Genomic DNA, 112,313 nt, shown 5'->3' on the forward strand with positions numbered 1-112,313 from the left:
ATAGGCGAGCCCGGCCGCCACGCCGCCGAGCAGGTCGCCCTCGATCAGCGGCACGCCCGCGAAGCTCGCGCGCAGCGCCCGCTGGAACGGGCGCAGGGCCGACGAGCCGCCGGTGAGGTAGATGGCGTCGAGGTCGCCACTGCGCAGGCCGGCGCGCTTCACGCAGGCGTGGGCGCAGGCCACCACGTTCTCCAGCGGCGCCGCGAGCTGCTGCGCCATGTCGGTCGGCGTCAGCGCGGAAGCCAGCCCCGCCTCGATGCACGACAGGTCGATCTGCACTTCGGCGTCGCTGACCGAGCCGTTGATCTTGGCCTGCTCGACCTCGCTGGCGATGCGGTGGCCGTGGCGCTCCTCGAGCACCGTCATCAGGTGGTCGTGCAGCTGGCGGTCGCTGTAGCTGGTGCGCAGCTCACGCGCCTGGCGCACGGCCTTCGGAGCGTAGAGCCAGTTGATCAGGTGCCAGGACGACAGCTCGAAGAACACCTTGCTGGGCACCTCGCGTCCGCTCGGGCCGAGGTGGCGCAGGCCGAGCAGCGGCATCACGCGCTCCAGGTTCAGGCGCTGGTCGAAGTCGGTGCCGCCGATGTGCACGCCGCTGGTGGCCAGCACGTCGTCGGCGCGGTCGGGGCGCGCCATGCGCTCGGGGCCCAGGCGCACCACGGTGAAGTCGGAGGTGCCGCCGCCGATGTCGACGATCAGGATCAGCGATTCGCGCGTGACGCGCTGCTCGTAGTCGAAGGCCGCCGCAATGGGCTCGTACTGGAAGGACACGTCGCGCAGGCCGGCCGCGCGGGCGGCGTGGCGCATGCTTTCCTCGGCGCGCTGGTCGCGCTTGGCGTCGTCGTCGACGAAATGCACCGGGCGGCCGATGACCACGCGCTCGGGGCGCTGACCCAGCTCGCGTTCGGCGCGCGTCACCAGCTCGTGCAGGAAGCGCGCGATGATGTCCTCGAAGCTGACCAGCCCGTCGTAGACGGCGGTCTTCTCCTGCATCAGCGGGCTGCCGAGCAGGCTCTTGAGCGAGCGCATGAGCCGGCCTTCGACGCCGGACAGGTACAGCGCGATGGCGTCGCGGCCGAAGTGCGTGCTGCGGTCCTCGGCGTTGAAGAAGAGGGCGGTCGGCAGCGTGGTGGCGCTGCCCTCGATGGGCAGCAGGCGCGCGGCCTCGCCGGGGGAGGCAAAGGAAACCGCGGAATTCGAAGTGCCGAAATCGATGCCGATGGCCGGGGTGCGTAGGGGATTCATTCAAGCAGGAAATCGGAGGGCCCAAGAGTGTAGAGGGTCGGCCGGAGCGCGCGATAGACTGCGCCCCAATGACCACCCCACCCGGACGCCGTCGATGCCGCTGTGCCTGACCTTTTTCGACCGGCTCGACGAGCCGGTGCTACGCAACCACAGCCACTACTGCCGCCGTTTCGGCTACCCCCATGCCTGGGTGGAGAGCGAGCGCGCCGGGCATCCCGCGCTGCGCGACTGCGCGAAGTACGCCGAGATGCTGCGCCGCCTGCGCGGGCTCGACGAAGGCGACTGGCTGCTCTTTCTCGACGGCGATTCGGTGGTGTTCCACCCGGTGGCTGTCGAAACGCTCCTGGAAGGCCGCGACCTGCTCGTGGTCGACGGACCCAAGGGCCTGCCGCTGTGCAACCTGATGATCCTGCGCAACACGGCGGCCAACCGCGCGCTGCTGCATGCGCTCATCCGGGCGGCGAGCCAGGTGGTGGCGCGCGTCACGCCCCGCCTCGACGCCGCGGCGCTGCTGCGTCCGGCCGGCATGCTGCCGTGCAACGGGCTCATCGGCGACTGCTACGTGAACGTCTCGTGGCGCATCGCGAACTGGTTCACCGCCCGCATCTTCGTGGTGCACCTGGCGCCCCTGGTGGAGCTGGATGCCGAAGGTCGCGTGCTGGACGAGCTGCTGCACGACGCGAACCTGCAGCGCCTGCTGGTGCGCCGGGTGAATGCGGCGTTGACCGACGGCGAGCCCGTGCTGCCACCGCCGGCCTACCCGGCGATCTCGGAAGACGCCTATTCATGCGTCAACCCGCAGGCGCCCATCGCCTTCGTCACGCTCTACACGCACCACATCAACGACTACGCGCGCGTGTCGGAGCACAACGTGCGGCGCTACTGCGAGCGGCACGGGTACGGCTACCACGTCTACCGCGCCATCCCGGGCGAACTCGATCCGTCGATCAGTGGCGCCTGGGTGAAGAGCTGGCTCGTGAAGCGGCATCTCGCGCAGCACCAGTGGGTGGTGTGGATCGACGCCGACACGCTGTTCGTCAACCAGACCCAACGCATCGAGCCGCTGCTCGAAGGCCGCGACCTGCTGTTCGCCAAGGACATCGGCGCGTGGGACGTCAACTCGGGCGTGATGGGGTTCCGCCACACCGAGCGCAACCTCGAACTGCTCACGCAATTGTGGGAGCGCATCACCGGCGTCGACGACAAGTCGACCGTGTACGCCAGCCAGGGCGACCAGTACTACACGAACGTGGTGCTGGGCGAACACGGCCTGATCGGCGACGCGGTCGTGACCGACCTGCTGAGCATCAACACGCCGCCGCACCTGGCGGGCGACGACAGCCTGCTGGTGCACTTCGTGGGGCTCGGGGAACCTTACCGGTCGGTGTACATGGCGGACATGGACGCGCGCTCCAAGCGATTGGGGGGCTGATCAACGCCGCATTCCGTCCGCTGGGCGCGAACGGAATGCCTCCCGGCATCACCCGCCGTAGGCGTAGGTCGGCGGGTAGGCGTTGGACGCCATCTCTCGTTCGGCCTCGTCGCGGAACTCGCCGTGGTGCGGGCTGAGTACGTAGAGATTCTGGTCGGCGCACAACCGGGCGAGGTCGGCCATGGACTGCACCTGCACCGTCAGGCCTTCAAGGGACAGGGCGGCCGGAAACACATCCGCCTTGTGGCGTTCGAAGATGTCACGGCCGGGGCCGGGGAAGCTGAACCGGTGATCGAGCACGCGGAAACCTGTTTGGTAGAACATCTTGCGCGCATCGAAATCGGTGAAGAAGCGCAGGTGCGTGAAGTCGAGCAGGCCCCAGTGGGTGTAGCGCCAGTGCCCCCGGAACGCGTCGTACAGCAAGGGCAGGTTGGACGCATTGGGGAGGCTGATCAGGATGTGCGCATCGTGCGCGACGATGCGTTTCAGGCCGCTGAGCAACTGCCACGGGTTGACGAGGTGCTCGAGCACGTCGAACAGGCACACGAGGTCGAAGGGGTGGGTGAGCCCCAGCGCGGCGAAATCGACGGTCTCCACGTCCTGCTCGACGACCTGGTCGAAATGTTCGCGCGCCACCTGCGCTGCCGCGGCGTTGAACTCGCAACCCCAGAGTTCGCAACCGGGGTAGCGCTGACGCAATGCGTGGCCGACACCGCCGGAACCGCAACCGATGTCGAGGGCAACCGTGGGAGGGCGCTGGATCATGTCCAGGCACTCGGGCCTGGGGTTGAACGGGTAGACGTATTCCTTCTTGTCGCGGTCTTGCCAGAGAAAGTCGGTCACGGACAGCGTCCCCGTCGGGTGGGTCAGCCTTCCCGGCGCAGCGCCGGGAACAGGATCACGTCGCGGATGCTCGGCGAATCGGTCAGCAGCATCATCAGGCGGTCGATGCCGATACCGCAGCCGCCGGTGGGCGGCATGCCGTATTCGAGCGCGCGCACGAAGTCGTGGTCGTAGAACATGGCTTCGTCGTCGCCGCTGTCCTTGGCGGCCACCTGTGCGTTGAAGCGCGCGGCCTGGTCTTCGGCGTCGTTCAGCTCGCTGAAGCCGTTGCCGAATTCGCGACCGGTGATGTACAGCTCGAAACGCTCGGTGACCTCGGGGCGCTCGTCGTTGGCGCGTGCCAGCGGCGAGATCTCGGTCGGGTGCTCCATGATGAAGGTCGGCTGCCAGAGCTTCTCTTCCACGGTCTCCTCGAAGTACATCACCTGCAGGCTGGCGAGGCTGCGCTGCGAGAGCTTGTCCTTTTCTTCGCTCAGGCCGAGCTTGCGCAGGGCGTTGATGAGCCAGGCGCTGTCGTCCACGCCATCGCCCGCATCGGTGTGCTTGAGGATCGCTTCGCGGATCGTCAGGCGCTCGAAGGGCTGCGTCAGGTCGACGGCCTTGCCGCCGTAGGTGAGCTGCTGCGTGCCCACGGCCTTGTCGGCGATGGTGCGGATCAGCGTCTCGGTGAAGTCCATCAGGTCGCGGTAGTTCCAGTAGGCCGCGTAGAACTCCATCATCGTGAACTCGGGGTTGTGCCGCACCGAGATGCCCTCGTTGCGGTAGCTCCGGTTGATCTCGAACACGCGCTCGAAGCCGCCGACGATCAGGCGCTTGAGGTACAGCTCGGGCGCGATGCGCAGGAACATCTCCTGGTCGAGCGCGTTGTGGTGCGTCTTGAACGGCTTGGCGTTCGCGCCGCCCGGAATGGGGTGCAGCATGGGCGTCTCGACTTCGAGGAAGTCGTTGGCGACCATGAACTCGCGCAGCGCGCTCACGGCCTTGCTGCGCGCGGTGAAGCGCACGCGGGCCGACTCGTCGGTGATCAGGTCGACATAGCGCTGGCGGTACTTTTGTTCTTGGTCAGCCATGCCATAGAAGTCACCCGGCAAAGGACGCAGGCTCTTGGTGAGCAGGCGCAGGCGGGTCACCTTGATCGACAGCTCGCCGGTCTTGGTCTTCATCAACGTGCCTTCGGCACCGAGGATGTCGCCGAGGTCCCAGCGCTTGAAGTCGGCGTACGCCTCTTCGCCGATGGCGTCGCGCGTCACGTACAGCTGGATGCGGCCGGTGGCGTCCTGCACGGTCGCGAAGCTGGCCTTGCCCATCACGCGCTTGAGCATCATGCGGCCGGCGACGCTGACGGCCACGGCCTGCGCTTCGAGCGCCTCGGGCTCGGTGCCGCCATGCTGCTCGGCCAGCGCCGCGGCGCGGTGGCCTGGTTTGAAGTCGTTCGGGAACGCGACCCCCTTGCCTTCGGTTTGCGCCGTGCGCAGCAGCTTGAGCTTTTCGCGGCGTTCGGCGATGAGCTTGTTGTCGTCGACGGCGGGCGTGGGAGCGGGGGGGGTCTGTTGGTCGGACATGGGAGGCGGGTGATGCGCAACCGGGAGCGTGCGCGGGGGTTGGCATTTTAGCCGATAGGGCGTGGGCAAAAGCCGCAGCTATCGCCCGCCTGTTCTGTGCAATACGCTATTAAAAAGGGAGCACTGCATCCAGCGTCGCTCCCTGCACGGATCAGATGTTTCCAATCAGCTGATCGCGTGCGGGGGCCAGGAAATACGCGATTTCCGGGGTGTCCATGCGCTGCGCCAGCCACTGCGCGTCGATCAGGTCGGCCATGCGGTAGCGAAGGATCAGCCGCACGGCCTCGCGCCGGAGCACGCGCGCCAGCGTGGCGGCTTCCAGGTTCGAGGGGAGGGACGGCAGTGCCGCGACGCGTGCCATCAGGCCCAGCACGGCCGCGGCAAACGCGGCGTCGGGCGGCCAGTAGGCGGCGCGCATCTGCGCCAGCTGCTCGTGTTCGTGTGCGGCGAGCGAGGGGAAGTACCCGCGCAGCAAGGCATGCTGCGAACGAACGGCGGCGTCGCTCGCCGCGAGCGCCTCGTCCTCGCTCGGCGTCGTCGGCACACCGCGACAGCACAGCGGCGCGGCGATCGCTGCCAGGCGGGCGCCCGCCGTCGCGCAGCGGTGCAGGAAATACTGAGCCTCGAGGTCGCCGTCGAACGCATCGTCATGGCGCAGGTCGTGCCGCACGAGGAATTCGCGCCGGTACATGCAGGTGCGTGCGCGCAGCACGCGGTCCGTGCCGAGAAATTCGGCGCGGATTTCGTGGTCGAGTTCGGGCGCCCGGTGCACCTGCAGGGTCTCGCCTTGGCCTTCCTCTAGCCAGCTGCCAACGATGTCGATCTCCGGATGCGCGGCCAGGAAGGCGGCTTGGCGGTGAAGCCGGTCGGTGGCGGCGGCGTCGCCTCTGTCCCAGAACACGAGGTAGTCGGCATCGGCCTGGCGGATCGCGGCGTCGCGGGCGTTGGCCCGGTTGAACTTGTCCCGCAGCAGGATGACCGTGCCGTCGGGGTGAGCCGCCATCTCGCCGGCGCGCGCAGCGGAGGTGACCCGGATGACGGCCAGCTCGCAGTGAACTTGCGCCGCGAGGTCAGGCTGGGGATGGGTTGCGGCGTGTTCCGCCGCAATCACGACCGCCACCCGAAATCGCTGCGCCTGCGCCGCCTCGCTCCAGGTGCCGGGCTGCTGCGCCTGCCATTGGAAGTAACGGTCCAGCGCTGGACCGAGCCAGCGCGTTTGCGCCCGGGCAGTCAGGCGCTCGTACCCGATGCGCTCCAGCTCGGCCCGCCGCGCCGGATTGGCCAGGAGGCGAAGCGTGGCATCGACCAGGTCCTCCCACGGGGCGCCTTCCACCGCGTCGCGCAGGCTCGGGTCGAGGTCGCTGTCCGGGTAGAGCTCGCAGACCACCGCCTTGCGGTTGCGCAGCAGGACCGTCAGCCGGGGAATTTCGACGATGCGCGAGTTGTCCAGCTGGTGCATGTTGATCACCACCTTGGCGCGTCGCAGGTGGGCATCGCGCTCGGCATTGCGCCAGGGCCGCGGCATGGGCAGGACCACGCGAACGCCCCGCGCGATCAGCGCTTCCAGCACCTGCACGCGGCGCGGGGTGGTGGCGCCGAAGAAGACGACGTCGATGTCCTGCTGCGCATCGGGCAGGACGGTTTCCGATGCCGGCTCGGCGCCGGCGCCGCGCTGGTAGGCGAGCGGCACGTGGTCGGACGCGGTGAAGCCCAGTTCGACGTTCTTCTGGAAATTGGCGAGGCTGTACTCCCAGAGGTAGCAGTTGCGCAGCGTCGCCTGGTACGCCTCGGAGAAGCAGAAATTGCCCGGCGTCAGGTGCTCGAAGTTGACGATGATGCAGCGCGGGTGGAGCTTGTCGAACCACTGCCAGTCGGTCCGCCAGACAAAGAACACGACGTTCACGACCTCGGGGTCGAGCTGGTGCGGCGCAAAGCTCGTCGTGTACCCGAGGGCTTCCGCCGCCAGCCTGTACGACTCGACGATGTCGTCGAACTGGTCCACGTCGGGGATGCCGTGCAGGTGCGTGAAGTGCAGCCGTTGCCTGCGTTGTTCGCGCTGCGCGGGCCGCAGCCATGGCGCTGGAGCTGCTTCGCGCGGGCCGGTGGCGCCGTGTTCGATGCGCAGGGTGTCGTGGCCCATGACCACTGCCCTGAAGCGATCTGGGTACCCCATGTAGTGCAGCATGAAGCTGTCGCTGTCATGCAGCGCGGGGTGCGAGTTGAAGGACACGCCATCCGACAGCGGCATCGCCGCCTCGCCGCCCGCTTCGCGCCAGGCGGCCACGAAGAACGCCTGGTCACCGCCGGACAGGTAGATGCCGCTCTTGTCGGCGACCTCGTCGATCAGCGCCTGCACGCGTTCGAGGTACGCGATGCAGACCGGCGTGTTCGAGAACACCATGAAGCCGCTGTTGAACTCGTAGCCCGACACGTCGCGCGCCAGCGCCACTGGTCGGCCGCGCAGCAGGGCAGCCAGCGGCCGCGTGCGGTCGTGGATGAGGATGTCGGCATCGACCCACGCGACCTGTTCGTGTTCGGCCAGGTGCTTGAGCAGCAGCCGGGGCTTGATCCAGTTGCCGGCCACGCGGCCCCGCAGGTCGGCGGGCAGGTCGCGGTAGACGTGGTGGGTGTAGCCGTGGTGGTCGGCGTAGGCGGCGATGTTGCGCTCCGACAGCGTGGCGTAGCCGGCGATGTTGGGCGTGTAGCTGGTCAGCAAGGCAACGGGGCGGCCGGCGTTGCGCACTTCGTAGTCCGGCTGGCCCGTAGGGGGCGGCGGCAGGTCGTCGTAGAGCTGGCCGTCGCGCGCCAGCACCGTGTTGAGGTAGTCCACGAAGATGCCCCGCACCCGCCTGTCCTGCACGTCGACGTGGACCGCGGGATTGAACGAGAGCACGAAGGCCGAGACCTCGGGCAGGTAGTGGCCGAAGCGGGCGAACAGCAGGTTGGGGTAGTGCCGGCCGTCGATAAGCTGGTGATGCGGATGGGCTGCAAGGCCTTCGAGCTCCCGGTGCGCCCAGCGGTCGGTGCCGGCCTCGGGCGCGGTGCGCAGGCGTTCGAGCACCTGGGCCACCAGGGCCGTCGCTTCGGGGCCCGCGCGCAGCATGAAGCAGCTGCCCTCGGGGCGGTGATGGTGCTCGTTCTCGGCGATCCAGTGCGCTGCGTCGCCGATCACGGCCGGTGCCGGCAGGGGCGCGAGAAAGGCCGCGTCGTCGTCCGCGAAGACCAGCAGCGTGCCATCGGGCGCATCGGCCAGCGCGGCGCTCACCACGCTGTACTTGTAGACCAGCAGCGTGCGCGCGCTGTTGTGCGGCGTGCCGATGGCGTGCAGGCGGTGCGCGTAGCCCCAGCGGGCGCAGTAGGCGCGGTGGTTGTCCGCGAAGGCCTCCGCGCCCGCGCGCAGCAGGATCGAGTGGAAGCGGACCGGCGCCGGGCTCATCTCGCGGCGGGCCGTGTCTAGTCGGTGATGCCGGTGCGCGCCAGCAGATCGCTCACCAGCTCCAGGCGCATCAGCGGGCTGTCGAGTTCCATCAGGCGCTGCTTCAGTTCGACCTGCATCGGCACCAGCTCGCACCAGCGGTTGGCCACCCACCCGCAGTCGTCGAGGCGATAGGGCGCGCCGATCGGCAGGCGCACGGTGTCGCCCTGCGCGTGGCGGCGCTCTTCGAGGGTGTCGATGAGGCGGCGCAGCGCGGTGGCGGTGTGGCGCAGGTCGTCGGGGATGTCGAGCGCGACGTCGTCGGCAATGGCCTCGACCTCCGCGACCCACAGGCCGTGTTTCTGCAGCTCGCTGCTGCGCACGCGAAAGCGCTGCGTGCCGACGCATTCGATCTGCAGCAGGCCGCTTTGCGGCGCGTCGAAGGTGCGGATGTCGGCGAGCGTGCCGACGGCGGCAAAGCTCTCGGCTTCGGCGCCGGCCTTGCGCACCTCGGCGCCGCTCGTCAGGCTGACCACGCCGAAGGGGGCGCCGGCCTTGCGGCACTTGCCGATCATGTCGAGGTAGCGGACCTCGAAGATGCGCAAGGGCAGCAGGCCGCCGGGGAAGAGAACCGTGCCGAGTGGGAACAATGGCAGTGAATGCAAAAGGGGTTGTGTCGTCATCGAAGAACCTTGCGTGGCTATCATCGCATTCCGCTCACGGCTGCGCCCCATGCTCTATCAGATTCCTTCGTTTCTTCTCGACGTGATCGTCGGCCTGCTCGGCGGCGCCTGCCTGCTGCGCCTGTACATGCAGTACCACCGCGTGCCCTTCGGCAATCCGCTGGGGCGTTTCGTGTTTGCCATCACCGACTGGATCGTGCTGCCGCTGCGGCGCATCGTGCCCGCGGTGAAGCGCTGGGACCTCGCGAGCCTGATCGCGGCCTGGCTGCTGGTGATGCTCAAGTTCCTGGTGCTGTGGCTGCTGGCCGGCAGCCTAGCGCGGATCACGGCGCTGCCGCTGGTGTCGCTGGTCGGCCTGCTGCAGCTGGCGGTGTCGGGCCTCACGGCGCTGCTGGTGGTGTACGCGGTGCTGTCGTGGATTCCGGGCGCCTCGCCGATGCTGCTCGACCTGATCTCGCGTCTGGCCGAGCCGCTGGTGCGGCCCTTCCGTCGCTTCATTCCGCTGATCGGCGGCGTCGACCTGTCGCCGCTGGCCGCCATCGTGGTGCTGCAGGTGGTGGCGATCGTGCTGGGCAACCTGCTGGTCTTTGCGTTCCGGCTCGGCGCCTGACGCGTCGAAGTACCCCAGACAGCAAAACGCCCGCACCGCCTTTCGGCGTGCGGGCGTACAGGCCAGGGCCTGAGACGGTCAGAGCACCGCGTCAGCCGGCTGGCGCAGCAGCATGGCCAGCGTGCTGGCGATGGTCTTGCGCAGTTCGCGGCGGTCGCTGATGAAGTCGATCGCGCCCTTGGTCTGCAGGAACTCGGCGCGCTGGAAGCCTTCGGGCAGCGTCACGCGCACGGTCGATTCGATCACGCGCGGGCCGGCAAAGCCGATCAGCGCCTTGGGCTCGGCAATGACCACGTCACCCACGAAGGCGAAGCCGGCGCTCACGCCACCCATGGTCGGGTCGGTCAGCACGCTGATGTAGGGCAGGCCCTTCTTCGCCAGGCGCGTGAGCGCGGCGTTGGTCTTGGCCATCTGCATCAGCGAGAGCAGGCCTTCCTGCATGCGCGCGCCGCCTGTGGCGGTGAAGCACACGAAGGGCACCTTCTGCTCGATGGCGGTCTCGACGCCGCGCACGAAGCGCTCGCCGACCACGCTGCCCATGGAGCCGCCCATGAACTCGAACTCGAAGCAGGCCACGACCACGCTGATGCTGTGGACGGAGCCGCCCAGCACGACCAGCGCGTCGGTTTCGCCGGTGTTTTCCAGGGCTTCTTTCAGGCGCTCGGGGTACTTGCGGCTGTCCTTGAACTTCAGGGCGTCGACCGGCAGCACTTCCTGGCCGACTTCGTAGCGGCCTTCGGCGTCCAGGAAGGCGTCCAGGCGGGCGCGGGCGCCGATGCGGTGGTGGTGGCTGCAGCTCGGGCAGACGTTCTGGTTGTGCTCGAGGTCGGTCTTGTACAGAACGGTCTCGCAGGCCGGGCATTTGATCCACAGGCCCTCGGGCACCTGGCGGCGCTCGGACGGGTCGGTTTGTGCGATCTTGGCGGGTAGCAGTTTTTCAAGCCAGCTCATGGGGGCTCCTTGTGAGGGCAGTGATTATCGACCAGCCGCGTTCTTGGCCGTGGCGGCCGGCAGCGCGTCGAGCGCCTCCCGGATGCCGGCCAGGAATTCGCGCACCGTGGGCACCACGTTGTCGCGGGGCTGGTCTTCGATGAGTTGAATGATCTTGGTGCCGATGACCACGGCGTCCGCCGCCGAGCCGATGGCCTGCGCCGTGCGCGCATCGCGGATGCCGAAGCCCACGCCGACGGGGATGCTCACGTGCTCGCGGATGCGCGGGATCATGCGCCCGACCGCCTCGGTGTCGAGATGGCCGGCGCCGGTCACGCCCTTGAGCGACACGTAGTACACGTAGCCGCTCGCGATGCGCGCCACCTGCGCCATGCGCTCGGGGGTGCTGGTGGGGGCCAGCAGGAAGATCAGGTCGATGCCGGCGGTCTTCAGGTCGGCGGCGAAGTCCTCGCATTCCTCGGGCGGGTAGTCGACGACCAGCAGGCCATCGACGCCGGCCGCGGCCGCGTCGCGGATGAAGGCCTTCTTGCCGTGCACGAGGTCGTAGCGCTCGACCGGGTTGGCGTAGCCCATGAGCACGACCGGCGTGGTCGTGTCCTTCGTGCGGAAGGCGGCCACCATGGCGAGCACCTGCTTCATGCCGACGCCCAGCGCCAGCGCGGCCTCGCCGGCCTTCTGGATCACGGGGCCGTCGGCCATCGGGTCGGAGAAGGGCACGCCCAGCTCGATCACGTCGGCACCGGCCTCGACCATGCCGTGCATGAGCTCGGGCGTGATGTCGGCGAAGGGGAAGCCGGCGGTGACGTAGGGGATCAGCGCGCGACGGCCTTGCGCCTGCAGGGCCTGGAACTTGGCAGCAATGCGGCTCATCACTTGCCTCCCTTCACGCTCAGGCCGCGCATCGAGGGGCGGTCGTAGAAATCGACGCCCGACAGGTCGGCGACGGTGCCAATGTCCTTGTCGCCGCGGCCCGAGAGGTTCACGAGGATGGACTGGTCGGGGCGCATGGTCTTGGCGAGCTTCAGGGCGTAGGCCATGGCGTGGCTGGATTCGAGCGCGGGAATGATGCCCTCCGTGCGGCACAGGTAGTGGAAGGCTTCGAGCGCCTCGACGTCGGTGATGCCGACGTACTCGGCGCGGCCGATGTCGGCCAGGTAGGCGTGCTCGGGGCCCACGCCCGGGTAGTCGAGGCCGGCGCTGATGCTGTGCGTCTCGGTGATCTGGCCGTCGTCGTTCTGCAGCAGGTAGGTGCGGTTGCCGTGCAGCACGCCGGGGCTGCCGCGCAGGATCGAGGCGGCGTGCTTGCCGCTGTCCAGGCCTTCGCCGGCCGCTTCCACGCCGATGAGGCGCGTGCCCGCGAACGGAATGTAGGGATGGAAGATGCCGATCGCATTGCTGCCGCCGCCCACGCAGGCGACCACCACGTCGGGCTGTTTGCCCTCGGCTTCACCGGTGATGCCGTCGGCCGCCAGCATGGCGGGCATCTGCGCGATGCACTCGGTGCCGATCACGCTCTGGAAGTCGCGCACCATCGTCGGGTAGGGGTGCGGGCCCGCCACCGTGCCGATGATGTAGAAGGTGTTTTCGACGTTCGTGACCCAGTCGCGCATGGCCTCGTTGAGCGCGTCCTTCAGCGTCTTGCTGCCCGACTCGACGGGCACGACGGTCGCGCCCAGCAGGTTCATGCGGTAGACGTTGGGGCTCTGGCGCTTCACATCCTGGCTGCCCATGTAGACCACGCACTCGAGGCCGTAGCGCGCGCAGATGGTGGCCGTGGCCACGCCGTGCTGGCCGGCGCCGGTCTCGGCGATCACGCGGGGCTTGCCCATGCGGCGCGCGAGCATCGCCTGGCCGATCACGTTGTTGATCTTGTGGGCGCCGGTGTGATTCAGGTCCTCGCGCTTCAGGTAGATCTGCGCGCCGCCCATTTCACGGCTGGTGCGAGCGGCGTGGTAGATCGGCGAGGGGCGGCCGACGAAGTGCTTCAGCTCGTAGTGGAACTCGGCCAGGAAGGCCGGGTCGTCCTTGAACTTCGCATAGGCGTCGCGCAGCTCATTGATCGCGTGGGTGAGCGTTTCGCTCGCGAAGGTGCCGCCGTAGGGGCCGAAGTGGCCGCTGGCGTCGGGTTGCTGGTAGTCCTGGAATTGGCTTTGCATGGTTCTCGATCGATGGGCCGCAGCCCGAATGCGATCGGGTGCGGCGGCTAACTGGAGAAGGACGGAGCGTCGGCTGCCGAGGCTTTGACAGTGTTCGCCGCATCTGCGGCTCTCACGGCGGCGACGAATGCCCGGATCTTTCCGGCGTCCTTGAGGCCCTTGTGCCCGGGACCGTCGATTTCGACGCCCGAGCTCACATCAACGGACAGCGTCTTGCAGCGCGTCCGCAGGCTGTGAATGCCATCGCTCACGTTTGCAGGTGTGAGCCCACCACTCAAGACGAGGTGAGCGTCGACGGCGGGTGGAAGAAGTGACCAATCGAAAGCCTTGCCGCCTCCGCCATAACCTTCGACATGGGCGTCGAGCAGGATGGCCTGGGCGCGGGAGTAATCGGACGCGTATTTTACGAGGTCGAAGCCGGCCCCGGCAGCCCCCAGTGGAATCCGGGCGGCGCGCATGTAACGAAAGCGTCCCGGGCCGGTGGCTTCCTCGCACTGTTCGGGTGTTTCTTCCCCGTGGAACTGCGCGATGGCGCCTTTCACGCGGGCCAGGGAGGCCAGGACTTCGGGAGCGTCCGCGTTCACGAACAGCAGCACCGGCGTGATGAAGGGCGGCAGGCGCGAGGCCAGCTCGGCGGCGCGCTCGACGCTCACCGCGCGCGGGCTCTTCGGGTAGAGCACGAAGCCGATCGCGTCGGCGCCGGCCTCGACCGCCGCGTCCACATCGGCCTCACGCGTGAGGCCACAGATCTTGATGCGGGTGCGCGGGGCGAGGGGGGCGGGAGATGTCATGGCGGGCCATCATACGAAGCCCGCTCGCCCTGGAACGTGGCCTCGGCCGGCAGACCCCACTTGGCGTCGTACAACGGGCCGAGGAAGTACAGGCCGTCGGCGGAGAAGGTGGGCGCCGCGACCTTGCGGCTGCGCGCCTCGAGCACCTCGGTGATCCATTCGGGCCGCTCGTCGCCGCGGCCAATGCGCACCAGGCTGCCCATCAGATTGCGGATCATGTGGTGCAGGAAGGCATCGGCCTCGAATTCGAAGTGCCAGCGGCAGCGCTCGCCGTCGCCCACGCGCGTGATCTCGAGGCGCCGCAGGTCCTTGACCGGCGAGAGGGCCTGGCAGGCCGAAGCGCGGAACGAGCTGAAATCGTGCCGGCCGACCAGCAGGGCCGCCGCGGCGCGCATCGCGTCGCCGTCGAGCGGGTACATCGACCAGCCGACCCGGCCCGCATCGAGGCTGGGCCGCACGGGCGACTGCGAGAGCACGTAGACGTAGCGGCGCGCCAGGGCGCTGGCGCGGCAATGGAATTCGTCGGGCACCGGGTGCGCCCACTGCACCGCGATGTCGTCGGGCAGGTAGCGGTTGGTGCCACGCATCCAGGAGAACGGGTCGCGTTCGATGTCGGTGTCGAAATGCACCACCTGCATCAGCCCGTGCACGCCGGCGTCGGTGCGGCCGGCGCACAGCGTGCTGACCCGGCTGCCGGCGGGCAGGCCGGCGAACTTTGCGAGGGCGGCTTCGAGCTTGTCCTGCACCGTGCGGCCCGAGCGCTGGCTCTGCCAGCCCTCGTATGCCTGGCCGTTGTAGCGGATGCCGAGTGCCAGCCTCACGAAGCGATCAGAAGGGCAGTCGGCAACCGGCTCAGCGCAGTTCGGCGAGCAACTGCTTGGCTTGCGACTTGAGGTCGCCGGCGCTTTCGGCTTCGACTTCCTCGACCAGCGAGCGCGCGCCTTCGACGTCGCCGATGGCCTGCAGTTCGCGGGCCAGCGAAAGCTTCACAGCGTGCGGGTTGTCGTCGCCGTCGTCGTCCAGCGCGGACGGCGAGGTGGCCACGGCCGCAGAGCGCGGTGCTTCGGCGGCGGCGGAGCGGGCCGGCAGGCCGGCGAGGGCGCTCATGTCGAACTCGATGAAGCCCGAGTCGGCAGGCAGCGTGTCGCGCAGCATGGCCGGGCGGGTGTTGTGCTCCGCGTCGTTCAGCGACGAGGGGCGCGTGTGGGCCGTCAACGCGCCGGGCGCTGTGTCGAAATCGTTTTCGAGATCGACAGGTGCCGCGGCGTGGCCGTTGCTCAACGGGGCCGGTGCGGCCGTCGGTGCGTAGACCGACTTCGGCAGGCTGGCACCCACGGGGGCGGGCGCCGGTGCGGGCGGCTGGGTCAGGTCGAGGTCGAAGTCCAGCGGTGCGACCGAGGGCATGAAGGCCGGCGGAGCCGACGCCACGGGCGGTGCGGCCGGGGGCGGCGGTGCCACGACGGCGGCTGCGACTGCAGCAGCCGGCTTGGCAGCAGCGGCCAGCGCGCCGGCGAATGCGGCGGTTTCGGCCTGGCTCGCGCCTCGTGCGGTGCCCGTGCCCGATTCGTACAGCGGGTTGCCCGGGTCGAGGTCCTTGCCCATGTCGACCACGCGGTTCCATTCGGAGCCCGCGCCGTTGGTCAGCTTGTGCACTTCGGTGGCCAGGCCGTCGAAGGCGCGCACGTCGCGGCGCTTGGCGTGGATTTCGAGCAGCTTGAGGTGGATCGCGGTACGGTCCGGGTTCAGGCGCAGCGCTTCACGCAGGATTTCCTCAGCCTGCAGGTCGCGGCCATAGGCGAGGTAGACGTCGGCTTCGGCGACCGGGTCGACATCGCCCGCGTCGAGCTGGCTCGGCGAGTACGACAGCGACGACACGGTGGAGTCGCCGCGGTTCTTGGTGTCGACCGATTCGCCGCCGCTGGCGCCGAAGAACGAGTCCTTGGGGATGCGGCTCTCGAGGAACACGCTTTCGCTCATTTCTTCGCGGCGGCGGCCCAGCACGCGGTACAGCAGGAAGCCGACCAGCAGCGCGATCAGCGCGGCGCCCGCGAGCATCAGCGGGTTGTCGAGCAGCTCCTCGAGGAAGCTGCGTTCCGGCGGGGGCGGCGGCGGTGCGGCCTTGACCACAGGCTTGGGAGCGACGATGGGCGCGGCGGCGGCTGCAGCGCTGGCTGCGGCTGCCACGGGCAGGGCGGCTGCGTCGGTGGCCGACGGTGCGGCGGGTGCTGCAGCGGAGGCCGCGGCGACGGGGGGCGTTGCAGCGGGAGCGGCTGCCGGCGCCGGCGTTGCCGGTGCGGTGGCTGCGGCGGCAGGGGCCGCGGCGGGTGCAGGAGCGGCCGCGACCGCTGGCGTCGGCGTCGTGGCACCGGCCAGCGGCGCGGGAACGGCGATGCCGGGCGTGGTGGCCGGCGCTGCAGGCGCGGCGGCCGGAGCGGACGAGCCGGTGCCCGTGCCCGTGCCGGTGCCGGCCTTGAGCTTGTTCAGCTCGTTGATGTTCTTCGTGAGTTCGGCGACGCGGTTGCTGCTGTCCTGCGCCTGGCGGGCCTGCGCGACCTTTTCATCGGCGGCGCGCGCGGCGGCGTTGCCTTGCGACACCGTGAGCTTGTCGGGTGCGCTGGCGGCGGCATTGCGGTCTTCCACGCTGGCCTGCAGCTTGCCCGAGGCCTGGCGGCTCGCGGCGGCCACGTTGGTGGTCGGGGCGTTTTCGGCGAGGCGCTGACGGTAGCTGCCGAAGTCGCGGCTTTGCGCGGTGATCGTGCGGCGCGCGTCGGCGGCTGGCACGGCGCTCGCTGCGGCGGCGTTCGGCAGGTCGAGCACGGCACCGGCCTTCATCCGGTTGACGTTGCCGCCGACGAAGGCGTCGGGGTTGGCGTTCAGCAGCGCGACCAGCATCTGGTCGAGCGAGACATCGGCTGGCTTGTGAGTAGAGGCGATCTTGCCGGCGGTGTCGCCACGGCGTACCGTGACTTGCTCGCCACTGCCGCCGCTGGGGGCAGCAACGGCGGCACGTGCCGGCGCAGGAGCCGGTGCGGCCGCAGGGGCCGGCGCAGCCGCAGCGGGTGCGGGCGTTGCAGCCACTGCAGGCGCGGGCTCGCGGCGCACGCGCGGGGCGGGCGCGGGGCGCTCGACCGGCGTGGCGATCTGCGGTGCGATGGGTGCGACCGGTGCGGCTGCCGCCTGGCGCGTGGCCGGCGGATCGAGCAGCACGGTGTAGTCGCGCACGATGCGGCCCGAGGCGCCATTGGCTTCGAGCAGCAGGTCGATGAAGGGGTCGTTGAGCGGACGGTTGCCGGCCAGGCGCACCACGTACTGGCCGCCGGCGCGGCGCTGCAGCGTGGCTTTCACATCGCCCAGGGCCGCGTTGTACGGGATGCCTGCGTTCTTGAAGGCTTCGGCCGTAGCGATGTTGATCTTCAGGCCTTCCGCCTCGTTGGCGGCCATTTCAGTGACATCGATCTCGGCGCGCAGCGGTTCGCCCAGTGCCGACTGCACCCGCAGCGGTCCCAGCGCGAAGGCGCTGGCGTCGGCGCTGGCCAGTCCCAGCGTCAGGGCCGCAGCGGCACCCAGGATGGAAAGGCGCCAGCCATTCGACGGCAGGGCGGGGCGGGCGGCCGAAGGGCGGGCCGCGGGCAACAGATGTCTTGTCATGCTGATAGGGGCGGCTCAGGCCCTGAATTTGTAAGAGGACGTTAGCATCATCAACATGCACTGACAAGGCAATGCGCCTGATCTACCCAGTGCGCGCATACTTCCGATGACATCCTGTGTTGCCTTTCGGCAACATTTTTGTATTTCAAGGCCCTGAGCTGCCCGCATCAGGCTTCGAGCAGGATGCGCAGCATGCGGCGCAGCGGTTCGGCCGCGCCCCACAGCAGCTGGTCGCCGATGGTGAAGGCGCCGACGTACTCGGGGCCCATCGCCAGCTTGCGGATGCGGCCGACCGGGATGTCCATGGTGCCCGTCACGGCCACCGGCGTCAGGTCCTTCACGGTGGCTTCGCGCGTGTTCGGCACGACCTTGGCCCAGGGGTTGTCGGCGGCGATCATCGCTTCGATGTCGGCCACCGGCACGTCCTTCTTGAGCTTGAAGGTCAGGGCCTGGCTGTGGCAGCGCATCGCGCCGATGCGCACGCAGAAGCCGTCCACCGGCGTGGCGGCGGTGCCGAAGCCCGCGCCCTGGCCGAGGATCTTGTTGGTCTCGGCGCCGCCCTTCCACTCTTCCTTGGACATGCCGTCGCCCAGGTCCTTGTCGATCCAGGGGATCAGCGAGCCGCCCAGCGGGGCGCCGAAGTTGGCGATTTCGGAGGCGCTCAGGTTCTGCTGCTTGTGCAGCACCTTGCGGTCGATCTCGAGGATGGCCGACTTCGGGTCGTCGAGCAGGGCGCGCACTTCGGCGTTCAGAGTGCCGAACTGGGTCAGCAGCTCGCGCATGTGCTGCGCGCCGCCGCCCGAGGCTGCCTGGTAGGTCATGCTGGTCATCCACTCGACCAGGCCGGCCTTGTAGAGGGCGCCCACGCCCATGAGCATGCAGCTCACGGTGCAGTTGCCGCCGACCCAGTTCTTGCCGCCCTTGGCGAGCGCGTTCTGGATCACGGGCAGGTTGACGGGGTCGAGCACGATGATCGCGTCATCGTTCATGCGCAGCGTGGAGGCCGCGTCGATCCAGTGGCCGTTCCAGCCAGCGGCGCGCAGCTTGGGGAACACCTCGCTGGTGTAGTCGCCGCCCTGGCAGGTAATGACGATGTCGCACTTCTTCAGTGCCTCGATGTCGTTCGCATCCTTGAGCGTGGTCTCGTTCTTGGCCATCGCCGGGGCCTTGCCGCCCGCGTTCGAGGTCGAGAAGAAGACCGGCTCGATGAGGCCGAAGTCGCCTTCGGCCTGCATGCGGTCCATGAGGACCGAGCCGACCATGCCGCGCCAGCCCACGAGGCCGACCAGAGGTTGCTTGGATGCGTTCGCCATTTCAGTTTGCCCTTAGTGAAGAAAGAAAAAATCAGTCTTTTTTGCCCCCGACTCGTCGGCCGGGGGAGGGCGTGACGAAGCGGGCTGCGGTTAGCCGGTAATCGTCTTTTTGGTGATGGCTGCTACGACCGCGTCGCCCATTTCGCGGGTGCCGACGCGCTTCGTGCCTTCGGACCAGATGTCGCCCGTGCGCAGCCCGGAGGCGAGCACGTGCTTGACCGCCGACTCGATACGGTCGGCAGCTTCGGGCTGGTTGAGGGAGAAGCGGAGCATCATGGCAGCGGACAGGATTGTAGCCAAAGGATTGGCAACCCCTTTGCCAGCAATGTCGGGCGCGCTGCCGTGGCTGGGCTCGTACAGGCCCTGGTTGCTCGCATTGAGCGACGCCGAGGGCAGCATGCCGATGGAGCCGGTGAGCATCGCGGCCTCGTCCGAGAGGATGTCGCCGAACATGTTGCCGGTGACGACCACGTCGAACTTCTTGGGCGCCTTCACGAGCTGCATGGCCGCGTTGTCGACGTACATGTGGTCGAGCTCGACGTCCGGGTACTCCTTGCCGACCTCGGTCACGATGTCCTTCCAGAACTGGAAGGTCTCCAGCACGTTGGCCTTGTCCACGCTGGTCACGCGCTTGCTGCGCTTGCGGGCCGCCTCGAAGGCGACGCGGGCGATGCGCTCGACCTCGGGGCGCGAGTAGCGCATCGTGTCGAAGGCTTCTTCAGCGCCGGGGAAGTGGCCGTCGGTGGCGATGCGGCGCCCGCGCGGCTGGCCGAAGTAGATGTCGCCGGTCAGCTCGCGGATGATGAGGATGTCCAGGCCCGCGATCAGCTCGGGCTTCAGGCTCGAGGCGTCCACCAGCTGCTCGTAGCAGATGGCGGGGCGGAAGTTGGCGAACAGGCCCAGGTTCTTGCGCAGCCCCAGGATGGCCTGCTCGGGACGCAGCGGGCGGTCGAGCTTGTCGTACTTCCAGTCGCCGACGGCGCCGAACAGCACCGCGTCGGATTCCTTCGCGAGCTTCAGCGTCGATTCGGGCAGCGGGTGGCCGTGCGCCTCGTAGGCTGCACCACCGACCAGGGCCGATTCCATCTCGAACTTCAGGTCGAGGACTTCGAGCACCCTGACGGCTTCCGCCACGATTTCGGTGCCGATGCCGTCACCCGGGAGAACTGCGATTTTCATAAGTTGGTCTGAGGTTTTTTCTTGAAAACGGAAATGCCGCCGATCACGAGATCATCGTGTGCGCGAGCCATGGCTTCTGCGCCAGGCGCTCGGTCTCGAAGGCCTTGATCTTGTCCTTGTGGCGCAGCGTCAGGCCGATGTCGTCCAGCCCGTTGATCAGGCAGTACTTGCGGAAGGCCTGCACGTCGAACGCGAACTCCTGGCCGTCGGGCTTCACCACCACCTGGCGCTCCAGGTCGATGGTCAGCGTGTAGCCCGGGAAGGCGAAGGCCTCGTCGAACAGCTGCGAGACCTGCGACTCGGGCAGCACGATCGGCAGCAGGCCGTTCTTGAAGCTGTTGTTGAAGAAGATGTCGGCGTAGCTCGGCGCAATGATGGCGCGAAAGCCGTACTGGTCGAGCGCCCACGGCGCGTGCTCGCGCGACGAGCCGCAGCCGAAGTTCTTGCGCGCCAGCAGCACCGAGGCGCCCGCGTAGCGCGGCTGGTTCAGCACGAAGTCGGGGTTCGGCTTGCGGCTGGCCGGGTCCTGGCCCGGAAAGCCGGCGTCCAGGTAGCGCCACTCGTCGAACAGGTTCACGCCGAAGCCGGTCTTCTTGATCGACTTGAGGAACTGCTTGGGAATGATCGCGTCGGTGTCGACGTTCTCGCGGTCCATGGGGGCCACGAGGCCCTTGTGCACGGTGAATTTCTGCATGTGATGTCTCCAGATCAGGCGAAGGTGCGCACGTCGACGAAGTGGCCGTGCACGGCGGCAGCGGCGGCCATCGCGGGGCTCACGAGGTGGGTGCGACCACCCGCGCCCTGGCGGCCTTCGAAGTTGCGGTTCGAGGTCGATGCGCAGCGCTCGCCGGGCTCCAGGCGGTCGGCGTTCATCGCCAGGCACATCGAGCAGCCGGGCTCGCGCCATTCGAAGCCGGCGGCCTTGAAGATCACATCGAGCCCTTCGCGCTCGGCTTGTTCCTTCACCACGCCCGAGCCGGGCACGACCATCGCGAGCTTCACGTTCTTCGCGACCTTCTGGCCGAGCTTCTTCACCACGGCGGCGGCTTCGCGCATGTCCTCGATGCGGCTGTTGGTGCACGAGCCGATGAACACCTTGTCGATGAAGATGTCGTTCATGGCCTTGTTGGGCTCCAGGCCCATGTAGACCAGTGCGCGCTCGATGGCGCTGCGCTTGCTGGCGTCCTTTTCCTTGTCGGGATCGGGCACGCGGCCGTTGATCTCGACCACCATCTCGGGCGAGGTGCCCCAGGTGACCTGCGGCTGGATCTGCGCAGCGTCGAGCTCGACCACGGCGTCGAAGGTCGCGCCGGGGTCGGACTGCAGCGTGCGCCAGTAGCTCACGGCCTGGTCCCATTCGACGCCGATGGGCGCGAGCGGGCGGCCCTTCACGTAGGCGATGGTCTTTTCGTCGACCGCCACCAGCCCGGCGCGCGCGCCGGCCTCGATGGCCATGTTGCAGACCGTCATGCGGCCTTCCATGCTCAGGTCGCGAATCGCCGAGCCGGCGAATTCGATCGTGTAGCCCGTGCCGCCGGCGGTGCCGATCTTGCCGATGATGGCCAGCACGATGTCCTTGGCCGTGCAGCCCAGCGGCAGCTTGCCTTCGACCTTCACGAGCATGTTCTTGGCCTTCTTGCCCAGCAGCGTCTGCGTGGCCATCACGTGCTCGACCTCGCTGGTGCCGATGCCGTGCGCGAGCGCGCCGAACGCGCCGTGCGTGGAGGTGTGCGAGTCGCCGCAGACGACCGTCATGCCCGGCAGCGTCGCGCCGCTTTCCGGGCCGATCACGTGCACGATGCCCTGGCGCTTGCTCAGGAACGGGAAGAACGCGGCGGCGCCGAACTCGGCGATGTTGTGGTCCAGCGTGGTGACCTGTTCCTTGCTGGTCGGGTCGGCAATGCCTTCGTAGCCGCGCTCCCAGCCGGTGGTCGGCGTGTTGTGGTCGGCGGTGGCCACCACCGAGCTGATGCGCCACAGCTTGCGGCCGGCTTCGCGCAGGCCTTCGAAGGCCTGCGGGCTGGTCACCTCGTGCACCAGGTGGCGGTCGATGTAGAGGATCGCGGTGCCGTCTTCCTCGGTGTGGACGACGTGTTCGTCCCAGATCTTGTCGTAGAGCGTGCGTGCCATGTCGGTCTCTTGTCTTTCGTGGGGAAATGGATTGTCTGTCGAGGCGGCCTAGGCCGCGAGTCGTTCGGTGGCGTCGGCCGAATCGGCCGCCGCGTGCAGGTGGTTCACCAGCGTGCGCGCCGCCACCGGCAGGGTGGAGAAGTCGCGCGCCACCAGGCGGATCTCGCGCGCCGCCCAGGCGTCGTTGAGCGTCACGCTCACGAGGCCGCGGCCGATGCCGTTGTGCATGAGTTCGAAGGCGCGCTGCGGCATCACGCCGATGCCCAGGCCGTTGTCGATCATCCGGCACATGGCGTCCAGGCCCGTGACGTGGATGCGCAGCTTCACGCTGCGGCCGGCGCTCAGCGCCGCTTCGTGCATCGCCACGTAGATCGAACTGTTGGTGTGCAGGCCGACGTGGTCGAAGGCCAGCGAGTCGACGAAATCGATCGCGTCCTGCGCGGCCAGCGCGTGCCCCTCGGGAACGATCAGCGCGAGGCGGTCGTGTCGGTAGGAAAGGCTCTGCAGCTCGCCCGCGCCGCCGGCCACGTGGCACACGCCGAGGTCGGCCGCGCCTTCCTGCACCGCGCGGATCACTTCGCTGCTCAGGTGCTCCTCGAGGTCGATCTTGATGGCCTCGTGCGCACGCGAGAACACGCCCAGGTCTTCCGGCAGGAACTGCACGATGGCCGAGATGTTGGCGTGCACCCGCACGTGGCCGCGCACGCCGTCGGCGTATTCGCTGAGCTCGCCTTGCATCTTCTCGAGGCTGTAGAGCACCGAGCGGGCGTGGTGCAGCAGGCTTTCGCCGGCCGGCGTGAGGTCGACGCCGCGCGCATGGCGGTAGAGCAGGGCGGTGCCGAGCGTGGCTTCCAGGTCGGACAGCCGCTTGCTCACGGCCGAGGCCGCGATGAACTCGCGCTCCGCCGCGCGCCCGATGCTGCCCAGCTCGCACACGGCCACGAACAGCTGCAACGACGTGAGGTCGATGCGGCGGGCAAAGTTGCGTTCGGACGTGCTCATGGGGGCTTGGGCATCGCGTTTGGCGATGAGTTTTCTATTTTCTTCCTGTTTTGAAGCCCTTGCCATCGCGATATGCGATGACCTCGCTGCCGGCTGGCGAGGAGGGGCATGCCGAACGGGCAATAAAAAAGCTGCCCGGAGGCAGCTTTTTCAGGGAGCGGAGGTTCCGCAGCCGGTCGATCAGCGGGCCGAGATCGGCTTCACGTCACGCTTGGGCGAGCCTTCGAACAGCTGGCGCGGGCGGCCGATCTTGTACTCGGGGTCGCCGATCATTTCGTTCAGCTGGGCGATCCAGCCGACGGTGCGGGCCAGCGCGAAGATCGCGGTGAACAGCGGCACGGGGATGCCGATGGCGCGCTGCACGATGCCCGAGTAGAAGTCGACGTTCGGGTAGAGCTTGCGCGAGACGAAGTACTCGTCCTCGAGCGCGATCTTCTCGAGTTCCTTGGCCAGCTTGAACAGCGGATCGTTCTCCAGGCCCAGCTCGGTCAGCACTTCGTTGCAGGTCTCCTGCATCAGCTTGGCGCGCGGGTCGTAGTTCTTGTACACGCGATGGCCGAAGCCCATCAGCTTGACGTTCGAGTTCTTGTCCTTGACCTTCTTGATGAACTCGCCGATCTTTTCCACGCCGCCTTCGCGCTGGATGTCGTACAGCATGTTCAGCGCCGCTTCGTTGGCACCGCCGTGGGCCGGGCCCCAGAGGCACGCCACGCCGGCCGCGATGGCTGCGAAGGGGTTCGTGCCCGACGAGCCGCACAGGCGAACGGTCGAGGTCGAGGCGTTCTGCTCGTGGTCTGCGTGCAGGATGAAGATGCGGTCGAGCGCGCGCTCGAGCACCGGGTTCACCTTGTACTCTTCGCACGGCGTGGCGAACATCATGTGCAGGAAGTTGCCTGCATAGCTGAGTTCGTTCTTCGGGTACATGTACGGCTGGCCGACGGTGTACTTGTAGGCCATGGCCACGAGCGTGGGCATCTTCGCGATCAGGCGGATCGCGGCGATCTCGCGGTGCTCGGGATTGTTGATGTCCGTGCTGTCGTGATAGAAGGCCGACAGGGCGCCCACGAGGCCGGTCATGATGGCCATCGGGTGGGCATCACGGCGGAAGCCGCGCAGGAAGAACTGCATCTGCTCGTTGACCATCGTGTGGTTCGTCACGAGCTTGGTGAAGCTGGCCTTCTTGCCTGCGTCCGGCAGCTCGCCGTACAGCAGCAGGTGGCAGGTTTCCATGAAGTCGCAGTTGGTCGCGAGCTGCTCGATGGGGTAGCCGCGGTACAGCAGCTCGCCCTTGTCACCGTCGATGTAGGTGATGGCCGACTGGCAGGCGGCGGTCGACATGAAGCCCGGGTCGTACGTGAACATGCCGGTCTGTGCATACAGCTTGCGGATGTCGATCACGTCGGGCCCGATGGTGCCCTTGTAGATCGGCAGTTCGACGTTGTCGCCGCCATTGCTGAACGACAGCGTGGCCTTGGTATCGGATGCTTTCATTTCGGTTTACTTTCAGAGGTGGATTCAGGACGAAGGAGAAAAAATGGCAGGACGCTGAGCGCCGTCGGTACGCATCAGCTGCAGCAATGCGACCACCTCGGCCCCGGCCCATGCGGGCTCGGGCTCCTTTCTGCACAGCAGCAGGTCGAGGAGGTCGTTGTCCGACAGGTCCATCAATGTCTCCATCGCTCCCGCTTGACCGACGGTCATGTGGGATTCGTGCCGCTCGAAGAAGCGGGCGATGAACAGGTCGTTCTCCAGCAGGCCGCGCCGGCAACGCCACTTGAGCTTGCTCAGCGCGCGTTCGCCGAGCAGCGTATCGGGGGCGTTGGCGGGGGTCGACATAAGTAAGGCTTCTCGGAAAAACCGTCAGATGGCGCGACGCACCATCAGTTCCTTGATCTTGCCGATGGCCTTGGTCGGGTTCAGGCTCTTCGGGCACACGTCGACGCAGTTCATGATCGTGTGGCAGCGGAACAGGCGGTACGGGTCTTCCAGGTTGTCCAGGCGCTCGGCGGTGGCTTCGTCGCGGCTGTCGGCGATGAAGCGGTAGGCCTGCAGCAGGCCGGCCGGGCCGACGAACTTGTCGGGGTTCCACCAGAAGCTCGGGCAGCTCGTCGAGCAGCTCGCGCACAGGATGCACTCGTACAGGCCGTCGAGCTCTTCGCGCTCTTCGGGCGACTGCAGGCGTTCCTTCTCGGGCGGCACGGTGTCGTTCTGCAGGTACGGCTTGATCGAGTTGTACTGCTTGAAGAACTGGGTCATGTCGACGATCAGGTCGCGGATGACGGGCAGGCCCGGCAGCGGCTTGAGCACGACGGTGCCCTTGAGCGTGTTCATGTTGGTCAGGCAGGCCAGACCGTTCTTGCCGTTGATGTTCATCGCGTCGGAGCCGCAGACGCCTTCGCGGCACGAGCGGCGGAACGACAGCGTGGGATCCTGCGCCTTGAGCTTCATCAGGGCGTCCAGCAGCATGCGTTCGTGGCCGTCGAGTTCGACCTCGACCGTCTGCATGTAGGGCTTGGCGTCCTTGTCCGGGTCGTAGCGGTAGATCTGGAATGTGCGCTTCATCGTATGGACCTTGTAAATATTCTTAGAACGTGCGGACCTTGGGCGGCACGGATGCCACCGTCAGCGGCTGCAGCTTGACGGGCTTGTACGAGAGGCGGTTGTCCGCGCTGTACCAGAGCGTGTGCTTCATCCAGTTGGCGTCGTCGCGGCCCAGCGGTGCGACCGGGTCGTCCGCGGGACGCTCGTAGTCTTCCACCGTGTGGGCGCCGCGGCATTCCTTGCGGGCGGCGGCCGAGACCATGGTGGCCTGCGCCACTTCGATCAGGTTGTCGACTTCCAGCGCTTCGATGCGGGCGGTGTTGAACACCTTGGACTTGTCCTTCAGGCCGATCGACTTGACGCGCTCGCGCACGGCGGCGATCTTGACCACGCCTTCGTCCATCGAGGCCTGCTTGCGGAACACGGCGGCGTGCTGCTGCATGACGGCGCGGATCTCGCCGGCCACGTCCTGGGCGTATTCGCCGCCGGTGGAGGCTTCGAGCTCGTTCAGGCGCTGCAGGGTGCGGTCGGCCGCATCCTTGGGCAGTTCCTTGTGTTCCTTGAGCTTGTCGTTGAACTCGACGATGTGGTTGCCGGCCGCGCGGCCGAACACCAGCAGGTCGAGCAGCGAGTTGGTGCCCAGGCGGTTGGCGCCGTGCACGCTCACGCAGGAGCATTCGCCCACCGCGTACAGGCCGTTCACTACGGCGCTGTTGTCTTCACCCTTCTGGATGACGACCTGGCCGTTGATGTTCGTCGGGATGCCGCCCATCTGGTAGTGGATGGTGGGCACCACGGGAATCGGTTCCTTGGTGACGTCGACGTTGGCGAAGTTGATGCCGATCTCGTAGACCGACGGCAGCCGCTTGTGGATGGTGTCGGCACCCAGGTGGTCCAGCTTCATGTGGATGTAGTCCTTGTTGGGACCACAGCCACGGCCTTCCTTGATTTCCTGGTCCATCGAGCGCGAGACGAAGTCGCGCGGTGCCAGGTCCTTCAGGGTGGGCGCGTAGCGCTCCATGAAGCGTTCGCCGTTGCTGTTCAGCAGGATCGCGCCTTCGCCGCGGCAGCCTTCGGTCAGCAGCACGCCCGCGCCGGCCACGCCGGTGGGGTGGAACTGCCAGAACTCCATGTCCTGCAGCGGGATGCCCGAACGTGCGGCCATGCCCAGGCCGTCGCCGGTGTTGATGAACGCGTTGGTGGACGCACCGAAGATGCGGCCTGCGCCGCCGGTGGCCAGCAGCACGGTCTTGGCCTGCAGGATGTGCAGGTCGCCGGTTTCCATCTCGAGGGCCGTGACGCCGACCACATCGCCTTCGTTGTCGCGGATGAGGTCCAGCGCCATCCATTCGACGAAGAACTGGGTGCGGGCTTCCACGTTCTTCTGGTAGAGCGTGTGGAGCATCGCGTGGCCGGTGCGGTCGGCCGCGGCGCAGGCGCGCTGCACGGCCTTCTCGCCGTAGTTGGCGGTGTGGCCGCCAAACGGACGCTGGTAGATCGTGCCGTCGGGGTTGCGGTCGAAGGGCATGCCGAAGTGTTCGAGCTCGTACACGACCTTCGGGGCTTCACGGCACATGAACTCGATCGCGTCCTGGTCGCCGAGCCAGTCGGAACCCTTGATCGTGTCGTAGAAGTGGTAGTGCCAGTTGTCTTCGCTCATGTTGCCGAGCGAAGCGCCCACGCCGCCCTGGGCAGCGACGGTGTGCGAACGGGTCGGGAACACCTTGGAGAGCACGGCCACGTTGAGGCCGGCACGGGCGAGTTGCAGCGAGGCGCGCATGCCGGAGCCGCCGGCACCGACGATGACGACGTCGAACTTGCGCTTGGTGATGTTTTCTTTTGTGTAGGTCATGGTGGGTCAGATCTTCCAAAGCACTTGAATGGCCCAACCCGCACAACCGACAAGCCAGACGATGGTGAAAACTTGCAGCACGAGACGGATGGCGACAGGCTGGACGTAGTCCATCCACACGTCGCGCATGCCGACCCACACGTGATAGAGCAGGGCAACGATCACGGAGAAGGTCAGGACCTTCATCCACTGTGCGGCGAAGATGCCGGCCCACAGGTCGTAACCGATGGGGCCGCGCGAGAAGATCAGCTGCGCGAGCAGGATGATCGTGAACAGCGCCATCAGGGCGCCGGTGATGCGTTGGCTGAGCCAGTCGCGCAGACCGTAGTGCGCGCCGACGACGATGCGCTTGGAGCCGTAATTCACAGACATGGTTGGCTCCTTCTCAGTACAGGCCGAACAGCTTGGCGCCGAGCGCCAGCGTGAGGATGATGCTTGCGCCCAGCGTGAACATGGCCGAGCTGTGACCGAACTCCTTGGTCACGGCGGAGTGGCTCACGTCCATCCAGAGGTGACGCAGGCCGGCGATGAAGTGGTGCAGGTAGGCCCAGATGAGCGCCAGTGCAATGAGCTTGAAGAACCATCCCGGGGCAAAGCCGATGCCGGTGTTGAACGCGGCCTTGAATTTCGCGAACGAATAGTCAGATGACAGCGAGGTGTCGAACATCCAGATGATGAAGGGCATCAGCAGGAACATCAGCACACCGCTCACGCGGTGCAGGATCGACACGATGCCGGCCGGCGGCAGCCGGTAGGTCGTGAGATCGGTGAAGGCGTTGATGTTCCGGAATTCGCGACGCGGCGGCCGGGGGGGAGTTGCAAGCTCTGTCATAGGGAGATGGCTTTCGTGGCTTTGTGACTTGTTGGCTTGTTCTGAGAGCGAACGCTTTTGTTTCTTCTGCGGAATGCAAACAACGCAAAATTCTATTGCAATGCACCATCGCGCATCGGACGCGCAGGAGTCAACGCACTGCGGCAGTCGGATGCTCGGGGCTCGAGGTTGCGTTGCGCGGGCTGAGTGTGCGCGTTTGTGCCCGCGCGGGCGAGGTTCTTCGGCGCCATCGGATCAGCCCAACTGGTTGCGGTAGTGGTGGGTGTCGGTGCGGTACAGGCCGCGGCGCAGTTCCATCGGCATGTCGTGGTACGTGTGCGCCACGCGCTCCACGCTCAGCAGCGGCATCTGCAGCGGCACGTCGAGCAGCTGGGCCTGTTCGGCATCGGGCAGTACGGCGCGGATCTTTTCTTCGGCACGCACCATGCGCACGCCGAACTCGGTTTCGAACATCGCGTACATCGGGCCGGGCCAGGCGCGCAGCCGGTCGGCCGTGAGGCCCTTGAAGGGCGCGCCGGGCAGCCAGAGGTCTTCGAGGATGGTCGGCACGCCGCCATAGGCGAGCACGCGGCGCACCTGCAGCACGGCGTCGCCGGTGCGCAGGCTCAGCGCACGCGCCACGTCGGCCGAGGCGCGCAGGCGCTTGCAGTCGACGATGGTGCGCTCGGCCGGGCCTTCGGCGCTCGGGCTGCCGGCGTCGGGCACCAGCTTGAGAAAACGGTACTGCACATGCTGCTCGGCATGCGTGGCGACGAAGGTGCCCTTGCCCTGGCGGCGCACCACCAGGTTTTCAGCGGACAGCTCGTCGATCGCCTTGCGCACCGTGCCCTGGCTCACGCGAAAGCGTACGGCCAGGTCCATCTCGCTGGGGATAGGCTCGCCCGGCTTCCACTCGCCGGCCTGCAGGCTCTGCAGGATCAGGGTCTTGATCTGCTGGTAGAGCGGACTGAAGGACGGCGTCGTGGGCTCGTCGAGGGTGGAGGGCGTGTTCATGGCAGCGGTGGGGTGCGCCGTGGCGGACCCCCAGAGGATATCTTATATAAGACATAAGACGGCCTTTGTCGAATCGGCTTAAAATGCGGCCCGGTCCCGCGCCGCGGGAAAGCTTCCCCCCGCTGGACCGCGGCGCCCCACGAGAGCGCTAACCCGTTTCACCACCTTCTGGAGTCTTCCCATGAGCAAAAAGCCTGTCCGCGTTGCCGTTACCGGTGCCGCCGGTCAAATCGGTTACGCCCTGTTGTTCCGTATCGCTTCCGGCGAAATGCTCGGCAAAGACCAGCCGGTCATCCTGCAACTGCTCGAAATCCCCGACGAGAAGGCCCAGAAGGCGCTCAAGGGCGTGATGATGGAGCTCGACGACTGCGCCTTCCCGCTGCTGGCCGGCATGGAAGCCCACGGCGACCCGATGACCGCCTTCAAGGACGCCGACTACGCCCTGCTGGTCGGTTCGCGCCCCCGCGGCCCCGGCATGGAACGTGCCGAGCTGCTGGCCGTCAACGGCGCCATCTTCACGGCACAAGGCAAGGCGCTGAACGCCGTCGCCTCGCGCAACGTGAAGGTGCTGGTCGTCGGCAACCCCGCCAACACCAACGCCTACATCGCCATGAAGTCGGCACCGGACCTGCCGCGCAAGAACTTCACCGCCATGCTGCGCCTGGACCACAACCGCGCTGCCAGCCAGATCGCCGCCAAGACCGGCAAGGCCGTGGCCGACATCGAGAAGCTCACCGTCTGGGGCAACCACTCGCCCACGATGTACGCCGACTACCGCTTTGCGACCATCAACGGCGAAAGCGTCGCCAAGATGATCAACGACCAGGAATGGAACGCCAACACCTTCCTGCCGACCGTCGGCAAGCGCGGTGCGGCCATCATCGAAGCGCGCGGCCTGTCGTCGGCTGCCTCGGCCGCCAACGCCGCCATCGACCACATGCGCGACTGGGCCCTGGGCACCAACGGCAAGTGGGTCACGATGGGCATCCCGTCGGACGGCCAGTACGGCATTCCGAAGGACGTGATGTTCGGCTTCCCGGTCACCTGCGAAAACGGTGAGTACAAGCTGGTCGAAGGCCTCGAGATCGACGCCTTCAGCCAGGAACGTATCAACAAGACGCTCGAAGAGCTCGAAGGCGAACGCGCCGGCGTCGCCCACCTGCTGTAAAGCAAGCCCGCCCGCATGCTCGACTGGAACCCCGCGCTCTACCGTCGCTACGAGGACGAGCGCACCCGGCCCGCACAGGAACTCCTGGCGCGGGTCCCGCTTGCCGAGGCCGCCCGCGTGGTCGACCTCGGATGCGGACCGGGCAATTCCACCGAGCTGCTGGCACATCGGTTCCCGAAGGCGCAGGTCACGGGCACCGACAACTCCGAGGCCATGCTGGTCAGCGCGCGCGAGCGCCTGCCGGCGGCGCGCTTCGAGTTGAGCGACATCGCGACCTGGGCGCCGCGTGAAACAGAAGCGCCCGATCTCATTTATGCCAACGCGTCCCTGCAATGGGTGCCGGATCACGAGACGCTGATCCCCCGCCTGTTCGACGCGCTGGCCCCGGGCGGCGTGCTCGCCGTCCAGATGCCCGACAACCGCCAGGAGCCCACGCACCGCCTGATGCGCGCGGTGGCGGCCGAAGCGCCCTGGGCCGAGCCCATCGGCGACGCCGACAAGCTGCGCACCTTGCTGCTGCCGCTGGGCGGCTACTACGACCTCTTGGCCGCGCGTGCGGCCCATGTCGATGTCTGGCACACCATCTACCAGCACCCGATGGCCAACGCCGCGGCCATCGTCGAATGGGTGCGCGGCACGGGCCTGAAGCCCTTTGTCGACCGCCTGCCGCCCGACCTGCAGGCGAGCTACCTCGCCGAATACGAACGCAGGGTGGACGAGGCCTATCCGGTGCGCACCGACGGCAAGCGCCTGCTCGCCTTCCCGCGCATGTTCATCGTGGCGCACAAGAAAAAAGACGCATGACGACGAAGACCGCCGCTGCCCATCCCGCGGACGTGCTGCTCGGCGCACAGGCCGGCGCCGTGACCCTGCCGGTGTGCGACCACTACAGCGGCGTCGAAGCCCGCATGAAGAAGAGCCTCGCGCTCCAGGCCGAGATGGCGCAGGAGTTCGGTGCCTGCGTGTTCGACGTCACCCTCGACTGCGAAGACGGCGCCCCGGTCGGCGGCGAGGCCGAGCATGCCGCGCTCGTCACCGAGCTCGCGCTGGCCGCGAAGCCCGGCATGCGCGTGGGCGTGCGCGTGCACCCGGTCGACCACCCGGCCTTTGCCGGCGACGTGGTCACCATCGCCGGACGCGCCGGCCACCGGCTGAGCCACCTCATGGTGCCCAAGGTCGAATCCGTGGCCGATGTGTGTCAGGCTGTTGCCGCGCTCGACGCCGCCGATGCCGCCGCGCTGCCGCTGCACGTGCTCATCGAATCGCCGCTGGCGGTGCACAACGCCTTCGAGATCGCCGCGCATCCGCGCGTGCAGTCGCTGAGCTTCGGCCTCATGGATTTCGTGTCGGCGCATGCCGGCGCCATTCCCGCCGACGGCATGGGCGCGGCGGGGCAGTTCAGCCACCCGCTGGTCGTGCGCGCCAAGCTGGCACTCGCCTCGGCGGCACATGCCTACGGCAAGGTGCCCTCGCACTGCGTGGTCACCGAGCTCAATGACACCGATGCGATGCGCTTGGCGGCCCGCAAGGCGGCCACCGAATTCGGCTACACGCGCATGTGGAGCATCCACCCGAACCAGATCCGGCCGATCCTCGAGGCCTTCGCGCCCGACGAGGCGCAGATTCAAATTGCCACAAAAATCATTACAAAAGCCGCAGACGCGGATTGGGCACCGACACAAATTGATGGCACATTGCACGACCGCGCGAGCTACCGCCACTTCTGGCAGGTCCTGACGCGCGCCCACGCAACAGGGCGCGCGTTGCCCTCCGAGGCGAAAGCCTGGTTTGCATCGCGGTCTCCTGAAACCCACTGAATCAGCCTGAAGGAACCCCGCTCATGAAGAAAATTGCACTGATCGCCGCCGTTGCGCTGGCTCTGCCGTTGGCCGCCGTGGCGCAGAACGCCACCGCCACCAAGCCGGCTGCTGCCAAGGCCGAAGCCAAGAAGACCCCGCCGAAGCGCCAGGTGACCCGCAAGGCGGCCAAGGCTGTCGAAGAGGTCACGCCGATCGCCGACGACACCAACATCGTGCTGTCCGAGTCTGACCTGGCCGTGGCACAGCGCGTGTCCATCGGCAAGGCCCAGTGCGAACTCGGCGCCGACGTGACCGTCACGCCCGACGAGAAGAAGCCCGGCTTCTTCACCGTGACCACCAAGGGCCTGAAGTACCGCATGCACCCGGTCGAAAGCCGCACCGGCGCCATCCGCCTCGAAGACCCGCGTGCCGGCGCCATGTGGCTCCAGCTGGGCAACAAGTCGATGCTGATGAACCAGAAGGCCGGCCTGCGCATTGCCGACGAATGCCAGACCGCCGCTCAGGTCGCCTTTGCCGACGAGATGAAGAAGAACCCCCCGAAGGCCCTTTTCGAAGGTGCCGACGCAGCCAAGAAGTAAGAAGAGCACCGAACCCGGGGTGCGGCGCGGCTCTTGCTTGGCCGCTTGAGACCGCAGCGCACGCCCGATAGCCTAGTTTCCGGAGAAAAGAAGATGTTGCAAGCCTACGTTGATCATGTTGCCGAACGCGCCGCGCTCGGTATCCCGCCGCTGCCCCTGAGCGCGAAGCAGACCGCCGAAGCGATCGAGCTCCTGAAGAGCGCGAACGCCAAGGACGGCGCCTTCCTGCTGGACCTGCTCACCTACCGTGTGCCCGCCGGCGTCGACGACGCCGCCAAGGTCAAGGCGAGCTACCTCGCGGCCGTGGCCCACGGCACCGAGAAGAACGCGTTCATCTCGCGCGCCCGCGCGACCGAACTGCTCGGCACCATGCTCGGCGGCTACAACATCAGCCCCATGATCGACCTGCTGGACGACGCCGAAGTCGGCGCCGTCGCAGCCGAAGGCCTGAAGAAGACCCTGCTGATGTTCGACCAGTTCCACGACGTCAAGGAAAAGGCCGACAAGGGCAATGCCCACGCCAAGGGCGTGCTGCAAAGCTGGGCCGATGCCGAGTGGTTCACCAGCCGCCCCGAAGTGCCGCAGAGCATCACCGTCAGCATCTTCAAGGTGGCCGGCGAAATCAACACCGACGACCTGTCGCCCGCACCCGACGCCACCACGCGTCCCGACATTCCGATGCACGCCCTGGCGATGCACAAGAACGCCCGCCCCGGCATCGTTCCTGAAGAAGACGGCAAGCGCGGCCCGGTGAAGTTCATCGAAGACCTGCGCGCGCGCGGCCACCTCGTGGCCTACGCCGGCGACGTGGTCGGCACGGGTTCGTCGCGCAAGAGCGCCACCAACTCGGTGCTGTGGTTCACCGGCGAAGACATTCCCTTCGTGCCGAACAAGCGTTTCGGCGGCGTCTGCCTCGGCGGCAAGATCGCTCCCATCTTCTACAACACGATGGAAGACTCGGGCGCACTGCCCATCGAGCTCGACGTGACGCAGATGAACATGGGCGACGTGGTCGAGCTGCGTCCCTACGAAGGCAAGGCCCTGAAGGACGGCCAGGTCATCGCCGAATTCCAGGTCAAGAGCGACGTGCTGTTCGACGAAGTGCGCGCCGGCGGCCGCATTCCGCTGATCATCGGCCGCGGCCTGACGGCCAAGGCGCGCGAGGCGCTGGGCCTGCCCGTCTCGACGCTGTTCCGCCTGCCGCAAAGCCCGGTCGACACCAAGAAGGGCTTCTCGCTCGCACAGAAGATGGTCGGCCGCGCCTGCGGCCTGCCCGAAGGCCAGGGCGTGCGCCCGGGCACGTACTGCGAACCCAAGATGACCTCGGTCGGCTCGCAGGACACCACCGGCCCGATGACCCGCGACGAACTGAAGGACCTGGCCTGCCTGGGCTTCTCGGCCGACCTCGTCATGCAGTCGTTCTGCCACACGGCGGCGTACCCCAAGAAGGTCGACGTCAAGATGCACCACGAACTCCCCGAGTTCATGGCCAATCGCGGCGGCGTGTCGCTGCGTCCGGGCGACGGCGTGATCCACAGCTGGCTCAACCGCCTGCTGACGCCCGACACCGTGGGCACGGGCGGCGACAGCCACACCCGCTTCCCCATCGGCATCAGCTTCCCCGCGGGTTCGGGCCTCGTGGCCTTCGCGGCCGCCACCGGCGTGATGCCGCTGGACATGCCCGAGTCGGTGCTCGTGCGCTTCAAGGGCAAGATGCAGCCCGGCGTCACGCTGCGTGACCTGGTCAACGCCATTCCGCTGTACGCCATCAAGTCGGGCCTGCTGACCGTGGCCAAGCAAGGCAAGAAGAACATCTTCTCGGGCCGCATCCTCGAGATCGAAGGCCTGCCCGACCTGAAGGTGGAGCAAGCCTTCGAGCTGAGCGATGCTTCGGCTGAACGCTCGGCCGCCGGCTGCACGGTGCACCTGAACAAGGAACCGATCCAGGAGTACATCAACAGCAACATCACGCTGATGAAGTGGATGATTGCCGAAGGCTACGCCGACGCCCGCACGCTGGCACGCCGCATCGCCGCGCAGGAAGCTTGGCTCAAGGACCCGCAGCTGCTCAAGGGCGATGCCGACGCCGAGTACGCGGCCGTCATCGAGATCGACCTGGCCGAGATCCACGAACCCATCGTGGCCTGCCCGAACGACCCGGACGACGTGAAGACGCTGAGCGACGTGGCTGGTGCCACCATCGACGAAGTGTTCATCGGCTCGTGCATGACCAACATCGGTCACTTCCGCGCCGCATCGAAGCTGCTCGAAGGCAAGCGCGACATTCCGGTCAAGCTGTGGATCGCACCGCCGACCAAGATGGACGCGCAGCAACTTACCGAAGAAGGCCACTACGGCGTGTTCGGCAACGCCGGCGCGCGCACCGAAATGCCGGGCTGCTCGCTGTGCATGGGCAACCAGGCACAGGTGCGCGAAGGCGCGACGGTGATGTCGACCAGCACCCGCAACTTCCCGAACCGCCTGGGCAAGAACACCAACGTGTACCTGGGCTCGGCCGAACTGGCCGCCATCTGCTCGCGCCTGGGTCGCATCCCGACCCGCGAGGAGTACATGGCCGCCACGGGCGTGATCGATGCGTCCAGCGCGCAGATCTACCAGTACCTGAACTTCGACAAGATCGAGGACTACAAGGGCGTGGCGGATACGGTCACGGCCTGACGGTCGTTGCAGCCGGCGAGCGATTCGCCGGCCTCATGAAAAAGCCCCGCTTCGGCGGGGCTTTTTCATGGGCGTTCGCTGCCGGTGTCAGCCCGGCGGCGGATTCGGCTTCAGGTGCTCCTGGCCCTTCAGCACCATCGCCATGCCGGCGGGGCCGCCCACCGCATAGGGCAGCGAGGCCTGCAACGAGTGCGCGAAATCGCCGCGGTACAGCTTGGCGCCCTGGTGGGTCAGATTCGAATTGGCGTCGATGTAGATCGACTCGCCCAGCCCTGACCACAGCCGGCAGAAGCCGTAGTCTTCCGACAGGTAGCGCCGCGTGACCGGGTCGACCATCACGTCGAAGAAGCGGTAGTGCAGCCCGCGGTCGGCTTCGCCGATGCTGTCGGGCACGTATTGCAGCTCGGGGTAGGCGGCCATGAGCCGCTCGAACACGCCGCGCCGGATTGCCATGAAGCCCGTGGGCGCCTCGGTCATCTTCATGAAGCCGTCGGACTGCACCTCGAGCTCGATCTGCGATGCGCCTTCTTCGGCCTTGGCATTGACCGTGTAGCGCGTGAACGCGGCCTCGAACTGCTGCTGTGTGGTGCCGGCCGCCACGCCGCCGGCTGGCCAGTCTTCGCGCTTGAGCGGGTAGACGCCGGCGGCGATGTCGTAGCCCGACAGCAGCAGGCGGAACGCCGCCTCGGCCGAGAAGCCGATGTCTGCGTCGATCCAGAACAAGTGGGTCCACTCGGTGTTGGCCAGGAACTGGGCCACGCAGTTGTTGCGCGCGCGCGTGACCAGGCTCTCGCCCTGGTGCATCAGCACCTGCATCCTCATGCCGGCGCGCTCGGCATTGATGGTGAAGTTCAGCAGCGACGCCACGTAGTTCTGGAAGAACTTGCCGTCGTGGCTCGGCGTCACGATCACGGGGTAGAAGTTCCGGAGTTCGGACGGGTCGAGCATGCGAGGGGCTCCGTGGGGCGCGGGTCTGGCTAGCGGGCTGGGCGCTGCATCAGGCCTTGCAGCAGGGTGTCGTAGGTTTGCGTGGCCACCGCGTCGCCGGGCAGGTAGCGCGCGATGAGCGCGCGCTGCCGGTCGCGGTAGGCCTGGGCCTGCGCGTCGTGCCCGTCGATGGCCTCGAGCACGCGGGCGCTGCCTGCGGCCACGTCGTTTTCTGCGTAGTAGTAGCCCAGGTCCGCGCACAGGTGGGCGTTGTGCACCAGCGGATAGCCCTGCCAACAGGTCTCGAGGTAGAAGTAGTTGAGCGGGTTCTCCCATTGGTGGGAGACCACGATGTCGGTGTTCTGCGCCAGGAACACCGGGGTCTCGTGCCGACCCAGGAAGACCGCCTTGTGCTGGCGCACCAGGTCGAGCTGGTTCATCAGCGTGATGAACTCCATGCTGTCCTTGGCCATGCGCTCCACGTTCGTGACCTGCAGCAGCGCGATCGCGTCGGGGCGGGCGCGGTAGGCCAGCTCGGCGATCAGGATGGGGTAGACGCAGAACTTCACCACGTTGATGTTCGGCTCCATCACGCTGAGCCGCCGCGGGCCGCTGCGCGGCTGGTACGCGCCGCCGTCGGGCAGGGCGCGGGCGCGCTCCTCCAGGAACACAGGGCTCCAGACGAAGGGCACGGCGCGCGCCTCGGCGCGGCGCAGCACCTCGAAGTAGGGCTGGCTGATGTGGGCCACCTGCGGAACCATCCAGATGTCGTCGTAGCGCTGGTTGATGAACAGGTTGCGGCCCCACAGCGGCTTGCCGAACAGCATCGACTCCATCGCGTGCACGTACTCGAAGCCGCAGCAGTACGACACCAGCCGCGCGCCGCGGCGCTTGAGGTGGTCGGTCTGGTCGCCGTCGATCTGGCCGCCCAGTTCGATCAGCACGTCCACGCTGTCCTTGGCCGCCTCGAAGGTCACGGTCGGCCAGCGGGCCTGGTCCCAGGGCAGGGCGGGGGTGATGGGGGTGGCGGTGGTGTTGACCAGCACCACCGAGGCGACGCTGGGGCAGTGCTTCAGCGCCTCTGCCAGGAACACGGCGTTCTGCTTGATGCCGTTGTTCCAGAGGGTCTCGGCCTCGTGGTGGAGGCCGATCGTGATGCCGATGCGCAGGCCGGCACCCGAGGCGGTGGTCATTGGTTTTCGCGGGGGATGTAGCCGGTCAGGCGCCAGCCTTGGGGTTCGAGGCGGAAGCTGACTTTTTCGAAGACGGTCTTGTTGTTCTCGAGGCGGGTGGAGAAGTCGACGTTGGCATACAGGCCGGCGGGAATGCCAGTGCTGTCGTCCGGATAGCGGATTCGCGTGATGCCAGCCCAGTCACGCCGGGCCACGACGCCGACGGTCTGACGTGCGCGTTGCGTATTGGCAACAAAGTCGGCCCGAGGGAATCGGGTCTTGATGAAGGCCGAGGCGCCATCCCAGATCTCTCCAGCGCGGCCTTCGTCGATCTGCTTGAGGCTGGCGAGGCCTGCCTGGACGAGTTCATCGGCGGAACTGCCGTCCTGCTGCGCCAGGGCGCAGGAACTGGCCACGGCCAGCGTGCATGCGGCCAGGAAATGGAGGGGAAACGGCTTCATTCGAAGAACCTTTGTGAAGAAAACCGCTGCGGCAAACAGCGGCCGCGATTCTAGGCGGGGCCTCTGAACCAACGTTTCACACCGCATCCGCCCCGAACCAAATTTGTCGCCAATCGTGAAAGTTTGTGAACTAAATCATCATTTCACGGTTTCCGGTAGACCGAAATGGCTGCAAATGTAAACGGCTGCGTACATTACCGCGTCCATTGTGAACGTCAGGGTAACTACGACCCTGGCTGGGGCAACGAGCCGCGGGCGGTCGTTGCCTTCCTCCGCCGTTGATACCGCGCCCGCCCTCTGTGAACCGAGCTCGAAGAATATGAACAAGTCTTACCGAAGTATCTGGAATGAAGCCCTGGGGGCCTGGGTTGCGGCGTCTGAAATCACTTCGGCGCGGGGGAAGAAGAGCAAGTCGCGTGTGGCGACGGTGGCTGCTTTGGTGGTGGCGGGAGCTGCGGCGGGGTATGGGGGTGGGGCGTTGGCTCAATATGCGCCTCCCAACAGCACATCCAACACTGCTTTTGGCAACGCGTCGGGAGAGTCGGTGGCTATCGGCAGCGGCAGCGGCACTGACCGGGCCTTTGCGTCCGGTAACGGTGCTGTCGCGTTGGGTCAAGGCGCAAACGCCGTCGGTGGCGTTGCCATTGGCGGCACCGCGCTCGCCAACGGCGCCCACGCCGTTGCCATCGGGCAACAAGCCAACGCGGTAAGTGGCGGCATCGCCCTTGGATATAACGCCCAGGCACCGCAGGATGCGGCTGTCGCCATTGGATGGGGTGCGAATGCGACAGGCTCGGCTTCAGGCATCGCCATCGGAGATCGCGCCAACGCGACGGGGACCAATGCGATCGCGATCGGGGGCAACGCAAACCAGACGGCCACGTTGGCAAATGGTGCCGGCGCTCTCGCAGTGGGGTCTGGCGCGCAGGCTACGGGGACTGGCGCAGTGGCATTCGGCGGCTTGGGTGGCACAGCCGGTGGCTCTCGCGCCACCAATACATACGCCGTTGCCATCGGTGCCGCCGCTCAGGCGACAGGCTCCGGGGCTGTAGCGCTTGGCGGCGATGCCACGAGTGCGGCGGTTGCGGCCGGCACCAATTCCCTGGCTTTCGGCGCTGGGGCCAAGACGAATACGGGAACGACCGGCGCCGTCGCCATGGGCGCTAACGCTCAGGCCACGGCTTCCGACGCGTTCGCCATGGGCACGGGGGCCAAGGCCAACGTCGCCGGCGCGATGGCTCTGGGCTTGAATGCGCAGGCAACGTCGGCCAACGCGGTTGCCATCGGTGCCAATGCGATTGCCAGCACTGCGACCGCGGCGCCCACCGCGACGATCGGCTCGGTGACCTATTCGGGTTTTGCGGGCGCGTCGCCTATTGGCGTGGTCAGTGTGGGCTCGCTCAACAACGAACGTCAGATCACCAATGTCGCAGCAGGACGGATCACCGACACCAGCACGGATGCCATCAACGGCAGCCAGTTGTATTCGACGCTGAGCACGACCAACAGCAGCATCAGCAGCCTGTCGACGTCGACGTCTTCGGGCCTGAGCACGGCCACGAGCAGCATCGCCAGCCTGTCCACGGGCCTGAGCACCACAAACAGCAACGTCGCCAGCCTGTCGACATCCACATCGTCGGGCCTGAGCACGGCGAGCAGTCGCATCAACAGCCTGTCGACTTCGACGTCGTCGGGACTGAGCACGGCCACGAGCAGCATCTCGAGCCTGTCGACCGGCCTGAGCACCACGAACAGCAACGTCGGCAGTCTTTCGACTTCCACGTCGACTGGCCTCAGCACGACCAACAGCCGCATCGACAGCCTGTCGACGTCGACGTCGTCGGGCCTCAGCACAGCGACGAGCGGGATCTCCAGCCTGTCCACAGGTCTGAGTACCACGAACAGCAACGTCGGCAGCTTGTCGACCTCCACATCGTCGGGCCTGAGCACCAGCAGCAGCCGCATCGACAGCCTGTCGACGTCGACTTCAAGCGGCCTGAGCACGACCAACAGCAACGTCAGCAGCCTGTCGACCTCCACGTCGTCCGGTTTGAGCACGGCCACCAGTGGCATCTCCAGCCTGTCGACGGGCCTGAGCACCACGAACAGCAACGTCAGTAGTCTATCGACTTCTACGTCGTCCGGACTGAGCACCAGCAGCAGCCGCATCGACAGCCTTTCGACATCGACGTCGAGCGGTCTGAGCACGGCGACCAGCGGAATCTCAAGCCTGTCCACAGGTCTGAGCACGACGAACAGCAACGTCAGTAGCCTGTCGACATCGACGTCGTCTGGCTTGAGCACGGCCACGAGCGGCATCTCGAGCCTGTCCACAGGTCTGAGCACGACGAACAGCAACGTCAGCAGCTTGTCGACCTCCACGTCGTCCGGCCTGAGCACCAGCAGCAGCCGCATCGACAGCCTGTCGACGTCGACTTCAAGCGGCCTGAGCACGACCAACAGCAACGTCAGCAGCCTGTCGACTTCGACGTCGTCCGGTTTGAGCACGGCCACCAGCGGCATCTCCAGCCTGTCGACTGGCCTGAGCACCACGAACAGCAACGTCAGTAGCCTGTCGACATCGACGTCGTCCGGCTTGAGCACGGCCACGAGCGGTATCTCCAGCCTGTCCACAGGCCTGAGCACTACGAATAGCAACGTGAGCAGCCTTTCGACGTCGACGTCGTCGGGTCTGAGCACGGCGACCAGCGGAATCTCGAGCCTGTCCACGGGCTTGAGCACGACGAACAGCAACGTGGGCAGCCTGTCAACGTCCACGTCGACTGGCCTGAGCACGACCAACAGCCGCATCGACAGCCTGTCGACGTCGACTTCAAGCGGTCTGAGCACCGCCACGAGCGGCATCTCGAGCCTGTCCACAGGTCTGAGCACGACGAACAGCAACGTCAGCAGTTTGTCGACCTCCACATCGTCGGGTCTGAGCACCGCGACCAGCGGCATCTCCAGCTTGTCGACGGGCCTGAGCACGACCAACAGCAACGTCAGCAGTCTGTCGACTTCGACCTCGTCCGGCCTGAGCACGGCCACGAGCAGCATCTCCAGCCTGTCCACGGGCTTGAGCACCACGAACAGCAACGTGGGTAGCTTGTCGACCTCGACATCGTCGGGTCTGAGCACGACCAACAGCCGCATCGACAGTCTCTCGACGTCCACGTCGAGCGGCCTGAGCACTGCGACCAGTGGTATCTCGAGCCTGTCCACGGGGCTGAGCACGACGAACAGCAACGTGAGCAGCTTGTCGACCTCGACGTCGTCGGGCCTGAGCACTGCCACCAGCGGCATCTCCAGCTTGTCCACGGGCCTGAGCACCACGAACAGCAACGTCAGCAGCTTGTCGACGTCCACGTCGTCCGGTTTGAGTACCGCTACGAGCGGCATCAACAGTCTGTCGACGGGCCTGAGCACGACCAACAGCAATGTGAGCAGCCTGTCGACGTCGACGTCGTCGGGCCTGAGTACTGCAGCTAGCGGCATTTCGAGCCTGTCCACAGGTCTGAGCACGACGAACAGCAACGTGAGCAGCCTGTCGACCTCGACGTCGTCCGGCCTGAGCACGGCCACGAGCAGCATCGACAGCCTCTCGACATCTACGTCGTCGGGCCTGAGCACGGCGACCAGTGGTATCTCGAGCCTGTCCACGGCTCTGAGCAGCACCAACAGCAACCTGGACAGCCTCTCGACTTCCACGTCGAGCGGGTTGAGCACCGCGACCAGCGGCATCTCCAGCCTTTCGACCGGTCTCAGCACCACGAACAGCAACGTCAGCAGCCTGTCGACCTCGACGTCGTCGGGACTGAGCACTGCGACCAGCGGTATCTCCAGCCTGTCCACGGGCCTGAGCACCACGAATAGCAATGTGAGCAGCTTGTCGACGTCTACGTCGAGCGGCCTGAGCACGGCTACGAGCGGCATCTCGAGCCTGTCGACGGGCCTGAGCACGACCAACAGCAACGTCAGCAGTCTGTCGACCTCGACGTCGTCTGGTCTGAGCACGGCGACCAGCGGCATCTCGAGCCTGTCTACGGCTCTGAGCAGCACCAACAGCAACCTGGACAGCCTCTCGACGTCTACGTCGTCGGGACTGAGCACGGCGACCAGTGGTATCTCCAGCTTGTCCACCGGCCTGAGCACGACGAACAGCAACGTGAGCAGCCTGTCGACCTCGACGTCGTCGGGCTTGAGTACGGCAACCAGCGGCATCTCGAGCCTGTCTACTGGCCTGAGCACGACCAACAGCAACGTGAGTAGCCTGTCGACTTCGACATCGTCGGGCCTGAGCACTGCGACCAGTGGCATCGCCAGCCTGTCGACGGGCTTGAGCACCACGAACAGCAGCGTGGGCAGCTTGTCGACCTCGACGTCCAGTGGTTTGAGCACGACCAACAGTCGAATCGATAGCCTTTCGACCTCCACGTCGTCGGGCCTGAGCACCGCCACGAGCAGCATCGACAGCCTCTCGACGTCTACCTCGAGCGGTCTGAGCACTGCGACCAGTGGCATCGCCAGCTTGTCCACGGGCCTGAGCACGACCAACAGCAACGTCAGCAGTCTGTCGACCTCGACGTCCTCGGGTCTGAGCACCACCAATAGTCGTATTGACAGCCTCTCGACGTCTACGTCGTCGGGCCTTAGCACGGCGACGAGCAGCATCGATAGCTTGTCGACGTCTACCTCGAGCGGTCTGAGCACAGCGACCAGCGGCATCGCCAGCTTGTCCACGAGCCTGAGCACGACCAACAGCAATGTGAGCAGCCTGTCGACCTCGACGTCGTCTGGTCTGAGCACTGCAACCAGCGGCATCTCGAGCTTGTCGACGGGCCTGAGCACGACCAACAGCAACGTGAGCAGCCTGTCGACTTCTACGTCGAGTGGCCTGAGCACGGCGACCAGCGGGATCTCTAGCCTGTCCACGAGCCTGAGCTCGACAAACAGCAATGTCAGCAGCCTGTCGACTTCCACGTCGTCTGGCCTCAGCACCGCCACGAGCGGCATCTCCAGCCTGTCTACAGGCCTGAGCACCACGAACAGCAACGTGGGCAGCCTGTCGACTTCGACATCGTCGGGTCTGAGCACAGCCAACAGCCGTATCGACAGCCTGTCGACGTCCACGTCGAGCGGCCTCAGCACCACGAACAGCAACCTGGACAGCCTTTCGACCTCGACGTCGAGTGGCTTGAGCACGGCGACCAGCGGCATCTCGAGCCTGTCGACGGGCCTGAGCACGACGAACAGCAACGTGGGCAGCCTGTCGACTTCGACATCGTCGGGTCTGAGCACGGCGACCAGTGGGATCTCCAGCCTGTCGACCGGTCTGAGCACGACCAACAGCAATGTGAGCAGCCTGTCGACGTCCACGTCGTCGGGCTTGAGCACAGCCACGAGCAGCATTGACAGCCTTTCGACTTCGACGTCGTCGGGGCTGAGCACCGCAACCAGCGGTATCTCCAGCCTGTCCACGGGCCTGAGCACGACGAACAGCAACGTGAGCAGCCTGTCGACCTCGACGTCGTCTGGTTTGAGCACGGCTACGAGCAGCATCGATAGCCTTTCGACTTCGACGTCGTCGGGTTTGAGCACGGCGACCAGTGGGATCTCCAGCCTGTCGACCGGTCTGAGCACCACGAACAGCAACGTCAGCAGCCTGTCGACGTCCACGTCGTCGGGCTTGAGCACGGCCACGAGCAGCATTGATAGCCTTTCGACGTCGACGTCGTCGGGTCTGAGCACCGCCACCAGCGGGATCTCCAGCCTGTCTACCGGCCTGAGTACCACGAACAGCAATGTCAGCAGCTTGTCGACCTCGACGTCGTCGGGGCTCAGCACGGCGACCAGTGGCATCTCCAGCCTGTCCACTGGCCTGAGTACTACGAACGGCAACGTCAGCAGCTTGTCGACCTCGACCTCGTCCGGTTTGAGCACCGCGACCAGTGGCATCTCCAGCCTGTCTACCGGCCTCAGCTCCACGAACAGCAACCTGGACAGCCTTTCGACCTCCACGTCGAGCGGTCTGAGCACTGCAACCAGTGGAATTTCGAGCCTGTCGACTTCGACGTCGTCGGGCCTGAGCACGACCAACAGCCGTATCGATAGCCTTTCGACATCCACGTCGAGCGGCCTGAGCACGGCGACGAGCAGCATCGACAGCCTCTCGACGTCTACGTCCTCGGGTCTGAGCACTGCGACCAGCGGCATCTCTAGCCTGTCCACTGGCTTGAGCACGACCAACAGCAACGTCAGCAGCCTGTCGACCTCCACGTCGAGCGGCCTGAGCACGGCGACGAGCAACATCGACAGCCTATCGACGTCCACGTCGTCTGGTTTGAGCACTGCCACCAGCGGTATCTCCAGCCTGTCGACTGGCTTGAGCACGACAAACAGCAATGTGAGCAGCCTGTCGACCTCGACGTCGTCCGGCCTGAGCACGGCGACGAGCAACATCGACAGCCTTTCGACGTCTACGTCCTCTGGTTTGAGCACCGCGACCAGTGGTATCTCCAGCCTGTCGACCGGCCTGAGCACGACGAACAGCAACGTCAGCAGCCTCTCGACCTCGACCTCGTCGGGTCTGAGCACCGCCACCAGCGGCATCTCCAGCCTGTCCACTGGGTTGAGCACGACGAACAGCAACGTCGGCAGCCTCTCGACCTCCACGTCGTCGGGTTTGAGCACGGCGAACAGCAGCATTAGCAGCTTGTCGACGTCTACATCGTCCGGCCTGAGCACGGCCACGAGCAGCATCGACAGCCTGTCGACGGGCTTGAGCACGGCGACCAGTGGCTTCTCGAGCCTGTCCACCGGCCTGAGCACCACCAACAGCAACCTGGACAGCTTGTCGACGTCCACGTCGAGCGGCTTGAGCACGGCCACCAGCGGTATCTCCAGCCTGTCCACGGGTCTGAGCACCACGAACAGCAACGTCGGCAGCTTGTCGACCTCGACTTCGTCTGGCTTGAGCACGACGAACAGCAACGTCAGCAGCCTGTCGACGTCGACATCGTCTGGCTTGAGCACGGCGACGAGCAGCATCGACAGTCTGTCGACTTCGACCTCGTCGGGTCTGAGCACTGCCACCAGCGGCATCTCCAGCCTGTCCACTGGCTTGAGCACGACCAACAGCAACGTCAGCAGCTTGTCGACCTCGACGTCGTCTGGCCTGAGCACCGCGACGAGCAGCATCGACAGCCTCTCCACGTCCACATCGTCGGGTCTGAGCACGGCCACCAGCGGTATCTCGAGCCTGTCCACGGGGCTGAGCACGACGAACAGCAACGTCAGCAGCTTGTCGACCTCGACCTCGTCCGGTCTGAGCACGGCCACGAGCAGCATCGACAGTCTTTCGACTTCGACGTCGTCTGGTTTGAGCACTGCCACCAGTGGCATCAACAGCCTGTCGACCGGTCTGAGCACAACCAACAGCAATGTGAGCAGCCTGTCGACGTCCACGTCGTCAGGGCTGAGCACGGCGACCAGCGGCATCGCCAGCCTGTCCACCGGCCTGAGCACCACCAATAGCAACCTGGACAGCTTGTCGACATCCACCTCGAGCGGCTTGAGCACGGCAACCAGTGGTATTTCGAGCCTGTCGACTTCGACGTCGTCTGGCTTGAGCACGGCGACGAGCAGCATTGGCAGCCTTTCGACCTCGACGTCGTCTGGTTTGAGTACTGCGACCAGCGGTATCTCCAGCTTGTCCACTGGCCTCAGCTCCACGAACAGCAACCTGGACAGCCTGTCGACGTCCACGTCGAGTGGCTTGAGCACGGCCACCAGCGGTATCTCGAGCCTGTCTACGGGCCTGAGCACCACGAACAGCAATGTGAGCAGCCTGTCGACCTCCACGTCGTCCGGCTTGAGCACTGCGACGAGCAGCATCGACAGCCTGTCGACTGGCCTGAGCACGACCAACAGCAACGTCAGCAGCCTGTCGACCTCGACGTCGTCCGGCCTGAGCACGGCGACCAGCGGCATCTCGAGCCTGTCCACTGGCTTGAGCACGACGAACAGCAACGTGAGCAGCTTGTCGACTTCGACGTCGAGCGGCCTGAGCACGGCCACGAGCGGCATCTCGAGCCTGTCCACTGGCCTGAGCACAACGAACAGCAATGTCAGCAGTCTTTCGACCTCGACGTCGAGTGGGCTGAGCACGGCCACGAGCGGCATTGAGAGCCTCTCGACGGGTCTGAGCACGACCAATAGCAACGTGAGCAGCTTGTCGACGTCTACGTCGTCGGGCCTGAGCACGGCCACGAGCAGCATCAATAGCCTCTCGACCGGCTTGAGCACGGCAACCAGCGGTATCTCCAGTCTGTCGACTGGCCTGAGCACCACGAACAGCAACGTGAGCAGCCTGTCGACATCCACGTCGACCGGGCTGAGCACGGCCGCGAGTGGCATCGATAGCCTGTCGACGGGGCTCAGCTCGGCGACCAGTGGCATTTCCAGTCTGTCCACTGGCCTGAGCACGACGAACAGCAATGTCGGCAGCTTGTCGACCTCGACGTCCTCGGGTTTGAGCACGGCTACGAGCCGCATCGATAGTTTGTCGACCGGTTTGAGCACCGCAACCAGCGGTATCTCCAGTCTGTCCACCGGCCTGAGCACCACGAACAGCAACGTCAGCAGCCTCTCGACGTCCACGTCGTCCGGCCTCAGCACCGCCACGAGCGGCATCTCCAGCCTGTCCACGGGCCTGAGCACGACGAACAGCAACGTGGGCAGCCTGTCGACTTCGACATCGTCGGGTCTGAGCACGGCCACCAGCCGCATTGACAGCCTGTCGACGTCCACGTCGAGCGGCCTGAGCACCACGAACAGCAACCTGGACAGCCTTTCGACCTCGACGTCGAGTGGCTTGAGCACGGCGACCAGCGGCATCTCGAGCCTGTCGACGGGTCTGAGCACGACGAACAGCAATGTGAGCAGCCTGTCGACGTCCACTTCGTCCGGCCTCAGTACCGCCACGAGCGGCATCTCCAGCCTGTCCACGGGCCTGAGCTCGACGAACAGCAATGTCAGCAGTCTTTCGACCTCCACGTCGTCCGGCTTGAGCACTGCGACGAGCAGCATCGACAGTCTGTCGACCGGCCTGAGCACGACCAACAGCAACGTCAGCAGCCTGTCGACGTCCACGTCGTCTGGCCTGAGCACCGCCACCAGCGGCATCTCCAGCCTGTCCACGGGCTTGAGCACGACGAACAGCAACGTGAGCAGCTTGTCGACCTCCACGTCGTCTGGCCTGAGCACTGCGACGAGCAGCATCGACAGCCTGTCGACCGGGCTGAGCACGACCAACAGCAACGTCAGCAGTCTCTCGACCTCGACGTCGTCGGGTTTGAGTACGGCAACCAGCGGCATCTCGAGCCTGTCGACGGGCCTGAGCACGACGAACAGCAACGTGAGCAGCTTGTCGACTTCAACGTCGTCGGGGTTGAGCACTGCCACGAGCAGCATCGACAGCCTGTCGACCGGGCTGAGTACCACGAACAGCAACGTGAGCAGCCTGTCGACTTCGACGTCGAGCGGCCTGAGCACGGCAACCAGCGGCATCTCCAGCCTGTCCACTGGCCTGAGCACGACCAACAGCAACGTCAGCAGCCTGTCGACCTCGACGTCGTCCGGCCTGAGCACTGCGACGAGCAGCATCGACAGCCTGTCGACCGGCTTGAGCACGACGAACAGCAACGTGAGCAGCTTGTCGACTTCGACGTCGAGCGGCCTGAGCACGGCCACGAGTGGCATCTCGAGTCTGTCCACCGGCCTGAGCACGACGAACAGCAACGTCAGCAGCCTGTCGACCTCGACGTCGTCCGGCCTGAGCACTGCGACCAGTGGCATCTCGAGCCTGTCCACGGGCTTGAGCACGACGAACAGCAACGTCAGCAGCCTGTCGACGTCCACGTCGAGTGGCCTGAGCACGGCTACGAGCGGCATCTCGAGCCTGTCGACGGGCCTGAGCACTACGAACAGCAACGTCAGCAGCCTTTCGACGTCTACGTCGTCTGGCCTGAGCACGGCGACCAGTGGTATCTCGAGCCTGTCGACCGGCTTGAGCACCACGAACAGCAACGTGAGCAGCTTGTCGACCTCGACGTCGTCGGGTTTGAGCACGGCTACGAGTCGCATCGATAGCTTGTCGACCGGTTTGAGCACCACGAACAGCAACGTCAGCAGCCTCTCGACGTCCACGTCGTCTGGCCTGAGCACGGCGACCAGTGGTATCTCGAGCCTGTCCACCGGCTTGAGCACCACGAACAGCAACGTCAGCAGCCTGTCGACTTCGACGTCGAGTGGCCTGAGCACTGCTGCCAGCGGCATTGATAGCTTGTCGACCGGCTTGAGCACGACCAACAGCAGTGTCAGCAGCCTCTCGACTTCGACGTCGTCGGGTTTGAGTACGGCAACCAGCGGCATCTCGAGCCTGTCGACGGGCCTGAGCACCACGAACAGCAACGTCAGCAGCCTCTCGACGTCTACGTCGTCTGGCCTGAGCACGGCGACCAGCGGTATCTCGAGCCTGTCCACCGGCTTGAGCACGACGAACAGCAACCTGAGCAGCCTGTCGACTTCCACGTCGTCCGGCCTCAGCACCGCTACCAGCGGCATCGACAGCCTCTCGACCGGCTTGAGCTCGGCGACCAGTGGTATCTCCAGCCTGTCCACGGGACTGAGCACCACGAACAGCAACCTGGACAGCCTCTCGACTTCGACGTCGTCGGGCTTGAGCACGGCGACCAGCGGTATCTCGAGCCTGTCGACGGGGCTCAGCACAGTGACCAGTGGCATCTCCAGCCTGTCGACCGGCCTGAGCACCACGAACAGCAACATCAGCAGCCTCTCGACGTCGACGTCGTCCGGCCTCAGCACTGCTACCAGCGGTATCTCCAGCCTGTCCACGGGCCTGAGCACGACGAACAGCAACGTCAGCAGCCTCTCGACCTCCACGTCGAGCGGCCTGAGTACGGCCGCGAGCGGCATCGACAGCCTGTCGACGGGCCTGAGCACCGCAACCAGCGGTATCTCGAGTCTGTCAACGGGATTGAGCACCACCAATAGCAACGTGAGCAGCCTGTCGACTTCGACATCGTCGGGTCTGAGCACCGCGACGAGCGGCATCGACAGTCTCTCGACCGGCTTGAGCACGGCGACCAGTGGCATCTCGAGTCTGTCCACCGGCTTGAGCACGACGAACAGCAATGTCAGCAGCCTGTCGACGTCGACGTCGTCCGGTCTCAGCACCGCCACCAGCGGCATCTCCAGCCTCTCCACAGGCCTGAGTACCACCAACAGCAACGTCAGCAGCCTCTCGACTTCCACGTCGTCTGGTCTGAGCACCGCGACGAGCGGAATCGACAGCCTCTCGACTGGTCTGAGCACGGCGACCAGTGGCATCTCGAGTCTGTCCACCGGCTTGAGCACGACGAACAGCAATGTCAGCAGTCTGTCGACGTCGACGTCGTCCGGTCTCAGCACCGCTACCAGCGGCATCTCCAGCCTCTCCACAGGCCTGAGCACCACCAACAGCAACGTCGGTAGCTTGTCGACTTCGACGTCGAGCGGCATCTCCAGTCTGTCGACCGGCCTGAGCACGGCGACCAGTGGCATCTCCAGCCTGTCCACCGGCCTGAGCACGACGAACAGCAACGTGAGCAGCCTCTCGACGTCTACGTCGTCTGGCCTGAGCACCGCCACGAGCGGCATCGACAGCCTCTCGACCGGCCTGAGCACAGCGACCAGTGGCATCTCGAGCCTGTCCACTGGCCTGAGCACCACGAACAGCAACGTCAGCAGCCTGTCGACTTCGACGTCGAGCGGCCTGAGCACGGCCACGAGCGGAATCGACAGCCTGTCGACCGGTCTGAGCACGGCGACCAGTGGCATCTCCAGCCTGTCCACTGGCTTGAGCACGACGAACAGCAACGTCAGCAGCCTCTCGACGTCCACGTCCTCGGGTCTGAGCACCGCCACGAGCGGAATCGACAGCCTGTCGACCGGCCTGAGCACCGCCACCAGCGGCATCTCCAGCCTGTCCACCGGCCTGAGCACCACGAACAGCACCGTGGGTAGCTTGTCGACTTCGACGTCGAGCGGCATCTCCAGTCTGTCGACCGGCCTGAGCACGGCGACCAGTGGCATCTCGAGCCTGTCCACTGGCCTGAGCACGACGAACAGCAATGTGAGCAGCCTCTCGACCGGCCTGAGCACCGCCACCAGCGGCATCTCCAGCCTCTCCACAGGCCTGAGCACCACCAACAGCAACGTCAGCAGCCTCTCGACCTCCACGTCGTCGGGTCTGAGCACCGCCACGAGCAACATCGACAGCCTCTCGACCGGCCTCAGCACGACGAACAGTAACGTCGACAGTCTCTCGACCTCGACCTCGTCGGGCCTGAGCACGGCCACGAGCAGCATCGACAGCCTGTCGACCGGACTGAGCACCACCAACAGCAACGTCAGCAGCCTGTCCACCTCGTTCTCGTCCGGCTTGAGCACCGCCTACAGCGGCATCTTCAGCCTGTCGACGGGCCTGAGCACGACGAACAGCAACCTGGGCAGCCTGTCGTCCTCGACCTCGACCGGCCTGAGCACCGCCAACAGCGGCATCTCCAGCCTGTCCACCGGCCTGAGCACCGCCAACAGCGGCATCAACAGCCTGTCGACCGGCCTGAGCACGACCAACAGCAACGTCGGCAGCCTCTCGTCGGGCCTGAGCACGACGAACAGCAACCTGAACAGCCTCTCGACCTCCACGTCGTCCGGCCTGAGCACGGTCACGAGCAGCGTGAACAGCCTGTCGAGCTCGGTGTCCACCGGCCTGAGCACCTCGGCCAGCCGCATCGACAGCCTGTCGACCGGGCTGAGCACGGTGGGCAGCAGCGTCGACAGCCTCTCGACCGGTCTGAGCACGACCAACAGCGCCGTCGGCAGCCTGTCGACCGGCCTGAGCACGACGAACAGCAACGTGAGCAGCCTCTCGACAGGCTTGAGCACGACCAACAGCACCGTCAACAGCCTGTCGACCGGCCTGAGCACCACCAACAGCAACCTGGACAGCCTGTCCACCAGCGTGGGCGGCGCGGCCAGCGGGCTCTCCAGCCTGTCGACCTCGACGTCGACCGGCCTGAGCACGGCGATGAGCGGCATCGGCAGCCTGAGCACGACGGTCAGCTCGATCTACAACGGAGGCACCAAGTACTTCCACGCCAACTCGACCAACACCGACTCCAAGGCCAGCGGTGCGGAAGCGGTGGCGATCGGGCCGCGTTCCGAAGCCAGCGGCGCCAACTCCTTCGCCGCCGGCAACGGCGCGCGGGCCACGGCCGACGGCGCGGTGGCGGTGGGCTTCGGGGCGCAGGCCACGGGCACCAACGCCATCGCCATCGGCACCGGGGCGCTGGCCACGGGCTCGCAGGCGATCGGCGCGAACTCCCGTGCCGGCGGCGGCGGCGTGGCCCTGGGTGACGGTGCGGACGCCGGCGGCACGCCGCTGAGCAAGGCGCAGAACATCGCGCAGGGCACGGCCATCGGCTTCGGCGCGGTGGTCCAGCAGACCGGCGGCGTGGCACTGGGTGCGAACTCGGTGGCCTCGCGGGCGGCGGGCGTGGCTGGCTACGTGCCGGGCAGCGCGAATGCGCAGCAGGAAGCGGCCATCAAGGCCACGACCAGCACGCAGGCGGCGGTGTCGGTGGGCGATGCGGCCAACAACCAGTTCCGCCAGATCACGGGCGTGGCAGCCGGCTCGGCCGACAGCGACGCGACCAACGTGGCGCAGTTGAAGGCGGTCTCGGCGGCTGCGAAGGCCAGCAGCGTGCAGTACGCCACCAACCCCGACGGGTCGGTGAACTACAACCAGATCACGCTGGGCACCGAGACTTCGGGTCCCACGCGCATCAGCAACGTGGCACCGGGCGTGCTGCCGGGCGACGCGGTCAACCTGGGCCAGCTGCAGCAGGTGCAAAAGCAGGTGGGCGACGTGGCGCGCATCGCCTACTCGGGCTCGGCGATGGCCTTCGCGATGTCGGGCACCTACCTGCCCACGCTGTACCCCGGCGAGAAGACGATCGGCATCGGCATGGGTTCGTACAAGGGCTACAGCGCGGTGGCGCTGACCTTCAAGGCCCTGTCGGACGACGGCAAGATCTCCTGGGGCGCGGGCCTGAGCTCCACCGGCAAGGAGTGGGGCGTCAACGCGGGCATCGGCTGGAAGTGGAAGTAAAAGGCCGCTAGGCCGACGCCCCCGGTCCGGTGGCTCCCGCGCCCTGCGCGCGGGAGCCATTGTTTTTTTGGTACACACTTCGCTCATGCGCATCGGTATTTCAGTCCTCTCCCACGCGGGGCAGAACATCTGGGAAAACGGAATGGGACAGAACGTCCTGTTCCTGGCCCGGCTGCTGCAACGCATCGAATTCGTCGAGTCCGTCACGCTCATCGACGCGGGCGACCAGCAGGCGATGCCGCCGCAGGTCGACCTGTCGGCGATGGGGCTCACGCTGGGCCGCGCCCGCGAGCTGACCGACGCGCTCGACGTGGTCATCGAAATGGCCGGCGCGCTCGACGTGCAGTGGCTGTCGTACTTCCGCGCCTGCGGCGGGCGCGTGGCCTTCCACGGCGTGGGGCAGCCCTTCGTGGCGCTGGCCGAGCCGATCGTCTTTGCCGACAAGGGGCACTTCGGCGCCACCGACCGCTGCGACGAGATCTGGCTGCTGCCCAAGGACACGGCCTTTGCGCCGATGATGCGCACGCTGCACCGCTGCCCGGTGCACGAGGTGCCGTACCTGTGGTCGCCGCAGTTCCTGGCGCAGCGCGTGGACGAGGTGCAGGCGCAGGGCTTTCGCTTCGGCTACCAGCCGCGCACGGCGCAGCAACTGGGTTTCCGGGTGGCGATCTTCGAGCCCAACATCTCGGTGGTGAAGTCGTGCAGCATCCCGATGCTGATCACCGACGAGGCCTACCGCGCCAACCCGGAGCACGTCGCGGCGATGCACGTGCTCAACACGCTGCACCTGAAAGACCACCCGACGATGCTCTACCTGGCGAACTCGCTGGACATCGTGCGCCAGCACAAGGCCACCTTCCACGGGCGGCACGACTTCGCGGGCTTCATGGTGCAGCACGCCGACGCGGTGGTGTCGCACCAGTGGCAGAACGACCAGAACTACAGCTACCTCGACGCGCTGTACGGCAACTACCCGCTGGTGCACAACTCGCCGTGGCTGCGCGACGCCGGCTACTACTACCCCGACTTCGACATCGCCGTCGGCGCCGAACAGCTGGCCGCGGCCGTGCGCGGCCACGACGCGCAACTCGACGACTACCGCGCGCGCAGCCAGCGCGTGTTCGATGCGATCGACCCGATGCACCCCGCCAACATCGACGGCTACGCGCAGCGGCTGTTGAACCTGGTGGGCGGCGATCCGGCGTTCCATGCCGGCAACGCGAAGGTGGCCGCATGAGCGACGTGCAGAGCCCCACCGCAGGCCCGCGCGCGGCCGCCACGCCGACCCGGCTGAAAGTCGGCGTCTCCATCTTCATCCGCAAGGGCGAGCAGAGCCTGTGGGAGAACGGCGTCTACCAGAACTGCCTGTTCCTCGTGATGCTGCTGCTGCGCTCGCCCTGCGTCGAGCGCACGGTGCTGGTGGCCGGCGGCGGCGACGGCGGTCCGGCCGATGCCACCAACTTCCTGGCCGATTCGCCGGTGCCGATCATCGACATGGCCACCGCCGCGCAAGAGCTCGACCTCATGATCGAGATGAGCGCGCAGCTCGGGCGCGACTGGTCGGTGGCGTTCCGCGAGCGCGGCGGAAAAATCGTCTCGATGCGCGTGGGCAACGACTACGTGATCGACATCGAGCGCATGACCTTCAACAAGCCGCACGGCATGCTGGTCAGCGGCGCACCGTACGACGAGGTGTGGACGCTGCCCGAGTACGAAACCTCCTGCAAGCCGTACTTCGCGAGCACCTTCCGCGCGCCCACCAAGCTCATGCCGCACCTGTGGAGCCCGATGGTGGTCGAGAAGGCGATGGCGCGCGGCGCCGAAGGCAAGCGCTTCGCCTACGAGCCGGGGCGCAAGCAGTGGCGCGTGGCCATCTTCGAGCCCAACATCTGCATGGTGAAGACCAGCTTCATCCCGATGCTGGGCTGCGAGTCGGCGCACCGCGCGCAGCCGCGCCTCATCGAGAAGATGTGGGTCTACAACAGCTTCCACCTGAAGGACAAGCCGAACTTCGTCGCCTTCGCCCAGAGCCTCGATCTGGTGCGGCACGGCCTGGCGACCTTCGAAGGACGCTTTCCGCTGTACCAGGTGCTGCCGGGCGCCATCGATGCGGTCTTTGCGCACCACTGGGAGAACGCGCAGAACTACCTCTACTACGAGGCGCTGTACGGCGGCTGGCCGCTCATCCACAACTCGCACCTGATCGGCGACTGCGGCTACCGCTACCACGGCTTCGACTGCGAGGAGGGCGGGCAGGCGCTGCGGCGCGCATTCGCCGAGCACGACGCCAACCTGCCGGCCTACCGCGAGTGCGCACGCGCCCTCATCGCGAAGCTCGACCCGGAAGGCGAGGAGAACGTGCGCCTCTACTCGGCGGCCATCGAGAGCCTCTACGCGTGAGGACGACACCGATGACCGCCCTGGCCCGATTCACCGCTGCTGCCTGGGCGCTCGCGATGGCCGGCAGCGCGCTCGCGCAGGGCGTGCTGGCCCCGCCCGCGGCGCCGCAGGACACGCTCACGCGCGCCGCCGCCAGCGTCGGCATCCAGCGCTGCCTGCCCGCCATCACGCGGCTGGCGACGCTCACCGTGCAGGGCAGCCGCGCGCACGACGTGCTGCTCGACTGGGACCGCAAGCGTCCCGACGCCGGGCCGGTGTTCTCGCTGGTCGGCATCCAGTACCCGAACGCGGGCGTGGCCGCGTCGATCACCGCCATTCCCGACGACAGCGGCGCCTGCACCGTGGCGGCCGAGCGCATCTCGGTGGCACCCTTCACCTGCGCCAGCGTGGCCGAGCAGGAACTGAAGAACTACAAGCGCACGCCGCTGCTGCCGATCTACACGGTCTACACCGACGACAAGGAGCCGACCTCGTCGGTCTCGCTGATCGATTCGCCGCCGGGCTGCCTCGTGATCCGCCGCTACGTCGAGTACGGCTGGCGCGATCCCAATGCGCCCGTGCCGGCCGCCGCACCGGCCGGGCAGGTGCCCAAGCGCCGCTGATCCCGCGGGGCGCGCGAGCCCGTCTCCGACACGCGTGAACGCCCTTGACCGGCCCGGTGCGGGCCGGTGCCGTCCAAGAATGGACGCATGCCGCGCGCTCCGGTGCGGCGCAAGGAGACCCCATGCCACTGGCGACCCTGATCGGCCGATGGGCGATGCAGCCTTTCTCCAGGGCCCTGCCGCCGCTGGGCGACACTGAGCGCGCCGCGCTCGAGGCCGGCACGGTCGGGTTCGAAGGCCAGCTCTTTGCCGGGCGCCCTGATTTCGACGCATTGACGGCTGCCGGCCCCAACCAGCTCAGCGCGCGCGAAGAAGCCTTCCTGGCGAACGAGGTGCCCGCGCTGTGCCGCATGCTCGACGACCACGCCATCGACCAGGCGCACGACCTGCCGCCCGAGGTGTGGCGCTTCCTGCGCGAGAAGCGCTTCTTCGGAATGATCATTCCCGAGGCCTTCGGCGGCCTGGGCTTCGGCCATTACGCGCATGCGACGGTGGTGGCGCGCATCGCGAGCGTCAACGTGGCAACGGCCGTCACGGTGATGGTGCCCAACTCGCTCGGGCCGGCCGAGTTGCTGCTGCGCTACGGCACCGACGCGCAGAAAAATCACTACCTGCCGCGCCTGGCCGATGGCCGCGAGCTGCCGTGCTTCGGCCTGACCTCACCCTATGCGGGCTCCGACGCCGCCGCCATTCCTGACCGCGGCGTGCTCGTCGAGCGCGAGTTCCAGGGCCGACGCACGCGCGGCTTCCTGGTCGATTTCGACAAGCGCTACATCACGCTCGCGCCGGTCGCCACCGTGGTCGGGCTGGCGTTCCATGCCATCGACGAAAGCCAGCGTGAGCTGGGCATCACCTGCGCGCTGATTCCCGTGCCGCACGAGGGCATGGCGATCGGCCGGCGCCACCGCCCGATGGACAGCGCCTTCATGAACGGCCCGATCCGCGGCCGGCAGGTGTTCGTGCCGATGGACTGGGTCATCGGCGGCGAGCCGCAGGTGGGGCAGGGCTGGCGCATGCTGATGGAATGCCTGGCGGCGGGCCGCGCCATCTCGCTGCCCGCGCTGGGTTCGGCCATGCAACAGACCGCGCTGTACGTGAGCAACGCCTACGGCCAGATCCGCGAGCAGTTCGGCCTGCCGGTGGGCAAGTTCCACGCGGTGGCGGGGTTGGTCGCGCAGATGTCGGCGCAGCTGTATGCGACCGATGCCGCGCGGCGCTTCACGGCGGCCGCGCTCGACAAGGGCGAGCGGCCCAGCGTGGCCAGCGCGATCCTCAAGGTGCAGCTCACCGAGGCCGGGCGGCGCGCGGTCAACCACGGCATGGACATCCTCGGCGGCAAGGGGATCATCTCGGGCCCGTCGAACCTGCTCGGCGTGGCCTACCGGCAGGCGCCGATCGCGATCACGGTGGAGGGCGCGAACATCCTCACGCGCGCGCTCATCGTGTTCGGACAGGGCGCGGTGCGCTGCCACCCGCACGTGCTCGAGGAGATGGCGGCGGTGCAGGCGAAGGACGAAACCGCGCTCGGCCGGGCGCTCATCGCGCACGGCAGGCATGTGGCGCGCAACCTGTGGCACAGCCTCTTCGGTGCGCCGGTGCTCGGCGATCCGCCCGAGGCGCTGGCGGCCGAAGCACGGCTCATCGCGCGCATGAGCGCCAAGTACGCGCTCACCGCCGACCTCGCCATGGGGCTGCTCGGCGGCAAGCTCAAGCGCATGGAGCTGCTGTCGGCGCGGCTGGGCGATGTGCTGGCCCACCTGTACCTGGCGAGCGCCTGCGTGTGGCGCTACCGCGTCGATGCGGCACCCGAACTGCTGCCCTTTGCGCAGGCCGCGATCCGGCTGCAGCTGGACGAAGCCGGCAAGATCCTGCGCGACCTCTACGCCAACCTGCCGACGCCGGGGCGGCGCCTGCTCGGCGCGCTGGTGCTGCGCCGCACCGCGCACCTGGCGCCGCTGCGCGACGTGCAGCTGATGGCGCTGGCCGAGCTGCTGCGCACGCGCCCGGACGTGGTCGCGCGGCTCGTGCCCGATCTGTCCGAGCCCGGCCCGGGCGGCCTGCGCGACCTGATGCAGGCGATGGCGCTCGGCGCGCGCTTGGGCGACGAGACGGCCGCGCTCAACAAGGTGCTGCGCCGCACGCGCTCGCTCGACGAAGCCGCGCGCTCGGCCACCGACCCCGCGCTGGCGCTGGCCTACCTGCAGGCGGCCGACAAGGTGATCCAGGTCGACGACTTCGAAGGGCCGGCGCGCAACGCGGACGGCAGCGCCGGCCTCAGCGCGCCTGCTGCGCCGCCAGTGCCGTCAGCGCCGCCGCCGTCTGCTCGTCCGCCGGAAAGAACGACTCCACCGCGAGTTCCTGCAGCGTGACGTCCACCGGCGTGCCGAAGATCGTGATGGTGCTGATGAAGCTCAGCACGCCGCTGGGCATGACCACCTGGAACGGCACGGCCACCGCCGACAGCGCGGTGTCGAGCAGCGGCGCGTCGTGGCTCACGGCGGGCGGCGGGTAGCCCTCCAGCTCGTCGTGCAGCGCCTGCAGCACGGTGTCGCCGGTGGCGGCGATCTGCTGCTGCAGCCGCTCCAGCAGGTGCGTGCGCCATTGCGCCAGGTTCGCGATGCGCGGCGCCACGCCCTCGGGGTGCAGGCTCAGGCGCAGCACGTTGATCGGCGGCTTCAGCAGTTCGGCCGAGCAGCCTTCCATGAGCAGCGGCACCAGCGCGTTGTGCGCCACCAGGTTCCAGTGCCGGTCCACGGCCAGCGCGGGGAAGGGCTCGTGGCCCTTCAGCACGAGGTCGATGGCGCGGCGCGCCGAGGCCATGGCCGGGTCGTCGAGCGAGCGCTGGCGGTACATGGGCGCGAAACCGGCGGCCACCAGCAGCGCGTTGCGCTCGCGCAGCGGCACGTCCAGGCGTTCGGCCAGCCGCAGCACCATCTCGCGGCTGGGCGCGGCGCGGCCGGTTTCCACGTAGCTCAGGTGGCGGGTCGAGACCTCGGCCTCCTGGGCCAGGTCGAGCTGGCTCAGGCGGCGGTGGGTGCGCCAGTGCCGCAGGTGGGCGCCGAACGGGTCGCGTGCGCCGGGCAGGCCGGCGGCGGCCTTGGACGAATGGGTGCGGGGGGTGTTCATGGAGCCGCATTCTGGCGCGACGGCGGCGCGGCGCCATGACCTCCCAGGTCATCGACGCAATCCACGTCCGGCGGAATCATCGACCCCAACGCAGCAGGACTGGCCTGCAGCGTACCCACCCAGGAGATTCACATGTCTGTTTTCGCTTCCCCCCGCTTCCTGTCGAACGTGATGTGGGCCGATGCCGCTTCGTGCGCCGCGACCGGCGCGCTGCAGGTGGCGTTCACCGACGTCCTTGCCTCCCTGACCGGCCTGCCGGCCTGGCTGCTCATGGGCACCGGCGTGTTCCTGCTGGCCTACGCAGCAGCCGCCGCCTTCATGGCCAGCCGCACCACGCCGCCGCGCACGCTGATCGGCCTCGTGATCGTCGGCAACTTCGCCTGGGCGGTGGCCTGCGTGGCCCTCCTGGTGAGCGGCGTGTTCGCGGTCACCGCGCTGGGAATGGCCTGGGTGCTGGCGCAGGCGTTGTGCGTGGTCGTGCTGGCCGAGCTGCAATGGACCGGCCTGCGCCGCACCCGGGCCAGTGCCCAGATGGCGATGGCCTGAACGCCTGACGACCGTCCGCTCCACGCCCGCCGCACCCCGTGCGGCGGGCGTTTTCGCTATGAGAACGATAGTTCCGGGAGAGCCCGACAAGGAAGACCGACTACAGCCACTGACATTGAACCTCGCTATCCTTGAGAGGCTTCCACGAACACACAGGAGTCTTCTCATGGCCAAAGCCCCGGCGCACGCGTTTGCGTCCACCCTCAAGACCTTCAAGACCGCGTCGGGCAAGTCCGGCAAGTACTGGTCGCTGAAGGAACTGGCCAAGCAGTACCCGTCCGTGGAGCGCCTGCCGGTGTCGATCCGCATCGTGCTCGAGTCGGTGCTGCGCAACTGCGACGGCCAGAAGGTGTCGGCCAAGCACGTCGAGGAGCTGGCCCACTGGGCGCCCAACGCCGAGCGCACCGACGAAATTCCCTTTGTCGTCACCCGCGTGGTGCTGCAGGACTTCACCGGCGTGCCGCTCTTGGCCGACCTGGCCGCCATGCGCAGCGTGGCCGCCAAGCTGAACAAGTCGCCCAAGACCATCGAGCCGCTGGTGCCCGTCGACCTGGTGGTCGACCACTCGGTGATGGTCGACTACTACGGCACGCCCAAGGCGCTCGACCTGAACATGAAGCTGGAGTTCCAGCGCAACAACGAGCGCTACCAGTTCATGAAGTGGGGCATGCAGGCCTTCGACACCTTCGGCGTCGTGCCGCCGGGCTTCGGCATCGTGCACCAGGTCAACCTCGAGTACTTTGCGCGCGGCGTCTACAAGAGCCCGGCCGACAAGAGCGACACGCCGGTCTACTACCCCGACTCGCTGGTGGGCACCGACAGCCACACCACCATGATCAACGGCATCGGCGTGGTCGGCTGGGGCGTGGGCGGCATCGAGGCCGAGGCCGCCATGCTGGGCCAGCCGGTCTACATGCTCACGCCCGACGTGGTGGGCTTCGAGCTCACCGGCAAGCTGCGCGAAGGCGTCACGGCCACCGACCTGGTGCTGTACGTCACCTCGATCCTGCGCGCCGAAAAGGTGGTGGGCAAGTTCGTCGAGTTCTTCGGCCCCGGTGCCGCGTCCATCGCCGTGCCCGACCGCGCCACCATCGGCAACATGGCGCCCGAGTACGGCGCCACCATGGGCTTCTTCCCGGTCGACGAGATGACCGTGGCCTACTTCGAAGGCACCGGCCGCACCAAGGAAGAAGTGGAGCGCTTCGCCGCCTACTACAAGGCGCAGGGCCTGTTCGGCATGCCCGCGCCGGGCGACATCGACTACACCAAGGTCGTCAAGCTCGACCTGGGCACCGTCTCGCCCAGCCTGGCCGGCCCCAAGCGCCCGCAGGACCGCATCAACCTGGGCGACCTGTCGACCAAGTTCGCCGAGCTGTACAGCAAGCCCAACGACGCCAACGGCTTCAACCAGCCGGCCGACAAGCTCAAGCAGCGCTATGCGCTGACGCGCGAAGGCCAGAGCGGCGACACCGAAGTGCCCCCGCCGCCGCCCGGCTCGCCGCGCCCGGTCATCGAGATGGTGGCCAACCGCTCGACCAAGGCCGCGGCCCACACCAGCGCCACGGCGCCGTCGGCGCCCAAGGGCGACGTCACCATCGGCAACGGCGACGTGCTCATTGCGGCCATCACCTCGTGCACCAACACCTCCAACCCGAGCGTGATGCTCGCGGCCGGCATCCTGGCCAAGAAGGCGGTGGAAGCGGGCCTGAAGGTGCAGCCGCACATCAAGACCTCGCTGGCGCCTGGCTCGCGCATCGTCACCGAATACCTGGAGAAGGCGGGCCTGCTGCCGTACCTGGAGAAGCTGGGCTTCTACCTCGCGGGCTACGGCTGCACCACCTGCATCGGCAACGCCGGCGACCTCACGCCCGAGATCAACGAAGCCATCACGAAGAACGACCTCATCGGCGCGGCCGTGCTCTCGGGCAACCGCAACTTCGAGGCGCGCATCCATCCGAACCTGAAGGCCAACTTCCTGGCCTCGCCGCCGCTGGTGGTGGCTTTCGCCATCGCGGGCAACGTGATGACCGACCTCATGACCCAGCCCGTGGGGAAGGGCAAGGGCGGCAAGGACGTGTACCTGGGCGACATCTGGCCCACACCGAAGGAGATCGACGACAACCTGCGCTTCGCGATGAACGCCAAGTCGTTCCGCGCGAACTACGAGAAGGTCAAGAGCGATCCGGGCAAGTTCTGGACGAGCATCAAGGGCACGACCGGCCAGGTGTACGACTGGCCGACCTCGACCTACATCGCCGAGCCGCCGTTCTTCGAGGGCTTCCAGATGCAGCCGCACGCGTCGGACGCCGGCATCCAGGGCGCGCGCGTCATGGCGCTGTTCGGCGACTCGATCACCACCGACCACATCTCGCCGGCCGGCTCCATCAAGGAAAGCTCGCCCGCGGGCATCTGGCTCAAGGCGCACGGCGTGCCCAAGGCCGACTTCAACAGCTACGGCTCGCGCCGCGGCAACCACGACGTGATGGTGCGCGGCACCTTCGCCAACGTGCGCATCAAGAACCTGATGATTCCGCCGGACGCCAACGGCACGCAGGAAGAGGGCGGCGTCACGCTGTTCCAGCCGGGCGGCGAAAAGATGTTCATCTACGACGCCGCCATGAAGTACATGGCAGCGGGCACGCCCACCATCGTGTTCGGCGGCGAGGAGTACGGCACGGGCTCGTCGCGCGACTGGGCCGCCAAGGGCACGCAGCTGCTGGGCATCAAGGCCGTGGTGGCGCGCAGCTTCGAGCGCATCCACCGCGCCAACCTGGTCGGCATGGGCGTGCTGCCGCTGCAGTTCCGTGGCGCCGACTCGTGGCAGACGCTGGGCCTCACGGGCGAGGAAAAGATCGACGTCGTGATCGGCGGCGAACTCAAGCCGCAGATGGACGTGAAGCTGGTCGTGCACCGCGCCGACGGCAGCCACCAGGAGGTGACGGTGCGCCTGCGCATCGACACGCCGATCGAGGTCGATTACTACAAGCACGGTGGCATCCTGCCCTTCGTGCTGCGGCAGTTGCTGGCGGCCTGATCGCTTGATCCGCGTCGGGCTCATCTCCGACACCCACGGCCTGCTGCGCCCGCAGGCCGTGGCGGCCTTGCAGGGCAGCGACTTCATCGTGCACGGCGGGGACATCGGCGACGCCGGCATCCTCGACGCACTCGCCGCGATCGCGCCGCTGACGGTGGTGCGCGGCAACAACGACCGTGACGCCTGGGCTGATGCCATTCCCGAGACCGCCGTGCTGCACCTCGGCGGCTTGCGGTTGCTGGCGATCCACGATCTTTCTGAGCTGCACAGCGATCCGGCAGGCGAGGGCGTTCGCGTGGTCGTGTCCGGCCACTCGCATAAACCCAAGGTCGAGGAGCGCGGCGGCGTGCTCTACGTCAACCCGGGCAGCGCCGGCCCGCGCCGATTCAAGCTGCCTATCGCCGTGGCCGAACTGATCGTCGACGGCGACACCGTCAGCGCGCGCATCGTCGAACTGCCCTTGTGAGCGGGGCGGGGTCGAATACCCCTAATTGAGAATAAATCTTATTTGATGGGGTATCCTCGGGCCGTTCCTTGAAAAATGCACCACATCGGGGCAATTTCAAAGGACATTCTTCTGTCCCGAGATGCTCATTCCCTTTCTCATCATGCTGCGCGAAGGCATCGAGGCCGCGCTCATCGTCGGCATCGTTGCCAGTTACCTGAAACAAAGCGGTCGTGGCGTGCTGATGCCCGCGGTGTGGGTCGGCGTGCTGCTGGCCACCGCGCTGTCGCTGTTCGCCGGCGCCGGCCTGCAACTGCTGGCGGCCGAGTTTCCGCAGAAGCAGCAGGAGCTGTTCGAAGGCGTGGTCGGGCTCATCGCCGTGGTCATGCTGACCACGATGGTGTTCTGGATGCGCAAGGCGGCCCGCTCCATCAAGGGCGAGCTGCACGCGTCGATCGACAAGGCGCTGGCGCAGCATGCCGACGGGCAGGGCTGGGCGCTCATCGGCATGGTGTTCCTGGCGGTCGCGCGCGAGGGGCTGGAGTCGGTCTTCTTCCTGCTGGCCGTGTTCCAGCAGAGCACCGGCTGGGAAGCGCCCGTGGGCGCGCTCGCCGGCATCGCGGTGTCGGTGGTGGTCGGCTGGGGCATCTACTCGGGCGGCGTGCGGCTCGACCTGCGCCGCTTCTTCCGCTTCACGGGCCTGTTCATCCTGCTGGTCGCGGCCGGGCTGCTGGCGGGCGTGCTGCGCAAGCTGCACGAGGCCGGCGTGTGGAACCAGCTGCAGACCGTGGTGTTCGACATGAGCGAAACCCTGCCGATGGACAGCCCCGTGGGCGCCGTGCTGTCGGGCCTGCTGGGCTACCAGGCCGCGCCCGTGGTGGGCGAGGTGATCGTCTACCTGGCCTTCCTGGCCGTGGCCCTGTTTTTCTTCCTGCGCCCGGCGGCCGCGCCGGCGCCGCGCACGGCCACCGTCGGCTGATTTCTTTCCTCCATGCCTTCTTCCTCTTCTTCGTCATCGACGCTCATGCGCGTCGCCGTGGGCGCCTCGGCGCTGCTGGTCGTTGCCGGCCTTGCGGCCTTCTGGTACGCCTCGAACGAGGCGCGCAAGGCGCCGCCCAAGGCGGTCGACCATGCCGTCACCGTCACGATCCGCGGCAACGCCTGCGACCCGAACGAGATCACCGTGCCCGCGGGGCGCACGACCTTCACCATCGTCAACCAGTCGAACCGCGCGCTCGAGTGGGAAATTCTCGACGGCGTGATGGTGGTCGAAGAGCGCGAGAACATCGCGCCCGGTTTCTCGCAGACCATGACGGTCAAGCTCTCGCCGGGCGACTTCGCCATCACCTGCGGCCTGCTGAGCAACCCGCGCGGCAAGCTGCACGTCACGCCGTCGGCGGCCTCGCTGGCCGAGGAGGCGCGGCCCTCGCTCGTCAACTACGTGGGCGCGCTGGCCGAGTACCAGGTGTTCCTGCGGCTGGAGGCCGCCACGCTCGACGACGCGGTGCGCGCGCTGGCCGATGCCGTCAAGGCCGGCGACCTGGCGCAGGCGCGCGCGCTCTACGCGCCGGCCCACCAAGCCTACAAGCGCATCGAGCCGATGGCCGAGCTGTTCGCCGACCTCGACGCGCGCATCAACGCCCGCGCCGACTACTTCGAGAAGCGCGAGGCCGACCCGGGCTTCAGCGGCTTCCACCGCATCGAGTACGCGCTGTACGGCCAGGGCGATGCGAAGGCGCTGGCACCGGTCCTCGCCCAACTGCTGGCCGACACCGAGACGCTGCAGGCGCGCCTGCGCGAACTGAGCGTGCCGCCCGAGCGGCTCGCCAGCGCCGCCTCGAAGCTGCTGCGCCGCGTGGCCGACAACCTGCCGGCCGGCGGCGAAGACCACTACGGCCACGCCGAGCTGGTGAACCTGCAGGGCAGCTACGAAGGCACCAAGAAGATCGCCGACCTGCTGCAGCCGCTGCTCGTGAAGGCCGCGCCCGCGCAGCAGAAGGCCGTCGACGAGCGCTTTGCCGCCTTCGACGCCGCATTGGTGCCGTACCGCGCCGGCGAAGGCTTCCAGCCCGCGCCGCTGGACGACGCGCAGCGCCAGGCGCTGGCCGTGCCGGTGCGCGCGCTGGCCGAGGAACTGGGCAAGGTGAACGCCGCGCTCGGTCTGGAATGAGTTGAGAGAGAACGACGACCCCATGGAACCGACGAAGAAGAACGACCCCGTCGCGGGACATCCCGCCTCGCCGCACCGCCGCCGCATGCTCGGCGCCGCGGGCGTGGCCTTTGCCGGGCTCGCCGCCAGCGCGCGCGCCGGCGCGGCCATTCCGGGCCCGCCCGACACCGGCGCACAGGTCACCGACGCGCCGCAGAGCACTCACACGCAAGACCGCGTGCCCTTCCGCGGCAAGCACCAGGCGGGCGTCGTCACGCCGCGCCCGACGGCCGGCATGATCGCCTCGTTCTACGTGCTGGCCGAGAACCGCGCCGACCTGGAGCGGTTGATGCGCACGCTCACCGAGCGCATCGCCTTTCTCACGCAGGGCGGCCCGCAGACCGACCCCGACCCCAAGCTGCCGCCCGCGGGCTCCGGCATCCTCGGCCCGGTGGTGCAGCCCGACGGGCTCACCGTGACGGTGTCGGTCGGTGCCTCGCTGTTCGACGAGCGCTTCGGCCTCGACAAGAAAAAGCCGCTGCGCCTGAAGCCGATGCAGCGCCACCCGAACGACGCGCTCGACGCCGCGCTGTGCCACGGCGACCTGTCGATCCAGTTCTGCGCCAACACGCCCGACACCAACATCCACGCGCTGCGCGACATCATCAAGAACACGCCCGACCTGCTGGTGCTGCACTGGAAGCAGGAAGGCTCCGTGCCGCCGATCCCGGCCGTGGCGGGCCAGCCCGCGGAGAGCGCGCGCAACTTCCTGGGCTTTCGCGATGGCTCGGCCAACCCCGACTCGGCCGACGACACGCTCATGAACAAGCACGTCTGGGTGCAGCCGAACGGCGACGAGCCGGCCTGGGCCGTGGGCGGCAGCTACCAGGCGGTGCGCATCATCCGCAACTTCGTCGAGCGCTGGGACCGCACGCCGCTGCAGGAGCAGGAGGCCATCATGGGTCGCCTCAAGCCCAGCGGCGCGCCGCTGGACGGCGGCAAGACCGAGCACGACGTGCCCGACTACACGAAGGACCCCGAAGGCAAGGCGACGCCGATGGACGCGCACATCCGCCTCGCGAACCCGCGCACCAAGGCCTCGGACGCCAACCTGATGCTGCGCCGGCCCTTCAACTATTCGAACGGCGTCACCAAGTCGGGCCAGCTCGAGATGGGCCTGCTGTTCATCTGCTACCAGGCCGACCTCGAGAAGGGCTTTGTCGCCGTGCAGACCCGCCTGGATGGCGAGCCGCTCGAGGAATACATCAAGCCCATCGGCGGTGGTTTCTTCTTCACGCTGCCGGGCGTGCAGGGCGCCGACGACTGGCTCGGGCGCAGCCTGCTGGCCGCCTGATCGCTCTCTTTTTCATCACCACCGCACCGCATCCAAGGAGATCCATGACCGTGCAGTTCCGCCGCCGCTTCCTCGCCGCTTTCGTCGCAGGCTTTGCCGGGCTCTACGCCGTCGGCGCGCAGGCCGCCGTGTCGCCGCTCGAGCTGGTCGGTCCGATCTCGGACTACAAGATCTACGTGACGCAGAACGTGCGCAAGCTGGCGGCCGATGTGCGCGTGTTCACCGCCGCCGTGAAGGCCGGCGACATCGAGAAGGCCAAGAAGCTCTACGCGCCCACGCGCACCAGCTACGAACGCGTGGAGCCCGTGGCCGAGCTGTTCACCGACCTCGACCAGTCGATCGACTCGCGCGCGGACGACCACGAGAAGGCCGAGAAAGACCCGGCCTTCATCGGCTTCCACCGCATCGAGTACAGCCTGTGGACGCTCAAGAGCACCAAGGACCTGAACCCCGTGGCCGACAAGCTGCTGGCCGACGTGCTCGAGCTGCAAAAGCGCCTGGGCGCGCTGACCTTCCCGCCCGAGAAAGTCGTGGGCGGCGCCGCCGTGCTGATGGAAGAGGTGGCCGCCACCAAGATCTCCGGCGAGGAAAACCGCTACAGCCACACCGACCTGTGGGACTTCCAGTCGAACTTCGAGGGCGCCTACAAGATCGTCGAGCTGCTGCGCCCGCTGGTCGTGAAGCAGGACAAGCCGTTCGCCGAGAAGGCCGACGCCAACTTCAAGGTGGTGTTCGACACGCTGGCCAAGTACCGCACGGCCGACGGCGGCTTCGAAACCTACTCGAAGCTCACCGAGCGCGACCGCAAGATGCTGGCCGGGCGGGTGAATACGCTGGCTGAAGACCTGTCCAAGCTGCGCGGGATGCTCGGACTGAACTGAGTCCGACCCCGGGGGACGCGCTCATTTCCGGCTGACCCGGGACTTTTTGGGGTTGGTCAGGTTTTCGCGAGTGAGAATTGCTAGCATCTGGCTTTTGCTTACTGGCGTGCCCCGGGGTTTCCGGGGGGCGCACCTCCACCGTGCGAAACAACGACCTCGGCGCAGCGCCGACCACCACCGCGCTGAGCCTCGACCAGCTTCCGTCCCATCAGTGGGCCACCGTGCTCGACGTGGCCCGCCCCGACAGCGCGGACGACCGCGAGCTGGTGCTGCGCCTGACCGAAATCGGCTTCGTGCCGGGCGAGGCCGTGCGCATCGTCGCCACCGGCACCCCGGGGCGCGAGCCGCTGGCCGTGCGCCTGGGCCACACCACCTTCGCGCTGCGCCGCCACGAGGCCGCGCTGATCCACGTCACACCGGGGGCCGCGAACCATGGTTGAAGCCGTCATCCAGGGGCCGGGCCGTCTCGGCGCCACCGCGCAGCCCGCGCGCATCGCGCTGCTGGGCAACCCCAACTGCGGCAAGACCGCGCTCTTCAACCTGCTGACCGGCAGCCGCCAGAAGGTGGCCAACTACGCCGGCGTGACCGTCGAGCGCAAGGAAGGCCAGCTCCGCACGCCGACCGGCCGCCGCGTGTTCGTGCTCGACCTGCCGGGCGCCTACAGCCTGAACGCCCTGAGCGCCGACGAAGCCGTCACGCGCGACATCGTCACCGGCCAGGCGCAGGAAGCGCTGCCCGACCTGCTCGTGTGCGTGACCGACGCCACCAACCTGCGCCTGAACCTGCGGCTGGTGCTCGAAGCGCGCCAGCTGGGCCTGCCGATGGTGGTGGCGCTCAACATGACCGACATGGCCAAGAAGCAGGGCATCTCGGTCGACACCGCCGTGCTCTCGCGCGAACTCGGCGTGCCGGTGATCGAGACCGTGGGTGTCCACACCGGCGGCGCGAAGAACCTGCTCGAGGCGCTCGACGCACCGGTCGCCGCCGCCGCGCCGCAGCCCTGGAAGGCGCCCGGCCTGGACGACGTGCTCGCCACGCAGCGCGAGGTGCGTCGCATCCTCGGCCTGGCCGTGAAGGAGCCCGTGGGCAGCCTGGACACCAGCGACCGCATCGACCGCGTCGTGATGCACCCGGTGTGGGGCATGCTGGTGCTGGCCGTCACCATGTTCCTGATGTTCCAGGCCGTGTTCAGCTGGGCCAACGTGCCGATGGACGCCATCAAGGCCGGCACCGAAGGGCTGGGCAACCTCATCAAGACGCACATGCCCGAGGGCATGCTGCAGAGCCTGCTGGTCGACGGCGTGATCGCGGGCGTGGGCGGCGTGATCGTGTTCCTGCCGCAGATCCTGATCCTGTTCCTGTTCATCCTCGCGCTCGAAGACTCCGGCTACCTGCCGCGCGCGGCCTTCCTGCTCGACCGCCTGATGGGCACCGTGGGCCTGTCGGGCCGCTCGTTCATTCCGCTGCTGTCGAGCTTTGCCTGCGCCATTCCGGGCGTGATGGCCACGCGCACCATCAGCAACTGGCGCGACCGCATCACGACCATCATGATCGCGCCGCTCATGACCTGCTCGGCGCGGCTGCCGGTGTATGCGCTGCTGATCGCGGCCTTCATTCCGGCGCGCGACGTAGGGGGCATCTTCAACCTGCAGGGCGTGGTGCTGTTCGCGCTGTATGTGTTCGGCATCGTCTCGGCGATGGCGGTGGCCTGGGTGATGAAGCGCTTTCGCGACAGCACGCGGCACTCGCCGCTCTTGATGGAGCTGCCGGCCTACCGCTGGCCGAACCTGCGCAACCTGGCGCTGGGGCTCTACGAGCGGGCATGGATCTTCATCCAGCGCGTGGGCACGATCATCCTCACGCTCACGATCCTGCTGTGGTTTTTGTCGACCTTCCCGTCGCCGCCCGAAGGCGCGACCGGCCCCGCCATCCAGTACAGCCTGGCCGGCATGATCGGCCGCGGGCTGGAGCACATCTTCGCGCCCATCGGCTTCAACTGGCAGATCTCGATCGCGCTGGTGCCGGGCATGGCCGCACGCGAAGTCGCGGTGGGCGCGCTGGGCACGGTGTATGCGCTCTCGGCCACCGGCGACGACGTGGCCAGTGCGCTGGAGCCACTCATCGCCGGCAGCTGGTCGCTGGCGACCGCGCTGTCGCTGCTGGTCTGGTACGTGTTCGCGCCGCAGTGCATCTCGACGCTGGCGGCCGTCAAGCGCGAAACCGGCTCCTGGAAATACGTGTGGATCATGGCGGGCTACTTATTCGCCCTGGCATACGTGGCATGCTTCTTGACCTATCGCATTGCACTCGCTTTCGGCGCGGGGTAAAACCACAGGGAAAGGGTTGAAGAAGACATGACACAGCAACTGATCGTCGGATTGATCGTCGCGGCCGCCGCGCTCTACGCGGTCTGGCGCTGGATGCCTGCCGGCTGGCGCCGTGGCGCCGCGCGCAAGTTCGCGGCCGGCACGCAGCGCGCGGGCCTCATCGATCAGGCCCGCGCCGATCAACTCGCCGCCTCGCTGGCCAAGACCTCGGGCTGCGGCTCGTGCGACAGCTGCGGCAGCTGTGCCCCCAAGAAACCCGCTGGCGCCGACCCGGCCGACAGCCACAGCAGCCCCGCGCTGACCTCCACCACGCCCAGCACCGGACGCTGAGTCCGATGCCCGCGCACATCCTCGTCGCCGGGGGCGGGATCGGGGGGCTGGCCACGGCGCTGGCGCTGTCCCGCGCCCACCACCGCGCCGACGTCTTCGAACAGGCCGCCGACTTCGGCGAAATCGGCGCCGGCGTGCAGCTCGGCCCCAATGCCACCCGCCGCCTTCACCAACTCGACCTCGGCCGCGGCCTTGATGCCATCGCGGCGCGCCCCGAGGCGCTGGTGGTCCACAGCGCCGGCAGCGGCGCCGAACTGGCCCGCATGCCGCTGGGCGATGCCATGCAGCAGCGCTACGGCGCGCCGTACTGCTGCGTTCACCGCGCCGACCTGCACACGCTGCTGCTCGATGCCGTGCGCGCGCAGGGCACGGGCTCGCTGGTCACGGCCGCGCGCATCCGGCAGGTCGAGACCAGCGACGACCTCGTCTGCGTCTCGAGCACCGACGCGCGTGCGTGGGAGGGCGAGGCGCTGGTGGGGGCCGACGGTCTGTGGAGCCTGGTGCGGGCGCAACTCGAATCCGAATCCGCCGAAGCGCCGCCGCGCGTGACGGGCCACACGGCCTGGCGTGCGTTGGTGCGTCAGGCTGACCTGCCTGTGGCGCTGCGTCGTTCGCGCGTCGATGTGTGGCTCGGGCCGCGTTTGCATGCGGTCGCGTACCCGGTGCGCGCGGGGGACGCGCTCAATGTCGTCGTGATCGCCGAATCTGCACCGGCTGGCGATGCGCGCGATTGGGATCAGGCCAGCAGCCTTGTCGCGCTGAAGCAGGCGATGGGGCGCAGCTGTGCGAGTCTTCAGTCATTGCTCGACGCGATGCCTGCTTGGCGTGCGTGGACGCTGAGCGACCGGGCGCCTGTGGCCGGCCCTGGCGACATGGCGCACGAGCGCGTGGCGCTGGTAGGCGATGCTGCGCATCCGATGGTGCCGTACCTTGCGCAAGGGGCGGGCATGGCGATCGAGGATGCGGTCGCGTTGGCGGATGCCCTGGGCGACACCTCGGCGTTGGGTGTGCCGGCTGCGTTCGCACGCTATGCCGAGGCGCGTTGGGAGCGCAATGCGCAAGTGCAGGCGCGGGCGCGTCGCAATGGCGAGATATTTCATGCCACGGGTGCTGTGCGCTTCGGGCGCGACATGGCGATGCGCTTGCTGGGCTCCCGGTTGCTCGATCAGCCCTGGCTGTACGGCGGTTGATTCAGGGCGCGTGCCCAGGCCACCGGGTACTTCCCTCCGCGAATGTCCCCCGGGGCTTCGCCCCTCCTCCTTGATTTCGCTGCGGGAAGCACCCAGTGTCCTGGGCACATGGACGCGCTGCTGGTGCTCGCCGATCAACGACTGCACTGCCCAACGCTCACGTCGATGGGGTGCCTTGCGCAGCGAAATCAAGGAGGAGGGCGAAGCCCGGGGGACATTCGCGGAGCAAGGTGCCCCGTCGGCGTGAGCGTCGCCCTGAAAAATCAGAGCCGGAACGTTTGCAGATGCTCGATGCGCTCGGCCAAGCCTTCCTGCCCCAGGTAATGCCCCTGCGTCCCATCGCGCATCTGCGCGAGGGTGGTTTCCAGTTCGACCAGCATCGCATCGCGATCCGCCACGAAGGCCGGCGGCACGTCGATGCCGATCTGCGTGCAGGCGTCGGCGATCAGGTGCGCGCTGGCGGGCGCACCGCAGGCTGCGCACTTCACGATGGCCGCCACGGTCGGCTCGGCGCCGTTGTCCAGCAGGGCGCGCGTGAGTTCGGGCGAGATCTGACCGTCGATGTTGCGCAGCACGTCGGATGCCACCGGCGCGCCTGCGCGCACCAGCGCTGCCGCGGCGGCGAAGGCGCTGTGTCCCACGGCCACGTCGGTGGCGAGTGCACTGCCTTCATGCGGCCCTTCGAAGTTCAGGCCTGCGGCGGCGAGTTCGGCGACCAGCGCGGCGTCGTCGGTCGCGATGGCGTGGCGCAGCGCCGCGCGTGCGAGCGCCGGGTGATGGCGCAGCGTGCCGTCTGCAAGCGGGGTGCGCCAGTCGACGATGGCGCGGCAATAGAAGGTGACCAGCTTGTCCATCAGGTCGAGGTCCAGCCCGTAGCCTTCGTGGCGGTCGTCGAGGTAGGCGAGCAGCGCCTGCCCCGAGAAGTAGTCGCCCGTCGGCGCCAGCGGGTCTTCGTCGAGGTGCAGCGCCGCGAAGGCGCCATACAGGTCGGCGGCCACGGGGCTCAGGCCGTCTTCGTGCAACGCGTGCGTCCAGGCCGGCGGCAGGCCCTGCTTCCACGCGATGACCTGGCCGTGCGTGGCGCCGGGCTCGACCACCGCGTAGACGCGGTCGCAGTACTCGAAGCCGCCGAAGGGCAGGTGCGTGAGCTTGCCGCTCCAGGGCGCGCCGCTGTCTTCGGCCGCTTCCTCGGCGAGCTCCTGCTCGTGTTCGATCCAGCCTTGCAGGTCGCGGTAGCCGTCGCTGCCGTCCCAGAACAGCTCCGACCAGCTGACGCTCTCGACGTTGCCGTTCATCGGCAACGCGAGGTCGTAGTCGAGACGCCCTCCCGCCGTGTGCTGCCACAGCGCGACCAGCGCCTCGGGCAGCGGGCCGGCGCACAAGGCCTGCACCGCATCGATCTGCTGCTGCGGCATCGGCGGCTGCGCGTCGAAGATCACGCGATCGGCGAACAGCACGACGCCATGTTCGCGCAGGGTGGAGAGCTCTTCGGCAGAGAACGAGGTGTTGTTGTTCATGGCGGCAGCCTCCGTGTTCTCCAAAATGTAGCGCTTTGCGCCGAGGGAGCAACCCTCGTTCGCCCGGGGCTGCTGCAAGCCCCTGCATGACGCACTACAGATCGGTGCGCAGCTTCCAGATCTCGGGGAACAACACCACGTCGAGCATCTTGCGCAGGTAGCTCACGCCGCCCGTGCCGCCGGTGCCGCGCTTGAAGCCGATCACGCGTTCGACCGTGGTCACATGGCGGAAGCGCCAGAGGCGGAAGGCGTCTTCGAGGTCGGTGAGTTTTTCGCCGAGCTGGTACAGGTCCCAGTGGTCGTGCGGGTTGCGGTAGACCGTGAGCCAGGCGGCTTCGACGCCGTCGCTCGATTCGTAGGGCTGGGTCCAGTCGCGCTCCAGGCGGTCGGCGGGCACCGGCAGGCCGTGGCGTGCGAGCAGGCGCAGCGACTCGTCGTACAGCGAGGGCGCGCGGTAGGCCGCGTCCACCTGCGCGAGCAGGTCGGCGCGGTGCGCGTGGGGCTTGAGCATGGCGGCGTTCTTGTTGCCGAGCAGGAACTCGATGCAGCGGTACTGCGCGCTCTGGAAGCCGCTGGAGTTGGCGAGGTAGGGGCGCATCGCCGTGTATTCGGGCGGCGTCATGGTCGAGAGCACGGTCCATGCGCTCACCAGCTGTTCCATGATGCGGCTCACGCGCGCGAGCATCTTGAAGGCGTCGGGCAGGCGCTCTTGCGCGATGCACTGCACGGCGGCGTGCAGCTCGTGCAGCATGAGCTTCATCCAGAGTTCGCTGGTCTGGTGCTGCACGATGAACAGCATCTCGTCGTGCGCGGGCGACAGCGGATGCTGCGCGTTCAGGATTTCGTCGAGGTGCAGGTAGTCGCCGTAGCTCATGGACTTGCTGAAGTCCAGCTGCGCCTTCTCTTCGTGGACGATGGACTCGGGGGTCTTGCTGTTGTCGTTGTCGGTGCTCATGTCACTGCGTTCTTGCGGTTGAATTCGGCGCGTCGCCACTCGCCGGTCTCGAGCACCTGCACGAGGTGTTCGACCGAGTGCCACACATCCTCGAAGCCGACATACAGCGGCGTGAAGCCGAAGCGCAGGATGTCGGGCATCTGCGAATCGCCGGCGCGGTAGTCGCCGATCACGCCGCGTGCGATCAGCGCCTGCACGATGGCGTAGGCGCCTTCCTCGCGGCTGAGGCACACCTGCGAGCCGCGCAGTGCGTGGTCGCGCGGGGTGACGAGCGACAGGCCCTGGCCTGCGCAGCGTTGCTCGACCAATTGGATGAACAGGTCGGTGAGCGCGAGCGACTTGGTGCGCAGCGCGGCCATCGCACCGCCGGTGCCGTTGAAGGCTTCGGCGGCGAGCACGGTGTCGAGACCGCATTCGAGTCCGGCCAGCGCGATGACCGGTTGCGTGCCGCACAGGTAGCGGCCGACGCCCGGGGCAGGGCGGTAGTGCGGCGTGAACTCGAAGGGCGCCGCGTGGCCCCACCAGCCGGACAGCGGCTGCTCGAACTGGCCTGCGTGCTTGGTGTTCACCCAGGCGAAGGCCGGCGCGCCGGGGCCGCCGTTGAGGTACTTGTAGCCGCAGCCGATGGCGTAGTCGGCGCCGCTGTCGTTGAGCGCCACGGGCACGGCGCCCGCGCTGTGCGCCAGGTCCCACACGGTGAGCGCGCCGGCGGCGTGCGCGGCGGCGGTGACGGCCTTCATGTCGTGCATGGCGCCGGTGCGGTAGTTGACGTGCGTGAGCATGAGCACGGCGACCTCGTCGGTCAGTGCGGCTGGGAGCTCACTCGCATCGATCAGCTTCAGCGTGAAGCCGCGTTCGCGGCACAGCGATTCGGCGATGTACAGGTCGGTCGGGAAGTTGCTGCGCTCGCTGATCACCAGCTTGCGGCCGCTCGCCTTCTGCTGCGAGAGCGCGGCGAACAGCACCTTGTAGAGATTGACGGAGGTGCTGTCGGTGCACACCACTTCGCCGGGCGCGGCGCCGATCAGGCGGGCCACCTTGTCGCCCAGGCGCTGCGGCAGGTCGAACCAGCTCGCAGTGTTCCACGAGCGGATCAGGCCTTCGCCCCATTCCTTGGCCACCACCTCGGCGATGCGCGCGGGCGCGGCCTTGGGCAGCACGCCGAGCGAATTGCCGTCGAGGTAGAGCACGCCCTCGGGCAGGGTGAATTGGTCGCGCAGGGCGCGCAGCGGGTCTTGCGCGTCGAGGGCGCGGCAGTCGGCGAGGGTCGTCGTCATGGAAGGGAGGGTTTCAGCGGGGAAGTTCGCGCAGCACGGCGCGCACGGGGGAGGCATCGGCGCTCGTCAGCTTGAGCGGCAGCGCGATGAGTTCGTAGTCGCCCTCGGGCACGGTGTCGAGCACGAGGTTTTCGAGCACGCGCAGGTCGAGGTGGCGGATGCGCTGGTGGCTGTCGAGCGTCTTGCTGTCGGCCGGGTCGATGCTGGCGGTGTCGATGCCGATGAGCTTCACGCCCATGGCCGCCAGGCGCTCGACGGTGGCGGGTGCATAGGCCGCGAGCTGCGGGTCCCAGCGGTCGACGGGCATGGCCGGGTAGGTGCGCACGAGCACGCGCGGGGGCAGCGTGTCGTTCACGGCATGCGCGATGTGCTCCCAGGTGACCAGCGGGCCGCGGCCGATCGCGTGGATCACGCGGCAGGGGCCGAGGAAGGGCGTGAGGTCGACCTGGCCGATGGTCTGGCCCTCGGGGGCGTAGTGCAGCGGCGCGTCGGCATGGGTGCCCACGTGCGGCGACAGCGTGATCGCGCTCACGTTGACCGGGCAGCCGGGGCCGATGGTGGCGCACCACTGCTGCGAATACGGCGTGTCGCCCGGGAACACCGGGCTGCCGGCGTGCACGGGGGCGGAAATGTCCCAGAGTCGGAGCGGGGCGGTCATGGCGTGCGGCAGGGCGAAGGAAGAAAAAGGGCAGTGTGGGCCGGTTGGAGTCGGTCCACAAGGGGCCGGCGGGTGCCGAATGCTATGCGCAGTGACTGCCTTGAGTCGAGAAGTTATCCATCAATCATCGAAAGATTGAATAATCTATTCAATCGACAGGAAATGGAGAACAAATCATGCAAGCCGACCTCGACCGAACCGACCTCCAGCTGCTGCGCGCGCTGCAGGACAACGCCCGCCTGACCTCGGGCGAGCTGGCGCAGATGGCGCACCTGTCGCAGTCGCCGTGCTGGCGGCGGGTGAAGAAACTGGAAGACGACGGCGTGATCGGCGGCTACCACGCAGGCCTGAACCGGCGCGCGCTGGGCTTCGGCGTGCTGGCCTTCGTGATGGTCGGCATCGACCACCAGACCGAGATCTCGTCGCGCGCCTTCGAGGACGCGGTGTGCGCGATTCCCGAGGTGGTGATGTTCCACGGCATCTCGGGGCCGGCGGATTTCATCCTCGTGGTGGTCGCGAAGGACCTCGACGCCTATTCCGACCTGCTGCAGCGCAAGCTGCACCGCCTGCCGGGCGTGCGCCATGTGCAGACGCATTTCTCGCTGCAGGAGTTCAAGGGGCAGCTCGGCGGGCTGCCGGTGCCCGTCGCCTGACCTGGCCTGGCCTGTCGTCAGTGCAGTTCGTCGGACAGCATCGGCAGCCCATGCCGCAGGCGCGCGCGCTGGCAGGCGTCGCTGCCGGCCTGCAGTTCGTGGCAGGGGTTGGGTCGCCATTCGTAGATGCCGCAGGCCACCGACTGGCCGATCTTGCCGGTGAGCGCGGCGCAGCGCGCCGGCGTGTGGTCGGTGCCGCGCATGCGGCACAGGGCGTCGTTCACGTCGACCGCCAGGCCCGAGGGCACGCGGCCCCCGTTGTCGTCGAGCTCGTGGACGCTGAAGTCGACGCGGTAGCTGGCGCAGCAGGCGCCGCAGGTCTGGCAGGGATTCATGAGGCGAGCAGCGCGGCGTCACGCACGCGCTGCAGCATGCGGCGGCGGATCAGCCCGCTCGCGGGACGGATCAGCAGCCAGTAGGCGGTGAAGCGGCGCTGCGCGGCGGCATCGCCGCACCAGACCCGGGTGCGCGTGGTGAGGCGCGTGCCCGTGCCTTCGGGCTCGGCCGTGAAGTGAAGCACCAGCTTGGCCAGGCCCGTGGCATCGAGCGCGGCGAAGGCGGGGCCGTCGGCCAGCGGGACCAGGCCGTAGTCGAAGCGCCAGAAGCGGCCGGCCAGGCCGAAGGCCAGTTCGCGTTCGCCGTCGCGCCCCAGCGGCGTGAAGTCGGCAAAACCGAAGGCCTCGCGCTGGCGCAGCGTGGGGGCGGCCAGCCCGAGCCGGCTGGCCAGCCGGTTCGGCAGTTCGCGCAGCGCGATCAGGCTGCGCGCCACGGGGTCGTCGGTGATCTCGGGCCGGGCCGCGACGTCGAGCACGCGCGCGGGCGACGCGGGCACGTGGAGGCTGTGCGTCTCCGCGAACTGGTAGCGCGGCAGGTAGCGGTTCATCAGCTCCATGCGGCGCCTGGGTGGTTCAGCGGTTCGGTGTTTGTCAGAGCCTGCCGAGCAGCAGGAACTCCATCAGCGCCTTCTGCGCGTGCAGGCGGTTCTCGGCCTCGTCCCACACGACCGACTGCGGGCCGTCGATGACCTCGGCCTGCACTTCCTCGCCGCGGTGCGCGGGCAGGCAGTGCATGAAGAGGGCGTCGGTCTGGGCGATGCGCATCATGTCCTCGTCGACGCACCAGTCGGCGAAGGCCTTGCGGCGCGCTTCGTTCTCGGCCTCGTAGCCCATGCTGGTCCACACGTCGGTGGTGACCAGGTCGGCGCCGCGGCAGGCTTCCATCGGGTCCTTGAAGACCTTGTAGCTGTCGCCCGAGCGGATGCCGGCGATCGACTGGTCCACCTCGTAGCCGCTGGGCGTGCTCACGTGCACGGTGAAGCCCAGGATCTCGGCGGCCTGCAGCCAGGTGTTGGCCATGTTGTTGCCGTCGCCCACCCACGCCACCGTCTTGCCCTGGATCGAGCCGCGGTGCTCGATGTAGGTGAAGATGTCCGCCAGGATCTGGCAGGGGTGGAACTCGTTGGTCAGGCCGTTGATGACGGGCACGCGCGAGTGCGCGGCGAAGGCGTCAATCTTGGTCTGCTCGTAGGTGCGGATCATCACTAGGTCGACCATGCGGCTGATGACCTTGGCGCTGTCCTCGATGGGCTCGGCGCGGCCCAGCTGGCTGTCGCCGGTGGTCAGGTGCACCACGCTGCCGCCGAGCTGGTACATGCCGGCCTCGAAGCTCACGCGGGTGCGCGTGCTGGCCTTCTCGAAGATCATGGCCAGCGTGCGGTCCACCAGCGGCTGGTGCTTTTCATACGTCTTGAACTTCTTCTTGATGATCGCCATGCGATCGAAGAGGTAGACGTATTCGTCGGCCGTGAGGTCCGAGAACTGCAGGTAGTGGCGCAGGGCGTTCGGTGCGGCGGCGGTCGTCATTGCGCAACAGGCTCCGAGAGGAAGGTTTTGACGATCGGCGCGAGGATCGCAACGATCTCGTCGGCTTCGGCAATGCTCAGGATGAGCGGCGGCACGAGGCGGATCACCTTGTCGGCCGTCACGCTCAACAGCAGGCCGGCGTCGCAGGCGCGGTTCAGGATCGCGCCGCAGGGACGGTCGAGCTCGATGCCCAGCATCAGGCCCTGGCCGCGGATTTCCTTCACGCCCGGCAGGCTGCCGATTTCGCGCTCCAGCGCGGCCTTCAGGTGCGCGCCCACGGTGGCTGCGTTCTCGAGCAGCTTGTGCTCTTCCATGATGCGGATGGTTTCCACACCGGCGCGCATGGCCAGCGGGTTGCCGCCGAAGGTGGTGCCGTGGTTGCCGGGGCCGAAGATGTTGGCGGCCTTGGGGCCGGCCACGACGGCGCCGATCGGCACGCCCGAGCCCAGGCCCTTGGCCAGCGGCATCACGTCGGGCTTGATGCCCGCCCACTGATGCGCAAACCACTTGCCGGTGCGGCCCATGCCGCACTGCACTTCGTCGATCATCATGAGCCAGTCGCGCTCGTCGCACAGCTGGCGCACCTGCTTGAGGTAGTCGACGCGCATCGGGTTGATGCCGCCTTCGCCCTGGATGGTTTCGAAGAACACGGCGACCACGTTGGGGTTGCCTTCGGTGGCCTTCTTCAGCGCCTCGATGTCGTTCAGCGGCACGCGGATGAAGCCCTCGACCAGCGGGCCGAAGCCGGCCTGCACCTTGGGGTTGCCGGTGGCCGACAGCGTGGCGATGCTGCGGCCGTGGAAGGCGGCTTCGTAGACGACGATCTCGGGGCGCTCGATGCCCTTGTCGTGGCCGTACTTGCGGGCCAGCTTCAGGGCGGCTTCGTTGGCTTCCAGGCCGGTGCAGCAGAAGAAGGCGTTGGTCAGGCCCGACAGCTCGGTGAGCTTGGTGGCGAGCTGTTCCTGGCCGGTCACGTGGTAATAGTTGGAGCTGTGGATCAGCTTGGTCAGCTGGTCTTGCAGGGCGGGCACCAGCTCGGGGTGGTTGTGGCCCAGCGTGTTGACGGCGATGCCGCCCAGGCCGTCGAGGTAGGCCTTGCCCGTGGTGTCCCAGACTCGGCAGCCCTGGCCGTGCGACAGCGCGATCGGCAGGCGACCGTAGGTGTTCATGACGTGGGGCGAGGTGGGTTGCTGGGCGGTGGCGCTCATTCGGTTCTCCAGATAGGGAACGCGAATTCTAGGCGTGCGGTTTGACGGCTTCGTTGAGGATTCCGCATCACAGCAATGCCCCCATTCAGGATGCAAAAAGGGCCCCGGATACAATCGCCTGCTGCACCGCAGCACCTGTTCCGGTCGCCTCACTTCACGATGATTTCCCCCTACGCCAAAGAAATCTTCATCCAGGGCATCACCCACGATGGCCGCACTTTTCGTCCCAGCGACTGGGCCGAACGCCTCGCCGGCGTCATGTGCTCCTTCCGCCCCGGCGGCGCCTACCCGGGCAGCCACCTGAGCTACTCGCCCTGGTGCATTCCCACGACCATCAACGGCGTGAAATGCGTGGTGGTGAACCGCGCCCTGCGCGACGCCGAGCCCATGGCCTGGGACTTCTGCGTGAACTTCGCCAAAGACAACAACCTGCAGGTGGCCGAGGCCTGCCTGGTGCCCGACCCGGCGGACACGCCGCCCCCTCCCAAAAAGGCCTGACTTCCAGGCCTTTTTCTTTTCTGCGCGGGCCGCCCTGGCCTGGGCACTTTTCGAGCGCCCATGAAAAAACCGCCCGAAGGCGGTTTTTCACTTTTGCTTGCTGCAGCGCACCCCGATCAAACGGCGGACCGGAGGATTCCGGTCCGGGCTTGCCTGACAGGTGTCAGGCGGCGGCCTTTTCAGGCGCCAGGGCGAGGGCCTTGACCTTGGCCGACAGGCGGCTCTTGTCGCGGGCGGCCTTGTTCTTGTGGAAGATGCCCTTATCGGCGACGGTGTCGACGATGCTCTGGGCCTTCGCGAACAGTTCGCTTGCCTTGGTCTTGTCGCCAGCCAGAACAGCCTTTTCGACGTTCTTGACAGCGGTACGGTATTTGGAGCGCAGCGAGGTGTTCGCAGCGTTGAGCTTGACGTCCTGGCGGACGCGCTTGCGGCCCGACGCGAGGCGCGGGTTCTTCTTCTTGGGCTTGGCGGATGCCATATTTAGTGTTCCTTAGGTGTCTGAGGATGATGCAGCAAAGCCCTCCATTATAGGCCGGGTTCCGGTTTTTGCCGAATTGCCTGCTTTTGCCACCTTTCGCAGCCCTACACTCGCCCCCGTGTCCCTGTTCAAATCCGCCTCCACCGTCTCCCTGCTGACCCTCGCTTCGCGGATCACGGGCCTCGTGCGCGACGTGCTGTTTGCCTCGGTGTTCGGCGTCAGCGCGCTCACCGACGCCTTCAACGTCGCCTTTCGCATCCCCAACCTGTTTCGCCGCGTGTTCGGCGAGGGCGCCTTCAGCCAGGCCTTCGTGCCGGTGCTGGCCGCGCGCAAGACCGAGGCGGGGCAGGAGGGCGCCCGGGAGCTGGTCGACCACGTCGCCACGCTGCTGACCTGGGCCCTGGTGGTGCTGTGCGTGGCCGGCGTGGCCGGCGCGCCGCTGCTGGTCTGGGCCATGGCCAGCGGCCTGCAGGGTTTCGACGCCGCCGTGGTCATGACGCGCTGGATGTTCCCCTACATCGGCTTCATGTCGCTGGTGGCGCTGGCGGGCGGCATCCTCAACACCTGGCGCAAGTTCGCGGTGCCGGCGGCGTCGCCGGTGCTGCTCAACATCGCGCTGATCCTGTCGATCTCCATCGGCGCGCCGCTGTTCCGCCGCTACGGCATCGAGCCGATCTACGCCCAGTGCGTGGGCGTGATGGTCGGCGGCGTGCTGCAGCTGGCCCTGCAGATCCCGGCGCTGCGCGCATTGGGGCTCCTGCCGCGCATCGGCGCCAGCTTCAAGGCGCTGCGCGCCGCGTGGACCGATCCGACCACCCGCAAGGTCATGAAGCTCATGCTGCCGGCGCTGCTGGGCGTGAGCGTGGCGCAGATCTCGCTGCTCATCAACACGCAGATCGCCTCGCACCTGGCCACCGGCAGCGTGACCTGGGTCACCAACGCCGACCGGCTGATGGAATTCCCCACCGCCATGCTCGGCGTGGCGCTGGGCGTGGTGCTGATGCCGCAGCTCGCGGGCGCCCGCGCCGCCAAAGACGACGCGCGCTACTCCTCGCTGCTCGACTGGGGCCTGCGCCTCGTGGTGCTGCTGGCGGCGCCGTGCGCCGTGGCGCTGCTGCTGTTCGCCAAGCCGCTCGTGGCGGTGCTGTTCCACAACGGCGCCTACACCGGCGAGGACGTCGGCCGCACCACCGTGGCGCTCATGGGCTACGGCGTGGGGCTGGTCGGCCTCGTGGCGGTGAAGGTGCTCGCGCCCGGCTACTACGCCAAGCACGACACGCGCACGCCCATGCTGATCGCCGTGACCGTGCTGGTGTTCACGCAGGTGCTCAACTTCTTCCTGGTGCCGCTGCTGCAGCATGCGGCGCTCACGCTGACCATCGGCATCGGGGCGCTGGTCAACGCGCTGTGGCTGCTGATCGGCCTGATCCGGCGCGGCAGCTACACCCCCGAGCCCGGCTGGGGCAAGTTTGCGCTGCAGGTGCTGCTGGGCACCGTGGTGCTGGCGGTTTTGCTGGCGTGGGGCGCGCACTATTTCGACTGGGTCGGCCTGCGCGCGCAGCGCCTGCACCGCATCGGCCTTCTGGCCGCGCTCATCGCCGGCGCCGCGCTGCTCTATTTCGCCGTGCTCACCGCCGCAGGCGTGCGCCTGCGCAGTTTCATGCGCCGCTGAAGCGCCGTTGGCGAGCCGGAAAACACTGCCTTGACGCTCCCCGCGGGCTCCTCTACAAAGCCATATGACGTTCAGCTACCAGGTTCCCACGGCACTGGAATATTTCGAGTCGCTGGTCGGCAGCGATGACCACTTTCCGCTGCTCGAAGCGGCCGCCAGCATCGCGCAGGACGAATACCCCGAACTCGACGTGCAGCAGGTGCTGGGCGACGTCGACCAGTTGCTCGCGCGCCTCAAGCGCCGCCTGCCGGCCGACGCCGCGCCGCTGGCCCGGCTGCGCGCGCTGAACCAGTTCTTCTTCAGTGACCTGAATTTCGGCGGCAACGTCAACGACTACTACGACCCCGACAACAGCTACCTGAACGCCGTGCTGCGCACCCGCCGCGGCATTCCGATCTCGCTGGCCGTGCTGTGGATGGAGCTGGCGCAGGGCCTGGGCCTGCAGACGCGCGGCATCAGCTTCCCGGGGCATTTCATGGTCAAGGTCACGCTGCCCAAGGGGCAGGTCGTGATCGACCCGTTCACCGGCAAGTCGCTCTCGCGCGAAGAGCTGGGCGAGCGGCTCGAACCCTACAAGCGCGGCAACGGGCTGGTCGGCGAGTTCGACGTGCCGCTGGGCCTGTACCTGCAGCCCGCGAGCCCGCGCGAGATCATCGCGCGCATGCTGCGCAACCTGAAGGAAGTGCACCACGCGCAGGAAGACTGGCCGCGCTACATCGCGGTGCAGAACCGCCTCATTGCCCTCCTGCCCACCGCCTGGGGCGAGCACCGCGACCGCGGCGTGGCGCATGCCGAGCAGGGCCATGCGGCGCTGGCCGTGCGCGACCTCGAAACCTACCTCGCCAACGCCGAAGACGCGCTCGACATCGACGCGATCGCCGAGCGCGTGGCGCTGCTGCGGCGCCTGGCCAACTAACCAGGTCCAACGCCCATGACCGACACCCGCACCGGCGTGAGCGCGGCGCCCGACCTGGGCACGCTGCACGAATTCCACGGCGTGCAGCCGGTGCTGCCGGTGTCCGACGTCTCGCGCGCCGCGCGCTGGTTTTCCGAGGTGCTGGGTTTCGAGATCGACTTCATCGCCGGCGAGCCGCCCAGCTACGCCCGCGTGATGAAGGGCGACCGCAGCTATGGCGACCCCGTGTACCTGCGCCTGTGGCAATGCGGCAGCCGCGAAGCCCGGCCGTGGCGCGGCGAAATCGTGATCCACGTCGGCAAGGACATCGACGGCCTGCACGCCGCCTACGTGAAGCGCGGCGTGACCATCATCGAGCCGCCCACGTCCCAGCCCTGGGGCCTGCGCGAATTCGCGATCCGCGAACCCGACGGCCACGTGCTGCGGTTCTGCGGCTATCTCTGAAACACAAAATTACAAGCAGATCGACGCGGCCGTGTCGATCCGTGGCCCGCTCGCGCGACGTGTGAACAGGAGCACGCAGATTCCGGCGTCTCCCGATCCCCACCCACTTTCAGGAGAAACGACATGCGATTCATGGTTCTGGTCAAGGCGAGCCCCGATTCCGAAGCCGGCGTGATGCCGAGCACCGAGCTCCTCACCGAGATGGGCCGGTTCAACGAAGAACTGGTCAAGGCCGGCGTGCTGCTGGCGGGCGAAGGGCTGCACCCGTCGTCCAAGGGCGCGCGCGTGCGCTGCGAAGGCAAGAAGCGCACCGTCATCGACGGCCCCTTCACCGAGACGAAGGAGCTGCTCGCGGGCTTCTGGCTGCTGCAGGTCAAGTCGAAGGAAGAAGCCATCGAGTGGATCAAGCGCAGCCCGTTCCAGGAAGGCGAGATCGAGATCCGCCAGGTCTTCGAGACCACCGATTTCGGCGACGCCATGACGCCCGAGCTGCTGGCCCAGGAAGACCGCCTGCGCGCCGAGTCGGCTGCCAAGGCCGGCCGCTGAACTTCATCCATTCCTCGAAGGAGAAACGATCATGCGATTCATGCTGCTGATGATTCCCCATGGCTACGAAAACGCCGCGCCCGGCACCGTGCCCGACGACGTCGAACGCGTGGGGTCGATGATGGCCTTCAACGAGTCCCTGCAGAAGGCCGGCGTGCTGATCGGCTGCGAGGGCCTGCACCCGCCGTCGATGGGCGCGCGCGTGAGCTTTCCGGGCGGCAAGCCGAAGGTGGTCGACGGCCCCTTCGCCGAGGCCAAGGAAGTGCTGGGCGGCTACTGGCTGATCGATGTCGCCTCGCGCGCCGAGGCCATCGAATGGGCGAGCCGCTGCCCGGGCAGCGAGAACGAGGTCATCGAGATCCGCCAGGTGCAGGAACTCGAGGACTTCTCGCCCGAGGTGCAGGACGTGGCGAGCGAGTTCACGTCGATGCAGCAGACGCTCAAGAAGTGAAAGTGAGCGGGCCCTAGTCGTCCCGCACCAGCCGGATGCCCACCAGCGTGTAGCGCGTGTCCGGCGCATTCCAGTTGCGGTACGACGAGCGGGCATAGAAAGCCCAGGTGTGCCAGGAGCCGCCGCGGCGCACGCGCACGGTGCCCGTGGCGGGGCCCTGGGGGTCGTCGACCGGTGAGCGCGCGTAGTATTCGTCGCCATGCCAGTCGGCCACCCACTCCCACGCATTGCCGTGCATGTCGTAGAGGCCCCAGGCGTTCGGCGCGAAGCTGCCGACCGGGGCGGTGAAGGCAAAACCGTCGTCGCCCGCGAGCGCCATCGCGCGCCAGCGCGGCCAATGGGCGGCGCTGCGCGTGTCGAACACATTGGCCCCGCGCAGCAGCGTGGCCGGATCGTCCCCTGTGCTGTAGCGCGTGCGCGTGCCGGCGCGGCAGGCGTACTCCCACTCGGCCTCGGTCGGCAGGCGGTAGTGCCGGCCCTCCGTCTGGCTCAGCCAGGCGGCCAGCGCCTGCGCGTCGTTCCAGCTCACGTTGACCACCGGGTGGTCGTCGCCCTGCGCGAAGCCCGGGTTGCGCCACGAGTAGCGCGGGTCGCGGCCCTCGAAGGCGTCGCCGCGCCGCGTGGTGGCGGGGTCGTAGTCGGCGCGCCAGCCGTAGCCGCCGGTGCCGTCGGCCACCGATTCGGGCACGTGGCCCGAGGCCTCGAGGAAGCGCCGGAACTGGCCCACCGTCACCTCGTGCCGGCCCATCCAGAACGCCCGCGTGATGCGCACCTTGTGCACCGGCCCTTCGTCGGCCAGCTGGGTGAAGCGCTCCTTGGGCAGTTGGGGGTAGTCGCGTGCCAGCGCCTCGGGCGCCTCGTCGCTGCCCATGAGGAATTCGCCGGCCGGCAATCGCACGAAGGCCATGCCCAGGCTGTTGCGTTCCACGGCAAGGTCGTCCGCCCGCACGCCGCCGTAGGCGAGGCCGAACGCGAAACCCAGGCTCCACAAGACGAGGCGTGGTGTCATGGCCGCATGCTATCCGGACCGCCGCGCCGCAGCCAGGCCGCATGAGCAGCGGACCAGACACCGCCGCCATCCACCGCGCCATCGAGGCGGTCTGGCGCATCGAGTCCGCGAAGATCATCGCCGCGCTCGCGCGCAAGGTGCGCGACGTGGGCCTGGCCGAAGAGCTGGCGCAGGACGCGCTGGTGGCCGCGCTCGAGCAGTGGCCCGTCGACGGCGTGCCCGACAACCCCGCCGCCTGGCTCACGCAGGTGGCCAAGCACCGCGCCCTCGACCGCCTGCGCCACGTGCAGCTGGCCGAGCGCAAGGCGCCCGAGATCGGCCGCGAACTCGACGCGCTGCACGCCATGGCCCAGGCCGACTTCGCGCAGGCGGTGGATGCGGCGCTCGACGACGACATCGGCGACGACCTGCTGCGCCTGGTGTTCACCGCCTGCCATCCGGTGCTTTCGACCGAGGCGCGCGTGGCGCTCACGCTGCGGCTGATGGGCGGCCTCACGACCGACGAGATCGCGCGCGCCTTTCTCGTGCCCGAGGCCACCGTGGCGCAGCGCATCGTGCGTGCCAAGCGCACGCTGGCCGAGGCGCGCGTGCCCTTCGAGGTGCCGCGCCGCCACGAGCTCGAGGCCCGGCTGGCCTCGGTGCTCGAGGTGCTCTACCTGATCTTCAACGAGGGCTACTCGGCCACCGCCGGCGACGACTGGATGCGCCCCGCGCTCTGCGACGAGGCGCTGCGCCTGGGCCGCATCGTGGCCGAACTGGTGCCCGGCGAAGCCGAGGTGCACGGGCTGGTCGCGCTGATGGAAATCCAGGCCTCGCGCACTGCCGCGCGCGTGGGCGCCTCGGGTGAACCGGTGCTGCTGCTCGACCAGAACCGCGCACGCTGGGACCCGATGCTGATCCGCCGCGGCCTGGCGGCGCTGGCGCGCGCCGAAGCGCTGGGCGGCGCGCTCGGCCCCTACGCGCTGCAGGCCGCCATCGCCGCCTGCCATGCCCGCGCGCGCACCGCGGGCGAGACCGAATGGGCCCGCATTGCGGCGCTGTACGACGCGCTGGCCGCGCTGTCGCCGTCGCCCATCGTCGAGCTGAACCGCGCGGTCGCGCTGTCGATGGCCTTCGGGCCGGCGGCCGGGCTGGAGGTGGTCGATGCGCTGCAGGACGAGCCCGCGCTGAAGGGCTACCACCTGCTGCCGACCGTGCGCGGCGACCTGCTCTTCAAGCTGGGCCGCCGCGACGAGGCGCGGCGGGAGTTCCAGCGCGCCGCCTCGCTCACGCGCAACACGCGCGAACAGGCGCTGCTGCGGGCGCGCGCCGAGGCCTGCGGCGACAAGCCTTAGCGGACGGGTGCCGAGGTGCCCGCGGAGGGCGAGCCCGGCAACCCGAACTGGTGCCACGCGCGGCGCAGCTGCGTGTCCGAGCCGAAGCCCGACAGCTCGGCCGCCCGCGTCACGCTGGCGCCCGAGGCCAGCGCCAGTTGCGCGGCCGCCAGCCGCAGCCGGCGCAGGTAGGCCAGCGGCGCCACGCCCGCATGCTCGACGAACAGCCGCGTCAGGTGCCGCGCCGAGGTGTGGGCGACCTCGGCCATGCGCGGCACGCTCCAGTCGGCCTGCGGTTGTTCGCTGACCGCGTCCTGCACCCGGTGCAGCGCCGCGTGCAGGTGGTTGCGGTAGGCGAGAAAGGGCGACAGCTCCGGGTCGTGCGGGCCGCGCCGCAGCGCCACCACCATCGCCTGCGCGACCTGGGCCGCCAGCGCCTCGCCGCAGGTGTCGGCGATGCGGTACAGCATCAGGTCGATGCCCGTCGTGACGCCCGCGCTGCTGTAGACCGGCGGGTCGATCACGAACACGCGGTTGCTCACCACCTCGCAGCGCGGCTCCGCGGCGCGCAGCTCGTCCAGGTGATGGTGGTGCGTGGTGACGCGCCGGCCCGCGAGCGCGCCCGCGTGCGCCGCGAGCAGGGCGCCCGCGCAGACCGTGACCAGCTCGACGCCGCCGCGCGTGAAGCGCTGGCCGCGCAGCCAGTGCAGCAGGTCCTGCGCCTCGGGGGTGTCGGTCGCGATGGTGTCGCCCGGCAGGCCGACCAGCACCACCCAGCCCGGGCCGTCCCACTGCGTCGGCAATGGCGACAGCCCCGAAAGCGCGACGCCGACCGAGCCCCTCATGCTGGGCCGCGGCCCCGCGAATTCGATGACGAAGCGCTCGGGCTGGCCCGCCGCGCGCAGCCGCTGGTTGGCGATGCGCAGCGCCTCGGCCGGCCCGGCCCAGTCGAGCACCAGGCTGTCGGGCAGGAGCACGAAGACTACGCGGACAGGGTCTCGTTGCGGGTCCATGCGTAGTCCATCTGGCGCGCCGTGCGCTCGGCCAGGTCGCGTCCGGCCAGGCGTTCGACCAGGTGCAGGCTCATGTCGATGCCCGCGCTGATGCCGGCCGAGCTGACGATGCGGCCGGTGTCGACCCAGCGCACGCCGTCGCGCACGTCGAGCTGCGGAAATTGGGCGCGCAGGTCGGCGAGGTCTTCCCAGTGCGTGGTGACCGCCTCGCGCGTCACGACGCGGCTTTGCGCCAGCAGGAAGACACCGGTGCAGACCGAGGCGATGAGCTGCGCGCCGGCCGCGCACCGGGCGATCCAGCGCAGGGTGTCGGGGCTCGCCATCGGCGCATCGACCACGCCGCCGGGGACGACCAGCACGTCGGCGGTGGCGGCGGCATCGGCCAGCGTGTGGTCGGCGAGCAGCCGCAGGCCGGCCCGCGCCTGCACCGTTTCCCCGGTGCGGGTGTGGGCGACCGAGGCGACCTCGAACGGCGCGGACGCACCCGGCTGCAGGCGCTGGTGGACGCGGGCAGCGGTGGTGAAGACCTCGAAGGGGCCGGCGAAGTCGAGTGCTTCGACGCCGTCGTAGGCCAGGATGCGCACGCGCAGCGGGGTCATGTCGTCGCGCCTTCCGTGGCGCGCTCAAGCGCCTGCGCCACGCTGCAGACCGTGGCGAAGCGTCCGTCCAGCACGGTCGCGGTGCGCGCCTTGATGTCGGCGGCTGACAGCGGCCGGCCATCGGGCTGCACCATGTCGAAGGTGAGGGTGGCGTCGGTCACGTAGTCGACCTCCCAGCCCAGGTCCGAGGCGTGGCGCGTGGTGGTTTCGCAGCACTGCTCGGTGCGGATGCCGCTCACGATCAGGCGGCGGATGCCGTGCTGCGTGAGCCACACGTCCAGGCCGCTGTTGACCAGCGCGCTGTGGCGGTGCTTGGTGAAGGTGGCGGCCGCCTCGAAAGGCGCGAGGCCCTCGATCGGGCGCACGTGGCCCGATTCGAGCGCGAAGGGGTTGGCCGGGGATGGCGGCGCATCGACGTGGAAGACGCGCACCACCGGCAGTCCGGCCGCCACGGCGCCGGCGATCAGCGCGTTCTGGGCCTCGAGGTAGGGCGCGAGCAGGGCGGCGTTCCAGTAGGGGCGGTGGCGAAACGATTCCTGGGCGTCGATCACAATCAGACAGGTGGTCATGGCGGCGGCGGGCAAGGCAAAGTGGATGATGCCGCCTATTCTTGGGCGCCGCCAGCGCTTCGTCCGCGCCGATGCGGACCGGAACCGATCAGATCAGGACATTGCCCGGTCGCTAGACCAGGCCGCCTGCGTGCAGTTCTTTTTTCAGGTACGCGTAGTACAGCGGCGCCGCCACCAGCCCGGCGGGGCCGAACACCGCTTCGGCCACGAACATCACCGACAGCAGCTCCCACACGCGCATCTGCGTGCGCGCGCCGACCACCTTGGCGTTGATCACGTACTCGGCCTTGTGGATCAGGATCAGGAAGGCCAGGCAGGCGGCGGCCGTGACCGGCGACACCGACAGCGCCACCAGCGTGATCACCGAGTTGCAGACCAGGTTGCCCACGATCGGCACCAGCCCGGCCACGAAGGTCAGGGTGATCAGCGCGGGCGTGTAGGGCAGCTCGAGTCCCCACAGCGGCATCAGGAACAGCAGGAAGATCGCGGTCAGCAGCGTGTTGAAGGCGGCGATCCAGAACTGCGCCGCCACGATCTGGCCGAAGGCCTCGCCGAAGGTGGTGATGCGCAGGAACATCTGCTGCGCCAGCGGCCGGCGCTGGGCCGGCGCCGGCGCCACGGCGGCCAGCGCGCCGATGATCAGGCCCACGTAGGCGAACAGCAGCCCGCCCAGCCAGGCGCGCCCGGCCATGGCGAGCGAGCCGGCCTGCGTGCGCAGGTAGTTGGCGACGATGCGCTGCACCTCGGCCGCGCCCTCGGGCAGGTAGACGGCGATGTCGGGCGGCAGCTTGGAGCGCAGCTCGAGCACTGTGCGGGCCGTGTAGTCGAGCAGTTCGCGGTACTGGTCGGGCGCATCGAGCACGTACTCGCGCGCCTGGGAGAACCCCAGCGTGACCAGGCCGATCGGGCCCAGCAGCACCAGCGTGACCGCCACCACCCGGGCCAGGCTGCCGGCGGCGGAGCGCAGGGGCTTCAGGCGCGACAGCCAGCCGCCCAGCAGACGGGCGAACCAGCGTGCGACCAGGAAGCCGATGCACACGCACAGCAGCCCCGGCAGCAGGTGCTGCCACATCACGAGCATCAGCCCCGCGAGCATCAGCAGGTAGCTGGCCAGTACCACGTGGCGGGAGGCGGCGGCCGGGGGCGGGGCGGCGAGGGTGGCGTCGGGCAGCGGCGTGGCCATCCGGGGAGCGGGGCGTGCGGTGAGAAAAAGAAAAAAGAACGGGCGCGCGATCAGGCGACGACCACGGCCGCGCCGTCGCCGCGCTCGGCGATCACGCCGATCTCGTGCACCGATTCACCGGCGGCGCGCAGCGTGGCGGCGCAGGCGGCGGCTTCGGCCGCATCGATCACCACGACCATGCCGATGCCGTTGTTGAAGGTGCGGTTCATCTCGATGTCGTCGATGCCGGCCACCTTCTGCAGCCAGGCGAAGAGCTCGGTCTGCGGCCAGCTGCCCTTCTTCAGGTGGGCGGCGGTGCCTTCGGGCAGCACGCGCGGGATGTTCTCGAGCAGGCCGCCACCGGTGATGTGGGCCAGCGCCTTGATCGGGTGCTTGCCCAGCGCTTCGAGCACGGGCTTCACGTACAGGTGGGTGGGTTCCATCACGGCTTCGCGGAAGGGCTTGCCGTCCAGGGTGGCGGGCAAATCGGCGCCGGCGCGCTCGATCACCTTGCGCACGAGGCTGAAACCGTTGGAGTGCACGCCGGCCGAGGCCAGGCCGAGCACCACGTCGCCGGGCTTGACGTTCTGGCCGGTGAGGATCTTCGACTTTTCGACCGCGCCGACCGCAAAGCCGGCCAGGTCGTACTCGCCGGCCGGGTACATGCCGGGCATTTCGGCGGTTTCGCCGCCAATGAGGGCGCAACCCGAGATTTCGCAGCCGCGGGCGATGCCGCCGACCACGGCCGCGGCCGTGTCCACGTCGAGCTTGCCGCAGGCGAAGTAATCGAGGAAGAACAGGGGCTCGGCGCCCTGCACCAGCACGTCGTTGACGCTCATGGCCACGAGGTCGATGCCGACCGTGTCGTGCATGTTCCATTCGAAAGCCAGCTTGAGCTTGGTGCCCACGCCGTCGGTGCCGCTCACCAGCACCGGTTCCTTGTAGCGTTTGGGCACTTCGAACAGCGCGCCGAAGCCGCCGATGCCGGCCAGCACGCCTTCGCGCATGGTTTTCTTCGCCAGCGGCTTGATGCGGTCGACCAGGGCGTCGCCTGCGTCGATATCGACACCGGCGTCCTTGTAGCTGAGCGGGGTGGGCGTGGAGGAGGTCATGGGCGGGCGGTGTCGAGAAGAAGGAGCGAAAAGGTTCGCGAAGCGGCGAGGAAGGGCGGGCAGGGGAGGCGCCGGCGACCGAGGCGGCCGGGCCGATAGAATTCCTCACGATTTTAAGGGCCCTCCGGGCCCCCTCCATGAACCTTCCCGGGATGAAACAGCTCGCGCTCGATATCGGCATTGCGACGGGCCCCAGCTTCGACGCCTTTTTTGCCGGCCCCAACGAGGCGGCGCTGCGACACCTGCAAGTGTGGGTCGGCGGCGCCGATGGCAGCCCCGCGCTGCACTCGCCGGTGCCGACCTACCTCTGGGGCGACAGCGGCAGTGGCAAGACCCACCTGCTCGAATCCGTGCGTGTCGCACTGGCCGAGCAGGGCGCCAGCGTGGGCTGGCTGCACGCCGGCCTGCTGGAGCCGCCCGAGTTCGACGAGCGCTGGGGCGCCGTCCTGCTCGACGACGTCCACCTCTACACCGCGGTGCAGCAGCACGCGGCCTTCAACTGGTTTGTCAACGCCCAGACCCTGCAGCGCGGCGTGGTTGCCGCCGGCGCCTTGCCGCCGGCCGACCTGCCGCTGCGCGAAGACCTGCGCACCCGCCTCGGCTGGGGCCATGTGTTCCACCTGCAGGTGCTGAGCGAAAGCGAACGCCGCGCGGTGCTGCGCCAGGCGGCCGACGCGCGCGGCGTGATGCTGTCCGACGACGTGCTCGACTTCATGCTGCACCGCTTCAGCCGCGACCTGGGCAGCCTGATGGAGCTGCTGTCGCAGCTGGACGGCTACGCCCTGCAGACCCAACGCGCGATCACCATTCCGCTGATCCGCTCCATGCTCGAAAACGAATAGACAGATAAGAAGAAGCGCCTGCTCCTCCTCAAAAAACAACCAATGATCAAGAAATTCATCGACAAGCTGCTCGGCAAGTCCGCCGGCGGCACGCAGGGCAAGAGCCGCTTCGGCAAGCGCCAGGAGGTGCCGGCAGAGGTTCACAAGATCGATCCCGCCCTGGTCGACGAACGCGCGAAGAACGTGGTCACCACGCTGCAGCAGGCCGGCTACGAGGCCTACGTGGTGGGCGGCGCGGTGCGCGACCTGCTGCTGGGCCTGCGCCCGAAGGACTTCGACGTGGCCACCAATGCCACGCCCGAGCAGGTCAAGTCGCTGTTCCGCCGCGCCTTCATCATCGGCCGGCGTTTTCGCATCGTGCACGTGGTGTACGGCCGTGGCCGCGAACACGAGGTGATCGAGGTCTCGACCTTCCGCGCCTACATGGACAGCGCCGCCGCCGAGCAGGTGGCCGGCAACGAGCGCACCAGCAAGGGCGAGCTCGCGAGCATGAAGCACGCGGTGGACGCCAGCGGCCGCGTGCTGCGCGACAACGTCTGGGGTCCGCAGGAAGAAGACGCGGCGCGCCGCGACTTCACCGTCAACGCCATGTACTACGACCCGGCCAACCAGGTCGTGGTCGACTATCACAACGGCATCAAGGACGCCCAGAAGCTCACGCTGCGCATGATCGGCGACCCGGTCACGCGCTACCGCGAAGACCCGGTGCGCATCATTCGCGCCATCCGCTTCTCGGCCAAGCTCGCAGCGCTCGGTTTCAAGATGGAAGCCAAGACCGCCGCGCCGCTCATCGAATCGAGCAAGCTCCTGGCCGACGTGCCGCAAAGCCGCATGTTCGACGAGATGCTCAAGCTGCTGCAGACCGGCCACGCCATCGCGACGGTGGAGCAGCTGCGCAAGCTGGGGCTCGCCACCGGGATCTATCCGCTGCTCGACGTGGTGGTGGAGCGCGCCGACCAGCCCTTCGTGAAGGCCGCCCTGCAGGACACCGACCGCCGCGTCGGCGAAGGCAAGCCCGTGGCGCCCAGCTTCCTGCTGGCCTGCGTGCTGTGGGCCGATGTGCGTGACGGCTGGGCCCAGCGCCAGGAGGGCCGCCACGGCCAGCGCCCGCAGCCGCCGTTCCCGGCGCTGCAGGACGCGATCGACGACGTGTTCAATTCGCGCATCGGCGATGTGTCCGGCCGCGGCAAGCTGGCCGCCGACATGCGCGAGATCTGGATGATGCAGCCGCGCTTCGACAAGCGCACCGGCTCCACGCCCTACAGCTTGGTCGAGCAGGCGCGCTTCCGCGCGGCCTTCGACTTCATGCGTCTGCGTGCCGACGTGGGCGAAGTCGGCGAAGCCATCGCCGAGTGGTGGCAGGAGTTCAGCACTGCTGACGACCTGCGCCGCCAGGACCTGCTCGAACAGGTCCGCGAAGAACAGAAGGTGCGCCAGCGCGTGCGCCTGCGCGACCCGGCCGCTGCGCCCAAGCCGCGCAGCGAGCAGCCGGCGCGCCAGAAACAGGCCGCGACCGAATCGGACGACGGCGACGGACCCGACATCGAGGCCGACGCCGTGCCGCCGGACGGCGAAGCCGCCGCGCCGCGCAAGCGCAAGCGCCGGCGCAAGCCGCGCCCCGTGGGCGGCGGTAGTGGTGGCGGCAGCGAGGGCGGCGGGAGCGCCGCAGGCGAATGAGCACGCCCGACCGGCCGAAGGACGGCAAGAAGGGCGCCCCGGCTGCCAAGGCAGCCAAGGGGGGAAAGCCCGCGCCGCGCGCCGGAGGCAAGCCGCCATCGGCAGGCAGCAAGGGCGGCCCGCCCGCGCGCCGCGCGCCTTCGCGTCCACGCGGTCCGCGCGAGGACTACCCGACCGTGCAGGCCTTCGTCGCCATTGGCGCCAACCTGGGCGATGCCGAGGCGACCGTGAAGGAGGCCATGGCCGCCATCGGCGCGCTGCAGCGCACCCAGGTCACGGCCCGCTCGTCGCTCTACCGCAGTGCGCCGGTCGATGCCGAAGGCCCCGACTTCATCAACGCTGTGGTGGCCGTGCGCACCGGGCTGGACGCGGAGCAGCTGCTCATCGCGCTGCAGCGCCTGGAGACGCTGGCCGGCCGCGAGCGGCCCTTTCCCAATGCGCCGCGCACGCTCGATCTCGATCTGCTGATGCACGGCAATTCGGTGATCGAAAGCCCCACGCTGACCCTGCCACACCCGCGCATGCGCGAGCGCGCCTTCGTGCTCAAGCCGCTGGCCGAGATCGCGCCCGACAAGGTGCCGCGCGCCGCGCTGGCACGCGTGACCGGCCAAGTCATCCAGAAAATCCGCTGACCGCCCGGGGCGGCCGGCATGCGGTCGCTACTGCGCGATCTCGCCGGCGTTGCCGCGTGCGTGCGGCTGGTCGTGGCACTGCGGCTGCCGGCCTGAGCGAGCCTGTCGCGCCGGGGCCCGAAGGTCGGCCCGACCGGTCGTTCCGGTCGCGCCCGTTAAACTCGGGAAGTTTTCACGAAGGCGTCATGAAATTGTGATTGGCGCGTCCCAGGAGTTTTTTCCATGTTCGGCAAGCTGCTGCCCCGAGAGGGCAATTTTTTTGAAATGTTCAACCAGCATGCCGAGCGCATCGTGGAGGCGGCGCGTGCGTTCGAGCAGCTCGTCACCCACTATGCGGACGTGCACCTGCGCGAACAGTACAACCGCGACGTCGACAACGCCGAGCGCGCCGCGGACCGCGTGACGCACGACGTCAACCGCCTGATCCACAAGACCTTCATCACGCCCATCGACCGCGAGCAGATCCACAAGCTCATCAACACGATGGACGACGTGGCCGACCTGATCCAGGACTCGGCCGAGACCATGGCGCTGTACGACGTGCGCCACATGACCGACGAGATCGTGCGCCTCACGGCCCTGAGCGTGAAGTGCTGCGACCGCCTCAAGGACGCCGTGAAGTACCTCGGCAAGATCGCCGATCCGGCCGTGGCCGAGGCCACGCTCAAGACCTGCGAGGAGATCGACCGCCTCGAATCCGACGCCGACCGCGTGATGCGCAGCGCCATGAGCAAGCTGTTCCGCGAAGAGCCGGACGTGCGCGAGGTCATCAAGCTCAAGGCGATCTACGAGCTGCTCGAGACGATCACCGACAAGTGCGAGGACGTGGCCAACGTGATCGAGGGCATCGTCCTCGAGAATTCCTGAAAACGGGTAGCAGCCGATGACAACGGTGCAGGTCGCCCTCTGGGTGGTGGTGGTGCTGGTCGCGCTCGCGATCCTGTTCGACTTCATGAACGGCTTCCACGATGCCGCCAATTCGATCGCGACGGTGGTGTCCACCGGCGTGCTGAAGCCGGGGCAGGCCGTGGTGTTCGCGGCTTTCTTCAACCTGATCGCGATCTTCGTCTTCCACCTGAGCGTGGCGGCCACCGTGGGCAAGGGCATCGCCCAGCCCGGGGTGGTCGACGTGCACGTGGTGTTCGGGGCGCTCATCGGCGCCATCAGCTGGAACCTCGTCACCTGGTACTACGGCATCCCGAGCAGCTCGTCGCACGCGCTGATCGGCGGCATCGTGGGCGCCGTGATCGCCAAGACCGGCACCAGCGGCCTCGTGGCCTCCGGCATCTGGAAGACCGTGGCCTTCATCTTCGTGTCGCCGCTGCTGGGCTTCCTGCTGGGCTCGCTGATGATGATCGTCGTGGCCTGGGGCTTCCGGCGTGCCACGCCGTCGCGCGTGGACCGGTGGTTCCGGCGATTGCAGCTGGTCTCGGCCGGTGCCTACAGCCTGGGCCACGGCGGCAACGACGCGCAGAAGACCATCGGCATCATCTGGATGCTGCTGATCGCCACCGGCTACGCCTCGGCCAGCGACGCGGTGCCGCCGACCTGGGTCATCGTGAGCTGCTACGCGGCCATTGCACTGGGCACCATGTTCGGCGGCTGGCGCATCGTGAAGACCATGGGCCAGAAGATCACCAAGCTCAAGCCCGTGGGCGGCTTCTGCGCCGAGACCGGCGGGGCGCTGACCCTGTTCCTGGCCACCGCGCTGGGCATTCCGGTGTCGACCACGCACACCATCACGGGCGCCATCGTCGGCGTCGGTGCCACGCAGCGCGCCAGCGCGGTGCGCTGGGGCGTGGCGGGGAACATCGTCTGGGCCTGGGTCCTGACCATTCCCGCCTCGGCTTTCGTTGCGGCGATTGCTTACTGGTTCAGCTGGCAGATTTTCTGATCCCTAGGATCACTTCTGTGCAGTTTGGGGTGCCGCTACGGGCAAAGAGGTGGATTTCGACGCCGTCGGCGGCGAGTCGGGAAGCAGCTTGAACGTCACATCGTCCGCTTTCGCCGGGCGGTAGACCGTCACCGACTTATCGAGCACGTTGACGCCCGACAGCACCATCGCGTCGCCGATCTTTGGCACGAAGGCGATGTATTTTTCGTCTTCGATGAGGTTGTAGCCCAGCATCTGCACGCGCGGCCGGAGATACGGGAAGCCGGCTTCCACTGCGGTCATTCGCTTATCGTCGCGGGTGTACGGCTGGGCGACGTCATCCAGCATGACCTTCACCGCGCGTTGTAGGCTGACGGCGACGGTTGCGTTGAGCGATTCACCATCGTTGGCGGTCCAACTGTTCGCGCCTTCCAGGGGTTTGACTTCGCCTGTGGATGCGAAATAGCGGGTCTGCCAAAGCGGACGCCCGTCGGCTCCCTTCAATGCCACCTTCAGGATGGCGAAGGGGCGCACGCCGGTATCGGTTGCGTACGAGAGCAGCAAAGCGCTGGATACGTCCAACTGTGTGGAACCGGAATCCATGCTGAACTTGCTGGGCTGCGGCTGCTGGGCGATTGCCTTCTCGACCTCGCTGCGCGTCTGCGCGGCGAGCCTGACGCGTAGGGTCTTTTCGGCGTTGCTCGCCCCCGCCGCCGAACTGTTGCTGTTGGCCGCATGTGTGACGGCCAGTCCGATCACTCCGAACATCAATCCAGCGGCATTGCCGCGCTGATGGCCAGTGATGATCACGTCACTCTCAGGAACCTTGTAGGCGCCGAGGGGTAAGTCGCTCCAGCCCGAGACCTGGTCGCTGCTGACCTTGACTGCGATGGAGCCAGCGACCACGGGTGGCGCCTTTGCGCGGTCGTACGTGGCGCATGCGCCGAGAGACAGGCACAGAGTAACGACAGCCAGTTTCTGGCCGAGAGTCGAAAGCAGTGACATTTCCCCTCCGGGATGTTTTTAGGTTTTGGAAAGAGCGGCCCTGCGCCGGGGCTCGGTCCAGGCCGCTGGTCTCGGGAATCCGGAGGGGATTCCGCCCGGCCTTCACTTCAGCTGGTGAGCGAACCGCGGCCCTCGGGCTTACTGCGAAATCTTCCGGCCTTCTTCGATCTGGTGTTCGAAGTAGTGCTGGAAGCTGTACACGATGCTCGCCATCAGGATCGAGCTGCCGAAGAACAAAGACGCCACCACGGCGCCGATCGTGAGCCAGTTGGTCTGGCCCGGCGCGGCGTCGGGCGCTGCGCCGGCGTTGAAGCGGGCATTCCATTTTTCGGGCGTCATCAGGCCGTAGATGATCGCCATCAGCGCGCAGCCTGCGATCGTGAAGCCGAGCAGCGGGATCAGCGCCCAGCTCACGCCGTCGTCCACGCCGTACATGCGCAGGCGCTCGATGCCGTAGATGCCAAGCGCCGTGGGAATGGGCAGCAGCCAGCCGAGCCAGTCGCCCATGCCGCGCAGGTAGAAGCGGTGCAGGCCCAGCGGGCCTCCGAGGAAGGAGAGCCAGGCGGCGACGGTCTTGCTTTTCATTTTCTTCATCACATCATTCGGGTTTGGTGCGGCTGCCTTCGCCGAGTACTTTTTCCATCAGGACCACGTCGCGCCAGGCGTCGAACTTCCAGCCGCAGTCTTTCAGCACGCCCACGTGCGTGAAGCCCTGACTGCGGTGCACGCCGACCGAACCGGCGTTGGCCGAATCGCCGATCACCGCGATCAGCTTGCGCACGCCGACCGCTTCGGCCGCCTGCGAAAGCGCCGCCAGCAGCTGTGCGCCCACGCCCTTGCCGCGCGCGGCCTCGGACATGTAGATCGAGTCTTCGGCCGAAAACCGGTAGGCCGGCCGGGGCTTGAACCAGTTGCAGTAGGCAAAACCCAACACTTCGCCGTTTTCTTCGGCGACGAGGTAGGGCAGGTTCTTGCCCAGCACGTCGGCGCGCCGGGCGGCCATGTCGGCCTCGGACGGGGGCTCGGTTTCGAAGGTGCCGGTGCCGTGCAGCACGTGGTGGGCGTAGATGGCCGTGATGGCTGCGATGTCTTCGTCGCGGCTGGGGCGGAGGGTGAGGGTCATGCGGGTGGGGCAGGCGGCGCGGGGCCGGAATTCGGAGAAAAACCCGGGTCGGGCTATAATCGTGGGCTTTTCAGCGTGCGCTGGCCGGGTGGCCATGTCGCGTGTCTCGACGCTGGAAGAACATCGTGAGCGGGCCTCTTTCTATTTGAACTGGCTCGCTGACCACCCAAGGATAAATCATGGTCGTCATTCGACTCTCCCGCGGCGGCTCCAAAGGCCGTCCGTTCTTCAACATCGTCGTGTCGGACAAGCGCGTTCGCCGCGATGGTCGCTTCATCGAGCGTCTGGGTTTCTACAACCCGACCGCCAAGGAAAACGAAGAAAGCATCCGCATCGCCCAGGACCGCCTCGCGTACTGGAAGAGCGTCGGTGCCCAGGCTTCGCCCACGGTGCTGCGCCTGATCAAGCAAGCCGCTGCTGCGGCTCCCGCGGCGGCCGCCTAAGCCGCCCGCACGGCGATGTTGCCCACACTCGAAGCCGCCGAACTGCCGGCGGATGCGATCGAGGTCGGACGCATCGCCGATGCCTGGGGCATCAAGGGCTGGTTCAAGGTCCTGCCCCACAGCGCCCAACCTGAGGCGCTTTTTTCTTCCAAGCGCTGGTTCCTGCAGGCTCCTGGAGCCTCCACACCTGCCGCTTTCCGGCTCGCGGTTCGCGAAGCCAAAGAACATTCCGACTGCATCGTCGCCTCGTCCGAGGATGTGCCCGACCGCAACGCGGCCGAGGCGCTTCGCGGCGCGCGCGTGTTCGTGCCGCGCTCGAGCTTCCCTACCGCCGGCGACGACGAGTACTACTGGGTCGACCTGATCGGCCTGTCGGTCGTCAACCGCGAAGGTGTCGTGCTTGGTGCGGTGCGCGAACTGCTCGCCACCGGCCCGCAGACCACGCTGGTGCTGACGGCCGAAGAAGACGGCAAGACCATCGAGCGCATGGTGCCGTTCGTCTCGGTCTTCGTCGACAAGGTCGACCTGCCCGGCCGCCTCATCACGGTCGACTGGCAACCCGAGTTCTGACCCGGGCCGCGCGCGCATGCGCTTCGACGTCCTCACGCTCTTTCCCGAACTGTTCGCGCCCTTCATGGCCAGCGGCGTGACGCGCCGCGCCTACGAATCGAAGCAGGTCGAGGTCGTGCTGTGGAATCCGCGCGATTTCGCGCAGGGCAACTACAAGCGCGTGGACGACCGCCCCTTCGGCGGCGGACCCGGCATGGTGATGATGGCGGAGCCGCTGACGGCCTGCCTCGATGCCGCGCTGGCTGCCCGCGGCACACCGGCGCCGGTGGTGCTGTTCTCGCCCATCGGCGAGGCGCTGCGCCACGAGGCCGTCGAGCGCTGGTCGGCGAGCGAGGGTGCGGTGCTGGTCTGCGGACGCTACGAAGGCATCGACCAGCGCTTCATCGACGCGCGCGTCACGCACCAGGTCAGCCTCGGCGACTTCGTGCTGTCGGGCGGCGAGATCGCGGCGATGGCATTGCTCGACGCCGTGGCCCGGCTGCAGCCCGGCGTGCTGGGCGACGAGGCCAGCCATGTGCAGGACAGCTTCAACCCGGCGCTCGACGGGCTGCTCGACTGCCCGCACTACACCCGGCCCGAGCAGTGGAACGGGCAGGGCGTTCCGGCGCCGCTGCTCTCGGGCCACCATGCGCAGATCGAGCGCTGGCGGCGCGACCAGCGCCTGGCCATCACGGCCGCACGGCGCCCCGAATTGATCGATGCCGCAAGGGCGGCTGGCAAGCTGAACAAGGCCGATGAGGCCGCGCTGAAAAAAAAGCTATAATCCGAGGTTCCCCGATCCTCTGTCCGGCCGCGCCCGGTTTTCTAGCGGTTCTTCCGCCAAAGCCACGGCGCCTTTAGTGCAGCCCGAAACGATCGATATCCAGGAAATCATGAACCTCATCCAGACCCTCGAGCAGGAAGAAATTTCCCGTCTCGGCAAGACCATCCCCGATTTCATGCCCGGTGACACGGTCATCGTCAGCGTGAACGTCGTCGAAGGCAGCCGCAAGCGCGTGCAGGCTTACGAAGGCGTCGTGATCGCCAAGCGCAACCGTGGCCTCAACAGCGGCTTCACCGTGCGCAAGATCTCCAGCGGCGAAGGCGTGGAACGTACGTTCCAGACCTACAGCCCGCTGATCGCCGGCATCGAAGTCAAGCGCCGCGGCGACGTGCGCCGTGCCAAGCTGTACTACCTGCGCGAGCGCAGCGGTCGTTCGGCACGCATCAAGGAAAAGCTGCCGGGCAAGTCGCAGAAGGCTGCGTCGGCCGCTTAATCAGCCGCCGTCCTTTCTGCTCAAAAAGCCGCCGCTCTGGCGGCTTTTTGCGTTGGCGCCGCGCTTCAAGACAGTTTTCCATTTTTACGCTCTACTCCTTTCATTCCGCCACAGGCCGCATCCTCTCTTGACCTCCTCCACTTCCGCCCCCACGTCCTCCGCCGTCGTCGAACCCGTCAATGCCGTGGTGCCGCCCGCGTTGCTGCAGATCGACCCGCGCCAGGCGCCTTTCGTGGACGGAAGCGACGGTCTGCCGGCGGTGGTGCCGGCGCAGCTGACGGCAACGGCCCTGCGCGCGCGCTTTGCCTCGCCGCCCATCTGGACGCCCGAGCTTCGCCGCGAGCCCCGCATGACCGACCGCGTGCCGGCCCAGGCCGCCGTGCTGGTGCCGATCGTGCAGCGCCCGCAAGGCGCGACCGTGCTGCTCACCGAGCGCACCACCCATCTGTCGACCCATTCGGGACAGGTGGCCTTTCCCGGCGGGCGCGTCGACCCCGAGGACGCCAACATCCAGGCCGCCGCCCTGCGCGAAGCCTGGGAAGAGGTGGGCCTGTCGGCGCAGTTCATCGAGGTGCTCGGCACCTTGCCGACCTACACGACCGTCACTTCGTTCGTCGTGACCCCGGTGGTCGCGCTGGTGCAGCCCGACTTCGTGCTCGACATCAATCCGTTCGAAGTGGCCGAGGCCTTCGAGGTGCCGCTGGCCTGGCTGATGGACCCGGCCAACCACCGCCGCCACGCGGTCAGCGCCACCGATGGGGTCCGACGCGAGTGGTACTCGATGCCGTACGTCGATGGCCCGCACGAGCGCTTCGTCTGGGGCGCCACCGCGGGCATGCTGCGCAACCTCTACCGTTTCCTCGCCGCCTGAGCCGGATCGGGCGCCACCTGGGGTCAAAACCTTCAGGTGCTCTCGCTATCATCGAAGGATGAGCTTCTTTGCCATCCTGTGCGCGTTGCTGATCGAGCAGGTGCGGCCGCTGGGCCCGCACAACCCCGTGTACGGCGGCGTCCTGGCGTGGACGCGCTGGACCAGCCGCAACTTCGATGCGGGCAAGCCGCACCACGGATGGATCGCCTGGGGGCTCGCGGTGTTCGTGCCCACGCTGCTGTCGCTGGGCGTGCACTGGCTGCTGGTGCTCACGCTGGGCCTGCCGTTCGCCGTGCTGTGGAGCGTCGCGGTGCTCTACATGACGCTGGGCTTTCGCCAGTTCAGCCACCATTTCACCGACATCCGCGATGCGCTCGACGAGGGCGACGAGCCGCTCGCGCGCTCGCTGCTGGCGCACTGGCAGGGCGTCGATGCCGCCGAGCTGCCGCGCAGCGAAATCGTGCGCCATGTGATCGAGCATTCGGTCATTGCGGCGCACCGGCATGTCTTCGGCGTGCTGGCCTGGTTCTCGGTGCTTGCGGCTCTCGGCCTGGGGCCGGCGGGCGCGGTGTTCTATCGCATGAGCGAGTTCGTCGCGCGCTACTGGGCCCACAAGAACGGCGCGCCGGTGCAGCCCTCGAGCGTGGCGGTGCAGGACGCGGCCGAGCGTGCCTGGCATGCCGTCGACTGGCTGCCCGCGCGCATCACGGCGCTCGGCTTCGCCGTGGTCGGCAGCTTCGAAGAGGCCATCGATTGCTGGCGCAACGACGCGCGGCGCTTCCCCAACGAGAACGACGGCGTGATCCTCGCGGCCACGTCCGGCGCGGTGAACGTGCGCCTGGGTGGCGGCTCGCTGAGCCCGATCCCGGTGGCCGATCCGCTGCCGCGCGCGCAGGCCGGCGAGTCGCCGAGCGTCGGGCGGCGCCTGGACAGTGGCAGCACGCCGGGGCGCGAGCCCGAGCCCGGCCACCTGCGCAGCGTGGTCGGCCTGGTCTGGCGCTCGGTCGTGATGTGGATGGTGCTGCTGGCTTTGCTCACGCTCGCGCGCTTGCTCGGCTGACCCCATGACCACCCCGTCCGCACCGGCCTTCTGGAGCCCGCGCATCGGCGCGCTCGAGCCCTACGTGCCCGGCGAGCAGCCGCGCATTGCCAACCTCGTCAAGCTCAACACCAACGAGAACCCGTACCCGCCGTCGCCGGAGGCCATCGCGGCGATCCAGCGCGCGGCCGCCGACGGGTTGGAGCGCTACCCCGACCCCACGTCGCTCGCGCTGCGCGAAGCTGTGGCGCGCCGCCACGGGCTGCAGATCGGTGAGGTGTTCGCGGGCAACGGCTCGGACGAAGTGCTCGCGCACGCGTTCTTCGCCTTCTTCCAGCAGGCGCAGCCGCTGCTGATGCCCGACGTGAGCTACAGCTTCTACAAGGTCTATGCCCAGCTCTACGGCATCGCCTGCGAGCAGCTGCCGGTCGATGAGGGCCTGCGCATCGACATCGATGCGTTCGCGGCGCGCGCACGGCAGGGCTGCGGCGGCATCGTCATCGCCAACCCGAACGCGCCGACCGGCATCGGCCAGCCGCTGGCGCGCATCGAGCAGCTGCTTGCTGCGTGCCCCGATCGCGTCGTGCTGGTCGACGAGGCGTATGTCGATTTCGGCGGCGAGAGCGCGCTGTCGCTGATCAGTCGGTATCCGAACCTGCTCGTGGTGCAGACGCTGTCCAAGTCGCGCTCGCTGGCCGGCCTGCGCGTCGGTTTCGCCTGCGGGCAGGCGCACCTGATCGACGCGCTCGTGCGGGTCAAGGACAGCTTCAATTCGTACCCGATCGACCGCCTGGCGTCCGCCGGCGCCGTGGCCTCGCTCGACGACGAGGCGTGGTTTCGCAAGACACGCGACCAGGTCGTCGACACGCGCGAAGGCCTGAGCCTGCAGCTCGAGGACCTGGGCTTCGAGGTGCTGCCGTCGCAGGCCAATTTCGTGTTCGCGCGCCATCCGCAGCGCGACGCGGCCGAACTGGCCGCCTTGCTGCGCGAGCGCGCCGTGCTGGTGCGGCATTTCAAGCAGCCGCGCATCGCGCAGTACCTGCGCATCAGCATCGGCACGCGGGATCAGTGCAGCGCGCTCGTGCAGTGCCTGCAGGACATCCTCGCCTGACATCCCGAGGCAAGTCCATGTCGACCCTTCATGCCGATCCGCGCGCCGTTGCCTGCGCATCGTTCTGGCAAACCTTGGGCGACAAGCTCGAGAGCCTGCATGCCTTGTCGGGCCCCGCGCTGGTGGAGGCGCTGAACGCGCTGCTGCAGCCCTTCTTCCCGAACCTGGCCGCCGAAGTGCTGGGGGACCCGCCGGCTTTCACGCTCGTGCTGACGGCGCACGGCGCCGAAGACGATTTCGAAGACCTCATGGCGCTGGTGCGCAGCGCGCCCGCGTTGCCCCAGGTCGAGGTGGAGGCCTTCAGGCAGCGCATGCGCGAAGGTTTCAGCATGCGCATGAACGACTTCGAACTCGCCAGCTCGGACGTTCTCGTGAAGCACGAGCCCTACAAGGGGCGGGTGGCGCTGGAGATCGGCTTTGCCAAGCCCATTCCGATGGACATGCAGGACCACGCGCGCCACATGAGCCTGATCATGCTCGACCGCATCCTGGGCGAGTACGACTTCGCCGTGAAGGTCGGGCCGGTCGATCACGTCGAGGCGGACGCGCAAGCGGATTTCGATGGCGTGCCGCTCGACGGCTTCGTGCCTCTGTTCGACGCATGTTGGCGCGAGGATCTGGGCCACACCGGCGTGTTTCCCGCGGGCGAGCACGGCTGGTCCGGCCTGACGGCCACGCGCACCGCCGAGGACGGCAGCGAGGTCGAGGCGGTCGTGATGCGAAACGACGCCGCGAACGCACTGCTCGGGCGTGCCGACCTGGGCCATCGGCTCTCGGCCGCCATCCCCGTCGAATCGGGCGAGGAACTGGACGAGGCCCGTGCTTACGAAGACCGGCTGACCGCGCTGCTGCAGGCGCACGGCGAAGGCTGCTGCACGCACATCGTGCTGGAAGAGGGTGTTCGCACCGTGCACTTCCATGTGGCCGATCCGCAGGCGGCCATTGCGCATGCGCAATCGGTGCAGGAAGCGCTGGAGTTGCGGGTGGCGCTCGATCTGGCCTTCGACCCGACCTGGAAGTCGTACCGCACCTGGCTGGCCTGAGCGTGGCCGAGCCTTCGGTGCGGCGTCAGTAGCGTGTCTGGCTCAGCTCGGCGAACAGTTCGCCGTAGATCTTGTAGCGCGAGGCGCTGATCGGTCCGGGTTGCGTCGCCGTTTCGACGTTCGAGATCACGCCGCAGCCGGGTTCGTGCAGGTGGGTGCAGTTGTAGAACTTGCAGTCGCCCGTGTGCTCGGCGATGTCGGGCATGAGGCCGGCGAGCTGCATCGGCTCGATGTGGTTCAGGCCGAATTCCTGGAAGCCCGGCGAGTCGATGAGACCGGTGGTGCGGGCCTCGTCGATCCAGTACCAGGTGGTGCTGGTGGTCGTGTGCTTGCCTGAATTGAGGGCCTGCGAAATCTCTTGCGTCAGCACGCTCGCGCCGGGCACCAGCAGGTTGGTGAGCGTGCTCTTGCCCGAGCCCGATGGGCCGAGCACCAGCGTCGACTTGCCCGCCAGCAGCTTCATCAGCGAGGCGTAGTCCGCTTCGCCGGAAGCCTTGAGCGACAGCGGCAGCACGCCGTGGTGCATGCGGCGGTAGGGCGCCAGCTTGGCCCAGGCGCGCGCAAAGGGTTCGACGAGGTCGCTCTTGTTGAGCGCGATGATGGGCGTGATGCGCTCGGCCTCGGCCGCGATCAGTGCGCGCGCCAGCTGGTGTTCGGAAAACTCCGGCTCGGCCGCGATCAGGATCAGCACATGGTCGAGGTTGGCCGCGAACGACTTGGTGCGGATCTCGTCCTGTCGGTAGAAGAGGTTGCGCCGCGGCAGCACCTCTTCGATGGTGCCTTCGTCTTCGGTGGCCTGCCAGCGCACGCGGTCGCCGACCACGGCCTGGCTCTTCTTGCCGCGCGGGTGGCAGATCAGCCGCTCGCCGGTGGGCGTTTCGACCAGGCAGTGACGCCCGTGGCTGGCGACGACGAGGCCGTCGTGGTGCGCCTTCCCCGTGTTGTGCGCAGCGGGGGTGAAGGCGGCGCGGCCCGGCTTAGCCACAGGCGCGTGTCCTCATGCGGCGGGGCTCGCAACCAGCGCGTCGGCCTGCCGAGCGCAATCGAAATCGGTGATCGACAGACCGTTCACGTCGTGCGTGTTGAAGCGCACCACGCAGCGGTTGTAGTGCACCGACAGGTCGGGGTGGTGGTCCTGCGTGTGGGCCACCATGGCCAGCGCATTCACGAAGGCGATGGTCTCGAAGTAGTTTGCGAAGGTGAAGGTCTTCTCGATCGCGACATCGGCGCTGTCGCCGGTGAGCTTCCAGCCGTCGAGCTGGGCCAGGCCCGAGACGATCTCGGTGGCGCTCAGGGCCTTGCGGGCCGGGAGGTTTTTCCAGTCCTTGGGTTTGAACATGCTGCTCATGAGGGGCTTCGCTGAAAAGGTGGGTCGAGGGTCACGCCGCGGCCATGCGCGCAAGGCGCTCGGAGGCGGGCGGGTGGGAGTAGTAGAACTTGACGAACACCGGGTCCGGCGTGAGCGTCGAGGCGTTGTCCTGGTAGAGCTTGAGCAGGGCGGCCGACAGGTCGGCGCCGCTGGTCTGCGCCACGGCGTAGGCGTCGGCCTCGAACTCGTGCTTGCGCGACAGGCGCGCCGGCAGCGGGGCGACGAAGAAGCTGAACACCGGCACGGCCAGCATGAACAGCAGCAGCGCCAGCGCGTTGTTGGGCGCGGCCGGCGACAGGTTGGGCTGCACGCCCAGGCCGGCGTAGAACCAGACCTGCGTCGAGACCCAGCCCAGCAACGCGAAACCGGCCAGGCTCAGCGCGAACATCGCGATGAGCCGCTTCACGATGTGGCGGTGCTTGAAGTGGCCGAGTTCGTGTGCGAGCACGGCCTCGACTTCGCCGGCGTTGAGCTGGCGCAGCAGCGTGTCGTAGAACACCACGCGCTTGCTGGCGCCGAAGCCGGTGAAGTAGGCATTGGCGTGCGCGCTGCGCGTGCTGCCGTCCATCACGAACAGGCCCTTGGCCGCGAAGCCGCAGCGCTTCATGAGCGCCGTGACGCGCGCCTTGAGCGTGGGGTCGTCCAGCGGCTTGAACTTGTTGAACAGCGGCGCGATGAAGGTCGGGTAGATCAGCATCAGCAGCAGGTTGAAGCCCATCCACGCGCCCCAGGCCCAGAGCCACCAGAGCGTGCCGGCCGCACCCATGAGCCACAGGATGAGCGCCGCGATCGGCAGCCCGATCAGCGCGCCGAGCAGCGTCGACTTGACGGTGTCGGTGAGCCAGAGCTTCCAGGTCATCTTGTTGAAGCCGAAGCGCTCCTCGAGCCGGAAGGTCTGCCACAGCGTGAACGGCAGCTCCAGCAGGCCGCCGATGACGGCAAAGGCCGCCAGCAGCGCCAGTTGCTGCACCATGCCGCCGCCCAGCCACACCAGCAGCAGCTTGTTCAGCAGGTCGAGCCCGCCGAGCAGCGTCCAGCCCAGCAGCAGGGCGGCGCCCCAGGCCATCTCGACGAGCCCGAAGCGCGCCTTGGCGATCGTGTAGTCGGCCGCCTTCTGGTGGGCGGCCAGCGTGATCGTGCTGGCGAAGGCGGCCGGCACGGCGCCGCGGTGGCGCGCCACATGGCGCACCTGGCGGGTGGCCAGCCAGAACTTCACGAGCAGGCCCGCCACGAGCGCCGCCGCGAAGGCAAGGGTGAAGATGAGCGAATAAGACATCATGAAGCGGCGAGTTTAGTCCCCGGTATATCGGGGCGCAGGCCTTCGACGACAATCCTGCGATGCCCGAATCCCTTGACCCGACGCCCCCCGCAGCCGCCCCCACCCTGAAGAAAAGCGACCAGAACCTGGTCTGGCTGGACTGCGAAATGAGCGGCCTCGACCCCGAGAAAGAGCGCCTGCTCGAGATCGCCGTGGTCGTCACCGGCCCCGACCTCACGCCCCGCATCGACGGCCCCGTGCTCGTCATTCACCAGAGCGACGCCGTGCTCGACGCCATGGACGCCTGGAACAAGGGCACCCACGGCCGCAGCGGCCTGATCGACAAGGTGAAAGCCTCCACGCTCGACGAAGCCGCGGCCGAGCAGCAGCTGCTCGAATTCATCGCCAAGTACATCCCCAGGAGCGGCTCGCCGATGTGCGGCAACACCATCGGACAGGACCGGCGCTTCCTGGTCAAGTTCATGCCCAAGCTCGAGGCGTACTTCCACTACCGCAACCTCGACGTCAGCACCCTCAAGGAACTGGCCAAGCGCTGGAAGCCCGCGGCCTACACCGCCTTCAAGAAGCAGCAGGCGCACACCGCGCTGGCCGACGTGCACGAGTCCATCGAGGAGCTGGCGCACTACCGGGAAACCTTCCTGCGCTTGGTGGATTGACAACAATTAGGTAAAAACCCGAAGCCGTGCCATAATCGCAGGCTTCGCTGATTTGAACGCGTCTTTGGACACAGATCAGCGTCTCTCGCATCTCCCTATCTTGCACACCGCGCCCGATCGCATTCGCTGATCAAAAAGGGCCGCAGCCTCCGACGAAAGCCGGAAGTTGAATGTCGTTGGATGGTTGATGTTTTTAACCACCAACGGGGCGCCGCCTACGGCAGCGCTCGCGTTTGAGATTGATATTCATGACCGACGCTTTTGAAGCGCAGGGCGAACTCGCGCCTGTGCAATCCGCTACCCATAACGAATTCACCGCTGTCGCGGACACCGTGTCCGAGGCCCCGATCCTCGACGCACTGGACGCCGCAGCCCCCGAGGCCGCCGAAGCCGAAGCGCCTGCCGCGCCCAACGGTTTCATCAAGCTGGGCCTCGCCCCCGAACTGATCGCCGCCGTGGCCGACATGGGTTTCACCCAGCCGACCACCGTGCAGGAAAAGGTCGTGCCGATCGCCATGGGCGAAGCCGGTTCGGCCCGTTTCGTCGACCTGATGGTGTCCAGCCAGACCGGCTCGGGCAAGACCGCCGCCTTCCTGCTGCCCGTGCTGCACACGCTGATCAAGCGCCAGGCCGAGGCCGAAGCCGAAGCCAAGGCCGAGTTCCAGCGCTTGGCCGCTGAAGCCGCTGCCCGTGGCGAAGCGCCGCTCAAGAAGCCCAAGCGCAAGGACCCGACCAACGCCCGTCATTTCAAGGCCGCCACCCCCGGCGCCCTGATCCTGTGCCCGACGCGCGAACTCGCGCAGCAGGTTGCACACGACGCCATCGAACTGGTTCGCCATTGCCGCGGCCTGCGCGTCGCCAACGTGGTGGGCGGCATGCCTTACCAGCTGCAGATCGCCAAGCTGCAGAACGCCGACCTCGTGGTCGCCACGCCGGGCCGCCTGCTCGACCTGCAGCGCTCGCAGCAGCTCAAGCTCGACCAGGTCAAGTTCCTGGTCGTCGACGAAGCCGACCGCATGCTCGACCTCGGCTTTGCCGACGACCTGGCTGAAGTCAACCAGCTCACCATCGAGCGCCAGCAGACCATGATGTTCAGCGCCACCTTCGCGCCGCGCATCCAGCAGCTGGCCCAGCGCGTCATGCGCGAGCCGCAGCGCATCACCATCGACAGCCCGCAAGAAAAGCACGCCAACATCAAGCAGTCGCTGTACTGGGCCGACAACAGCCAGCACAAGCGCAAGCTGCTCGACCACTGGCTGCGCGACACCAGCATCAACCAGGCGATCGTGTTCGCCAGCACGCAAGTCGAGTGCGACGGCCTCGCCAACGACCTGCAGCAAGAAGGCTTCAGCGCCGTTGCGCTGCACGGCGCCCTGAGCCAGGGCCTGCGCAACCGCCGCCTGATGGCACTGCGCCAGGGCCAGGTGCAGATCCTGGTGGCCACCGACGTTGCCGCCCGCGGCATCGACGTGCCGACCATCACCCACGTCTTCAACTTCGGCCTGCCGATGAAGGCCGAGGACTACACCCACCGCATCGGCCGCACCGGCCGTGCCGGCCGCGATGGCCTGGCCATCACGTTCGCCGAGTTCCGCGATCGCCGCAAGATCATGGACATCGAGCACTACAGCCGCCAGCAGTTCAAGGCGGAAGTGGTGGCCGGCCTCGAGCCGCAACAGCGCATGCCGCAATCGCGTCCCCCGATGGGCGAGTACCGCGGCGGCCGCGGCGACAACTTCTCGCGCGATCGCAAGTTCGGCAACGGCGGTGCGGGCGGCGGCGGTGGCTACCGCGGCAACAACAACGGTGGCGGCTATGCCGGCGCCAGCGGCTTCAACGACCGCAATTCGCGCGGCCCGGCCCAGGGCCAAGGCCCGCGCGGCTTCCAGGGCGGCCAGAACGCCGGCTTCGGCGGCGGCCGTGACGAAGGCGGCAACGGCGGCGGCTACGGTCGCAAGCCGGGTTGGGGCGACAGCGCCCCGCGCGGTGGCCACGGCCATGGCGGCGGTCGCGGCGACGGCGGTTTCGCACCCCGTGAAGGCTTTGCACCCCGCGAAGGTTTCGCACCGCGCGGCAACGGCGCCGGTCACGGCGGCCCGGGCAAGGTGTTCGTGCCCCGCGACGCGCAAAAGCGCGCGTTCAAGCCCAGCCGCTGATCGCCCCCGCAAGCGGTCCTGAAAAGGGCTGCTTCCCTCTCAAAAAGCCCGCGCTTCTCACGAACGCGGGCTTTTTCGTTGTCGGGTTTCCGAGCAGTCCGGCGCCCATGAAGTTGGTTGACACCTGAATCGATGAAAAGTAATGTAATAGCGCATTGCTTCTCCCCGGTCCGTTCGCGGCTGCCGGTTCATCGACACCTGTTCTCGACTTTCGATCATGAAAATTGCGATTCTTGGGGGTGGTCACGGCGCCTATGCGGCCGCCGCGGACCTGTCTGAAACCGGCCATGAAGTGCGCCTCTGGCGCCGCGACGCGGCGGCGCTCGAACCGGTCGTGCGCGCCGGCGCGATCACGCTGAAGGATGCGAACGGCGCGCGCGAGGTGCCCATTGCCCTTGCCACCGCCGACATAGGCGCCGCGCTGAAGGGCGCCGAACTCATCGTCATTCCCACGCCCGCCATCGCCCAGCACGACATCGCGCTGGCCATGGCGCCGCACCTGGTCGACGGCCAGGTCGTCTTCCTGCCGCCGGGCACCTTCGGCAGCTACGTGATGGCGCAGGCGGTGCAGGCCACCGGCAACCGCGCCGACGTGGCCTGGGCCGAGACCGGCACCTTGCCCTACCTTGCGCGCAAGCACGGCGAGCGCGAGGTCAACGTCACCATCCGCGCGATCCGCCTGCCCACCGGCGTCTATCCGGCGCGCAAGGAGGCGCAGGCCATCGAGGTGATCCGCCGCGCCTACCCGGCCGTGCACGGCTGCGGCGATGCGCTCTCTGGCGCGCTGATGAACGCCGGCCCCGTCATCCACCCGCCGCTGATGGTGATGAACGCCGCGCCGCTGCAGCACTTCGAGCGCTGGGACATCCACAACGAAGGCACGCAGCGCGCCGTGCGCGACGTGACCGACCGGCTCGACCTCGAGCGCATGGCCGTGCGCGAGGCCTTCGGGCAGGGCGCGCCGCACTATCCGCTGGCCGACCACTACAACAACGACCAGTGGATGTACGGCGACGCGCACAAGCAGCTCGTCAAGTCGGGCGACTGGCGCGAGAACATCGACCTGCACACGCACCGCTACATCACCGAAGACACCGAGCTCGGCCTGGCCTTCCTGGCCTCGGCAGCGCGCCATGCGGGCGTCGATGCGCCCATCGCCCACGGCCTGCTGGCCATCGTCGGTGGCTTCCTCGGGCGCGACCTGCGCCAGGGTCCGCGCACTTTCGAGAGCCTGGGCCTGGCCAGCCTGAGCGCAGCCCAGCTCAAGCAGAGGCTGCACGATGGCGAATGAGCCCGCGCCGCCGCGCTTTGCCGCCGTGGGCGCCGGCCGCATGGGGCGCGGCATCGCCATCGCGTTCGCCTATGCGGGCCACCGGATTTCGCTGATCGACCTGCGCCCGCGCGCGCCCGAGGCCTGGCAGCGCTTGCGCGACGAGGCGCAGGCGGAAATCGCAGCAAGCCTTTCGGGCCTTGCGCAGCTCGGCGTGATCGATGCCTCGCAGGTCGAGCGCATCGCCGCGCGCGTGGACTTCGTGAATGCAGCAGAAGCACCGCGCGCATTGGCCGCTGCCGAGCTCGTGTTCGAAGGCGTGCCCGAAACCATGGAGGCCAAGCGCGAGGCCTTCGAGCACCTCAACCGCCATTGCCGCGACGACGCGATCCTCACCTCGACCACCAGCAGCATCCTCGTGACGCAGCTGGCCGCGCTGGTGCGCCGGCCCGAGCGCTTCCTGAACATGCACTGGCTCAATCCGGCCTACGTGATTCCCGTGGTCGAACTGAGCTGCCACCCCGGCACCGACACCGGCGTGCTCGCACGCACGAAGGCACTGATGGAGGCCATCGGCAAGCTGCCCGTGGTCTGTGGCGCATCGCCCGGCTACATCGTGCCGCGTCTGCAGGCGCTCGTGATGAACGAGGCGGCCCGCATGATAGAAGAAGGCGCTGCCACAGCGGAAGAAATCGACAAGGCCACGCGCTACGGCCTGGGTCTGCGCTTCGCGGCGCTCGGCGTGGTCGAGTTCATCGACTTCGGCGGCTGCGACATCCTGCACCACGCGAGCCGCGAGATGTCGGCCTCGCTCGACGCGGGGCGCTACACCGCGCCGGCCATCGTCGGGCGCATGGTTGAGGAGGGCCGGCTCGGGCTCAAGAGCGGCAGCGGCTTCTACGACTACGCGGGCCGCGACACCGCCGCCTACCGGCGCGACGTGCTCTCGCGCACGCTCGGCGAGCTCAAGCACGCCGGCCTGTGGCGCGCGGCGGCCGACGAGACGCTGTCATGACGATCCGCCGCGCCTTCGCCGACCTGTCGGTGGGGCAGGTGCATCACGCCATGTGCGGCGATGCGCAGGCACCGGCCGTGCTGCTGCTGCACCAGTCGCCGCGCAGCTGGGCCGAGTACCGCGAGGTGCTGCCGCTGATCGCCGGCGCGGGCTACCGCGTCATCGCCATGGACACGGCGGGCTTCGGCGATTCGGCCGACGGCGGCGTGCCCGCGAGCATTGCGCAGTGGGCGCGCGTGGCGTGCGAGCTGCTCGACGCGCTCGGCATCGCGCAGGCCGACGTGGTGGGGCACCACACCGGCGGCGTGATCGCGATCGAGCTGGCCGCGGCGTTTCCTGAACGCGTGCGCAGCCTCGTGCTGTCGTCCACGCCGTACACCGACGAGGTGTTTCGCCGCGCCCGCGCGCAGCGTCCGCCCATCGACGAAGTGGCGCCCAGCGACGATGGCAGTCACCTCGCCGCGCTGTGGCAGAAGCGGCAGGCCTTCTATCCGCCGGGACGTCCCGACCTGCTCGAGGCCTTTGTGCGCGATGCGATGAAGGTGGGTCACCGTGTCGAAGAAGGGCATC

Annotated in this window: 99 protein-coding genes and 3 pseudogenes (2 of these 102 running past the window's edge); 51 read left to right on the plus strand and 51 right to left on the minus strand. The window is 67.7% G+C overall.

Going from position 1 to position 112,313, the window contains the following annotated elements; genetic code table 11:
• A protein-coding gene (locus AC07OX_RS17755; RefSeq protein WP_495261015.1) for an Hsp70 family protein crosses the window boundary here: on the minus strand, nt 1-1,245 show its 5' portion. 21 nt of this gene lie to the left of the window's left edge; 1,245 of the gene's 1,266 nt are visible here — the first part of the coding sequence; the start codon lies at nt 1,243-1,245; its stop codon lies off the left edge, out of view.
• Nucleotides 1,246-1,339: 94 nt separating this feature from the next.
• On the opposite strand from AC07OX_RS17755, the gene AC07OX_RS17760 reads away from it, so the two are divergent.
• Complete coding sequence (locus AC07OX_RS17760) at nt 1,340-2,677, plus strand: galactosyl transferase GMA12/MNN10 family protein (RefSeq protein WP_495261014.1); 1,338 nt, start codon at nt 1,340-1,342, stop codon at nt 2,675-2,677.
• Nucleotides 2,678-2,725: 48 nt separating this feature from the next.
• On the opposite strand, the gene AC07OX_RS17765 is transcribed toward AC07OX_RS17760, so the two are convergent.
• The 4 genes from AC07OX_RS17765 to AC07OX_RS17780 all read right to left on the minus strand — a co-directional run bounded on the left by AC07OX_RS17765 (nt 2,726) and on the right by AC07OX_RS17780 (nt 9,180).
• Nucleotides 2,726-3,520 carry a class I SAM-dependent methyltransferase gene (locus tag AC07OX_RS17765; RefSeq protein ID WP_495261013.1) on the minus strand — a complete coding sequence of 265 codons (795 nt, stop codon included), beginning with the start codon at nt 3,518-3,520 and terminating at the stop codon, nt 2,726-2,728.
• Nucleotides 3,521-3,543: 23 nt separating this feature from the next.
• Nucleotides 3,544-5,082, minus strand: a complete 1,539-nt coding sequence (lysS, locus tag AC07OX_RS17770) for a lysine--tRNA ligase (protein WP_495261012.1) — start codon at nt 5,080-5,082, stop codon at nt 3,544-3,546.
• A gap of 151 nt (nt 5,083-5,233) precedes the next feature.
• Nucleotides 5,234-8,518, minus strand: coding sequence for a glycosyltransferase (locus AC07OX_RS17775; protein ID WP_495261011.1), 3,285 nt, complete (start codon nt 8,516-8,518; stop codon nt 5,234-5,236).
• A 17-nt stretch (nt 8,519-8,535) separates the two neighbouring features.
• Nucleotides 8,536-9,180: an LON peptidase substrate-binding domain-containing protein gene (locus AC07OX_RS17780; protein WP_495261010.1), complete on the minus strand. Its 645-nt coding sequence runs from the start codon at nt 9,178-9,180 to the stop codon at nt 8,536-8,538.
• A 49-nt stretch (nt 9,181-9,229) separates the two neighbouring features.
• Between AC07OX_RS17780 and AC07OX_RS17785 the strand changes: the two genes are divergently transcribed.
• The gene (locus AC07OX_RS17785; RefSeq protein WP_056572059.1) at nt 9,230-9,790 is read left to right on the plus strand and encodes a YggT family protein; all 561 of its coding nucleotides are present in this window, start codon (nt 9,230-9,232) and stop codon (nt 9,788-9,790) included.
• Between the two features lie 78 nt (nt 9,791-9,868).
• Here AC07OX_RS17785 and accD read toward each other — a convergent pair whose 3' ends face one another.
• From accD to AC07OX_RS17875, 18 genes are all read right to left on the minus strand, one after another.
• The gene (accD, locus tag AC07OX_RS17790) at nt 9,869-10,741 is read right to left on the minus strand and encodes an acetyl-CoA carboxylase, carboxyltransferase subunit beta (protein WP_390341941.1); all 873 of its coding nucleotides are present in this window, start codon (nt 10,739-10,741) and stop codon (nt 9,869-9,871) included.
• Between the two features lie 24 nt (nt 10,742-10,765).
• On the minus strand, nt 10,766-11,611 hold the full coding sequence (gene trpA, locus AC07OX_RS17795) for a tryptophan synthase subunit alpha (protein ID WP_495261009.1): 846 nt from the start codon (nt 11,609-11,611) through the stop codon (nt 10,766-10,768).
• Complete coding sequence (gene trpB, locus AC07OX_RS17800) at nt 11,611-12,897, minus strand: tryptophan synthase subunit beta (RefSeq protein WP_070062261.1); 1,287 nt, start codon at nt 12,895-12,897, stop codon at nt 11,611-11,613. Before trpB ends, trpA begins: the two co-directional genes overlap by 1 nt.
• Before the next feature lie 47 nt (nt 12,898-12,944).
• The gene (locus AC07OX_RS17805; protein WP_495261008.1) at nt 12,945-13,688 is read right to left on the minus strand and encodes a phosphoribosylanthranilate isomerase; all 744 of its coding nucleotides are present in this window, start codon (nt 13,686-13,688) and stop codon (nt 12,945-12,947) included.
• Nucleotides 13,685-14,509: a tRNA pseudouridine(38-40) synthase TruA gene (gene truA / locus AC07OX_RS17810; RefSeq protein ID WP_070062263.1), complete on the minus strand. Its 825-nt coding sequence runs from the start codon at nt 14,507-14,509 to the stop codon at nt 13,685-13,687. The genes AC07OX_RS17805 and truA overlap by 4 nt, the downstream gene beginning before the upstream one ends.
• A gap of 31 nt (nt 14,510-14,540) precedes the next feature.
• The gene (locus tag AC07OX_RS17815) at nt 14,541-17,336 is read right to left on the minus strand and encodes a FimV/HubP family polar landmark protein (RefSeq protein WP_495261007.1); all 2,796 of its coding nucleotides are present in this window, start codon (nt 17,334-17,336) and stop codon (nt 14,541-14,543) included.
• A 167-nt stretch (nt 17,337-17,503) separates the two neighbouring features.
• Nucleotides 17,504-18,649, minus strand: a complete 1,146-nt coding sequence (gene asd / locus AC07OX_RS17820; protein WP_062479697.1) for an aspartate-semialdehyde dehydrogenase — start codon at nt 18,647-18,649, stop codon at nt 17,504-17,506.
• A 90-nt stretch (nt 18,650-18,739) separates the two neighbouring features.
• Nucleotides 18,740-19,828: a 3-isopropylmalate dehydrogenase gene (gene leuB / locus AC07OX_RS17825; protein WP_101493320.1), complete on the minus strand. Its 1,089-nt coding sequence runs from the start codon at nt 19,826-19,828 to the stop codon at nt 18,740-18,742.
• 43 nt (nt 19,829-19,871) lie between these two features.
• Nucleotides 19,872-20,522, minus strand: coding sequence for a 3-isopropylmalate dehydratase small subunit (gene leuD, locus AC07OX_RS17830; RefSeq protein WP_062479700.1), 651 nt, complete (start codon nt 20,520-20,522; stop codon nt 19,872-19,874).
• Between the two features lie 14 nt (nt 20,523-20,536).
• Nucleotides 20,537-21,958 carry a 3-isopropylmalate dehydratase large subunit gene (gene leuC, locus AC07OX_RS17835; protein WP_495261006.1) on the minus strand — a complete coding sequence of 474 codons (1,422 nt, stop codon included), beginning with the start codon at nt 21,956-21,958 and terminating at the stop codon, nt 20,537-20,539.
• A gap of 48 nt (nt 21,959-22,006) precedes the next feature.
• Complete coding sequence (locus AC07OX_RS17840; RefSeq protein ID WP_139702445.1) at nt 22,007-22,960, minus strand: LysR family transcriptional regulator; 954 nt, start codon at nt 22,958-22,960, stop codon at nt 22,007-22,009.
• Nucleotides 22,961-23,140: 180 nt separating this feature from the next.
• The gene (gltA, locus tag AC07OX_RS17845; protein ID WP_062479703.1) at nt 23,141-24,451 is read right to left on the minus strand and encodes a citrate synthase; all 1,311 of its coding nucleotides are present in this window, start codon (nt 24,449-24,451) and stop codon (nt 23,141-23,143) included.
• A gap of 24 nt (nt 24,452-24,475) precedes the next feature.
• Nucleotides 24,476-24,796 (minus strand): FAD assembly factor SdhE, encoded by a 321-nt coding sequence (locus tag AC07OX_RS17850; protein WP_062479704.1) that lies wholly within the window; start codon nt 24,794-24,796, stop codon nt 24,476-24,478.
• A gap of 24 nt (nt 24,797-24,820) precedes the next feature.
• Nucleotides 24,821-25,522, minus strand: coding sequence for a succinate dehydrogenase iron-sulfur subunit (locus tag AC07OX_RS17855; protein WP_062479706.1), 702 nt, complete (start codon nt 25,520-25,522; stop codon nt 24,821-24,823).
• A gap of 22 nt (nt 25,523-25,544) precedes the next feature.
• Nucleotides 25,545-27,353 (minus strand): succinate dehydrogenase flavoprotein subunit, encoded by a 1,809-nt coding sequence (sdhA, locus tag AC07OX_RS17860; RefSeq protein ID WP_095949551.1) that lies wholly within the window; start codon nt 27,351-27,353, stop codon nt 25,545-25,547.
• A 6-nt stretch (nt 27,354-27,359) separates the two neighbouring features.
• Nucleotides 27,360-27,725: a succinate dehydrogenase, hydrophobic membrane anchor protein gene (gene sdhD, locus AC07OX_RS17865; protein WP_062479708.1), complete on the minus strand. Its 366-nt coding sequence runs from the start codon at nt 27,723-27,725 to the stop codon at nt 27,360-27,362.
• Nucleotides 27,726-27,738: 13 nt separating this feature from the next.
• Nucleotides 27,739-28,185, minus strand: coding sequence for a succinate dehydrogenase, cytochrome b556 subunit (gene sdhC / locus AC07OX_RS17870; RefSeq protein WP_495261005.1), 447 nt, complete (start codon nt 28,183-28,185; stop codon nt 27,739-27,741).
• A 234-nt stretch (nt 28,186-28,419) separates the two neighbouring features.
• On the minus strand, nt 28,420-29,178 hold the full coding sequence (locus AC07OX_RS17875) for a GntR family transcriptional regulator (RefSeq protein ID WP_495261004.1): 759 nt from the start codon (nt 29,176-29,178) through the stop codon (nt 28,420-28,422).
• A 181-nt stretch (nt 29,179-29,359) separates the two neighbouring features.
• On the opposite strand from AC07OX_RS17875, the gene AC07OX_RS17880 reads away from it, so the two are divergent.
• From AC07OX_RS17880 to AC07OX_RS17900, 5 genes are all read left to right on the plus strand, one after another.
• The gene (locus AC07OX_RS17880) at nt 29,360-30,346 is read left to right on the plus strand and encodes a malate dehydrogenase (RefSeq protein ID WP_042578072.1); all 987 of its coding nucleotides are present in this window, start codon (nt 29,360-29,362) and stop codon (nt 30,344-30,346) included.
• A 15-nt stretch (nt 30,347-30,361) separates the two neighbouring features.
• On the plus strand, nt 30,362-31,150 hold the full coding sequence (gene tam / locus AC07OX_RS17885) for a trans-aconitate 2-methyltransferase (protein WP_307637445.1): 789 nt from the start codon (nt 30,362-30,364) through the stop codon (nt 31,148-31,150).
• Nucleotides 31,147-32,163 (plus strand): HpcH/HpaI aldolase/citrate lyase family protein, encoded by a 1,017-nt coding sequence (locus AC07OX_RS17890; protein ID WP_495261003.1) that lies wholly within the window; start codon nt 31,147-31,149, stop codon nt 32,161-32,163. Before tam ends, AC07OX_RS17890 begins: the two co-directional genes overlap by 4 nt.
• 23 nt (nt 32,164-32,186) lie before the next feature.
• Complete coding sequence (locus AC07OX_RS17895; protein WP_495261002.1) at nt 32,187-32,744, plus strand: hypothetical protein; 558 nt, start codon at nt 32,187-32,189, stop codon at nt 32,742-32,744.
• A gap of 93 nt (nt 32,745-32,837) precedes the next feature.
• Complete coding sequence (locus AC07OX_RS17900) at nt 32,838-35,423, plus strand: bifunctional aconitate hydratase 2/2-methylisocitrate dehydratase (protein WP_139702450.1); 2,586 nt, start codon at nt 32,838-32,840, stop codon at nt 35,421-35,423.
• Nucleotides 35,424-35,510: 87 nt separating this feature from the next.
• On the opposite strand, the gene AC07OX_RS17905 is transcribed toward AC07OX_RS17900, so the two are convergent.
• Genes AC07OX_RS17905 through AC07OX_RS17915 form a run of 3 tightly spaced genes read right to left on the minus strand, consistent with a single transcriptional unit; the run spans nt 35,511 to nt 37,983 of the window.
• Nucleotides 35,511-36,371, minus strand: a complete 861-nt coding sequence (locus tag AC07OX_RS17905) for a hypothetical protein (RefSeq protein WP_495261001.1) — start codon at nt 36,369-36,371, stop codon at nt 35,511-35,513.
• Nucleotides 36,372-36,400: 29 nt separating this feature from the next.
• Nucleotides 36,401-37,543: a DUF2827 domain-containing protein gene (locus AC07OX_RS17910; RefSeq protein ID WP_492738982.1), complete on the minus strand. Its 1,143-nt coding sequence runs from the start codon at nt 37,541-37,543 to the stop codon at nt 36,401-36,403.
• Nucleotides 37,540-37,983, minus strand: coding sequence for a DUF4019 domain-containing protein (locus AC07OX_RS17915; protein WP_495261000.1), 444 nt, complete (start codon nt 37,981-37,983; stop codon nt 37,540-37,542). Before AC07OX_RS17915 ends, AC07OX_RS17910 begins: the two co-directional genes overlap by 4 nt.
• Before the next feature lie 319 nt (nt 37,984-38,302).
• Here AC07OX_RS17915 and AC07OX_RS17920 point away from each other — a divergent pair.
• A pseudogene (locus AC07OX_RS17920) lies at nt 38,303-39,469 on the plus strand (ESPR-type extended signal peptide-containing protein); the annotation flags it as partial.
• 1,269 nt (nt 39,470-40,738) lie between these two features.
• A pseudogene (locus AC07OX_RS17925) lies at nt 40,739-49,663 on the plus strand (beta strand repeat-containing protein); the annotation flags it as partial.
• A gap of 833 nt (nt 49,664-50,496) precedes the next feature.
• Here AC07OX_RS17925 and AC07OX_RS17930 read toward each other — a convergent pair.
• The 3 genes from AC07OX_RS17930 to AC07OX_RS17940 all read right to left on the minus strand — a co-directional run bounded on the left by AC07OX_RS17930 (nt 50,497) and on the right by AC07OX_RS17940 (nt 51,822).
• Nucleotides 50,497-51,159 carry a hypothetical protein gene (locus AC07OX_RS17930; RefSeq protein ID WP_495263272.1) on the minus strand — a complete coding sequence of 221 codons (663 nt, stop codon included), beginning with the start codon at nt 51,157-51,159 and terminating at the stop codon, nt 50,497-50,499.
• Nucleotides 51,160-51,174: 15 nt separating this feature from the next.
• Nucleotides 51,175-51,525 carry a hypothetical protein gene (locus AC07OX_RS17935; RefSeq protein ID WP_495263273.1) on the minus strand — a complete coding sequence of 117 codons (351 nt, stop codon included), beginning with the start codon at nt 51,523-51,525 and terminating at the stop codon, nt 51,175-51,177.
• Nucleotides 51,526-51,609: 84 nt separating this feature from the next.
• Entirely contained in the window at nt 51,610-51,822 is a 213-nt protein-coding gene (locus AC07OX_RS17940; protein WP_495263274.1) for a hypothetical protein, read from the minus strand.
• On the opposite strand from AC07OX_RS17940, the pseudogene AC07OX_RS17945 reads away from it, so the two are divergent.
• The 5 genes and pseudogenes from AC07OX_RS17945 to AC07OX_RS17965 all read left to right on the plus strand — a co-directional run.
• Nucleotides 51,728-52,216: pseudogene (locus AC07OX_RS17945) on the plus strand (YadA-like family protein); the annotation flags it as partial. The gene AC07OX_RS17940 and the pseudogene AC07OX_RS17945 overlap by 95 nt on opposite strands.
• Nucleotides 52,217-52,301: 85 nt before the next feature.
• Nucleotides 52,302-53,453 carry a DUF2827 domain-containing protein gene (locus tag AC07OX_RS17950; protein ID WP_495260999.1) on the plus strand — a complete coding sequence of 384 codons (1,152 nt, stop codon included), beginning with the start codon at nt 52,302-52,304 and terminating at the stop codon, nt 53,451-53,453.
• Nucleotides 53,450-54,616, plus strand: coding sequence for a DUF2827 domain-containing protein (locus AC07OX_RS17955; RefSeq protein ID WP_495260998.1), 1,167 nt, complete (start codon nt 53,450-53,452; stop codon nt 54,614-54,616). Before AC07OX_RS17950 ends, AC07OX_RS17955 begins: the two co-directional genes overlap by 4 nt.
• A gap of 11 nt (nt 54,617-54,627) precedes the next feature.
• A complete protein-coding gene (locus AC07OX_RS17960; protein ID WP_495260997.1) occupies nt 54,628-55,218 on the plus strand; it encodes a hypothetical protein in 591 nt (196 codons plus the stop codon).
• 122 nt (nt 55,219-55,340) lie between these two features.
• A complete protein-coding gene (locus tag AC07OX_RS17965) occupies nt 55,341-57,587 on the plus strand; it encodes an acyl-CoA dehydrogenase (RefSeq protein WP_495260996.1) in 2,247 nt (748 codons plus the stop codon).
• Here the strand turns inward: AC07OX_RS17965 and AC07OX_RS17970 are convergent.
• Nucleotides 57,493-58,344: a helix-turn-helix domain-containing protein gene (locus AC07OX_RS17970; protein ID WP_159273226.1), complete on the minus strand. Its 852-nt coding sequence runs from the start codon at nt 58,342-58,344 to the stop codon at nt 57,493-57,495. The two genes, AC07OX_RS17965 and AC07OX_RS17970, sit on opposite strands and share 95 nt — an antisense overlap.
• A gap of 132 nt (nt 58,345-58,476) precedes the next feature.
• Here AC07OX_RS17970 and AC07OX_RS17975 point away from each other — a divergent pair, with 132 nt between their 5' ends.
• The 11 genes from AC07OX_RS17975 to AC07OX_RS18025 all read left to right on the plus strand — a co-directional run bounded on the left by AC07OX_RS17975 (nt 58,477) and on the right by AC07OX_RS18025 (nt 70,601).
• A complete protein-coding gene (locus AC07OX_RS17975) occupies nt 58,477-58,890 on the plus strand; it encodes a hypothetical protein (RefSeq protein WP_495260995.1) in 414 nt (137 codons plus the stop codon).
• Nucleotides 58,891-59,056: 166 nt separating this feature from the next.
• Nucleotides 59,057-61,924, plus strand: a complete 2,868-nt coding sequence (locus AC07OX_RS17980) for an aconitate hydratase (RefSeq protein WP_159275666.1) — start codon at nt 59,057-59,059, stop codon at nt 61,922-61,924.
• A 4-nt stretch (nt 61,925-61,928) separates the two neighbouring features.
• Nucleotides 61,929-62,390: a metallophosphoesterase family protein gene (locus tag AC07OX_RS17985; protein WP_495260994.1), complete on the plus strand. Its 462-nt coding sequence runs from the start codon at nt 61,929-61,931 to the stop codon at nt 62,388-62,390.
• 121 nt (nt 62,391-62,511) lie between these two features.
• On the plus strand, nt 62,512-63,348 hold the full coding sequence (efeU, locus tag AC07OX_RS17990; protein ID WP_495260993.1) for an iron uptake transporter permease EfeU: 837 nt from the start codon (nt 62,512-62,514) through the stop codon (nt 63,346-63,348).
• Between the two features lie 12 nt (nt 63,349-63,360).
• Nucleotides 63,361-64,539 (plus strand): iron uptake system protein EfeO, encoded by a 1,179-nt coding sequence (gene efeO, locus AC07OX_RS17995; RefSeq protein WP_495260992.1) that lies wholly within the window; start codon nt 63,361-63,363, stop codon nt 64,537-64,539.
• Between the two features lie 22 nt (nt 64,540-64,561).
• Nucleotides 64,562-65,872: an iron uptake transporter deferrochelatase/peroxidase subunit gene (gene efeB / locus AC07OX_RS18000; protein WP_495260991.1), complete on the plus strand. Its 1,311-nt coding sequence runs from the start codon at nt 64,562-64,564 to the stop codon at nt 65,870-65,872.
• 44 nt (nt 65,873-65,916) lie between these two features.
• A complete protein-coding gene (gene efeO / locus AC07OX_RS18005) occupies nt 65,917-66,753 on the plus strand; it encodes an iron uptake system protein EfeO (protein WP_082818180.1) in 837 nt (278 codons plus the stop codon).
• A 140-nt stretch (nt 66,754-66,893) separates the two neighbouring features.
• Nucleotides 66,894-67,193, plus strand: a complete 300-nt coding sequence (locus AC07OX_RS18010; protein WP_070062301.1) for a FeoA family protein — start codon at nt 66,894-66,896, stop codon at nt 67,191-67,193.
• The gene (gene feoB, locus AC07OX_RS18015) at nt 67,186-69,081 is read left to right on the plus strand and encodes a ferrous iron transporter B (RefSeq protein WP_495260990.1); all 1,896 of its coding nucleotides are present in this window, start codon (nt 67,186-67,188) and stop codon (nt 69,079-69,081) included. Before AC07OX_RS18010 ends, feoB begins: the two co-directional genes overlap by 8 nt.
• A gap of 27 nt (nt 69,082-69,108) precedes the next feature.
• Nucleotides 69,109-69,411 (plus strand): DUF6587 family protein, encoded by a 303-nt coding sequence (locus AC07OX_RS18020; RefSeq protein WP_062477175.1) that lies wholly within the window; start codon nt 69,109-69,111, stop codon nt 69,409-69,411.
• Between the two features lie 5 nt (nt 69,412-69,416).
• A complete protein-coding gene (locus AC07OX_RS18025) occupies nt 69,417-70,601 on the plus strand; it encodes an FAD-dependent monooxygenase (protein WP_495260989.1) in 1,185 nt (394 codons plus the stop codon).
• A 263-nt stretch (nt 70,602-70,864) separates the two neighbouring features.
• Here AC07OX_RS18025 and AC07OX_RS18030 read toward each other — a convergent pair whose 3' ends face one another.
• The 4 genes from AC07OX_RS18030 to kynB form a co-directional block, all read right to left on the minus strand.
• Nucleotides 70,865-72,118: an SMI1/KNR4 family protein gene (locus AC07OX_RS18030; RefSeq protein WP_495260988.1), complete on the minus strand. Its 1,254-nt coding sequence runs from the start codon at nt 72,116-72,118 to the stop codon at nt 70,865-70,867.
• Between the two features lie 94 nt (nt 72,119-72,212).
• Nucleotides 72,213-73,073: a tryptophan 2,3-dioxygenase gene (gene kynA / locus AC07OX_RS18035; protein ID WP_495260987.1), complete on the minus strand. Its 861-nt coding sequence runs from the start codon at nt 73,071-73,073 to the stop codon at nt 72,213-72,215.
• On the minus strand, nt 73,070-74,350 hold the full coding sequence (kynU, locus tag AC07OX_RS18040; RefSeq protein WP_495260986.1) for a kynureninase: 1,281 nt from the start codon (nt 74,348-74,350) through the stop codon (nt 73,070-73,072). Before kynU ends, kynA begins: the two co-directional genes overlap by 4 nt.
• 13 nt (nt 74,351-74,363) lie before the next feature.
• On the minus strand, nt 74,364-75,008 hold the full coding sequence (gene kynB / locus AC07OX_RS18045; protein WP_062477189.1) for an arylformamidase: 645 nt from the start codon (nt 75,006-75,008) through the stop codon (nt 74,364-74,366).
• A gap of 176 nt (nt 75,009-75,184) precedes the next feature.
• Between kynB and AC07OX_RS18050 the strand changes: the two genes are divergently transcribed.
• A complete protein-coding gene (locus AC07OX_RS18050) occupies nt 75,185-75,661 on the plus strand; it encodes an Lrp/AsnC family transcriptional regulator (RefSeq protein WP_062477192.1) in 477 nt (158 codons plus the stop codon).
• Nucleotides 75,662-75,678: 17 nt separating this feature from the next.
• Here AC07OX_RS18050 and AC07OX_RS18055 read toward each other — a convergent pair whose 3' ends face one another.
• The 4 genes from AC07OX_RS18055 to AC07OX_RS18070 are packed head-to-tail and all read right to left on the minus strand — an operon-like array spanning nt 75,679 to nt 78,731.
• On the minus strand, nt 75,679-75,996 hold the full coding sequence (locus AC07OX_RS18055; RefSeq protein WP_495260985.1) for a YkgJ family cysteine cluster protein: 318 nt from the start codon (nt 75,994-75,996) through the stop codon (nt 75,679-75,681).
• Complete coding sequence (locus AC07OX_RS18060; RefSeq protein ID WP_159275676.1) at nt 75,993-76,553, minus strand: DUF2867 domain-containing protein; 561 nt, start codon at nt 76,551-76,553, stop codon at nt 75,993-75,995. Before AC07OX_RS18060 ends, AC07OX_RS18055 begins: the two co-directional genes overlap by 4 nt.
• A 34-nt stretch (nt 76,554-76,587) precedes the next feature.
• The gene (gene argF / locus AC07OX_RS18065) at nt 76,588-77,523 is read right to left on the minus strand and encodes an ornithine carbamoyltransferase (protein ID WP_095746427.1); all 936 of its coding nucleotides are present in this window, start codon (nt 77,521-77,523) and stop codon (nt 76,588-76,590) included.
• Entirely contained in the window at nt 77,520-78,731 is a 1,212-nt protein-coding gene (locus tag AC07OX_RS18070; protein WP_062477203.1) for an aspartate aminotransferase family protein, read from the minus strand. The genes argF and AC07OX_RS18070 overlap by 4 nt, the downstream gene beginning before the upstream one ends.
• Before the next feature lie 159 nt (nt 78,732-78,890).
• Here AC07OX_RS18070 and AC07OX_RS18075 point away from each other — a divergent pair, with 159 nt between their 5' ends.
• Nucleotides 78,891-79,229, plus strand: coding sequence for a DUF3579 domain-containing protein (locus tag AC07OX_RS18075; protein WP_495260984.1), 339 nt, complete (start codon nt 78,891-78,893; stop codon nt 79,227-79,229).
• A gap of 163 nt (nt 79,230-79,392) precedes the next feature.
• Here AC07OX_RS18075 and rpsT read toward each other — a convergent pair whose 3' ends face one another.
• Nucleotides 79,393-79,707: a 30S ribosomal protein S20 gene (rpsT, locus tag AC07OX_RS18080; protein WP_056571937.1), complete on the minus strand. Its 315-nt coding sequence runs from the start codon at nt 79,705-79,707 to the stop codon at nt 79,393-79,395.
• A gap of 118 nt (nt 79,708-79,825) precedes the next feature.
• On the opposite strand from rpsT, the gene murJ reads away from it, so the two are divergent.
• The 5 genes from murJ (at nt 79,826) to AC07OX_RS18105 (ending at nt 83,736) form a co-directional block, all read left to right on the plus strand.
• Nucleotides 79,826-81,379: a murein biosynthesis integral membrane protein MurJ gene (gene murJ / locus AC07OX_RS18085; protein WP_307586755.1), complete on the plus strand. Its 1,554-nt coding sequence runs from the start codon at nt 79,826-79,828 to the stop codon at nt 81,377-81,379.
• 64 nt (nt 81,380-81,443) lie between these two features.
• Nucleotides 81,444-82,295 (plus strand): SirB1 family protein, encoded by an 852-nt coding sequence (locus tag AC07OX_RS18090; RefSeq protein WP_062477211.1) that lies wholly within the window; start codon nt 81,444-81,446, stop codon nt 82,293-82,295.
• 15 nt (nt 82,296-82,310) lie between these two features.
• On the plus strand, nt 82,311-82,739 hold the full coding sequence (locus AC07OX_RS18095) for a bleomycin resistance protein (protein ID WP_056571928.1): 429 nt from the start codon (nt 82,311-82,313) through the stop codon (nt 82,737-82,739).
• 123 nt (nt 82,740-82,862) lie between these two features.
• Nucleotides 82,863-83,285 carry a YciI family protein gene (locus AC07OX_RS18100; protein ID WP_495260983.1) on the plus strand — a complete coding sequence of 141 codons (423 nt, stop codon included), beginning with the start codon at nt 82,863-82,865 and terminating at the stop codon, nt 83,283-83,285.
• Nucleotides 83,286-83,316: 31 nt separating this feature from the next.
• The gene (locus AC07OX_RS18105) at nt 83,317-83,736 is read left to right on the plus strand and encodes a YciI family protein (protein ID WP_495260982.1); all 420 of its coding nucleotides are present in this window, start codon (nt 83,317-83,319) and stop codon (nt 83,734-83,736) included.
• Nucleotides 83,737-83,749: 13 nt separating this feature from the next.
• Here AC07OX_RS18105 and AC07OX_RS18110 read toward each other — a convergent pair whose 3' ends face one another.
• Entirely contained in the window at nt 83,750-84,643 is an 894-nt protein-coding gene (locus AC07OX_RS18110; RefSeq protein ID WP_495261247.1) for a formylglycine-generating enzyme family protein, read from the minus strand.
• A 143-nt stretch (nt 84,644-84,786) separates the two neighbouring features.
• Between AC07OX_RS18110 and AC07OX_RS18115 the strand changes: the two genes are divergently transcribed.
• Nucleotides 84,787-86,079, plus strand: a complete 1,293-nt coding sequence (locus tag AC07OX_RS18115; protein ID WP_495260981.1) for an RNA polymerase sigma factor — start codon at nt 84,787-84,789, stop codon at nt 86,077-86,079.
• On the opposite strand, the gene AC07OX_RS18120 is transcribed toward AC07OX_RS18115, so the two are convergent.
• The 5 genes from AC07OX_RS18120 to purM all read right to left on the minus strand — a co-directional run bounded on the left by AC07OX_RS18120 (nt 86,076) and on the right by purM (nt 90,513).
• The gene (locus AC07OX_RS18120) at nt 86,076-87,071 is read right to left on the minus strand and encodes a GlxA family transcriptional regulator (protein ID WP_495260980.1); all 996 of its coding nucleotides are present in this window, start codon (nt 87,069-87,071) and stop codon (nt 86,076-86,078) included. The genes AC07OX_RS18115 and AC07OX_RS18120 overlap by 4 nt on opposite strands.
• Nucleotides 87,041-87,670, minus strand: a complete 630-nt coding sequence (locus tag AC07OX_RS18125; protein WP_495260979.1) for a DJ-1/PfpI family protein — start codon at nt 87,668-87,670, stop codon at nt 87,041-87,043. Before AC07OX_RS18125 ends, AC07OX_RS18120 begins: the two co-directional genes overlap by 31 nt.
• Nucleotides 87,667-88,239 (minus strand): isochorismatase family protein, encoded by a 573-nt coding sequence (locus AC07OX_RS18130; protein WP_307637418.1) that lies wholly within the window; start codon nt 88,237-88,239, stop codon nt 87,667-87,669. The genes AC07OX_RS18125 and AC07OX_RS18130 overlap by 4 nt, the downstream gene beginning before the upstream one ends.
• A 112-nt stretch (nt 88,240-88,351) precedes the next feature.
• Nucleotides 88,352-89,422, minus strand: a complete 1,071-nt coding sequence (locus AC07OX_RS18135) for an AI-2E family transporter (protein ID WP_095950558.1) — start codon at nt 89,420-89,422, stop codon at nt 88,352-88,354.
• 50 nt (nt 89,423-89,472) lie between these two features.
• The gene (gene purM, locus AC07OX_RS18140; protein ID WP_062475090.1) at nt 89,473-90,513 is read right to left on the minus strand and encodes a phosphoribosylformylglycinamidine cyclo-ligase; all 1,041 of its coding nucleotides are present in this window, start codon (nt 90,511-90,513) and stop codon (nt 89,473-89,475) included.
• 152 nt (nt 90,514-90,665) lie between these two features.
• Here purM and hda point away from each other — a divergent pair, with 152 nt between their 5' ends.
• The 5 genes from hda to AC07OX_RS18165 all read left to right on the plus strand — a co-directional run bounded on the left by hda (nt 90,666) and on the right by AC07OX_RS18165 (nt 95,558).
• The gene (hda, locus tag AC07OX_RS18145; RefSeq protein WP_056571899.1) at nt 90,666-91,355 is read left to right on the plus strand and encodes a DnaA regulatory inactivator Hda; all 690 of its coding nucleotides are present in this window, start codon (nt 90,666-90,668) and stop codon (nt 91,353-91,355) included.
• A gap of 42 nt (nt 91,356-91,397) precedes the next feature.
• Complete coding sequence (gene pcnB / locus AC07OX_RS18150) at nt 91,398-93,032, plus strand: polynucleotide adenylyltransferase PcnB (protein WP_495260978.1); 1,635 nt, start codon at nt 91,398-91,400, stop codon at nt 93,030-93,032.
• A complete protein-coding gene (folK, locus tag AC07OX_RS18155; RefSeq protein WP_495260977.1) occupies nt 93,029-93,664 on the plus strand; it encodes a 2-amino-4-hydroxy-6-hydroxymethyldihydropteridine diphosphokinase in 636 nt (211 codons plus the stop codon). Before pcnB ends, folK begins: the two co-directional genes overlap by 4 nt.
• Nucleotides 93,665-93,886: 222 nt before the next feature.
• The gene (locus tag AC07OX_RS18160) at nt 93,887-94,531 is read left to right on the plus strand and encodes a DUF47 domain-containing protein (RefSeq protein ID WP_056571891.1); all 645 of its coding nucleotides are present in this window, start codon (nt 93,887-93,889) and stop codon (nt 94,529-94,531) included.
• Nucleotides 94,532-94,547: 16 nt separating this feature from the next.
• Entirely contained in the window at nt 94,548-95,558 is a 1,011-nt protein-coding gene (locus AC07OX_RS18165) for an inorganic phosphate transporter (RefSeq protein ID WP_495260976.1), read from the plus strand.
• A gap of 9 nt (nt 95,559-95,567) precedes the next feature.
• Here AC07OX_RS18165 and AC07OX_RS18170 read toward each other — a convergent pair whose 3' ends face one another.
• From AC07OX_RS18170 to AC07OX_RS18180, 3 genes are all read right to left on the minus strand, one after another.
• Nucleotides 95,568-96,542, minus strand: coding sequence for a hypothetical protein (locus tag AC07OX_RS18170; RefSeq protein WP_495260975.1), 975 nt, complete (start codon nt 96,540-96,542; stop codon nt 95,568-95,570).
• Between the two features lie 138 nt (nt 96,543-96,680).
• The gene (locus AC07OX_RS18175) at nt 96,681-97,127 is read right to left on the minus strand and encodes a TM2 domain-containing protein (RefSeq protein ID WP_070062592.1); all 447 of its coding nucleotides are present in this window, start codon (nt 97,125-97,127) and stop codon (nt 96,681-96,683) included.
• Between the two features lie 13 nt (nt 97,128-97,140).
• The gene (locus AC07OX_RS18180; RefSeq protein WP_062475081.1) at nt 97,141-97,665 is read right to left on the minus strand and encodes a GNAT family N-acetyltransferase; all 525 of its coding nucleotides are present in this window, start codon (nt 97,663-97,665) and stop codon (nt 97,141-97,143) included.
• A 179-nt stretch (nt 97,666-97,844) separates the two neighbouring features.
• Between AC07OX_RS18180 and rpsP the strand changes: the two genes are divergently transcribed.
• The 8 genes from rpsP to AC07OX_RS18220 all read left to right on the plus strand — a co-directional run bounded on the left by rpsP (nt 97,845) and on the right by AC07OX_RS18220 (nt 103,998).
• Nucleotides 97,845-98,108: a 30S ribosomal protein S16 gene (rpsP, locus tag AC07OX_RS18185; RefSeq protein ID WP_070062321.1), complete on the plus strand. Its 264-nt coding sequence runs from the start codon at nt 97,845-97,847 to the stop codon at nt 98,106-98,108.
• A 15-nt stretch (nt 98,109-98,123) separates the two neighbouring features.
• Complete coding sequence (gene rimM / locus AC07OX_RS18190) at nt 98,124-98,678, plus strand: ribosome maturation factor RimM (RefSeq protein ID WP_159275690.1); 555 nt, start codon at nt 98,124-98,126, stop codon at nt 98,676-98,678.
• 16 nt (nt 98,679-98,694) lie between these two features.
• Complete coding sequence (gene trmD, locus AC07OX_RS18195) at nt 98,695-99,441, plus strand: tRNA (guanosine(37)-N1)-methyltransferase TrmD (protein WP_390342059.1); 747 nt, start codon at nt 98,695-98,697, stop codon at nt 99,439-99,441.
• Between the two features lie 109 nt (nt 99,442-99,550).
• Nucleotides 99,551-99,934, plus strand: a complete 384-nt coding sequence (gene rplS / locus AC07OX_RS18200; RefSeq protein WP_056572437.1) for a 50S ribosomal protein L19 — start codon at nt 99,551-99,553, stop codon at nt 99,932-99,934.
• 127 nt (nt 99,935-100,061) lie between these two features.
• A complete protein-coding gene (locus AC07OX_RS18205) occupies nt 100,062-100,805 on the plus strand; it encodes a CoA pyrophosphatase (RefSeq protein ID WP_495260974.1) in 744 nt (247 codons plus the stop codon).
• 58 nt (nt 100,806-100,863) lie between these two features.
• Entirely contained in the window at nt 100,864-101,865 is a 1,002-nt protein-coding gene (locus AC07OX_RS18210) for a CobD/CbiB family protein (RefSeq protein ID WP_062475069.1), read from the plus strand.
• A gap of 4 nt (nt 101,866-101,869) precedes the next feature.
• A complete protein-coding gene (gene hisC, locus AC07OX_RS18215) occupies nt 101,870-102,955 on the plus strand; it encodes a histidinol-phosphate transaminase (protein ID WP_495260973.1) in 1,086 nt (361 codons plus the stop codon).
• A 17-nt stretch (nt 102,956-102,972) separates the two neighbouring features.
• The gene (locus tag AC07OX_RS18220; protein ID WP_495260972.1) at nt 102,973-103,998 is read left to right on the plus strand and encodes a hypothetical protein; all 1,026 of its coding nucleotides are present in this window, start codon (nt 102,973-102,975) and stop codon (nt 103,996-103,998) included.
• A gap of 25 nt (nt 103,999-104,023) precedes the next feature.
• On the opposite strand, the gene rsgA is transcribed toward AC07OX_RS18220, so the two are convergent.
• Genes rsgA through AC07OX_RS18235 form a run of 3 tightly spaced genes read right to left on the minus strand, consistent with a single transcriptional unit; the run spans nt 104,024 to nt 106,643 of the window.
• Nucleotides 104,024-104,983, minus strand: coding sequence for a ribosome small subunit-dependent GTPase A (rsgA, locus tag AC07OX_RS18225; RefSeq protein WP_083259283.1), 960 nt, complete (start codon nt 104,981-104,983; stop codon nt 104,024-104,026).
• Between the two features lie 12 nt (nt 104,984-104,995).
• Nucleotides 104,996-105,346, minus strand: a complete 351-nt coding sequence (locus AC07OX_RS18230; RefSeq protein WP_495260971.1) for a 4a-hydroxytetrahydrobiopterin dehydratase — start codon at nt 105,344-105,346, stop codon at nt 104,996-104,998.
• 31 nt (nt 105,347-105,377) lie between these two features.
• Nucleotides 105,378-106,643, minus strand: coding sequence for a M48 family metallopeptidase (locus AC07OX_RS18235; RefSeq protein ID WP_062475108.1), 1,266 nt, complete (start codon nt 106,641-106,643; stop codon nt 105,378-105,380).
• Between the two features lie 62 nt (nt 106,644-106,705).
• Here AC07OX_RS18235 and orn point away from each other — a divergent pair, with 62 nt between their 5' ends.
• The 5 genes from orn to AC07OX_RS18260 all read left to right on the plus strand — a co-directional run.
• Nucleotides 106,706-107,302 (plus strand): oligoribonuclease, encoded by a 597-nt coding sequence (gene orn, locus AC07OX_RS18240; RefSeq protein ID WP_070062329.1) that lies wholly within the window; start codon nt 106,706-106,708, stop codon nt 107,300-107,302.
• Between the two features lie 248 nt (nt 107,303-107,550).
• Complete coding sequence (locus AC07OX_RS18245; protein WP_062475051.1) at nt 107,551-109,458, plus strand: DEAD/DEAH box helicase; 1,908 nt, start codon at nt 107,551-107,553, stop codon at nt 109,456-109,458.
• Between the two features lie 217 nt (nt 109,459-109,675).
• Complete coding sequence (locus AC07OX_RS18250; RefSeq protein WP_495260970.1) at nt 109,676-110,749, plus strand: NAD/NADP octopine/nopaline dehydrogenase family protein; 1,074 nt, start codon at nt 109,676-109,678, stop codon at nt 110,747-110,749.
• A complete protein-coding gene (locus AC07OX_RS18255; RefSeq protein ID WP_495260969.1) occupies nt 110,739-111,743 on the plus strand; it encodes a 3-hydroxybutyryl-CoA dehydrogenase in 1,005 nt (334 codons plus the stop codon). The genes AC07OX_RS18250 and AC07OX_RS18255 overlap by 11 nt, the downstream gene beginning before the upstream one ends.
• Nucleotides 111,740-112,313 carry the 5' portion of an alpha/beta fold hydrolase gene (locus AC07OX_RS18260; RefSeq protein ID WP_495260968.1) on the plus strand. 230 nt of this gene lie beyond the right edge of the window, so the window shows 574 of its 804 coding nt (coding positions 1-574); its start codon is at nt 111,740-111,742; its stop codon lies off the right edge, out of view. The genes AC07OX_RS18255 and AC07OX_RS18260 overlap by 4 nt, the downstream gene beginning before the upstream one ends.

It is taken from the genome of Variovorax sp. GW821-FHT09D07 (genome assembly GCF_059416345.1).

What these genes read in the sequence shown, in the direction of transcription:
- AC07OX_RS17760 (WP_495261014.1), top strand. Translation starts at nt 1,340, where the DNA reads ATGCCGCTGTGCCTGACCTTTTTCGACCGGCTCGACGAGCCGGTGCTA.
- lysS (WP_495261012.1), bottom strand. Translation starts at nt 5,082, where the DNA reads ATGTCCGACCAACAGACCCCCCCCGCTCCCACGCCCGCCGTCGACGAC.
- AC07OX_RS17775 (WP_495261011.1), bottom strand. Translation starts at nt 8,518, where the DNA reads ATGAGCCCGGCGCCGGTCCGCTTCCACTCGATCCTGCTGCGCGCGGGC.
- AC07OX_RS17780 (WP_495261010.1), bottom strand. Translation starts at nt 9,180, where the DNA reads ATGACGACACAACCCCTTTTGCATTCACTGCCATTGTTCCCACTCGGC.
- AC07OX_RS17785 (WP_056572059.1), top strand. Translation starts at nt 9,230, where the DNA reads ATGCTCTATCAGATTCCTTCGTTTCTTCTCGACGTGATCGTCGGCCTG.
- accD (WP_390341941.1), bottom strand. Translation starts at nt 10,741, where the DNA reads ATGAGCTGGCTTGAAAAACTGCTACCCGCCAAGATCGCACAAACCGAC.
- trpA (WP_495261009.1), bottom strand. Translation starts at nt 11,611, where the DNA reads ATGAGCCGCATTGCTGCCAAGTTCCAGGCCCTGCAGGCGCAAGGCCGT.
- trpB (WP_070062261.1), bottom strand. Translation starts at nt 12,897, where the DNA reads ATGCAAAGCCAATTCCAGGACTACCAGCAACCCGACGCCAGCGGCCAC.
- AC07OX_RS17805 (WP_495261008.1), bottom strand. Translation starts at nt 13,688, where the DNA reads ATGACATCTCCCGCCCCCCTCGCCCCGCGCACCCGCATCAAGATCTGT.
- AC07OX_RS17815 (WP_495261007.1), bottom strand. Translation starts at nt 17,336, where the DNA reads ATGACAAGACATCTGTTGCCCGCGGCCCGCCCTTCGGCCGCCCGCCCC.
- asd (WP_062479697.1), bottom strand. Translation starts at nt 18,649, where the DNA reads ATGGCGAACGCATCCAAGCAACCTCTGGTCGGCCTCGTGGGCTGGCGC.
- leuB (WP_101493320.1), bottom strand. Translation starts at nt 19,828, where the DNA reads ATGAAAATCGCAGTTCTCCCGGGTGACGGCATCGGCACCGAAATCGTG.
- leuD (WP_062479700.1), bottom strand. Translation starts at nt 20,522, where the DNA reads ATGCAGAAATTCACCGTGCACAAGGGCCTCGTGGCCCCCATGGACCGC.
- leuC (WP_495261006.1), bottom strand. Translation starts at nt 21,958, where the DNA reads ATGGCACGCACGCTCTACGACAAGATCTGGGACGAACACGTCGTCCAC.
- AC07OX_RS17840 (WP_139702445.1), bottom strand. Translation starts at nt 22,960, where the DNA reads ATGAGCACGTCCGAACGCAACTTTGCCCGCCGCATCGACCTCACGTCG.
- gltA (WP_062479703.1), bottom strand. Translation starts at nt 24,451, where the DNA reads ATGAAAGCATCCGATACCAAGGCCACGCTGTCGTTCAGCAATGGCGGC.
- AC07OX_RS17850 (WP_062479704.1), bottom strand. Translation starts at nt 24,796, where the DNA reads ATGTCGACCCCCGCCAACGCCCCCGATACGCTGCTCGGCGAACGCGCG.
- AC07OX_RS17855 (WP_062479706.1), bottom strand. Translation starts at nt 25,522, where the DNA reads ATGAAGCGCACATTCCAGATCTACCGCTACGACCCGGACAAGGACGCC.
- sdhA (WP_095949551.1), bottom strand. Translation starts at nt 27,353, where the DNA reads ATGACCTACACAAAAGAAAACATCACCAAGCGCAAGTTCGACGTCGTC.
- sdhD (WP_062479708.1), bottom strand. Translation starts at nt 27,725, where the DNA reads ATGTCTGTGAATTACGGCTCCAAGCGCATCGTCGTCGGCGCGCACTAC.
- sdhC (WP_495261005.1), bottom strand. Translation starts at nt 28,185, where the DNA reads ATGACAGAGCTTGCAACTCCCCCCCGGCCGCCGCGTCGCGAATTCCGG.
- AC07OX_RS17875 (WP_495261004.1), bottom strand. Translation starts at nt 29,178, where the DNA reads ATGAACACGCCCTCCACCCTCGACGAGCCCACGACGCCGTCCTTCAGT.
- AC07OX_RS17880 (WP_042578072.1), top strand. Translation starts at nt 29,360, where the DNA reads ATGAGCAAAAAGCCTGTCCGCGTTGCCGTTACCGGTGCCGCCGGTCAA.
- tam (WP_307637445.1), top strand. Translation starts at nt 30,362, where the DNA reads ATGCTCGACTGGAACCCCGCGCTCTACCGTCGCTACGAGGACGAGCGC.
- AC07OX_RS17890 (WP_495261003.1), top strand. Translation starts at nt 31,147, where the DNA reads ATGACGACGAAGACCGCCGCTGCCCATCCCGCGGACGTGCTGCTCGGC.
- AC07OX_RS17895 (WP_495261002.1), top strand. Translation starts at nt 32,187, where the DNA reads ATGAAGAAAATTGCACTGATCGCCGCCGTTGCGCTGGCTCTGCCGTTG.
- AC07OX_RS17900 (WP_139702450.1), top strand. Translation starts at nt 32,838, where the DNA reads ATGTTGCAAGCCTACGTTGATCATGTTGCCGAACGCGCCGCGCTCGGT.
- AC07OX_RS17905 (WP_495261001.1), bottom strand. Translation starts at nt 36,371, where the DNA reads ATGCTCGACCCGTCCGAACTCCGGAACTTCTACCCCGTGATCGTGACG.
- AC07OX_RS17910 (WP_492738982.1), bottom strand. Translation starts at nt 37,543, where the DNA reads ATGACCACCGCCTCGGGTGCCGGCCTGCGCATCGGCATCACGATCGGC.
- AC07OX_RS17915 (WP_495261000.1), bottom strand. Translation starts at nt 37,983, where the DNA reads ATGAAGCCGTTTCCCCTCCATTTCCTGGCCGCATGCACGCTGGCCGTG.
- AC07OX_RS17935 (WP_495263273.1), bottom strand. Translation starts at nt 51,525, where the DNA reads ATGGCCGTGCCCTGCGCGATGTTCTGCGCCTTGCTCAGCGGCGTGCCG.
- AC07OX_RS17950 (WP_495260999.1), top strand. Translation starts at nt 52,302, where the DNA reads ATGCGCATCGGTATTTCAGTCCTCTCCCACGCGGGGCAGAACATCTGG.
- AC07OX_RS17955 (WP_495260998.1), top strand. Translation starts at nt 53,450, where the DNA reads ATGAGCGACGTGCAGAGCCCCACCGCAGGCCCGCGCGCGGCCGCCACG.
- AC07OX_RS17960 (WP_495260997.1), top strand. Translation starts at nt 54,628, where the DNA reads ATGACCGCCCTGGCCCGATTCACCGCTGCTGCCTGGGCGCTCGCGATG.
- AC07OX_RS17965 (WP_495260996.1), top strand. Translation starts at nt 55,341, where the DNA reads ATGCCACTGGCGACCCTGATCGGCCGATGGGCGATGCAGCCTTTCTCC.
- AC07OX_RS17970 (WP_159273226.1), bottom strand. Translation starts at nt 58,344, where the DNA reads ATGAACACCCCCCGCACCCATTCGTCCAAGGCCGCCGCCGGCCTGCCC.
- AC07OX_RS17975 (WP_495260995.1), top strand. Translation starts at nt 58,477, where the DNA reads ATGTCTGTTTTCGCTTCCCCCCGCTTCCTGTCGAACGTGATGTGGGCC.
- AC07OX_RS17980 (WP_159275666.1), top strand. Translation starts at nt 59,057, where the DNA reads ATGGCCAAAGCCCCGGCGCACGCGTTTGCGTCCACCCTCAAGACCTTC.
- efeU (WP_495260993.1), top strand. Translation starts at nt 62,512, where the DNA reads ATGCTCATTCCCTTTCTCATCATGCTGCGCGAAGGCATCGAGGCCGCG.
- efeO (WP_495260992.1), top strand. Translation starts at nt 63,361, where the DNA reads ATGCCTTCTTCCTCTTCTTCGTCATCGACGCTCATGCGCGTCGCCGTG.
- efeB (WP_495260991.1), top strand. Translation starts at nt 64,562, where the DNA reads ATGGAACCGACGAAGAAGAACGACCCCGTCGCGGGACATCCCGCCTCG.
- efeO (WP_082818180.1), top strand. Translation starts at nt 65,917, where the DNA reads ATGACCGTGCAGTTCCGCCGCCGCTTCCTCGCCGCTTTCGTCGCAGGC.
- feoB (WP_495260990.1), top strand. Translation starts at nt 67,186, where the DNA reads ATGGTTGAAGCCGTCATCCAGGGGCCGGGCCGTCTCGGCGCCACCGCG.
- AC07OX_RS18020 (WP_062477175.1), top strand. Translation starts at nt 69,109, where the DNA reads ATGACACAGCAACTGATCGTCGGATTGATCGTCGCGGCCGCCGCGCTC.
- AC07OX_RS18025 (WP_495260989.1), top strand. Translation starts at nt 69,417, where the DNA reads ATGCCCGCGCACATCCTCGTCGCCGGGGGCGGGATCGGGGGGCTGGCC.
- AC07OX_RS18030 (WP_495260988.1), bottom strand. Translation starts at nt 72,118, where the DNA reads ATGAACAACAACACCTCGTTCTCTGCCGAAGAGCTCTCCACCCTGCGC.
- kynA (WP_495260987.1), bottom strand. Translation starts at nt 73,073, where the DNA reads ATGAGCACCGACAACGACAACAGCAAGACCCCCGAGTCCATCGTCCAC.
- kynU (WP_495260986.1), bottom strand. Translation starts at nt 74,350, where the DNA reads ATGACGACGACCCTCGCCGACTGCCGCGCCCTCGACGCGCAAGACCCG.
- kynB (WP_062477189.1), bottom strand. Translation starts at nt 75,008, where the DNA reads ATGACCGCCCCGCTCCGACTCTGGGACATTTCCGCCCCCGTGCACGCC.
- AC07OX_RS18050 (WP_062477192.1), top strand. Translation starts at nt 75,185, where the DNA reads ATGCAAGCCGACCTCGACCGAACCGACCTCCAGCTGCTGCGCGCGCTG.
- AC07OX_RS18055 (WP_495260985.1), bottom strand. Translation starts at nt 75,996, where the DNA reads ATGAATCCCTGCCAGACCTGCGGCGCCTGCTGCGCCAGCTACCGCGTC.
- AC07OX_RS18060 (WP_159275676.1), bottom strand. Translation starts at nt 76,553, where the DNA reads ATGGAGCTGATGAACCGCTACCTGCCGCGCTACCAGTTCGCGGAGACG.
- argF (WP_095746427.1), bottom strand. Translation starts at nt 77,523, where the DNA reads ATGACGACCGCCGCCGCACCGAACGCCCTGCGCCACTACCTGCAGTTC.
- AC07OX_RS18070 (WP_062477203.1), bottom strand. Translation starts at nt 78,731, where the DNA reads ATGAGCGCCACCGCCCAGCAACCCACCTCGCCCCACGTCATGAACACC.
- AC07OX_RS18075 (WP_495260984.1), top strand. Translation starts at nt 78,891, where the DNA reads ATGATTTCCCCCTACGCCAAAGAAATCTTCATCCAGGGCATCACCCAC.
- rpsT (WP_056571937.1), bottom strand. Translation starts at nt 79,707, where the DNA reads ATGGCATCCGCCAAGCCCAAGAAGAAGAACCCGCGCCTCGCGTCGGGC.
- AC07OX_RS18090 (WP_062477211.1), top strand. Translation starts at nt 81,444, where the DNA reads ATGACGTTCAGCTACCAGGTTCCCACGGCACTGGAATATTTCGAGTCG.
- AC07OX_RS18095 (WP_056571928.1), top strand. Translation starts at nt 82,311, where the DNA reads ATGACCGACACCCGCACCGGCGTGAGCGCGGCGCCCGACCTGGGCACG.
- AC07OX_RS18100 (WP_495260983.1), top strand. Translation starts at nt 82,863, where the DNA reads ATGCGATTCATGGTTCTGGTCAAGGCGAGCCCCGATTCCGAAGCCGGC.
- AC07OX_RS18105 (WP_495260982.1), top strand. Translation starts at nt 83,317, where the DNA reads ATGCGATTCATGCTGCTGATGATTCCCCATGGCTACGAAAACGCCGCG.
- AC07OX_RS18110 (WP_495261247.1), bottom strand. Translation starts at nt 84,643, where the DNA reads ATGGCCTTCGTGCGATTGCCGGCCGGCGAATTCCTCATGGGCAGCGAC.
- AC07OX_RS18115 (WP_495260981.1), top strand. Translation starts at nt 84,787, where the DNA reads ATGAGCAGCGGACCAGACACCGCCGCCATCCACCGCGCCATCGAGGCG.
- AC07OX_RS18120 (WP_495260980.1), bottom strand. Translation starts at nt 87,071, where the DNA reads ATGGACCCGCAACGAGACCCTGTCCGCGTAGTCTTCGTGCTCCTGCCC.
- AC07OX_RS18125 (WP_495260979.1), bottom strand. Translation starts at nt 87,670, where the DNA reads ATGACCCCGCTGCGCGTGCGCATCCTGGCCTACGACGGCGTCGAAGCA.
- AC07OX_RS18130 (WP_307637418.1), bottom strand. Translation starts at nt 88,239, where the DNA reads ATGACCACCTGTCTGATTGTGATCGACGCCCAGGAATCGTTTCGCCAC.
- AC07OX_RS18135 (WP_095950558.1), bottom strand. Translation starts at nt 89,422, where the DNA reads ATGGCCACGCCGCTGCCCGACGCCACCCTCGCCGCCCCGCCCCCGGCC.
- purM (WP_062475090.1), bottom strand. Translation starts at nt 90,513, where the DNA reads ATGACCTCCTCCACGCCCACCCCGCTCAGCTACAAGGACGCCGGTGTC.
- hda (WP_056571899.1), top strand. Translation starts at nt 90,666, where the DNA reads ATGAAACAGCTCGCGCTCGATATCGGCATTGCGACGGGCCCCAGCTTC.
- pcnB (WP_495260978.1), top strand. Translation starts at nt 91,398, where the DNA reads ATGATCAAGAAATTCATCGACAAGCTGCTCGGCAAGTCCGCCGGCGGC.
- folK (WP_495260977.1), top strand. Translation starts at nt 93,029, where the DNA reads ATGAGCACGCCCGACCGGCCGAAGGACGGCAAGAAGGGCGCCCCGGCT.
- AC07OX_RS18160 (WP_056571891.1), top strand. Translation starts at nt 93,887, where the DNA reads ATGTTCGGCAAGCTGCTGCCCCGAGAGGGCAATTTTTTTGAAATGTTC.
- AC07OX_RS18165 (WP_495260976.1), top strand. Translation starts at nt 94,548, where the DNA reads ATGACAACGGTGCAGGTCGCCCTCTGGGTGGTGGTGGTGCTGGTCGCG.
- AC07OX_RS18170 (WP_495260975.1), bottom strand. Translation starts at nt 96,542, where the DNA reads ATGTCACTGCTTTCGACTCTCGGCCAGAAACTGGCTGTCGTTACTCTG.
- AC07OX_RS18175 (WP_070062592.1), bottom strand. Translation starts at nt 97,127, where the DNA reads ATGAAAAGCAAGACCGTCGCCGCCTGGCTCTCCTTCCTCGGAGGCCCG.
- AC07OX_RS18180 (WP_062475081.1), bottom strand. Translation starts at nt 97,665, where the DNA reads ATGACCCTCACCCTCCGCCCCAGCCGCGACGAAGACATCGCAGCCATC.
- rpsP (WP_070062321.1), top strand. Translation starts at nt 97,845, where the DNA reads ATGGTCGTCATTCGACTCTCCCGCGGCGGCTCCAAAGGCCGTCCGTTC.
- rimM (WP_159275690.1), top strand. Translation starts at nt 98,124, where the DNA reads ATGTTGCCCACACTCGAAGCCGCCGAACTGCCGGCGGATGCGATCGAG.
- trmD (WP_390342059.1), top strand. Translation starts at nt 98,695, where the DNA reads ATGCGCTTCGACGTCCTCACGCTCTTTCCCGAACTGTTCGCGCCCTTC.
- rplS (WP_056572437.1), top strand. Translation starts at nt 99,551, where the DNA reads ATGAACCTCATCCAGACCCTCGAGCAGGAAGAAATTTCCCGTCTCGGC.
- AC07OX_RS18210 (WP_062475069.1), top strand. Translation starts at nt 100,864, where the DNA reads ATGAGCTTCTTTGCCATCCTGTGCGCGTTGCTGATCGAGCAGGTGCGG.
- hisC (WP_495260973.1), top strand. Translation starts at nt 101,870, where the DNA reads ATGACCACCCCGTCCGCACCGGCCTTCTGGAGCCCGCGCATCGGCGCG.
- AC07OX_RS18220 (WP_495260972.1), top strand. Translation starts at nt 102,973, where the DNA reads ATGTCGACCCTTCATGCCGATCCGCGCGCCGTTGCCTGCGCATCGTTC.
- AC07OX_RS18230 (WP_495260971.1), bottom strand. Translation starts at nt 105,346, where the DNA reads ATGAGCAGCATGTTCAAACCCAAGGACTGGAAAAACCTCCCGGCCCGC.
- AC07OX_RS18235 (WP_062475108.1), bottom strand. Translation starts at nt 106,643, where the DNA reads ATGTCTTATTCGCTCATCTTCACCCTTGCCTTCGCGGCGGCGCTCGTG.
- orn (WP_070062329.1), top strand. Translation starts at nt 106,706, where the DNA reads ATGCCCGAATCCCTTGACCCGACGCCCCCCGCAGCCGCCCCCACCCTG.
- AC07OX_RS18245 (WP_062475051.1), top strand. Translation starts at nt 107,551, where the DNA reads ATGACCGACGCTTTTGAAGCGCAGGGCGAACTCGCGCCTGTGCAATCC.
- AC07OX_RS18250 (WP_495260970.1), top strand. Translation starts at nt 109,676, where the DNA reads ATGAAAATTGCGATTCTTGGGGGTGGTCACGGCGCCTATGCGGCCGCC.
- AC07OX_RS18255 (WP_495260969.1), top strand. Translation starts at nt 110,739, where the DNA reads ATGGCGAATGAGCCCGCGCCGCCGCGCTTTGCCGCCGTGGGCGCCGGC.